Source organism: Acinetobacter sp. ACZLY 512, from assembly GCF_023614015.1.
Lineage (GTDB): Bacteria > Pseudomonadota > Gammaproteobacteria > Pseudomonadales > Moraxellaceae > Acinetobacter > Acinetobacter soli.
Genome location: NZ_JAKIVI010000008.1, coordinates 1 through 115,343 on the forward strand (window position 1 = coordinate 1; position 115,343 = coordinate 115,343).

Consider the following 115,343-nt stretch of genomic DNA (forward strand, 5'->3'; position numbering starts at 1 on the left):
GCAAGAGTGAACCACCTGATCCCTTCCCGAACTCAGAAGTGAAACCTCTTCGCGCTGATGGTAGTGTGGCGTTAGCCATGTGAGAGTAAGTCATCGCCAGCTTTTAAATACTAAGCCCCCTTAACATACGTTAAGGGGGCTTTTTTATGCCTAAATGAAAGGGAAATAGAAAAATAAAACAAGAAATCAATCAATCTCACATTCAATAAGACATAAAAAAAGGGCAGATGCCCTTTTTTAACACTTAAATTTTAACAGCAAATTTAACCCACCAAATGTCCATATTGCACATAAAGAAAGATTAAAACAGCTAAAGCAACAAGTGGTGCTACGATTTTTGACCACGTTGGCACAACATCATGCACGACTTCGTTTACATCATGTTTGTCCGTGTCGTGGTGAGCAGTATGAACCATTTGATTGAATTCCTTCATTGTTTCGTCTAATGATACATCTTCTTCAATACTAGGTTTAGAGCCTATCAATTCTGTTAGTTGGTTTGTTGACCAAACCCAATCATCGGCTTGCCCAGAAAGATGGTCAATTTGTCCGATCATCAGCTCATTTAAGCCTGTTTTACCTAAATGACCCGTTTGCTCTAACTGTTTAAGCTCTGAAAGCTGTAATGCTAGAATTTCGCTGAGACTACTCTCAAGCTGTTGTTTAGACAATGTCGATTGGTTTTTAGGAGATGTTGTAAGATGCCTTGCAATCTCTTGAATATAAAGCGGGTTTTGATCCTGTATTTCAGTATAGAGCTTGTCACTATCCTTGCGCCACAATTGAATTAGCTTACCCAGTACCAATGCGTTCAATTCAAAAACTTGTTGTTGACGCGTTTGAGCTGTACTGCCATTAAGTAAATTTGGGGATTGAAGCAAACTTTGTTCAGCAAAATAATGCACTAAATCAAACGCCATCTTACACTCCGTGATGATCTAATCTAAAAGTCTTAAATTTGGTTTCTTCTTGCTTGTTTCAGGTTCAGTTTTTTCTTGCTCTTCCGATTCTAGAGCATTTTCTGGCATCTGGATATTTGAATATTCACTAGGATCAAAGAAAAGTCCTTGTCCATTTTCACGTGCATATATGCCAACGACCGCGTAGATCGGTACATAAATGTCACGTGAAACGCCACCAAAACGTGCTGAAAAGGTGATGGCATCATTGGTCATCTGAAACTGATGCACGGCATGTGGTGCAATATTTAATACGATTTGTCCATCTTGAATGAATTGTTCTGGAACAGAGGTGTAAGGCTGTGTCGCATCGACCAAGAGATAGGGTGTCAGCTGGTTATCGCAGATCCATTCATAAATTGCACGAGCCATATATGGGCGAGTTGGACTTAACGGTATTTCAGTTTCAGACATTGTGTACTCATCTATAGGTTAATTAAATTACTATAACGACTTTTTTCCTGCGCAGTCATCGATTTAACAAAAGCAGGACGACTAAAAACACGATTACAATACAACGTAATCGGGCGACTGCTGGTTTTAGGCAGCTCTACCCCCATGAGAGATAAGCGTATAAACATTGGGGCAAGCATGCAATCAAGAATGCTAAATGTTTCAGACATAAAGTAGGGGAAATGTTGAAAGAGTGGCACTAGCGATAGCAGCGTATTGCGTAATTCTTTTTGTGCCTTCTGCTGTTGTTCAGGCTGCAATGTATCTGAATGGCGTAGCATGATGTCTGCGAGCTTAAACCAGTCATTTTCAAAACGCCAGATATATTGTCTTTGTTCTGCCCGTGCCGCTGGAGAATCGGCATAGAGCTTGTTTTGACGATATCGATCGTCGATGTATTCTGCAATAATCGAAGCTGAAAACAACTTTAAGTTATTTTCTAGCAGCATTGGCAGTTGGTTGTAGGGGTTTAGACTGGCCAGATCTTCATCTTCATAATCAACGAAAACCGGATGATATTTGATTTGTTTCTCGGCCAATAAGAAGCGGATCCAGTGTGACCTGAAATCATCTGCATGACTGTACAATGTGATTCCTTGGACAGATGGATTTTCAACTGGCATAGCTTAAGATACTAAAAATTCTAAAGGTTGTAGGATACTAAACTTGGGTCTAAAAAGATAATGGCACGCGTATTAGTTATTTATTTTATAGCATAAAGCCTTCATTATTTTAACCCAAACTGTAATGATAGATGCTGCAAATAATCATAAAAAAACCTCGGAAATCCGAGGTTTTTTGTCCAATTCGCAAACGAATTAACGTTTAGAGAATTGAGGACGTTTACGAGCTTTACGCAAACCAAGTTTCTTACGTTCAACTTCACGAGCATCACGAGTAACGAAACCAGCTTGACGTAGAACAGGTTTTAAAGTTTCGTCAGCAGCGATAAGCGCACGAGTAATACCGTGACGGATCGCGCCAGCTTGACCACCAATACCACCACCTTTAACAGTGATGTAAAGGTCAAACTTTTCAGTAACTTCTAAAAGTTCTAAAGGTTGACGAACAACCATACGAGCAGTTTCACGACCGAAATATTGCTCTAAAGTACGGTTGTTAATAACGAGTTTGCCTGTACCAGCTGACAAGAAAACACGTGCAGTTGCGGTCTTACGGCGACCTGTACCATAATTAGTAGCCATGTGCTGTATCCCTTAGATGTCCAAAACTTGTGGCTGTTGAGCAGCATGCGGATGCTCAGTACCAGCGTACACTTTCATTTTTTTGATCATTGCATAACCAAGAGGACCTTTTGGTAACATGCCTTTAACTGCTTTTTCAAGAACAGCTTCAGGCTTGTGAGCGATTAACTTTTCGAAGTTAGTCTCACGGATACCACCAGGGAAACCAGTATGGCGATAGTATTTCTTATCAAGTGATTTTTTACCAGTCACTTGAACTTGTTCAGCATTAATCACAACGATGTAATCGCCAGTGTCAACGTGAGGAGTATAAGAAGTTTTATGCTTACCGCGTAAACGACGAGCGATTTCAGTCGCAAGGCGACCTAAAGTTTTGCCAGAAGCATCAACAACATACCAGTCGTGTTGAACTTCAGCTGGCTTAGCGCTGAGAGTTTTCATTAAACCACTACCTATTATAGTTGGTTTGGACTATGGAATCTGTCCAAACAAAAGGAGTGCAAATTCTATATGAATTTGGGTGGAATCACAATCAAAAAGTTCGCCAAAACCGAGAATTTCAGACTGTTTGCATACAAAATTGATCAAATGGCAGTTTAAGAAAAGTGATGTAGATGTAATCTTTCGCTTTCATTTTTTTAATTACACAGCCATGCATTGATATTTAATACAAATCCACTCAAATGGCTGTGTTGTCTGAGGCATCCATAGGTATACTCAGAGCTTAGCGGAGGATAAATACCATGATGCCCTTATATGTAACCTCAGGAGAGCCGGCAGGCATTGGCCCAGATATTTGCTTGAGTTTGAGTCGCCATCGGTTTGAACGACCTGTTGTGGTCTTGGCAGATCGATCGCTATTACAATCTCGCGCAACACAGCTCGGATATGAGGTTGAGTTACTAGATTATACAGGTCAGCCTGATGCTGCGATGTCTGGACAGCTTTATGTGGAACATGTTCCGTTATTTAAACCTGTTCAAGCCGGACAGCTTGACTCTGCTAATGCAGCGTATGTGATTGAACAATTGACGCGCTCAGCCCGTTACGCAATCGAGCAAAAGAGTGTCGGCGTTGCAACAGCTCCCGTACAAAAATCGGTCATTAACGATGCCGGTATTGCATTTAGTGGTCATACTGAGTTTTATCAAGAAATGGCAGGGGTTCCACGCGTGGTCATGATGCTGGCAACGCATAGTTTGCGTGTTGCGCTGGCGACTACACATCTGGCTTTACGAGATGTTCCCGATGCCATTACTCAAACGCGCTTGATTCAGGTGATTGATATCTTGCTACACGATCTTCGTCGTAAATTTAAAATTGCCACACCACGAATTTTAGTCTGTGGTTTGAACCCTCATGCGGGTGAAGATGGTTATTTAGGCCGTGAAGAGATTGAAATTATCAATCCGGTTTTACAAGCCTACCGAGATCGAGGGATCGATTTAAGTTTGAGTCTGCCTGCCGATACTTTATTTGCACCCGAACATTTAAAAGATGCAGATGCCGTGCTGGCGATGTATCACGATCAGGGATTGCCTGTGTTAAAATCACAAGGCTTTGGTGAAGCAGTGAACATTACACTCGGTTTGCCTTTTATTCGCACATCGGTTGATCATGGAACCGCGCTGTCTCTGGCCGGAACCGGATTGGCAAAAAGTACAAGTTTACATGTGGCGGTTGAGCTGGCTTTGGCGCTGGCACGTCAATAATCGAATTACGTTGGAAGTCTTTATGTATCAAATTAATGCCCTAAACCCCAAAGAAGAAGGGCATAAAGCTCGGAAACGTTTTGGTCAGAACTTCTTACACGACCAACGGGTTATTGCAAAAATCGTCCGTTCAGTCAATCCGCGCCCAGGCGATAATGTTGTCGAGATTGGGCCTGGTCTGGCAGCACTGACTTCACCTTTGATCGGTGAGTGTGACGCCCTCACAGTGGTCGAACTCGACCGCGACTTGGCGGCAGGCTTGCCTGAGCGTGTTCCATACCCGGAACGCTTAACGATCGTTGAAGCCGATGCACTCAAATATGATTTTAGTCAGTTAGCGACGCAAGAACGTCCACTTCGTGTGGTGGGTAACTTGCCGTATAACATCTCGACGCCTTTGTTGTTTCATCTGTTGGAATTCGGCGACAAAGTCAAAGATATGCATTTTATGCTACAAAAAGAAGTCGTTGATCGTATCACTGCTGAGCCTAATACCAAAGAATATGGTCGTTTATCGGTCATGATTCAGTATTTCTGTCAGCCTACGTTTTTATTTGAAGTGCCTGCTGGCGCATTTAACCCACCTCCAAAAGTCACCAGTGCGGTATTTCGTTTAGTGCCGTATAAAGAAAAACCGATTGTGGCCAAAGATGAAAAAGCATTGTCTCGTTTGGTTTCTCATGTATTTACGCAACGTCGTAAAACCTTGCGAAATAGCCTAAAGGGTATGCTTGCAGACGACGCTTTTGATAAGGCGGGTATCGATCCGATGGCACGCCCGGAAACTTTAACGCTGGCACAATTTGTGGCGTTGTCTGATCAAATGGTGCCGTAAGTATGACCACGCGCTACAACTATGTGATTGGTGATGTTCAGGGATGCTTTGAAGCGCTCAAAGCATTGCTCAAAGAAATTCAGTTTGACCCAGATTTAGATAAACTTTGGTTTGCAGGCGACTTGGTAGCGCGTGGGGAAAACTCAGTCGGTGTACTGCGTTTTGTTAAGAAACTGGCCGAGCGTGGATGTGCCGAAACGGTTTTGGGAAATCATGATTTAACCTTGATTGCCTGCGCTCGTGGACACAAAAAAGTAAAAGCCAGAGACAATACCCAGCAAGTGCTTGATGCGATTGATGGCGATGAGCTCATAGATTGGTTACGTCGCCAGCCACTGTGTCTGTTTCCCGATCGGCAGACAGTGATTACCCATGCTGGAATTCCGTGTATCTGGACGGCTGAACAGGCATTTGACCTTGCATGTGAAGTGGAAACCTATATCGGACATAATGATCTGACTCAACTCGATGCCTTTTTATCTGAAATGTATGGTGAAGCGCCTACATTATGGTCAGATCAATTGACAGGTATGGACAGACTGCGTGCTATTACCAACTACTTAACCCGTATGCGTTTGACCGATGTGCATGGGCGTCTGGAATTTAGTTTTAAAGATGAACTGACAGAACCTATGCCAAAAGGCTTTTTGCCGTGGTTTGATTTTGACTGTCCAGCGGCACATACACACCAGATCTTTTTTGGTCATTGGGCGGCCTTGCAAGGCATGACCATTAACGAACGTATTCAAAACGTAGATGGTGGCTGTGTATGGGGGCGTCGACTCATCGCATACCGATTGGAAGATCAACGGGCTTTTAGCGTTCAAAACCCGCTTGCAGAAGATTGGTAATCAAGTATTGAGCCGCAGTGACAATCACTGCGGTCATTAATACAGTTAAGATGAATGTATTTAAGACTGTAGCGAGAGGACCAAGGTTGGTAACCAAAGGGCAGTAAATACGCCATTGAGTGCCATGCCAAAAGCGGCATAGCGCCCAGCAACAGGGCCTCGCTGCCATGCTTGAGCGGTGCCAATGGCATGTGCTGCAAGACCAAGTGCCAGCCCAGAAGCACGTTCATCATGAATATGTTTTAAAATCCATGGCGAGAAAGCAGCTCCAATCACCCCCGATAAAATCACAATTAAGGTAACCAGTGTCAGTGGTGCATGTAGAAGCGTCGCAATGTTCAGTGCAATCGGTGTAGTCACGGCACGGGTCATAAAGGCCAAAATCGTCGGATGCGACATATGTAGTAAATAAGCCAGACTCACGGGCAGGGCCACAGCACTAAAGCTGGCAAAGCATAAAATACCGATCAGTGATTTGAGTGGCAGATCATCGTAGCGCATGGCCGCCAACGGGATGGCCAATGCAACGGTGACATAGCCAAGCAAATGACTAAATAGTCCGTTTACGCTGTTCATATATTGCTCATAGGGCAGTCCAACCAATGCCAATAATGCAACCACAATAAACATTCCAAATACCAAGACCGGAATTTGAGGTACGCGCTTATTTAAGGGCTTGGCACATACATAGGCAATCAAGGTAATGATAAAGCCGTAAAGAATGGTGAACATGTATTGACGATCTCCTTACAGCCAATGTTTAGCCATTTTGGCATAAACCCAGAGCGGTAATAATGTACTGACGACTAACACAGCTAAAAATAACGGAATTTCACTGCCCATGTGGACCAGCATCATGAGAGAGCCGGCACAGATGGGTAAAAAAGCAAATCCGCTTTCTTTCATAATTTTATTGTTGGTATCGACCAGCCGCGGAGGTACTTTTTTGAATTTACGCCAGATCAGTAAAACAGCAAGTAGCCCGATTAGTCCCACTAAATTGCCTAGCTCGGGATGACCGAAATGTCCCATTCCCCATACCGAGCCTTCTCGAAACAAGATAATTAAGCCGAGCGTGCCGAACCATGCCAGCCAGTCAATCTGTTTTACCCAATCCATGTCACTGTTCTTTTTTGTCTTAATAACTCAAGTTTTAACCGATTTAGCGTTTGATTTCAAACTCTTCGAGTGGTCGTTTGAAACGCGTTGCCTGTTCACCCAGCACATCGTCTAATGAAATATGCGCTTGGCGAATCAACTGTTCGAGTTTTTGCGGAGCAATCATGACCTGCAAATGTAAATGTCCTTCGTCATCGAAGGCCTCCGATCGAATCACATTCAGATTGTACAGTTGCGTTCGTAACTTGCCATGCGTGGGTTTGAGTGTAAGCTCAAACATCTGATGTTGACCCATCAGGCATTCTTTGACTGCATTGTGTAGTAAATCGATGCCTTGACCGGAATGCGCAGAGACATAAACCCGCTCTGGCTCATGCGGACGCGCATAAATCAGTTTAGGTTCCTCACCGCTGACATCAATTTTATTATAAACACGTAACACAGGAGCCTGTGCACCTATTTCTTTGAGTACACCTTCAACGGCTTCAATTTGTTCGAGCATGTCAGGGCTGCTACTATCGATCACATGCAGCAATAGCGTTGCCTCTAAAGTTTCTTCAAGTGTGGCTTTAAAAGATTCAATCAGATCGTGCTGCAAATTCCGCACAAAGCCCACGGTATCTGCCAACACCACGGTACCGATTCCATCCCAATCTAACCGTCGGAGCGTCGGATCGAGCGTGGCAAATAATTGATCGGCTGCATATACGTCGCTACTGGCCAAATGATTAAACAGGGTAGATTTGCCCGCATTGGTGTAGCCCACCAAAGAGACCGTCGGAATGGCTGCTTTTTGACGCGCGGCACGGCCTTGCAACCGTGTTTGCTGTACTTTTTCCAGTTTGTCTTTGAGCTGGGTAATTCGAATACGGATCAGGCGACGGTCTGTTTCGAGCTGCGTTTCGCCGGGACCACGCAAGCCGATACCACCTTTTTGTTGTTCAAAACCAGCAGACCAACCACGTACTAAACGGGTCGAGAGATGTTTAAGCTGAGCCAATTCAACTTGCAGCTTACCTTCATGCGTACGCGCACGCTGTGCAAAAATATCCAGAATCAGCCCAGTGCGATCGATCACTCGGCATTTCATGATTTTTTCTAAATTTCGTTCTTGCGCAGGCGTGAGCGCGTGATCAAAAATCACCAGATTGGCCTCTAGCTCGTGTACTCGCTCGGCAATCTCTTCGGCTTTTCCGGAGCCAATAAACAGCTTTGGATCGGGTTTGACGCGCTGCGCAAAAACATGATCTAGTTGTTCTGCACCTGCAGACGATGCGAGTAACGCAAACTCATCGGCATCGAGATCGTCGAGGATATTGACGCTCACACTGACCAAGATGACGCGTTCTTTTTGATGCAGCTCCACAGATTCCACAGGCGCTTTAACTCATATAAATGGAAAAGGACTATTCTAGAATAATCCTTGAGATGTGGCGAATGAAATTGCATTTAGGCCTTTTAACCAGAGCATTTAAATCAGGCTATGAAATGCTTTTACCGCTAAAATAATCGCACCCGCATATAAAATGGTCCATCCAGCAATCATCTGTAAGATTGGGCCAGCATGAGTGCTGTGGTGATGCTGTTGCTGTTGAAGAGTATTCATATTGCTCTCCTTGTAATCTTAATTATCGATAAAAATATAATAGTTAATTGTTAAAAAGAATTGAAATTGAATTTATTTATACTGACGTTCGGTTTTTATCATCAATACAAAATTTACCAGATCGGTATAGAATGTACCCAACCTGAATGCATCATGATCTTTATGACAGAACACACTGCTGACACACAGTCATCATTAAACCCACTGACTCGCCTAGCGTTATATAGCAAAAAATTTGCGCTGGGTTTGGGCGTTGTTGGAGAAGGATTTTATCTGGTATACCGCCATGGTTTGTACAAGCATCCAAATGATCCTGCCAATACACGCTATGTGCAATATTTTTGTCGGCGCTTGTGTAAGGTCTTTAATCTCGATGTGCGCGTGCATGGTGAAATCCCGCGTGAGCCTGCTTTATGGGTCAGTAATCATATCTCGTGGCTAGATATTGCAGTCTTGGGCTCTGGTGCGCGCGTCTTTTTTCTGTCTAAAGCAGAAGTGGAAAAGTGGCCGATACTGGGTCAACTCGCCAAAGGCGGTGGCACTTTGTTTATCAAACGTGGTTCGGGAGATTCGATTCGAATTCGCGAGCAAATTAGCGCATTTTTGAAAAAAGATATTCCGGTACTGTTTTTTCCCGAGGCAACCACCACCGATGGTAAAACCATTAAACGCGTGCATGGCCGTATATTAGGTGCTGCACTTGAAGCACAAAAGCCAGTACAGATTTGCCTGATTTGCTATGTTAATCAGCACGGCGAGCTCGATACGGTGGCACCATTTATTGGTGATATGTCTTTTGTTGAACATGTGAAACGTGTATTGGAAATGCCAAAAGTCGTAGCACATTTGATGGCACTGCCTGCCATTTCGGTAGAAGGGCATACACTTAAAAGCCTGACCGATGAAGTTCAGCACAAAATGCACGAAGGCCTTGAAGAATTACATCGGCTAACATTGAAGCAGACGCCACTGACTACATAAAGCCTTCGATCGGTAACCAAGAGATCAGCTTAACCCCCGCCTTTTGCCACCATTTCATACGCGGTTCCTTGGTATATACCTTGGTACCCGTCGGAGTTTGGCGATACCAATTGATTTTATGGTTGGCATCGAGCACCAATTTATAGGCATATTTGGTCAGTTGCTGATCCATGGTTTGATGTACTGCTTGTGCCAGTGGCGGGCTATTGAGTACAACACCAATTTCAGTGTTTAAGTACGATGAGCGTGGATCGAAATTAAATGAGCCAATAAACACCTGTTTTTGATCGACTTCCATTAATTTGGCGTGCAGGCTTGAGCGGCTCAAACCTTTCATGCTGACTTTGGCCTTCTTCACCAATTCATCGGTATATTTGTCCATGTCTTCTTTTTCAAGCGATGGCAAAAACTCGTATAATTGCACACCGTTTTCTAATAGCTGCTGACGGTATTTGGCATAAAAAGCATGCACTACGGGCACATCGTTGGCTTTAAATGAATTGGTCAGTACCCGAATTTTGATGCCTTCATTGGCCAGGTTGGTCAAACGCTTGGCGCCTTCTTTTTCAGGTACAAAGTACGCCGAAATCAAATCTAAATTTTCTTGCGGCTTTTCAATGTTCTTGATCAATTGAAAGTTGAGATGCTGTTCTTTCTTGGCCTTGGCCCGAATTTTATCTGGAGAGTCTTTCACAACAGTCGCTTTAACCCAGTCTAACTGGATATTGTTGTTGAGCCACTGGTCAAAAGCATGCGAACGAGTGGTGAGATCCAGATAGTTTTGTACACTGACCTTGCTAAAGTACTGATCGAGTTGCTGCTTTAAATCTGGATAGCGTAAACGGTGCTGATCTGAGTTGACAATATTTTGTACCGAGTAGGCGTATTTATCGTTCCAGTATTCGTCAAACGACGAGACAATATCATCCACGGCAGCGCCTACGAGCAATACGTCGACATCAGAAAACTGGTAGTTGTCGCTCACGTTATAATACTGATTGGTCATGTTGCGCCCGCCAATCAGTGCCACCTGATTATCGGCGATAAAGCTCTTGTTATGCATGCGTCGATTGATACGCTTTAAATCTAGCACCATATCCATGGCGCGGTATTGACGAAAGCGGTAGGGATTAAACAGTTTTACGTTGATATTTTGGTGCTGCGACAGCGCCAGTAATACGCCTTCCATTTTTTTAGCATTGTTATCATCAATGAGTAAGCGTACTTTGACGCCACGATCGGCAGCACGAATTAAGGCATGTAGCGCCAGTGCACCAATTTTATCGTTATCCCAAATATAGTATTGTAGATCGAGAGACTTTTCAGCCTTGTCAATGAGTCTCAAGCGCGCAGCTAATGCCTCTAAGGGCTCGTACAGTACATGATAGCCTGTCAGATCTGGATTCTGCTGCTTAAGCGGCGTAATAATTTTTGAGAGTGTGGTGTCTGACGTATCTACTTGATTGGCATACTGAGCCACTTCTGGGCCTGGTTTGGGCAGTGTGCTACATCCACTCACTCCAAGCACACCAATGAAGGCGCAGGCAACCATAGCACGCGGTATTGCGTAACCGTGTGTCATGGATTTGAAACCTTGTAGAGGAGTTTTAGATGATTTCGCCATAATACGTACAAACAAAAATCTGGGCTAGAGTATAATTATTCCATATCTAAAGATAAATAAATGAAATAAAGATGTCTGAGCACGATCTTATTTCCTTTGAGAGCAGGTATGTCGAATTCTAGTTCAATCATTTTTTACTTCTATATATGTTTTGTGCTGTTAGCAGTTTGGGCCATTGCACAGGCTTGGTTGAGTCAATCACGTACCGAGACCATTCATCCCTTTAAAGCGTTCGTTCATTTATTGGTGTTTTATCTGTCTTATCTCTTGTATCCCTTGGCGCTGTTTAGTGCTTACGCGGGATGGACTGGATACTACAGTTCTCAGCAGGCAATTTTTATATGTGTCTTGAGCCTTGTGTTGATTTACGCCCGTTTTATCGAGCCGCATTTTATTCATGTACATCACCATCAATACCGTCTTAATCCCGAGCAACCTTTTCATACACCGGTTAAGGTGGCACTGATTGCCGATTTGCATATTGGACTATTTTCTGGGCATGAGCGTCAGCTACGTACACTGGTCAAAAAACTTAATCAGTTACAGCCAGACTTAGTGGTGGTCGCTGGCGACTGGACTTACGAACCTGAAAATACATTGGTAGAGGAGCTGAAAATACTCAGTGAAATTCAGGCACCCGTTTATTCGGTACCGGGTAATCATGATGAACAGTATCCTGGTCCTCCGATTCAGCAATTGCTGAAAAATGCGCTTGAAAGTAATAATGTGATAGATATTGAAGGAAAAATTATCGATTTTGACGAGTTTCGTTTGATTGGCATCGGTGATTTATGGGCCGGCAAAACCGATATGCGTGCCATGCCTGATTTGCCACAGGATAAACCGTGGTTAATTCTTTCGCATAATCCGGATACCGTCGATATGGTGCCAGCCTTGCCTACACGTCCTTTAATGCTTTCTGGGCATACCCACGGTGGTCAAATTGAATTGCCTTGGGTTACCAGCTACATTATGAAAAAAGTTTCGATTTTAGGCCACAAAAAGGGCCTATATACACACGAACATGCCGATGTTTTTGTGACAGTTGGCACCGGGATGGTGGGGATTCCGTTTCGTTTTCGGGTACCTCCAACCATCGATATGATTGAGTTAATTTAATGATTAAACACTCCTCAATTAAGTGATCCAGAACAGAATGGCGATAATAATCAGTCCAATGCAAAATAGCAAAACAAGCTTAGACACGTCTTTTTTCTTGGTCTGATCTTCGATGCCATGCATCTGATTGGGCATGACAGGCCGAGATGCGAATGTATTGGGATGACGACTGGTATTGTTGCTTTCTAACAAAGACGAAGAAGATGAACCTTCTACCTCATTTCGACGTTTGATCAAATCAATAAAACATGCATCTAGACTCGGGTAGGTGCGCCTATAAAATTGCTGCATGATTTGATTCCAATGAGGGTGCTGTTCATCAATCCGCTGTTTTTGACCATTTGAATCAATAACATGCATGGTGCGTTTAGCATAGTCGACCTGTATTCTTTCATAACTTAAAGGGGAAGACGCTAAGGGGGGATTTGGCTCTAGCCAGTCATCCATTTGATCTGGATCTTGTTCGATCAGATCCACTGCTTGTTTGGCATCTTGCAAGGAGTAACCACCGTGATCAACCAGATATTTGATGGCTTTGATCTTATCGCCGTTTTCAATGAGTCCGATCAGTTCATCTAACTGGGTTTCATTGAGCCTAGAGTCCAAGGCGATAATGGATGTTGTTGAGGGCGAAGAGAATAAAATTTCAGGCTGCTGCTCGATTTGATCTGCCAGCATTTTTGCTTGCTGCAAGGAGCAGTGTGTGTGATCCACTATGTATTTCACGGCAGCAACTTTCTGGCCGTGCTGGATCAACTTTGAAACATCTTGGCGTTGTTTTGGAGTAAGGGTTTGCATATTATTCTGATCATTATTGATGCGTTGATCTTATTGTTTAAAAGAATCATTTGGGAAAACAGTGGCTTTTTGTAGCGGTATAAAAAAACCAGCCTAAGCTGGTTTCTTAGAACGATAAACACTTAAATCTGATTATTGACATCTTGGTCTTTGGTTTCACGAATCAGTAAAAAGGCAAGCAGAGACAGCAAAGAAGCGGCAGACATATACCAACCAACTGCCTGTAAGCCATAACCTTCTGCAAGTTTTGTTGCAATGAGTGGCGCAAACGATGCACCAAAGATACCTGCAAGGTTAAAGGTGAGGGCAGAACCGGTATAACGAACGGATGTTGGGAATAATTCTGACAATACTGTACCAATCGGCCCGTAGGTCAGCCCCATAATTGAAAGACCTATGCACAAAAACAGGAACACAAAAAAAGTACTGCCCGATTCAAGCAACGGCGCAAACAATAGACCAAACACTGCTGCTGCCAAACAAATGCCAACCGATGTTTTTTTACGGCCAAATTTTTCGGCCATAACAGCAGAAATTGGAATAAACGCAGCAAAGCAAAGTGTTGCAATCAGTTGAAGCTCTAAAAATTCGCCTCGTGCATAGCCAAGTTTATTGGTGCCCCAATTCAAAGCAAATACGGTGGTTAAGTAAAACACCACAAAGGTACAAATGGCTGCAATAGTACCTAAAACCAGCTTAGAGAAATGTTTGGTAATCACTTCTTTAAATGGAATGTTGACTTCTTTTTGCTTGTCGAGCACTTTTTTGAATGCGGGTGTTTCGTGTAGTTTCAAACGAATATACAAACCCACAAGCACCAAGACTGCACTGGCAATAAAAGGAATACGCCAGCCCCACTGCATAAAGGCAGCCTCCGACATAAAGGCGCCCAAGGCCAAAAATGAGCCCGTGGCCAAAATAAAGCCGATTGGTGCGCCAAGCTGCGGGAACATGCCATACCATGCCCGTTTGCCTTCTGGTGCATTTTCGGTTGCCAGTAAGACTGCGCCACTCCACTCACCACCTAAACCCAGCCCTTGGCCTAAACGACACAGTGCCAGCAACAACGGTGCCACAATCCCAATTTGGGCATAGGTTGGCAGCAGGCCGATACAGACCGTAGAAATCCCCATCGTTAAGAGTGCAGCCACGAGCGTTGCCTTACGTCCAATTCGATCGCCCAAATGACCGAACAAAGCCGCACCGATTGGGCGGGCAATAAAGGCAATTGCAAAGGTGGCCAGCGACTGCACGATGGCTGCACTGCCACTACTTGCTGGAAAGAACAAATGCGGAAAAATGATGACCGCGGCGGTGGCGTAAATATAGAAATCAAAAAATTCGATGGTGGTGCCCACAAGACTGGCGAATAAAACGCGAGTTTTAGAATTTGTGGCAATTTCAGGATTTGCTGTAGTTGTGGTTGACGACATAAATAACCTTACACTTCTTAAAATAAATTCGTTTTTTTGGAAGCGTAATTTTTTAAAAAAGCGATAATTTCTTAAAAAAGTAGCGACAGTTTGCTGCTGATAACGCAAGAAATCAGGGTCACTGAAATTTCAGGCTTTATCGGCTAAATCACGTACCAGTAGATCGCAAAGAAGTGTGATCCTGCACCTAACAGTACAAAAAGATGCCAGATGGCATGGGTATATCTTACCTTTTTTAAGGCATAAAACAATGCTCCAATCGTATAAGCCGCGCCACCAAAAATCAGTAAATTCAAGGCATCTGAACCAAGAAACTTGCGCATATCATCGACGACCAGTACAGCCAGCCAGCCCATCACCAAATAGGCTGCCAGCGAGATCTTTTGAAAACGATGAATAAACACTAGCTTAAACAAAGTACCGATCAAGGCAATGATCCAAAGTGCAATTAGAAGATAGGTGGCTTTGGCTGTTGGAATCGCAATACTCAAAAAGGGCGTGTAGGTGCCCGCGATCAGATAATAAATGGCTGTATGATCGAGCTTTTTATACCAGTGACGTTTTTCTTGGGTTTTAGCAAAGTGATACAGCGTGGAGCTACTAAACAGCAACACCAAGCTTAAGGCATAGACCAGCAGCCCGATCCATTGCGCTAAGGGTAAGCTGCTACCTTTGATCAGTAAAAAAACTGCTCCGATCACCGCGAGGCCTGCACCGAGTGCATGACTCCATGCATTGAGCTGTTCTTCAAGCGGATCGTAATCTTGCACAGGAGATTGAGCCATTCATTATTCTTTCTATTAAAAATACACTTGTATAGTAATTCAATTTTGTTTTTAAAGTAAGTCGATTTAAACTATGTTGCTTAACACACAAGGTTTTTGATTATGTCCGTTCAGGCTTCCGAAATATCATCGCAACAACAGTTCCTTGAACTCATTCAAGAATCGATTGAAAATCAAGAATTTGATCGTTTGATCTTGAGTCAGTATAAAGGTGATGAGCCTGAGCTGGAAAAAATTACGTGTCGTGTTGTGGAATTGCAACAACAAGTTAAACTCAATGTGCTTTACCATTACACCACCAAAGATGTGACCAAAAACTACCCGCTAGATGAAGCACTTGATTGTGTCGAATCTTATTTGGCAGCGTGTAAGCAGGCGAATCTGTTTAGCTCGCGCTTAGATGCACAACTGAAAAAAAATAAAAAGAAAGCCATGCTCACCGTACAACAGCGTCAGCCAAACCGTACTCAACCTGCCACGACACTACAGCATAATCGAGAAAAACAGCGTTATATCGATGCCAGTGCGCCGTTTTTACAGGGGCTCGGTATTAGTGACAGTCATGGCAAAATCATTCCGGCGATGGCCAGAAAATGGAAACAGATTAATAAATTTATTGAAATTTTTTCTCATGCCTATGAGCAAATTTCGCTAAAAGACAACACCATCAAGATTGTCGATTTTGGTTCAGGCAAGGGCTATCTAACGTTTGCTTTATATGATTATTTGCAACAGCAAACCCAGACTCAGCCACAGATTACAGGCGTTGAGTTACGTTCGGCTTTGGTCGAGTTTTGTGAACAGCTTGCGCTAAAATCAGGATTTGATCATCTTGATTTTTTTGAAGGTGATGTACGAACCTATCAACCTGAACGCTTAGATGTCATGATCGCGCTGCATGCCTGTGACATTGCCACAGATTTTGCCATTCATACCGGTATTCGGCTCAATGCCTCGATGATCATGTGCGCACCTTGCTGTCATAAGGAAATCCGACCGCAATTACAAAGCCCGAAAGTGCTTAAGCCGATGCTGCAATTTGGTATCCATGCGGGTCAGCAGGCCGAAATGCTCACCGATACCTTACGTGCCTTGTTGCTCAAGGCGCATGGCTATGACGTTAAGGTCTTTGAATTTGTTTCACTTGAGCATACCAGTAAAAACAAAATGATTTTGGCCACCAAGCGTGAACAGAATGAACAGCCAGATGCACACATCTTGGAACAGATACAGGCATTAAAACAGATGTATGGTATAGAGAAACAAACCTTAGAATTGCTATTAAACGATCAGATCGCGATTGAAAATGTAGGATGTAAATGTTAAATGACTGAAAACGTTACATCAAACTTGCAACTTGATCTTCAAATCGGAGATTGGCGCAGCCTCAAACAGGATGCCAAATATATTCGGACACTGGTATTTATTGAGGAGCAACACATTCCTGAACAAGAGGAATGGGATGATCAAGATCAGGTTTCACAGCATTTTGTGATCTATCACGATGGTCAGCCAATTGCCACAGCGCGCTTGCTTCCAAATCGGAGTATTGGGCGCGTGGCGGTTTTAAAAGCGTATCGCAGTATGAAGATTGGACACCAGCTTATGCAGGCCATGATTGATTATGCAAGGCAGCACGATTTGCCTGATTTAAAACTTTCTGCGCAGGTCTATGCAACAAGTTTTTACACACGTTTGGGCTTCATTCAACGCGGTGAAACTTATGACGATTGCGGAATCGAACATATTGAGATGTTTTTATCTTTAACTACATAGACATTAAGTAGCGCTTGGGTGTGATGGTTCCTTTGGGAAATCAGGAATTAAGTATCCATGATCTATTGTCCAATCGGTTAGTCGGTTAGTACTTTGGAAAGATCAGAACGAATTGATCTGATCTCAATCGAGTTAAGCCATTCCTTTATTTAAGCGATTGCCATGCTTCCATGGCGGCGTAGCCAGTTTCTTGACCCACCCGATAAGTATATTCGAGTTTTTTACGATCTTTACAGAGTCGACTGGCCAAGCCTTTTTTGTTGGGAACACACACCTCCAAAATACGCTGCTCGTTTGGCTGACGTAAAAATTTCACTGAGTCGTTATAGCGTAAACAGCGCGCTTGGAGACTTGAGGCAAAACCATGATGGTGTTTGAGCATGTACTTGGCCAAGAACTGATCGCCCTTACTGCTGGTTTTGGCATAATGTTGCGGCCGTGTACGAATCACCATGAGTGCATTGACATCGTGTTGTTGCGCGGCCCATTGAACTGGTAGGGCATCGGCCACACCGCCATCAAAATACGGTTCACCCATAATGTCGACAGGCTGTCGGGTGAGCACAGGAATGGTACTTGAGGCACGAAGGGCGCTGAGCAGATTGTCCTTTCCTGCACGTAGATATTCGGCACGACCACTTCGTGCATGCGTCAGCACCATATAAAAGTCGGGATTTTGGGCAAAGAGTGCCTGCTGATCGAGTGGGCGTTCTGCTTCACCCACCTGCCACATCCATTCAAGATCGATTAAATCGCCGCCCTTTAAAAAGCGTTTATAGCTGATAAATTCTGGACGCAAAGAATGATCGATATAAAACTGAAGCGTGCGACCGTGTTGACCAGCCAAATAGTTGGCCAGATTGGTCGAGCCTGATGACACCCCGACATACAGATCAAAGGGATTAAACTGTTTTTCTAAAAAGGCATCGAGTACACCTGCGGTAAAGGCACCGCGCATACCGCCGCCTTCAACGATAAGTGCTTGACGTTGGGGAGTAGACACAATAAAAACTCAAAAATTAGGGTTGTTGCGAAGCGGGAGCATGGGTATTTTGGGGCGCAACCGACGCATGGGAAGTATCGTGCTTTTGGCGTTGCTGACTAGGCATGTAATCGGGTTCGCTGCTCATGGCGAAATATAAAAAAGTGAAAAAAATGGTGGTAATTACCCCCACAATCATAACGAATTTCCAGCCTAATCCGGTAGATTCCGCATCATTAGAATGATTTGTTCGGTTCATACTTAGCCGTCCACATGCAGAGCATAATGAAAACAGCGTTATAGCATATTTTGCTGATGTGAACTGTGTTAAATCATCATACTTCAGCCATACAAGTACGCCTTATCTATACAGACAAGGCGTACTGCGCATAACCGATCATTACTGAATGGGCTGATTGGTAGCCGCTTTTTCTTTCAACAGCGCAGGTGGTGTGAAGCGTGCTCCATAACGCGCCTCTAATTGTTGCGCACGTTCTAAAGCCTGTGCGGTTCCGTGCTGATTTAAAAACTGAATAGCACCGCCTGTCCATGCAGCAAAGCCAATACCAAAAATTGACCCCACATTGGCATCGATTACCGATTCAAGGACGCCTTCTTCGTAGCAACGTAAGGTGTCGAGTGCCTGAACAAACAAGAAACGATCAATCATGTCTTGTTCAGAAAGGGAATGCGGTTTTTGCCAGCGGGAAAGTCCCGGCCACAAAAACTTTTTATCATTTTCAGGATATTCATAAAATCCTGCACCGGCCGCCTTACCTTTGCGGTCGAGCTCATGAATCATGCAATGAATCAGATCATCAACTGGAGATTCAGGTAAGGTTTTTCCTTCTGCTTGCAAGGCACGACGGGTTTCTTGGGTAATGTGTTCTGTCAGCGTAAGTGATACTTCGTCTTGTATGGCCAGCGGACCAACAGGCATACCTGCTTTGAGGGCTGCCATTTCAATCTGTGCTGGATGTACGCCCTCGGCCAGTAAACGCATTCCTTCATTGATAAATGTGCCAAAAACCCGACTGGTAAAAAAGCCACGACTGTCGTTGACCACAATTGGAATTTTACCAATCTGCTGGACAAAATCGTAGGCTTTGGCCAGCGTTTCAGCAGATGTGCGTTGGCCTTTGATAATTTCGACCAATTGCATTTTATCGACCGGGCTAAAAAAATGTAGGCCGATAAATTTTTCTGGATCTTGACTGGCTTGGGCCAAGCCACTAATTGGCAGTGTAGAGGTGTTCGATGCAAAGATACCCTCTTGAGCCAAATAAGGTTCTGCCTCTTGAGTCACTTGTGCCTTAAGTGTTTGGTTTTCAAAGACTGCTTCAATGATCAGATCACAGTCGTGTAAATCTGCCGCAGTTGCGGTTGGCACAATTAAGGCAAGAATCTGATCGCGTTTTTCTGCGGTCAGGCGTCCTTGTTGAACGCGCTTATCTAAAAGCTTGTGCGAGTAAGCTTTGCCTTTTTCAGCATTTTCAAGAGAGATATCTTTAAGGACAACAGCAATGCCTTTTGTGGCTGTAGCGTATGCAATGCCGGCCCCCATCATGCCTGCACCTAAGACGCCTACTTTTTTGGCCTGCCACTTGGCGATGTCTGCGGGCCGACTTGCACCAGATTTGATGGCATTTAACCCATGCCAGAAAGTACCAATCATGTTTTTGGAAATTTGCCCGGTGGCCAGTTGAGTGAAGTAGCGCGACTCAATGCGAAGGGCGGTATCGACATCGACCTGAGCACCTTCAACTGCTGCTGCCATAATCGCTTCCGGTGCTGGATAGCATCCCTTGGTTTTGTCGCGGAGCATGGCAGGGGCAATCGCTAAGATCTGAGCCACAGCAGGGGTTTTGGGATCTCCGCCGGGAATCTTGTAGCCTTTTACATCAAACGGTTGCTGACTTTTCGTGTTGGCTTTGACCCACGTCATGGCTTTTTCTAACAGCGCTGATTCATTTTCAGCAGTATCGTGTACGAGGCCAAGAGATTTTGCTTGCTCGACACCAAATTGTTTGCCTTCCATCAAGTAAGGAAATGCAGTTTGTAAGCCCAACAGCCTCACCATGCGAACAATCCCTCCACCACCGGGAATTAAGCCCAAAGTCACTTCAGGCAAACCAAATTTGGTTTTTGGGTCGCTGAGCGCAATTCGGTAGTGACAGCTGAGTGCTATTTCCCAGCCGCCGCCGAGTGCGGTGCCATTTAACGCCGCTACAACAGGCACGCCTAGCGTTTCAATGGTGCGTAAATTTGATTTCAGTGCTTCAATCATTTGAAAAAAGTCGCTGGCCTGTTCGGGCTGAACCTGAATCAGTTCGTCTAGATCACCGCCAGCAAAAAAGGTTTTCTTGGCCGAGCGAAAGATGATGCCTTTCAGATCCGTTTCGGCTTTGAGCTTTTGAGTGATTTCATCGAGTGAATCACGAAATTCTGCATTCATGGTGTTGGCAGATTGCCCTGTAGAATCGAGTGTGAGAATCACAATCTGATCTGCATTTTTTTCGTAGTGAATTGCGCTCATGAGATTCTCCTTACACTCGTTCAATGATCGTCGCGATACCCATCCCACCGCCAACACACAAGGTGGCCAGCCCGCGTTTTTTATCTTGACGCTCTAGTTCGTCTAGCAGTGTGCCCAAAATCATGGCACCCGTTGCACCCAGTGGGTGACCCATGGCAATTGCACCACCATTCACATTCACTTTATCTTCTGGCACCTGTAGTTCATTGATAAAACGCATTACCACAGCCGCAAAGGCTTCATTGACTTCAAATAGGTCGATATCGTCAATGGTTAAGCCGGCTTTTTGTAAGGCTTTGCGGGCTGCAGGCGCAGGCCCAGTCAGCATAATGGTTGGATCTGTACCGACCAGCGCGGTTGCCAGTACTTTAGCGCGTGGTTTTAACCCTTGTTCTTTGACTGCTTTTTCAGAGGCAATAAGTACAACGGCTGCACCGTCTACAATGCCGGATGAATTTCCCGCATGATGGACATGATGAATTTTTTGCGCTTCTGGATATTTTTGTAGGGCTACGGCATCAAAACCCATTTGCCCCATTATTTCAAAGCTGGCATTGAGTTTGGCTAAACCTTCTAGCGTGGTTTGACCTTTGATAAATTCATCTTTTTCTAAAATCATGACGCCTGAATGATCTTTTACAGGCACGACAGATTTATCGAAATAACCTTGCGCTTGCGCCGCAGCGGCCTTTTGTTGTGAACCGACTGCAAACGCATCGACATCTGCACGAGTATATCCATCGAGAGTTGCAATCAAGTCTGCGCCAATGCCTTGTGGTACAAAAGACGATTTTAAGTTGGTTTCTGGATCGAGCGCCCATGGGCCACCATCTGATCCCATTGGAATACGTGACATCGACTCTACACCGCCAGCCACCACAACATCTTCCCAGCCCGAGCGGACTTTTTGTGCTGCCAGATTCACAGCCTCCAAGCCTGAAGCGCAAAAGCGGTTGATTTGCACTCCAGCCACATTATCGCTCCAACCAGCGGCAATTGCAGCGGTCTTGGCAATATCGCCACCCTGATCACCCACTGGCGTCACACAGCCCAAAACAATATCATCCACTTTGGCTGTATCGAGCTGATGGCGTTGTTTAAGTTCATTGAGTAAGGTTGTGAGCAGGGTGATAGGTTTTACTTCATAAAGTGAGCCATCTTTTTTTCCTTTTCCACGTGGCGTGCGGATGGCATCGATGATGTAGGCTTCGCTCATCAGTGTTCCTTCTTTTGATCGTCAATATTGTTATGTTTTGCAGTGTAATGGATTTTACCTGCAAGACAATGACGAGAAGGTCATCTGGTCAGTGATGGTTTTTGCCAACGCCATAAAAAAAACGTCTGGATTAATCCAGACGTTTGAAGAGACAGAATGCTCAGTGACTTCTTAATGATAGCCGTGCAACTGACGATACAGACCCGGTGTAACTCCGGTCCATTTTTTAAATGCACGATGGAAGGTACTGGTTTCACTAAAGCCGACTTGTTGTGCGACATCTTCAAGCGTCAAATCTGGATTGAGCAGCAAATGAATTGCGGCGTCACGACGTAACGCATCTTTAACTCCCTGATAGCTCTTGCCTTCGGCTGCCAGACGACGACGTAAGGTTTGTGGCGACAGATATAGCATCGAGGCCACATCATTGAGTGTCAGCATTTCTTCGCCAATTTGGCTCTTGAGCACCTCACGAATCCGAGAGGTGAGCGAATTGGTATTTTTAAACTTGATCAGGAGCTGTGCAGGGGCGGCCTTTAAAAACTCTTCAAGGGTTTTTTCGTCTTGGCGAATAGGCAAATCCAGATAATCCGCAGCAAACGTAATTTCGGTGCGTGGTGCATCAAACTGCATGACCGGTGCAAAAAACAGTGCATCGTATTCGTCTGCATGTGCCGGACGCGGATAGCTAAAGTGGACGCGTTCTAACGGCAGGCGACGTTCGATCAGCCATGATGCCAGACCGTGCCAGATCATCAGCATACTCTCGGTAATAAAATGATCGGGATCGAGTGTTTTGGGAATAAGAGGCACTAGACGTGCTTCGTGTTTGTCGCGTTCAAGCGTCACCGACCATTCATCGCCAAAAAGTTTATAAAACTGAGACGATAGCTCAAGCGCTTGGCCGAGAGTTTTGGCATGAATAATCAGTTGGCACATAATGGCAAAGGTACCCAGACGACGCGGCTGCACATCAAAACCGACATGCTCGTCTTGAGTGACCATCCACAGCATTTTGATAAAGCGTGTGTATTGTTCTGGGGAAATACGGGCTTTAGGCTGGCGTAATAATTCTGCCTCGATTCCAACGTGGGACAGTAAGGTTTCGACATCCATGCCTAGGCGTTTTACGCCTGTTAACGCCGCATTCACAAAGTGGATACTAATGGTATCGCGGTTTACGTTTAATCCTTCGGTCTCTTTGATGTTCACTTGCAGTTGGCCTAAATGACTTTAAAAAATATTGGATTGGCGATTTACAACACGGGTAAATCATTTTCTTTATGTTAAATTGCCGAAATGATCAAGGTAAATGGCTGAACATGACATTGTGTCCTTTGTTTTACATTTTTATGATGAAGTAAAATAGTCAAAAAGAGTGATAACAAGATCATGAATACCCCATTAGCTGGACTGCGCGTTCTGGATTTTTCAACGTTATTGCCCGGACCATTTGCCACCTTATATTTAGCAGATTTAGGTGCAGATGTCATACATATTGAGTCACCGACACGTCCAGATTTGGTCCGAATTATGCCACCGTATGCCAATGGGCAGGCCACAGCACACAGTTACCTAAATCGAAATAAACAATCGATTACGTTAGATTTAAAAGACCGTGCAAGTATCGAGAAAATTTACGCCAAAATTCAGGAGGTTGATATTGTCGTTGAACAATTTCGGCCCGGCGTCATGACGCGTTTGGGGTTAGATTATGCAACCTTAAGTGCGCTCAATCCGGCTTTAATTTACTGCTCAATTACCGGCTATGGGCAAACTGGAACATATCGGGATCGTGCCGGACATGACATTAACTATGTGGCGTTATCTGGTATTGCTGGATATGGGGGACGTAAGGCATCGGGGCCACCCCCAATGGGCATACAAATTGCCGATGTGGCCGGCGGCTCATTGCACGCCGTGATTGGCATTTTAACTGCCGTGATTGAACGGTCAAAAAGTGGGCTAGGTCAGCATGTCGATATTTCAATGACCGACTGTGCTGCTGGGCTAAATGCCATGAGTGCCGCAGCGACATTGGCAGCAGAGGAGCCATCCCGTGCAGAAAGTGAGGTCCTCAATGGAGGCAGCTTTTATGACTATTATGAAACCGCTGATGGACGATACTTCTCGATTGGCGGGCTAGAGCCGCAATTTATACAGGCGCTGGCGGTGGCTTTGGACTTACCGATTCTGGCGCAAAAAGCTGCATCGTTTCTCGATGACGATCGTCTCGCGGTTAAAGCGGCATTAAAAGATAAAATAAAAAGTAAAACTTGGGAGCAATGGCGAGAGATTTTTGCTTCGCTGGATGTTTGTGCCGAGCCCGTTTTATATTTAGAAGAAGCCTTAAATTCAGAATTGGCCGTTGAGCGAAATTGGTCAGTTGAGGTGCCTTTGGCATCGGATTCAGAAAAGGTCGAACGACAACTGGCCTGCCCAATTAAATTTTCACGTTCTGAGGCTCAGTATCGGTTTACCGGGCAGACTTTGGGGGCTGGTCGCTGGGATTGAAGCACCAAAAATGACCACTTGTTAGTTTTTTTTCATAAAAGTTGTAAAAAATGAAGCAAAAGTTACTTTTTTGATGGGCGATTGATTAAAATAATTCGTAACACAATCTCACACAACCACATAAAAGGTTACGTAACAATGAAATTAGGGACAACATTCGCTGTTTCTTGTCTCTCAGTGTTATCACTGAGTATCTGGACGCAACAAGCTGTAGCCGCTTCTGCGTTTGATCCATCAAGCCCATGGATGCTAGGGGACTGGAACGGCAAACGTACCGAATTACAACAAAAAGGCTATGACTTCAGCATGGGGTACACTGGGGAAGTGGCGACCGTACTGGATTCTAAAGATACTTCAAGCCACGGTACAGAATATTCAGGCCAACTGGCACTCGGCACCCACTTTGATTTACAAAAGCTTTTGGGTTGGCAAGATACCGAAGCACAAATTACCCTGACCTATCGTGATGGTCGAAACTTGACCAATACAGCGCCTGCGCTAGCAGGACAGGTGAGTTCGGTTCAGGAAGTTTGGGGACGCGGTCAAACTTGGCGTTTGACAGATTTGTGGATCAAAAAGAAATTTTTTGATCAAGCATTGGATGTGAAGGTCGGTCGTTTTGGTGAAGCTGAAGATTTCAACAGCTTTGCCTGTGATTTTCAAAACCTTGCACTGTGTGGTTCACAAATGGGCAACTGGGCCGGCGATCAGTGGTACAATTGGCCTGTTAGCCAATGGGCGGCACGTGTAAAATACCAAGTGACCCCTGAAGTCTATGCACAAGTGGGCGTATTCGAATATAATCCTGAAAACTTAAAGCGCAGTAAAGGCTTTAATTTAAGTACAGATGGCTCACACGGTGCCTTAATTCCGGCAGAGCTTGTCTGGACACCAAAACTCGGTGCAAACCAATTGAAAGGTGAGTATCGCGCGGGCTATTATTATAGTACTGCCGATGCCAATAAACTGGACGATCAAGGTAATGCACTTGCTGAAACCGGTCACAAACAAGGTGGCTGGATCACGGCAAGACAACAAGTGACTGCTCATCAGGGCAATACAGAACGCGGCTTGTCGATTTGGGCAAATGCCGCATTCTTTGATGACAAAACGAATGCAATCAGTGATGTGCAAAACATCGCGCTCAGCTACATTGGTGCCTTCGATTCGCGTCCAAAAGATGAAATTGCACTTGGTTTTGCCCGTATTCATAAAGAAATCGACGGTTTCGACAATGAATACAATGCAGAGCTTTACTACGGTATTCATGCTGCAAACTGGTTAACGATTCGACCAAACGTACAATATGTACGTCATGTCGGTGCAATCAAAGATGGAAATAATGCTTGGGTTGGCGGCATCAAATTCCAGACAGTATTTTAATTTGAAATTGTATTAACCAAATTTCTGTTGAGACGCAATATCGTTGTGACTCAGCAGAAATTCAGTCGTTATACGAAGTATATGCCCCTCATATACTTCCTATAACAGATTAAAAAAACAATTTATTCGAGGTGGTATTATGTCTCAACCATCTTCAAATTCAGGATTACGAACCTTGACCGTAGTGATAGCTGCGGTGATTGGCCTATTCCTGCTCGTTGGAGGTATCTGGCTCACTGTACTCGGTGGGTCAATTTATTACGTGATCGCGGGCCTTGCATTACTGGTTTTTGCATGGCTATTACGCAAGCGTTCAACAGCTTCATATTGGTTGTATGCCGCATTAATGCTCGGCACAACTATATGGGGTGTGTGGGAAGCTGGAACAGATTTCTGGGCTTTGGCACCACGTTTAGACATTCTGGGTGTATTGGGTCTTTGGATTTTAATTCCAGCGATCAGCCGTGGCATGGACAATGCCAAATCGGGCAAAATTGCGCTATCGTCGACGCTTGCAATTGCAATCGTCGTGATGGTTTATGCCATTTTTAACGATCCGCAAGAAATCAATGGTGTGATCAAGACTGAACAACCTAAAACTGCACAAGCAGTTGAAGGTGTTGATCCTGCCGATTGGCCTGCGTATGGTCGTACCCAAGGCGGTGTGCGTTATTCACCTTTGACTCAGATCAATGATCAAAACGTGAAAGACTTGAAAGTGGCATGGACTTTCCGTACAGGCGATCTTAAAAAAGAGGGCGATTCTGGCGAAACCACCAACCAAGTCACGCCAATCAAAATTGGCAACAACATGTATATGTGTACCACACACCAGTGGTTGATTGCACTTGATCCTGCGACAGGTAAAGAAAAATGGCGTTTTGATCCGAAACTTAAAGCGGATAAAACCTTCCAGCACTTAACCTGCCGTGGCGTGATGTACTACGATGCCAACAATACCACCGAGTTTGCAACCAGCTTAAAGGCGAAGCAACCGACTGTATCGGCTGAGTGTCCACGTAAAGTGATTTTGCCTGTAAATGACGGCCGTTTGGTTGCAGTAAATGCAGACACCGGTAAAAAATGTACAGACTTTGGTGTAAATGGTGAAATTGATTTACAAAAATCAATGCCATATGCCTATCCGGGTGGTTATAACCCAACTTCACCAGGCATTGTATCGGGTACCACCATTGTGATGGCCGGTTCTGTGACTGACAACTTCTCGACCAAAGAACCATCAGGTGTATTACGTGGTTATGACGTAAATACAGGTAAGTTGGTTTGGGCGTTTGACACAGGTTCAAAAAATCCGAACGCGATTCCTGAGCATCCTGAAGAGTTTGTCAATAACTCACCGAATGCATGGGCACCGTTGGCATACGATCCAAAACTCGATATCGTTTATGTACCAACAGGTGTCGGCACACCAGATATCTGGGGTGGCGACCGTTCTGAGTTAAAAGAGCGTTATGCAAACTCGATGTTAGCCATTAATGCAACAACAGGTCAAATTGTCTGGAATTTCCAGACCACACATCACGATTTGTGGGATATGGACGTACCGTCACAGCCATCATTGATGGATGTTAAAGTAAAATCGGGCGAAACGATTCCTGCGATTTATGTGTTGACCAAAACTGGTAACGTGTTTGTACTTGACCGTCGTAATGGTAAGCCAATTGTACCCGTGACTGAAAAACCTGTACCACAAACGGTTCAGCGTGGTCCACAAACTAAAGGTGAACGTTATTCTGCAACTCAACCTTTCTCTGAGTTGAACCTTGCGCCAAAAGACAAATTGACCGACAAACAAATGTGGGGTGCCACGATGTTTGACCAGTTAATGTGTCGTGTATCATTTAAACGCTTGAATTATGATGGCATTTATACGCCACCATCTGAAAACGGTACTTTGGTATTCCCGGGTAACCTTGGTGTATTTGAATGGGGCGGTATGTCGGTCAACCAAGATCGTCAGGTTGCAGTCATGAATCCATTGGCACTTCCATTTGTGAGCCGTTTGATCCCGATGGATCCAAACCGTCCACAAAAAGCCAAAGGTGCCGGCACGGAGCATGGTATTCAGCCAATGTACGGTACGCCGTATGGTGTTGAAATCAGTGCTTTCCTTTCTCCATTTGGTTTGCCGTGTAAGCAGCCAGGCTGGGGTTATGTGGCGGGTGTCGATTTGAATACCCATGAGGTGGTTTGGAAAAAGCGTATCGGAACCATCCGTGACAGCTTACCAAATTTATTCCAGTTACCACCTTTGAAAATTGGTGTACCTGGTTTGGGTGGAACGATTTCAACTGCTGGAAACGTGATGTTTGTTGCTGCAACACAAGACAACTACATCCGTGCATTTAATGTCAGCAATGGTGAAAAATTGTGGGAAGCGCGTTTACCAGCCGGTGGACAAGCAACTCCAATGACCTATGAAATCAACGGTAAGCAATATATCGTGATCATGGCCGGTGGTCATGGTTCATTCGGAACCAAGATGGGTGACTATCTTGTGGCCTATGCATTGCCTAACTAAAAGCTAAGATTTCAATCTGATTTGCAAAGAAAGGTGTATTCGCTTCGGCGAGTACACCTTTTTTATTTTCAATGTTGGGTGAATAAACTAACTGATTATGGATTAAAGCTCATTAGAGTAAAATAATGATAAGAGTTCATTAAACTAAAAAAAGGCAAGAAGCTTAGTATTACGATTATTTCACAAAAGGCCAGACATCTGGATCAACATAATCCTGATCGATTCGATAGCCATTTTTAATAGCCTCTTTTTCGTCCATTTCTCTAGCATTCTGGTTTTGTAAAAGCTGTTGTTTAAATGCTTGCTCTAGCTCTTTTGAGGTGATTTCGTAACCATTAGGAATAGAGTTTCTTTCATCATACCGAATGGTTTCCAATGCATAGCGAACGATATATTGCTCTTTACCATCTTCTGTTTTTTTAGTTTGATCAATATCAAGGTTCAAAAGAATACCCTTGGCATATAGACGATATCCAATCGAGTTTCCAACGCTTTCACTTATAATTTTTTGCCACTCTTCGTAACTGAAGATATAACCAGGATCGATAACATAACCCGATTCCATTAAATATCGAAGATTATCTTCTTTTGCGATGCGCGGCATACTCCTTATAAAATAATTTTTCCATCCTGCCTGATTGATTCGTTTCATTAACTCGACATAGCCTTGGTAAGCGTGTTCGGGCGTTACAAACTCTTCTTTATTCAAACCTGAGTTAATGCGAAGTTTTTGAATCCCATCTTCTGGATTAAATGAAGTGCCTAAAACGGAAAAGACGTGATCAATCACCAAGCTATTGACACCATTTTCAATCTTGATCTTTCCTAAGTTTGGGGGAATAAAATCTAATTCTTTAAATCCTGCGCCAGAAGGGTGGCTTTCGGAACGGCTAAGCTGATGCTGAGCAAAATCTTTAAATCCTTGTGGGCCGAAATGTAAAGAATAAGGCGGTTGATTCATAGAATTTTTCTCTAGTTTTTTTGGGGCTGGTTGACAAGCAGTGACAAGTAAACTGATGAGTAAACTTACGATGAAATAAATAATTCGATTAAATCTTTCCATCATTACTGTCCTTGCCCACTTTAAAATCTGCTTGACTGTTGCCCCAGCCTGCAATGATCGTTAATTCCTTTTCTAAAAAAGAACGGCCCTTATCGTCCAACATTAGATCGTGATATTTTTCGGCTGCTTTTTCAATCCACTCCATACGGCTATCATAATTTTCAACTTTTGTATGTGGTAACGGTTCGCTATAGACCGACTCAGGTAATTCATCAATTACACCATTATGGCGCCCTTGGTAGGCTCGTTTCATGCTTTGCATATTGTATGTACTTGGCAAAATAGTTTGAGACACTCTGACGGGTTTGACGGCCTCAGCACAGTAATCGCTTGAAAGCACCAAGGTACTATCTGGTAGTCTTGTAACACGTTGAAAGATGGCTTGTTTTTCTACTTTCCAGTCATTCCAGACTAATTTTTGCAAAATGTTGAATTGTTCTTGCACAGCGATCGCCATCAAATGCTTGAATAAAATACCTTTTGATACTTTAAAATTTTCCTGTCTACTTGTTCCTTTTCTCTTAAAAATAGCTTCTATTTTGGGCAGATACCCAAATGCATCTATTATTTCTTTGGTGCACTTTAACTGCTCAATGATCGGTAAACAGCCTGACCAAGGGATATTATAAACTTGAGATTGAATATGGGTAAATTGAGAAACATTTCTTAGTTTTTTACAACTTTGAAACGTGGCTGGCGACATGCTCCAAGCATAGTGCCAAGGTGCAATGTCCATAAATAACCATAAATTGCCTTTGGCAAAAGAGTGAATAGGATCTCGTACTAGACCAATAGGAAACCATTTATAACCCCATGTTGTTAATCCATGTTTAAAAATTGCAGCGACTGTTTTTGAAGCAAATGCGCCGAGTCCCATCCAATAGTAACGACCAATTAACTGTTTATTGCCATGTATTTCTTGTTCAAGATAAATTTTTGCATAAACGGAGGCGATTCGCCGTGCTCTCGCTTCATATCCAGGTTCTAATTTATATAAATTTTTATTTTTATCTTTTAAGTTAGAAACACGTTTTATTGCTACTTGTTGGTGGATTTCCCAGAAGGTTAAGCAATCGCATTGAAGGGTTTTGCAGCTGTTTTCTTGGGTGTTGGTATTTCCTTCCCAATTCAAAGTTCCCATTTGCTTTAATCTCCTTCGTCTTCAACTTCTAAAGAAATCCAGTTTAAATCAACACGCAAATTTTCTTCCGCCGGAGTATTAATACGTTTTGATAAGCCTTTTCGATCTGTTGTAGAGACAAAACTTTGTTCTTGACTGGAAACACGATATTCCACATCTGACATTTCTTCACCAGATGGTAAAGTTAATTTAAATTTTTCGTTGTAAGGTTCAAATGAAGGCAAACCTTGAATATTCACTCCAACTTCTGAACCCTGTTGAAACAGATGCTGGCCAGCTTTAGCCTCAAACTTTGAAGGTGTAATAATGGTGATACCATTTTTATTAATGATGATTTGAGAACCACCTGCCATAGCTTTACCTATTTTTTATTAATTTATAAAAATAGCCCAATGTGGACTAATATAAGAAAAATAAATCAGTATTTTCGAGTAGAAAATGACATTTATCATCGCGATTCAATTAAATGATAGCATTATTGTTGCAGCAGACAATAAGAAAGTTGTAGTCGAAAACTCAGATGAATTACGATTTCGTTCAATTCACGCGACCAAAATTCGAATGTGGGAAAATGGGATAATTACTGGAGCTGGAGAAGATATTGTCATACATAGAGCGGTTGAACTCTTTAAAAGTATTGCAAATCAAAATTTAGATAAATTACCTCTATGCTTGAATGTATCCAGAGAAATCAGAGAGTTAGAGATTGGTTCAAATCACGATCAGGTTGAAAATACAAAATTACTTCATTCGAGTTATTCAGAAAAAGGCGCTCAGCTTTATATCACTCAAAGATTTGAATCCAGTCAACCCTATATAATGAGCACTGTAGAATCGATGGAGATTATTGTTTGGCTATTTGACCCCAATATTGAGAAAATTCGTTACGATTTACAACAACTACAACAAAATTTAAGAGACTTCACTACATTTTCCACGCAAATAGAGTGGGTGCATTATTATCTTCGCTATTTATGTCCAATTTTTAAAAAACAAAGTCGACAAGATTCATGGATGAGTCAAAGTTTTGATTTCTTTTTTCAAACAAAAGAGGACTATTTAATAGGTCATATTCCCAATACTCAAATTTCAGATTTAGATATTGAATTCAAAGAAATTATACCAGCTAGCGTATCGATATAAGACCGGTCATTTAGCTTATAGCCCGAACAAAAAGATTTACAATAGGAAGATTGATCCTAAGAGTGTGTACTTAAGATGAGATGTAAAACCGCACAGCACTCTTATCAATAAAACCGTTATTAAATATCCAAAAAAAGCATTTTGTTGATGAATCAAAGCTCGTTATGCTAGACGCCTTTATAATGAATCTACTAGCCATACGCCATGTATTTATATACTGATTTCGATCAACAGTTGATTAATGAACGCGTTGCTCAGTTCCGTGATCAAACCGAACGCTATTTAGCTGGAAAGCTCACCGAAGATGAATACCGTCCATTGCGTTTGCAAAATGGTCTTTACGTACAACGTTATGCACCGATGCTGCGTATCGCGGTACCGTATGGCTTGATGAATTCAAAACAATTACGCAAAATTGCAGAAATTTCAAAAGAATATGACCGTGGATATGCACACGTTTCTACGCGTCAAAATATTCAGTTGAACTGGCCAGCACTTGAAAATGTACCCGATATATTGGCAGAGCTTGCTACAGTACAAATGCATGCCATTCAAACCAGTGGTAACTGTATTCGTAATACCACTACAGATCAGTATGCGGGTGTTGTTGCAGGTGAAATTGCCGATCCGCGCCCGACCTGTGAATTGATTCGTCAGTGGAGTACTTTCCATCCAGAATTTGCGTTTTTACCACGTAAATTCAAAATTGCGGTGTCTGCACTTGAAGAGAAAGATCGTGCTGCAACGTCGTTTCATGACATTGGTGTCTACATTGTCAAAAACGATGCAGGTGAGATGGGCTACAAGATTAAAGTGGGTGGTGGTTTAGGCCGTACCCCAATTATTGGAAGTGTCATTCGTGAGTTTTTGCCACGTGAAGACCTCATTGCCTATTTAGATGCTGTCCTTCGCGTATACAACTTACACGGCCGTCGTGATAACAAATATAAAGCACGTATCAAAATTTTGGTCAAAGCTTTAACACCTGCGGTATTTGCTGAGAAAGTAGAAGCCGAGTTTGCACAAATCCGCGAATCTTTAAAAATTCAGCCTGAAGTGTTAAATAAACTGGATCAGGTGTTCACACCATTTACTTATCAAGCGTTGAACGACGAAGATTTTAGTACAGTGTTTGCCGAGCATCCAAAATTCAAGCAGTGGTACAACATCAATACCAATGCCCATAAAGTCAAAGGCTATCGTATTGTAAACATTAGCTTGAAGCGTGCAGGGGTTGCGCCAGGCGATATGACCACAGAAGAAATGAATTTGATTGCGGATCTGGCAGACCAATATACCTTTGGTGAGCTACGTACCACACACGAACAAAATATTTCACTGGTCGATGTGCCTCAAAAAGATTTGTTTGCCTTGTGGCAAACGCTTGAGCAGCACAATATGGCCCGTGCGCATATTGGCTTCCTGACCGATATTATTTGCTGTCCGGGGGGTGATTTCTGTTCATTGGCAAATGCGAAATCGATTCCAATTTCAGAAGCCATTACCCGTCGTTTTGAAGATCTCGATACCATCTATAATTTGGGTGAGCTTGATCTGAATATTTCAGGCTGTATGAATGCCTGCGGTCATCACCATGTCGGTAATATTGGTATTTTAGGCGTAGATAAAAAAGGCGCAGAATTTTACCAGATCACGCTCGGCGGTAACGCAGATCACGATGCTTCGATTGGCGACATCTTGGGGCCATCATTTGCAGCCGATGCCGTACCTGATGTGGTAGAAGAAATTTTAAATACCTATCTGGATTTACGTCAGGATCAAGAACGTTTTATTGATACCTATCGCCGTGTTGGCATTCAACCTTTTAAGGAGCGCGCATATGCTTAATCCAGCATTACAGGTGCTTGCTAAAGACGGCAGCATTGCAGATAACACCTATCAACCGATTGCCGAAGACGGTGTGATTCCGGCAGGGGATGTGGTGGTGACCACTGCACAACTGGATCAACTTACCGCGATCCAAGGCAAAAAAGCGCTATACATCACGGTGAATGACTCACCAGAAACGCATCAATTTCCGCTGGATCAGCTCGATGCGATTTTTATTGAGTTTGCAGGTTTCAATGATGGCCGTGGTTATTCATTTGCTGCATTGTTGCGCCGTCAGGGGTATCAAGGTGAACTACGTGCAGTCGGTGATATTTTCAAAGATGTACTGAACTACTTAAAACGTTCTGGCTTTGATACGTTTGTCATTAAAGAAGGCAAAGACATTCAGGAAGCTGCTGCGGGCTTAAATGACTTCCGTCAACCGTATCAGGCTTCTACAGCCGTTCCTCAGGCCGACTATCAAACTGGGGCTTAAACCAGTTGACATTAAAAAAGCGGGCTTAAGCCCGCTTTTTTAATTGCTGACAAATGTGTTCGGGCCATTTAAATCAGATCATGGTGTATGTGAGTATCACGTTCTATATCAGGCAATTTAAACCAAATGATGAGATTGATCGATTAAAAGTAAGCTCGCAATGATGATCATCAATGCACCCGAAACTTGGCTGATACGCTGTGCCGCATGTGGCCGGGTTTTGAGCAGTGCATGAGAACCAAAACCCACCGCATAATAAATCACGCTACATGTTGCCAGATGAATCATTCCCAGCACTAAAATTTGGGTTGAAACAGTAAAACCAGAAGATAAATCGATAAATTGTGGTAGCAAAGCAAAAAACAATAAAAATACTTTCGGATTTAACCCGCTAATGCACAGACCTTTAACCAACCAGTGCCGTGTCTGACTCGTGGTAGTGAGTAACGCGGAAGAATGACGAAGCTCAGCGGGATTTTTGAGTAAGCCGATTCCGAGCCAGAGTAAATACAGTGCGCCTGCTGCTGTTAATACCTGAAGCAATAGAGGTGAACCATTCACAATCGCACCAATGCCTGTGGCGACAAGGAGTGTACTCAACGCATGCCCGAGCAGCAGTCCAAACACAGCAGGAATCACCACTCGTCCACGGATCCCCGCTGTGATGGCATAAGCCCAATCGGCGCCGGGAGTTAAAATAAACAACGCGGAAACACCCCAAAATGTCAGCAAGGTATTCATATTCATTGTCATCTTCCTAAATTGAATAAGTACGAGCGGCCGTAAATGAGCGTAACGGTATGTAGAAAAGCATAGCCAGAACAGATTAGAATGTGCTGTTAAAGACTTGCTCAAAAAATGACAAAAAGGAGAGTTTCTTCTATATGGATAAGATAGATAAGAAGATTCTTGCGGAACTTCAGCAAAATGGACGATTATCTTTGACTGAGCTGGCTGAAAAAATTGGTTTGAGCCTGTCGCCGTGCCATCGTCGTGTACGTGCACTCGAAGAATCGGGTGTGATTCGGGGGTATCGTGCCCAGCTTGAACCTGCACTGATTGGACTACAATTTGCGACCATTGTGTTTGTCACGCTACGTGATGGTGACAAAGCCTCGGTGAGCGCATTTGAAGAAGCGGTGATCGAGATTCCACAAATCGTGCAGGCGCAGCGTTTGTTTGGTGATCCCGATTATATGCTGCATGTGGTAACTAAGGATTTGCTGAGTTTTCAAAAACTCTACGATGAGCGCCTTTCGGCTATGCCGAATGTACAGCGTTTAATTTCGACCATGGTCATGAAAAATGTGGTTACCGATCGTTTATATCCTATTTAGTCAGGTTATATGGTCTTCATTTGAGTCGATCGATGAATTCGCATTGATAGCTACCAAAAAACGATGTGTAATCTGCTTTAAAAAGAGAAATATCAAAGCGGTTATTAAAAAATTTACGCAAAATTTACGCCCTGTGTTTTTTGATATATAGAGAATTTACGCGTTAAATTTCCATACTAATGTCAACGTATTTAAACGATGGCATTTGCAATGTGGGAATTTATAACCGTGTTTGTGCTTGCGCTGATTTTGGCCTATCCGCTCGGTCATTATCTTGCCGATGTGATGCAAGCCAAACCGATGAAAAGCGATCGTCTGTTTCGTTGGATCGAACAGCCCCTCTATCGAATACTCGGCGTTCGGCAAACTGGAATGAACTGGCGGCAATATCTGGGTGCGTTCGTAATAAGTAACGTGGTGTTGCTTGTAGTGAGTGTAGTGATCCTCATGACGCAGGCATGGCTTCCACTCAATCCAGACCATGTTCCCAATATGAAATGGGATTTGGCCTTACATACCACCATTTCTTTTTTAACCAATACCAACCAGCAGCATTATTCGGGTCAGGCACAGCTCTCTTATTTGTCACAAATGACCGTGATTGTGGGCATGCAGTTTTTATCGCCGATCATTGGTTTGGCCTTGCTGACGGCTATGCTGCGTGCACTTTTCTTACAATCGGGTAAAACCCAAAGCAAAGACAAACAACATTGGCAAGAGATCAATCTTGGCAATTACTGGCTGGATTTGATACGTCCATTACTGCGCTTCTTTTTGCCTTTAGCTTTTGTTTTTTCATTGCTGCTGACATGGCAAGGTGTGCCTGCGACATTATCGGGTGGGCCGGTTGCGCAAAATCTGGATCAAAGTGTCGAAGTCAAAACACAGCATATTCCATTAGGGCCAGTCGCGCCGATGGTCGCGATCAAACAGTTGGGTAGTAATGGCGGAGGCTGGTATGGCCCAAACAGCAGTGTGCCACTTGAAAATCCAACGCCGTTCTCCAACGTGATTGAAATGTTGGCGATCTTACTGATTCCATTGTCTGTGGTGTTTATGATCGGACGCTTTGTACAGCGCCGTAAACTGATGTGGATGATTTTTGGCACCATGCTGCTGATGTCGTTGGCATCTACCATGTTGTCGATGTGGACCGAAAAATTTTCACTCTTGCCCAATGTGGCACAAATGGAAGGTAAAGAAGTCCGCTTTGGTGTGGAAGCATCTGCGCTATGGAGTAGTTTGACCACGCAGGTGAATAATGGCTCGGTCAACATGATGCACGACTCGTCTTCACCCCTAAACGGTTTGGTGCAGCTCTGTAACATGTTAATCAATGCCATTTGGGGCGGTATTGGCTGTGGCGTGTTGCAGTTCTTTATTTACCTGCTTCTTGCAGTGTTCATTGCAGGGTTAATGACGGGACGCACCCCCGAGATTTTCGGCAGAAAAATTGAAGTCACCGAAATTAAATTACTGGCTTTTGTGATCTTGCTGCAACCCGTCGTCATTTTAGGGCTTACCGCACTCGCGATTGCTTTTCCGTCATTGACGGCCAACTCCAATCCGGCCTTTCATGGCATCAGCCAAGTGTTTTATGAATATGTTTCTGCCTTTGCCAATAACGGTTCTGGTTTTGAAGGTCTGGGCGACAACACGGTGTGGTGGAATTTAAGTGCAAGTGTCGCGCTATTGGCGGGCCGCTATAGCGTGCTCATTGTGCCTGTATTAATCGCGGTCAGCTTGGCCACCAAGCCTAAAGCCACAGAAGGTAAAGGCTCATTGCATATCGAGTCACCCACCTTTGCCCTCACACTGATTGGCATTGTACTGATCTTAACGGTATTGCAGTTTATGCCAGTACTGGTTTTAGGCCCAATCGCAGACTATCTGTCGGTCCATATTTAACGCTGGAGCACGCATTATGAACTCGTCTCATGCGAACAAAATGACGATCTTGAATAAAGAAATTATTCAACAAACTTTTTATAAACTGCTTCCGCAGCATGCATTTCGAAATCCGGTCATGGCGTGTGTGTGGGTCGGTACGGTGCTTACCGTCGTGGCGACACTTATGGGCAGTACCAGTCTGGGCTTTGGTTTGCTTTTGACACTGATCTTGCTGGTCACGGTGCTATTTGCCAACTACGCCGAAGCAGTTGCAGAAGCCAAAGGGCGCGGGCAGGCTGCATCATTGCGTCAAGCACGTGAAAATCTGATGGCGAATAAACTCACCGATCTTGATTCACCTCAGACACCTGAGCTGATATCGGCCAATCTACTTAAAAAAGAGGATTTGGTACTGATCAAAGCGGGCGAGATTATACCCGCCGATGGTGAGATTGTGCGCGGCTTTGCCACCATTAATGAGTCGGCGGTGACGGGTGAATCTGCGCCTGTACTGCGTGAAGCCAATACCGACCGCTCTGGTGTGATTGCGGGCACGAAAGTGCTGACCGATCAGATTGTTGTGCGTGTGAGCAATGAAGCGGGTCATAGCTTTCTCGATAAAATGATCGCACTGGTCGAAGGAGCAAACCGTCAGAAAACGCCGAACGAAATTGCATTGGGAATCTTATTAAATATCATGACCATCACCTTTATTGTGGTGGTGGTGACCTTGCCTTTTATTGGCTCAATGGTAGGCATCAAGATCAGTGTAGTTTTACTGGTGGCTTTATTGGTCTGCCTTATTCCGACCACCATTGGCGGTTTGTTACCTGCAATCGGGATTGCCGGCATGAACCGTGCCCTAAAAGCCAATGTATTGGCTAAATCGGGTAAAGCGGTTGAAGTCGCTGGTGATATTGATGTGTTATTGCTAGATAAAACAGGCACGATTACTTATGGCGATCGCCAGGCCACGGCGTTTTATCCGCTCACTGGTATCGGGATGAGTGAACTGCGTCAGGCAGCCATGATGACCTCTTTTGCCGACCCGACACCAGAAGGGAAGTCGGTGGTGAGTTTAGCCAGAGAAATGGGCGAAACTGTACAAGAACCCGAACAGGCAGCGTTTATTCAGTTTAGTGCAGCAACTCGTTTATCCGGTGTTGATCTGGCCGATGGTCATCAAATTCGTAAGGGCGCGCTTGATGCAATTTTAGGATTCACCGAGCAAGATATCCGCAACAATATCGAGCTAAAAACCCGCGTAGAGCAAGTGGCATCTAAGGGTGCTACGCCGCTGGTGGTTGCCGCCAATCATACGATTTTAGGCGTGATTGAATTATCGGATGTGATCAAGCAAGGTATTAAAGAGCGTTTTGCTTTACTGCGCGAAATGGGCATCAAAACCATTATGGTGACAGGTGATAACCCACTGACCGCAGCCGCGATTGCCGCAGAAGCGGGAGTTGACGACTACATTGCCGAAGCCAGACCGGAAGACAAGCTGGCCTGTATCCGAAACGAACAAGCCGAAGGAAAACTGGTGGCCATGGTTGGCGATGGTACTAACGACGCACCTGCACTGGCACAAGCCGATATTGGGCTGGCCATGAACTCGGGGACTCAGGCGGCCAAAGAAGCCGGTAACATGGTCGATCTGGATTCAGACCCAACCAAATTGCTGGATGTGGTTGAAATTGGTAAACAGCAACTGATTACCCGTGGCGCATTAACCACCTTTTCATTGGCCAACGATGTTTCTAAATACTTCGTGATTTTACCGGCCTTGTTTGCTGTTGCGGTACCGCAGCTTGAGGTTTTAAACATTTTGCACTTGGGTAGCCCAAAAAGTGCCGTGATTTCGGCATTGATTTTCAATGCCTTGATTATTCCAATGTTGATTCCGCTGGCACTCCGTGGCGTCAAGTTTAAACCTGCCAGTGCATTGCAACTGCTACGCCGTAATATGCTGATCTACGGCGTGGGGGGTGTCGTGTTCCCGTTTATTGCCATCAAACTGATTGATCTTGTGGTCGCGGTGTGGATTTAGGAGCCAATGATGAATACTTTATTGAATCATCCAGATTTAAATACAACTGCTGTGGAATCATCGACTTCGTTATGGCGAGCCAGTATTGGGCTGGTCGTGGTGGGTTTTGGGCTGTCGGGTGCTCTTTATTCGACAGCCAGTGTGTCGGTTGCACAGCTTATTTTTCCTGAACAGGCCAACGGTAGTCTGATTGAACGTGACGGCAAAATTATAGGATCGAGCTTGGTGGGGCAGCAGGTTAAAAGTGCAGCCTATTTTCAGCCACGCCCGAGTGCCAGTAATTACAGTGTCGATGGGATGTCGGGAAGTAATCTGGCAGTATCTAATCCGCAACTGCAAAAGCAGATTCGTGAGCGTAGCATTGCTTTTGCTCAAAGCAATCAGATTGGTGGTGCTCAGGTGCCAGATGATATGATCACCGCATCGGGCAGTGGAATAGATCCGGATATTTCTCCTGAAGCTGCCCAGCTACAGATTAAACGCGTTGCACAGCAACGTCGTTTGGGTGAGCAGGAGGTTCGTCAACTGGTGATGCAATATACCCAAACGCCGCAATTGGGACTATATGGAGAGCCGCGTGTGAATGTACTCAAGCTGAATCTGGCACTACTGGATCAACGCTCGACTCAACCCGCTCGATAGGACAGAACTGATGCAGATTGACCGCAATGAAAAAGCCGATGCTTGGTTGGCGCATACGCAACGTGAGCAATCTGGGCGTCTTACCATTTTTTTAGGTGCTGCACCCGGCGTGGGTAAAACCTATGCCATGCTCACGCGGGCGCATGAGCTGATGCAGCAGGGCAAACAGGTCGTTGTGGGGGTGGTAGAAACTCACGGTCGTGCCGATACAGCGCGGTTGATTGCGGGTTTAAATGTGATTCCACGTCGAGTGGTCGAGTATCAAGATCGTAAACTTGAGGAAATGGATTTAGACCAGATTCTTCACATTAAGCCTGAAATTGTGCTGGTCGATGAACTGGCCCATCGTAATGTGCCAGGCAGTCGGCATGAATATCGCTGGCAAGATGTCAATGAAATTCTGGATGCCGGAATCAATGTTTATAGCACCCTCAATATTCAGCACTTAGAAAGCCTAAACGATGTGGTGTATCAGATTACCGGCATTCGCGTGACCGAAACTGTGCCCGATGCGTTACTCAAGCGATTGAAAGATATTCGTCTGGTCGATTTGCCTGTGCCTGAACTGCTTGAGCGCATGAAACATGGCAAAATCTATCTAGACGATATGGCACCGCATGCCTTGCAGGGCTTTTTTAAACCTGCACATTTAACTGCACTGCGTGATCTGGCGATTCAGACTGTGGCGGGGCAGGTCGAAATTGATTATCGGGAAAAATCTGTGGCGCAGGGGCGCATCGTCCCGATTCAGAATCATGTGATGCTGGCCATCGATGGTTCTGTCTTTGCTGAGGATCTGGTGCGCCGTGCTCACCGCATTGCCGAGCGCCGCAATGCAACGTGGAGTGTAATTTCAATTCAAAAAAGCAAAACCTCCTCGGCGCAAAGTCTGGCCGTGAGCAAAGCATTTAATCTGGCACGTAAACTGGGTGCCGACACCTATTTGCTTTACAGTCATCAAATTGCGCCAACCATTTTGCAGGCGGCCTATGATTATGGTGCTTCAAATATTTTGCTGGGAAAAAGCCCCAAAAAAACACTTCTTGAGCGTATTCGCTCCGAGCATATTGCCGATCAGCTCCTCGACAAGCAGCATCCCTTTGAAATTACCTTTGTACAACCACTCAAAGCAACATCGTATTCGGCACAGCCTGCTGTGCCCGATCAAACATGGCTGCAACAGTACACTCATTTTCAAGCGCGAGAACTGATCGAAAGCGTATTGATTGTACTGGCAGGATTTATTATCGCGGCCATCAGTGATCATTTTATTGGCTATACGGAGCTGGCGCTGATTTTTGTGGTGACGGTGCTGGTGGTGGCCATGCGTGCCCGAATGCTCATGACCTTGCTGAGTGTTTTCGTTTGTTTTTTACTGTACAACTACTTTTTTATTGAACCCCGCTTTACCTTTAGAATTAGCGCAGAGCGTGGTGTGATTACCATCGTGATTTTTATTTTATCGGCTTTACTGGTTGGGCGTCTGGCCAATCAGTTACGCGCACAGGTACTGAGTTTAAGGGTGGCCAATAGTGTATCGCTGCAACTGCAAGAGCTTGAGCGTAAACTCTCGACGTGCGTAGATATTGCACAGGTGCTTAGTGTATCTAAACAGCATCTGGAGAGTGCACTGAAAGCCACGGCATGGTTAAGAGTGGGCGAACTTGAGGCGGGTGATCGGAGTCAGTTAAATCACAAAGACCACATTGCAGCCGACTGGACACAAAAAAATGGTCAGCCCTGTGGGCGTTTTACCAATACCCTGACCCAGTCTGAGTGGTGGTTTAATCCGCTCAATCTGGCGGGGGAGCATGGTGTGATTGCACTGCGCTTTCATCCCGATTTAGACGTGATCAGTTTTGAGCAGCAGCGTTTGGCCGAGCTGATGATTGAAGATATTGCACAAACGCTGGCGCGGGTTTTACTGTCATTTCAGCTCGAAAACTCACGGGTGGTGGCCGAAACCGAAAAACTTCGATCAGCGCTCTTGTCGTCGGTATCGCATGACTTACGTTCACCTTTGGCCGCCATGATTGGCTCGGCAGATACGCTAAAATATTACAGTGCGCAATTGTCAGATACAGATCGGGACAGCCTGCTCGACACCATTCACATCGAGGGCGAACGGCTTGATCGTTATATCCAAAATCTACTCGATATGACGCGTTTGGGCCATCAGGGGCTGACGTTAAGCCGTGCATGGATCAGTATCGATGAGTTGATAGGCTCGGCGACCCAGCGTTTAAAACGCTATCAACCCAATATTCAGATAGACACCAACATCGCGCCGAATTTACCCGCTTTGTATGTACATCCGGCATTAATCGAACAGGCATTATTTAATGTGCTTGAAAATGCAGCCAAGTTTTCACCTGATGCTGTTCCCATTCAGGTGCAGATCAGTGCAGTCGATGAGCAGTTTCAGATTGATATCATCGATCTGGGCATCGGGATTCCCGAGCAGGAGCGTGAGCAAATTTTTGATATGTTTTATACCATGCAGCGTGGTGATCGCGGTAAAACCGGTACTGGGCTTGGGCTTGCCATCGTAAAAGCCATTATCGGGGCACATATGGGGAGCATTGAAGCAATGGCTGGGCCGTATGGTCAAGGCACCCAAATTCGAATACGATTACCTCAACACCAAGAATAACGATGATTTATGTCGCACAGCTTTAATACACAGGCCTCGATTTTGATTATCGACGATGAGCCACAAATCCGTAAATTTCTCGATATTGCCTTACGCGCGCAGGGTTATGCGGTGCATGTGGCTGAAACCGGTATGAAAGGGCTGGAAATTTTGGCCTCTCAAGGGGCCGATCTGCTGATTTTAGATTTGGGCCTACCCGACATGGATGGTGCAGAGGTATTAAAAGAGATGCGGCAATGGTCGCAAATTCCGGTCATCGTACTCTCTGCACGTCCAGACGAGCAGCAAAAAATTAAATTGCTCGATGCGGGTGCCAATGACTATGTGACCAAACCATTTAGTATTCAGGAATTATGTGCCCGGATTCGGGTGATGTTTCGTCAGCAACCGAGTCAAAGTGAGCATAATCTGGTCTTTAATGATGGACAACTTTTTGTCGATGTCGCGGAGCATAGCGTGAAACTGGCTGGAGACGAGGTGGTACTCACCAAAAAAGAGTTTCAGCTACTGGCCTTACTCATTCGGCATCAGGGTAAAATTGTGACCCAAAAGCAGATCTTGTCGGAGCTTTGGGGCATTACGCATGAAGAGGACACGCATTATTTGCGTATTTTGGTCAAAAAACTCAGAACCAAGCTAGGCGACTCAGCGCTACAACCGCATTATATTTTTACTGTTGCGGGCATTGGTTTGCGCTTTCAAAGTGATGTTGGTAGCGCTTAACGAGATGAGACCAAGACGCCTCACATCACAAATTCTTCACTTTCATTTGGCTAAAGTGATGCACTAAAATCGCTGTGTTGTCTCAGCAATTCCTAGTCAATATCAATGGTGAACGTGTGACCCAGACCCGTGAATATCAAGATGATGAGATTTCCCGTATTATTGAAATGGCGTGGGAAGACCGCACGCCGTTTGAAGCGATTGAGCGAGAGTTTGGCTTAAATGAGTCGGCTGTGATTCGTCTGATGCGCCAGCATATGAAATCGAGCAGCTTTAAGCTATGGCGTGAACGAGTCACTGGGCGCAAAACCAAACATTTGCAACTGCGTTCACCCGATGTAATTCGTGGTTACTGCACTCGCCAGTATAAACATCATTAAGTCTTGAGTTTAGTGCGCTGTCGATGTCTTGGCGCGCTCACGCTTGGCTTCACGTTTGCAGCGCTCTGAGCAATAGCGCACTTCGTCCCAGCAGCGCTCCCATTTTTTACGCCACGTGTAACTGCGCTGACAATATTCACAAACTTTTTCAGGAAGATGCTGTTTTTTCATGGCTTATAACTGATCCAGATGTGTAAGTAAGTGTTCTGCATGCGCCAGTACTTTATTCTGATCTTGCATTTTGTCTAGACTACGATAGACCATGTGCATGCGTGCATTAGAACGAAAAAATGTTTCATGGCGCTTTACAAAGTGCCAGTACAGACTGTTAAACGGACAACTGTCGTGGTCTGTTTTGGTTTTAACGTTATAGTGGCAGTGCTTGCAGTAATCAGACATCTTGTTGATATAGTTTCCCGAGGCGGCATAGGGCTTACTGGCCATCAAACCCCCATCTGCATGCATCACCATTCCCAGTGTATTGGGCAGTTCGACCCATTCATAGGCATCGGCATACACTGCCAGATACCATTCACAAATTTCTTCAGGTTTTATTCCAGTTAAAAGTGCAAAGTTGCCTGTCACCATGAGACGTTGAATATGGTGCGCATAGGCATGCTCTAGCGTATTGCGGATACACTCTGACATACAGGCCATTTTAGTTTTGCCAGTCCAGTAGTAGGCGGGTAAGGCACGGGTATTATTGAGCGCATTTTCCTGAGCGTAATCGGGCATGTTCAGCCAGTAAATACCTCGGATGTATTCGCGCCAACCTAAGATTTGCCGGATAAAACCTTCTACAGCATTGAGCGGGGCATTGCCTGCATGATAAGCCGCTTCGGCCGCTTCACAGACTTCTTCTGGTGATAGCAGCCCGCAATTGAGATAGGGAGATAGCAGGCTATGAAACATAAAATCGCTTCCATAGACCATGGCATCTTGGTAATCGCCAAAATCATTGAGCATGTGTTCAATAAAATGTGCCAATGCTTTTTGAGCATCACTGCGGGTAGTGGCCCAGCGAAAGTTATCCAAGCTGCCCAAATGATCTTTGAATTCACGTTTGACCAGTGCAATCACATCCTCATCGATAGTATCACGCTTAAACTGCAAACGTTCAGGCAGTGGGGTTTTACCCGACCATGGCTTACGGTTGGAATGATCGTAGTTCCATTTTCCACCTTCGGGCGCATCGTGCTGCATCAGGTAACCCGTTTTTTTGCGCATCTCTCGGTAAAAGTACTCCATACGCAAGACTTTATAGCGAGCAGCCCAGTGTCGAAACTCGTTTAATCCACAAAAAAAGCGATCATCTTCTAAGCACTCAACGGGCACCTGTAGTTTTTTGGGCCATTCCTGCTCGATCTGTTGCTGCAAACGGTATTCGCCGCAGTGTGTGACCACAACTGCCTCGGCGTTTAAGCGCTTTTGCTGCTGCTCTACATAATCGAGTAGTGACCGAATGGGGCTTTTGGCATCGTAGACGTGATATTGGATTTTCCAGCCATCTTGCTTGAGTGCCTTGGCAAAGTGGCGCATGGCACTAAACAACAGTGCAATTTTTTGTACATGATGCTGAACATAAGTGGCTTCATCGACCACTTCTGCCATCAGGATCACATCTTGCTCACGATCTAGAGCCTTTAAGGTGGCCAATTGCTGGCTGAGCTGGTCTCCCAAAATCAAACCAAGTCGCATGCGCAGTCCATGAACTAAATGAGTTAGTTTTAGCCTAAAAGAATGGCGATCAATTTTTTGTGAATTTGTGCAATCTTAATTTAGTTCACCGGAAAATCCAGCGTAAAACACACGCCATTTTCGCTTTGATGTACGCTTGCTCGTCCATTATGAAGCTGCATGATCGACGCGACAATGGATAGACCCAAACCACCGGAACGGCCTTGTTGATGGCGTGAAGATTCGCACTGATAAAAGCGTTCAAATACATGCGGCAAATGCTGTGCCTCAATCTGAACGCCCTGCGTCAATACGGCAATCTCGACATATGTACGCGTATCTAAAACATGCTGCTGTACTTTAACTTCTATTTGACCGTGCTCAACGCCATGTAAAATCGCATTTTCAATCAGATTTGAGACAGCGCGCTGAAACAGTTGATGATCTGCCACAACTGAGCTGGCTTCAAGTTGTGCACTAATCTCGATGTGTTTTTCGCTGGCCATTAAATCGTAAAAGCTCAGTAAATCTTCTAAGGCATCCTGCACATTGAGCTGTTCTGTGTGCAGTTGGATTTGCTGTTGATCGGCCCGAGCCAGAAATAACATGCTGTCAATCATACGTTTTAAACGTGCATATTCTTCCAGATGAGACACCAACAGATCTTCATAATCATGTAAAGTACGAGATTCTGAGAGTAAAATTTCGGTTTGCCCGACCAGATTGTTCAGTGGTGTGCGAAACTCATGCGCAATATTTTCAGAGAATCGATTTAACTGCTGATACCCAGCCTCGATACGTTGCAACATGTGATTAATTGCATCGGTTAAAAGTTGTACTTCACTGCTTTGATGCGCCACCTGAATCCGATGTTGTAAAGACTGAATATCGATTTGCCGGGTTTGCTCGGTCAGCTCGCGAAGCCCTCTTAAGCCAAAGCGGCACAACAGCCAGCATAGAAAACTCACCATCGCGACGCCAAGCAGCAAGTACTTGATCAGATCATCGCGAAATGAATATAAAATGCCTAAGCGTTCCGACCACTGCTTGCCTGCAATGAGCTGATACGAAACACCATTTAGACTAAAATTTTTCCATGCCAGACGCGTTGCATTACCCGTCTGATGAACATTAAAAAAAGCAATCTGTTGGCTCGCTTGCAACTTTGGAATTGGGATATTCAACGGGTTGATATCGATGAGTTTTTGTTGGCCCTGAATCAGAATAAATAAGTTGTCCTGATTGCCGAGCATGTTTTGATAAATTTTAGGTTTGGCTACAATTTGCTGTACGTTGTCGCTGTCTTGAATCAACGCCTCCAAACGTTCAATACGTGAAGCTAAAGCTTGATCTTGCTCGCGCACCAAAATACGGTCTATACCCAAATAGGTCAGCACGCCCACCAGACACAAAATGAGTGCACATGCCGTGGTGACCAGTAAGGTAAGCCTAAATTCGAGTGAGCGAACGTTCATTTTAAGGAGTCTCTTCTGAAAGCTTATAACCTAAACCACGAATGGTATGAATCAGTTTGAGGTTGCTGGCATCGTCGACCTTACTGCGTAAGCGGCGGATGGCAACGTCAATAAAATTGGTATCGGTATCGAAATTGATATGCCAAACCTCAGAGGCAATTTGCCGGCGAGACACGATTTGGTTGGCGTGCTGCAACATAAAGCGCAGCAGTTCAAACTCTTTTTTGCTCAGATCAATCGGTTGATCTGCCCGATACGCTTTGTGCTGTAATAAATCCAGACTGAGGTCGGCTAATTTCAGCACATTCTCGGGCTGTATGTTTTGCCGACGCAGCAAACTGCGAACCCGCGCCAGCAACTCAACATACGAAAAAGGTTTGGCCAGATAATCGTCTGCACCAAGTTCTAAGCCTTTCACGCGGTCGGGAATCTGGTCTTTAGCGGTCAAAAAAATTACCGGCACTTGCGAAAACTGACGCAAGATTGTCAAGACCGACCAGCCATCCAGATCGGGCAGCATCACATCCAGAATCACCAAATGAAAAGACGCTTGTCTCAATCGCTCCAAAGCTTCGAGTCCGGTATGTACACATTCGGCCTGATATCCCGATTCGACAAAGCCCTGAACCAGATAGCGCGCGATTTTGACTTCATCTTCTACGACAAGAATACGCATCATGCGACGTTCCATTTCTAAAATGACAAGACTGTAATCCAACTGTCATGTTGCAGCTGAAGGGAATCTCTAGAATAACCACAGTATAGAGAGGGCGAATCAATGAAAAAAGTGATTGCAGGGCTGACATTGGCCTTAAGTATGAGTTCTTACAGTTTTGCAGAAAATGTGCAACTGGCAAAACAATACAATCTGGATTTAAACACCGCAGAAAAACTTGCCAGCAATGCCGAACAAGCCTGCCAGCAAATAAACAAACATCTGGCTGTGGTCGTGCTAGACCGTGGTGGGCAGCCGCTGATAATCAAGCGCCATGAAACCGTGGGGCCACATAATGCGCTGGCTGCACAGAAAAAAGCTTTTACGGCACTGTCGACCAAAACCCCGACCACGGTATTTAGTCAAAATGCCCGACAAAATATTGAATCACAAAATCTCACGTCATTTTCAGAATTATTGCTGCTTGGAGGTGGTTTTCTGGTGGTTTATCAAAATGAAGTGGTCGGTGCGATTGGTATAGCCGGCTCTGGTGGTTCAAAAAATGATGACTGGTGTGCCGAACAGGCCATCAAAATGACTTTTAAGTAAAATCGAGGAGTAATTTGAAATGATCAAGCAATGTGTATTTGCCGCCGGTATGACCTTAAGTGCATGGGCAATGGCAGCAGACAATCCTTTAAGCGTGCATGTACTGAACTTACAAACTGGTTTGCCATCGTCCGATGTTGCGGTGGTGCTTGAGCAAAACCAAAAAGGGCAGTGGGTTAAGCTCAATGAAAAAGTGACCAATGAAAACGGACGTATTCCGGCTTTGTATCCAGACAATAAAAAACTGGAGCAGGGAGTATACCGTGTGACCTTTAAAACTGGAGATTGGTTTAAAAAACATAACGAAAGCAGCTTCTTTCCAGAAGTACCCGTCATTTTTAATGTAGATGGTGCGGTAAAGCATTACCATATTCCACTACTACTTAGCCCGTATGGTTACTCGACGTACCGTGGTAACTAAGTACTGAAAGATTAAATCAAATCTCTGGCAGCACACCATAAACTAGGCGTGTTGCTCGAGTTTTTAGCTATTCAATTGATTACATTTGATCTTGTAATATGAAGCTTACACATCTCTGTGGAGGTACTGAACTACCTGTAGTAGAGTTTGATCAATTTTAAGATCACCAGTGAATAAACCAGACCATGTTAGAGACTTCTCGATTGATTCTTAGACCATGGCAAGAATCCGATATTGCGCCGTTTATACAGATGGGCCTTGATCCCGATGTGATGCATTATTTTCCGTCTACCTTAAGCCCCGATCAGAGTCGTGACTTTATCAAGAGCATCAGATTGAAGTTTGATGAGCATCCATCATGGGGACTATGGGCAGTGGAACTTAAACAGAATCAATCTTTTATTGGATATATTGGTTTAAATGCTCAGCCATCACAATTTGATTTTTCACCCTGTATAGAAATCAGTTGGAGACTTGCGAAAGCCGCTTGGAGACAGGGATATGCCTTTGAAGGAGCAAAAGCCGTATTAGATTATGCGTTTGAGCAGTTAAAGCTTGAGCGAGTGGTTGCCTTTACAGCGGCTGTCAATATGCCTTCAGAAGCATTAATGAAAAAGTTAAACATGACAAAAGTCAAAGCATTTGATCATCCTAAATTAGCAGCAGAGCATTTGCTTGCACGGCATGTGCTTTATGAGATTCGCGCTGAGGATTTTTCTAATTTAATTTAGGATTGTATCCAAAAAACTAGAAACGGTAATTACCTTTTCTTAAAAACTAAGATCTAATACTTTTATGATTTATTTACATACTATTTTTAAAATACATCATGCTAAACTTAATGAAATATTAAATCGTATAAGATTTTGATAAATAATAAAATTAAGTAAGGGGTTTGAAATGCGTTTTACTGCAACTGGTCCAAATATTCCAAATGAACTTATAGATGCTCAAGAGCGTGGAGAGTTGCTATTCTTTTGTGGTGCAGGAGTGTCTGTTCCAGTCAATAAGCAGTTTGATAGAACTTTCAGTGCTCTGTTTTAATCTTAAATTGATGGTTGTATTCAAGGATGAATTGATACTTCACTCCGGCAGGCTTCCAAAGCAGCGTGAAAGCAGTGCTTTCACTTTAAGATATCCCGCTCTTCTTCAGTTTGCTTAAGCTGACTTTTAAGGCGTAGAATTTCTTTCTTTGCTTCAAGCAGTTCATGTTCATCATGGTTGTTGTGTAATGGATGTACAGCTTTTACAGCTTTAAGCCATTTATAAATACTGTGTTGTGATACATCTAAACGTTCTGCCACATCAGTGACAGAATATCCATGTTCAGTAATTCATTTAACAGTTTCATCTTTATATTCTGGGGTATAGCGGTGTCCATTCATAATGTTCTCTCCTATACAAAAAGAATAGACGATATTTGTCTAGGAGAGTAGTGGCAGTCCAATATCTAATTAAAAGGTGCCTACAAAATCGGTAGCTATTCGGTCATCAGTAAATAAACAAGACCATGCTAGAGACTTCTCGATTGATTCTTAGACCATGGCAAGAATCCGATATTCTATTACTTTTGACTTAATAATTTAGAAACTGCAATTTGAACCTGTTGTAAATCTCTATTGTCGCCTGATTTCTCATTGACGGCAGTCGCTAGATATTGATTCAAAACGGCCAACGATTTTTGATCTATCGTACTTAGCTGAACTGATCCATTTTCTTTAAGATTAAACGCAATAGAATGATTCAAATCTTCTTTTGTGCTTTGAGACATATTACTTTGAAGAAGACTTTGTAAATGATTCGAGTCTGTATCGGTAATGGCTAATTTAAAGAGGCTGTTCATGTAACTGAGACTTGCTTGAGAATTATTGTTGGCTGCTCTAACAACATCTTGGATAATATTAGAATCGCTGGCTTTACTATAATTGTAGAGCAAAGTTATAGCCATATCGCTTAAATTCTGTGCCTCATTTCTACTATTAATTGATCTTAGATCAGTACTTAAAGTATCAATAACATTCTGATTAGCTGAAATTTTTGAATCTATATCTATAGAATTTAATATTTCTAGTAGATCATGACGAGCATTTGCGCTTTTTTCACCTAACTTTGCAATATTGCTATATGTACTTGTAATATCTGGAATTAAATTCGGATTTTTTAAGTACATCAAATGATCTTTGATAATAGCCTTAAATGCGTTATCTTCGCCGCGCCAATTATATTCTTTAAATAGTTCCCATAGTATTCTTGATTTTTCATCGTTAGTTAAGTTATTATTATTCATAATGTTAATATCTACTAATTTAGAAAAATCACTTAAATACTTTTGAATATTTTCCGAATTTCTAGTTAATATGGCATGTGTATCTTCCTGACGAAATGGAGCTTTATCAATAAAGTCTGTAAGGGACTGAATATACGATTTGATATTGATATCGGAATTATTTGAATTTTGTTTTTGTTTCAATTCATTATTACTTAATCTCCCATTTTGCTGAAGTTCAGCAATTGAGTAATTCTTGGTGGGTTTAAAATATAAATATAAGGAAATAAGACTCGCCAGACACAGCACAACAACAATTATTAACTTTTTCAAAATTAACTCCAGTATCATCTACTCAATGTAGATGATACTTTTTCAATTAAATATAAAGATTTATTTAAACAAAAGGACGGTATACATAGATAGCTTTTGCATCCATATCACCCAAACCTTTATTCGTTACGTTATTAGATTGATACGTCAATTTTACATTGTTGTATTTCATTTTATCTGTAACATCATACCAAGATTCTGGATTCACGGCGGTTACAACTGCAGTATGATCTACAGAATTATTTGAGCCACCTGCCACGTAATCAAAATCTAAGTATACGATATCTCCTACTCTGATTTTTGATATATCAAGAGAAGTTAGACTTCCATTAACTAATGCTGTTTTTGTAGCTAAATTTAACCTCACACCACTTGATTGTAAGTTAGTACTATTCGCCGAATAGGAAAACATTGATTGAGCACCACGCCAAGCGATAGTCTGACAAGCATTACTCACAATGTTGCATTTATAAAAAATACTTGTGTTTTAAGTTGCTTTAACAGCTGATGATTGAGAGATTAGGTTTTGATTTAACGTTTTCGAATTGGTGCTTCCAAGCAATCCGCCAGATATTGATTGATTGGCAAAATTGGTGCAGTTTCCTCCAACGCCTGAAACATTTATAAAGTAGTTACCATTTGAAGAGTAAGCAATATTATAATTATCTCTTTTATTATTTGTTAATCATTAAATTTAAAAAGATTAGATGTTAAAAAAGTATTATAAAAATTATGACTGCTATCGGGAAAATTAAAAAAAGGCTGTGTATATATTCTAATTTTGGCCTTATACCATAATGATATGCCTTCAAGTTCAACAGATATAAAGATGAACATAATGATCAAGATATGATGATTTTAAGCGCATCAAAATTAAACAATAATAACTAAAGCTATATCAGCAGCTTCTAATCGCTACTGTTATCACGGATGATGAAATGCAATGGTCAATAGAAAATGGTCGTGATGCTTTATTAAAGAAACTAATGGATGCACGGATAGGGCAGATCAGTGACCGACAAAGACCATCAATAATGAGGTAGATTTTGTACTGTGCACTTTTATAGTCAAATCTTACTATAGCGTACAATCAGTTTAATCATTTACTAATTAATTGATTGTGAATAATCCTCAAGCACTCATTATCTCTATGTGCCATATTCACTGTGTAATGGTACGCCCTGCGGGGATTGAACTGCACACATAAGCCATTGAAATAACAATAGTTGAAATTTCAAGTAACGGGTTTATATCCTCATTTGTATCCTTATTTTTAAAAGTACTCATCTCAACAGCTAATTGGTGTAAATTTATTCAAAAATATGAGCTTATCTGGCATTTTCTTCCAATTAGTCTGATCGGGTTGGTCTTTTTGATAAATTTTTATTAGTAAAAAGTTGATTAATAGCAGCTTGTTTGAGTTGATAAGTTAAATAGTTCATTGTTAAAGTCAAATATGGATAAGTACACATCATGACAAATAAATGTAGAAGAAAGGACTATCAATGGGGCAGGCAAAACAAAGAGGCTCACGTGAAGTGCGCATCAAGCAGACACAAGATCAAAAGCTGGAAGGTGAGAGAATTTCAATCGAAGAAGCTAAGAAACGTCTTAATCTTCCAGAAGGTACTAAGTTTAGAGGGTACGTTATTAACTTACCTGACAGAGATGAGTTCTTAAGCACATTTGACGAAACAGAAGATCTGATCAATACCGCTTATGCCAAGATTCCTGATTTAGCTAAAGTATTTCATTCAATTGAAAGCGCCGTTGAAGTAGCTGAGGAGATCACTAAACATAGACTGTTTATATGTTTACTCTTTGAAGCCGATAAACAGTATTTGACTCAACCAGTATGGGCAAATTTTGATGAGTAGAGTTCAATGATCAGATTATGTATTGATAATCCATCCAAGCATGTTTGGGAAGTTATTTAAAATAAAACCCACTGCTGTAGTGGGTTGGAATATATCAATAATAAGAAAACATGCCTGACTTAGCAGCGAATACTATCCCTTTTCTTGTAATGATCCATAACGAGATCCAGGTCAGTCAACAGAGCTGATTCAGTGTAATTTGAATTCAACTTAAGCATATTGGGGGCATAATTCGTTTCGTATTCATGAGGGTAATCCCTGCATACAATTTTTACTTTCACATCCTGAGTAGTGAATTCTGAATCTAGTTTTTCAATATATAGACCAAGAATGCTGTCTGACTTCTCTAGCGCAGTCGTCACTGCATCCAGATCTATATCAGCGGCTTGTTGCTTTTGGCAGCCAGTAAAAGCTAAAGATAAGAGTAGGGTGATAAATGTGATGTGCTTCATAGTTGTTATAGGTTTATTGTTATTGGTATTCGAATTATAAGCGAATGTGGGAAAAAGGAAACCCACCGCTAGGGTGGGTTAAGAAAATACATTATAGTATAAACAACTAATTTTTATGGACTCTTTCGCCAAGATAATAGAGACTTAAAAAAGTCATCATTATTAACTGTACAAGTGAAAAGATAACAACTACACAAGAAAAAAAGTAAACGATATAGACCACAGATAGTGAAGAAACCTTAATTTCTAAGCTATATGAAAAACGGATAATCAATAAAAAACAAAATAGTACGATGCTGATGAAAGTTAGATAAGAAAATAATCGTGCTAAGAACCTTCTTCTATTCATCTCAATCCAAAAAACTTTATATGGATTATATTCAATATATTTTTCTTTAGGCGGATCGCCAGCCATTGGTTGATCCATAGTAGTACTATTAATCGTCGATATAGCAGCTAAGGCAGCGATATAGAATCCTGGCATTGTTTGTAGAAAGCAAATTAAATAATATGTCAGATCATTGGTAAAAATATTTGAATTCTTAGTACCAATTTCAAACCATAAAAAGGTCATAATTGCACTTAATATAATTGCAACTAATAAAGGAACAATAAAATCAAAACGTGTCTTATTAATTAATCCGTTATCCCATCTTATACTAAGATAGTTTAAAGGCTTAAAAATCAATTCAAGCATAACTACCCCCAATTTTTTATAACTAGGATCACATTTTAGCTAACATTCTATCACATAGGGCAATGTTGGCACGAGCAGGGCTCTCACCGTTTTCATCCTCTTCCGACATAGGTTGTCGTAGTTCTTCTGGGAAATACTCTTTCTTAACTAAACGGAAAACTTCATCATCTGCATCATATTCTGCAGTACGTGGACTGCCATTTTCATCTTTAAAATTAATTGTAAAAACTGAGCCTTGCATTTCTGGCTGACCTTTTCTAAACAAGGCAAAAGTACCAATAACATCAGCGGCTTTATCCAAGAATGATGTGGAAGTATCATTGATGATTTGAGTGTCTACTTTCATTGAAACTTTAATTTTATCCTGACTAAAATGTCCAGTAGCGTCAAAGTTTGTACTATTTTGGGCTTGTTTATAAAAATCTACGTGCTGAATTTTTCCATCTTCAAAAGCCTTAATAATACTTGGGTCTACTTCTGCCTTAATTTCTAATTTTGGCTTATAAGCTAAAGGCTTCGGTTGGCCTGCCTTAGGTGCTTTTTGATAGCGTTCAACTGGATCATCACCAATAAAGTAACTTTCAAAACCTCCATGTTTTCTTGCATGGCTAAAAAAATAATTTAGAGTATCAATGAGTTTTTTTATTGTGATGCCTCGTTCATATTCTAAGGCAACCTTAGCTAGAGCAGGATTAGATGAATCAACTTTTATTGCTACATTTACTCTTTTATCAGCTCCCTCATTTTTATTTCTTTTTAAAGGTCTTGTTTTATTGGTTTCTAAGTCACGTACAACCTGATTTTCAGCTTCGGCATCAGCAATGATAAATACAAATTTGATTGCATTGAGACTATCATCAAAATGCACATCCGAAATTAATCCACAAAATCTATCATTCAAAAAATTTCGCTTAAAATCAACATAACCCCATTCAACTAATTTTTGAAAATATTCATATAGGTTTATGGTAGCAATAGCTTTAGGTTTACCTTGAATAAGAGATTCTACTGATGCATTGAGTTGATGGTAAGTAGCACAAATTGACATATGTTATTTCCAATTTAATCTAATTTTTCAAAATTCAAGCCTGAACAGGTAGTAGGTTTAATGTCCAATGAGTTCCAAATCGTTCATTTAGGTACTGTGAAATAGCCTCTTTCCGAGCCTCATAATGAGCAGTTTTATAAAGAACAGCATTGGCTCCAGTAGAAACACCGTAACGAGTAAAGCCATCCATAGCATCATCTGCAGTCGTTACATTAGTAAGGAAGATATGTGCCTTACCATTCTTAATGAAGCTATTGATATTTTTTAGTTTAGGGGCAATTTCTTCAGGAATAATAATTTCCACAACCTGGTATGGGTCTTTAGAAACTGGCTGGATTATGTAATCAATGCCTCTGGTCATTCCACCACTGAAACTTTGTGCTGTTTCATCTGCTGATTCCATATCATCGAATAAACCTATCTCGATAGCTTCTTGCTGCGATTCTGTAGTGGTCAACCAGCCTTCATCATCAGGAATGATGTAGCAATTTTCTGAAATCAACTTGATGATGTATGACATAAGAACCCCAAAAAAATAAAAAGAAAAAATATATAAATCATGAGATTTATAACTTTTATTGGATATTTTCCCAACAACTATATATTGGCATATCAATGTATATTTTGTCTAAGAGTTCATAGCATCATAATCATGGCGATGCAGGGCGTATTGTTCATCTAAATAGATAGCAAAATCTTCAAGCCTGACCATCCACGGCGCTTTAGCTGATTGCTCGATTTTAAATGCTGGAAATGGCAGTTCATGGAAGTTAGCTTTCTTACGCGCCGTTTTGACATCCATATGCGTGAAATAATCTTGGACAATGGTATCTAGGTGAACTACTGGTGATACATAACGCATGCATAGCATTGTGTAGGTATTAAGCTTTGGATCTATATGTTTCATTAATTCTTCCTTGGTCGTCCGCGTCGACTTTTAAAATCGGTTTTAAGAAAAGGAATAACAACATTGGGGTCATATAATTTCTTACCTTCTCCACCTAAATTAAATAGCTCTAGTTTTTCCGAGAGGGTGTGTCTGGAAAGCGGGAAGCGTTTTGTTAACCAGGCTAAATCTACAAGATCTGGATATTGCTCTTTTTCTAATGCAATAACTGTAGCGCCGTAGATTGAATCTCCAAGACATATTCTAGGTGGTAACTCACTTTCTACAGTGATGATATATTTCTGTTTAAACATGGTTGTTGACCTGGCTTAATTGAGAAGTTGATAGCTGTTGGAGGGTAAGTACTGCAGGATCTCCTGATCTGGAGTATTGCTATGCTCGATTCCTCCTTTTCTTATTTTGCACTGGGCTCAATCATAATTTTGAAATTACACTTTTTATCACTTTGAAAGTGACTTCTTTTCACTTTGCTATGATTTGGTACCTGGATTGAATTCTTTTTCTGATGTACTGGAACTCTTAATTACGATATTCCATAGTAGTCCATGAAACCGATTAAAAAAACGGATTCCTGTTACAAAAAAAACTTAAAAAACAATCTTTCTCTTTTACGATATTCCACATATTAAATAAGGACGGTTAATTTCTCTACAACCCATGTGGCATAAGCATTTGCACTTTAAAAGTGACATTTTTAAAGGTAATTTCACTTTTGATGGTTTTGTTACAATTGAGGATTATAGAAATAGAAAAATATGGTCCAAAAAATTAAAGATAGGGGAAGGTTTTTTAGAATTGGCTTAAGTTTATAAAATTTTAATCTACCCAATATTGGTATCATTCCGAAAACGGTAATATTCCCAATATTGGGGTTTTGAACGATCCCGTTTTTGGGATTTTGAATGTACCCGTTTTTGGGATGCAGAACCTATCAATGAACCTACCAAAGAATCTGTCAGTTTAAGTGAGAAGAAAAGCACAACGTTTCAAGTGCTCATTAGAATGCTTTGAAGTTGGGATTTTGATGGAAGTTAGTAATTTTTGAAAAATATCTAAAAGTGAATCAATCTATAGCTTGATTTTGCATCCAGTTCCTCACTGAGCAATTCTAATAAGAAAAATGACCAAAGGTACATGAGGAATCTAAAGGCGCTAATACGAAAAATTAGAGCGTTTTAGGAATGCTTTTAAAAAGTATGATTTGACCTGCTTGGATACGCCGTATTGATAAACGGAGATTGAAGGATGGTATTGATTACTAGGTGGAATGGAAGGCTAAAAATATAGTGTTTTGCGGTCTCCCTCGCGCGCGCGCGCGTTTTGTTGTGGAATTCACCCATTTTTTGATGACTTGGATTGCCTCTTAATAAATTGAAAATTATGGGAGGGGCTATTATGGATATTTATATTGAGCTTAATAATTTCGAAGTATCTAAAAGATTAATTTTTTTAAAAACAGAAATCTGGTACGGCGCACCAAATTATTTGGCGATGATTAGGGAGTTGAAAGAGCATTATGAAATGACGAATGAAAAAATTGCTTTTTTGCTTCCAGTTTCAGGTCCATCAACGGTAAATGATTGGGAGTTTGGCAGCACGCCAAATTATGAAGCAGGCGAAGCATTTATTGATTTGTGGAAAGCTTTTACTGAAAAAACAGATCAGGACATCCCTCGAATTAATCACTGGAGAATATGATTGATGACTAAGCAGCCAGCGTATAGACCTTTAGATTGTGATGATATGGAGCGATCGATTCAGCTCTGCAATGGAATTGAATATTTAATTGACGAATTCCAAAGAGCAATTAATGGTAAAGAGCCCAACCAGTTATATGAATCTAGCTATCAAATGCAATTGCTGAAGATTGCTGATAATTTGGAGGAGTTGATTTATCGGCTAACTTATTTGGCAAACAAAAATAATAAGGAATTTTATTTTAATCATTTATACGCGATTCTTAAGAGTCTGAGTTCTTCACCAAATGCATTAATTATTACAGCGTATTATCTTAACCCCGAACATGATTTTAAGCGTTTAGTTAATCGGAATACGTTTGAATTTGAATTAAGTCAGATTGTAAAGAAAATACAGTTTATAAAGCCTGTACTAAACTCACTTTCGGTTGGGCGGAAGACAGGTATTAGAAGTATATCTCGTAACGCTTAGCAAAATTTAAATATAAAAAAGGGGGCTTTGATAGCTTCCTTTTTTCTTTTGAAATACACCCAATTTTTAAATGCCAACTCTATTTTAAATTAACTCTATTCATAGATTTATAAGGGTAGATTAATGGCTAGAATCCCGATGGGTAATTTTGGTAATGCTATGCCCCAAGTGCAACGTATTCAAATGCCGCAAGATCAAAGCGGCCAAATGCTTGCTGGGGCATTGCAAAATTTTGGTAAGGCCGCTGAGCAAATACATCAAAATCAGCTCAACAAAGAAGTAGACGCTAAGAAGACAGAGCTACTAATGAATGATCAGCAGTCTAAACAAGATACTGCTCAATACATTCAACAATCAGCGAAGTTTTCGGCTGATATTGATCTGATGGATGCTGATATCACGGCGAAAGTGCAAAGTGGATCATTACCAATTGAAAATGCTGTTCAAGAGCGTCAAAGTAATTTAGAAAAAATTAAAAAAGAGTACATGCCTAATATTCCTAATACTAGGAAAATGGACTTTGACCAGTACATTGATAAAACATCATATCAAAGTGCATCTAAATACATGCCAGTAGCGTTTCAGTCTGCTCGCTCTCAGGCATCGGTTCAGATGAACGATCTAGCTGAAACATTGTTAAAGTCAAGCCAGACCGTAGAGGAAGGGGAACAAGCTCTAAGACAGTTTGGCATGTCCAAAAATGTGCCTTTAGCCAACACCGAAAATGCTGTGAATAAATATAAAAATAGCTTTTCCACCAATGGTGTTAATGCTTGGTTCGCTGGGAATATGGATAATAATGAACAATTATCCCTTATGACCAAACCAGAAGAAATCCTAAAAACCTACCCAAATCTAACACAAGAACAGGCCATTTATTATGGTCAGAAGAATTTAAATCGAATAGATCAGAATAATAAAGCGATTGAAGCTGCACAAAAACGCATAGATGCCGATGCTAAAGATGCAACAACAGAAATGCGTCAAATTACTGAAACAGGTATTGTACCTGATGATGTTAAAGTTCAGAGCTTATATAGTCGTGTCAGAGGTACCAAGCAAGAATTAGAATTTCAGAAACTTGCTGCAAATACGGTTGAAGTACAAAAATTCATGCGTATGCCGCCTGATGCAAGACAAGCCTATTTATCTCGACTTGAAACAGATGCCCATAGCGCGCCGTCGGACGATCCGAAAGGCTTAAATTTTCGGCTTGATTTACTGAAAAAAGCAAACAACAACATGCTTGGCAATGAAAAGAATAATGCTTCTTTGGCATATTCGATCAAAACTGGACGAGATTTACCTGTAGTTCCCACAACCCTAATTGCACAAGGGGATGCAGGTGCAATTGAAAGACTGTCCAATAATGTGAAGAACATCATCTCCATTCATCAGGATAATGGAATTACTGGTTCATTAAATCCGCTGTCTCAGCAGCAACAAAACGAAATGAAACAGTATCTATCAGTTGCAAATTCTGTTCAAAAATTGCAACTGGGTACCAGCTTATTCAAGGCAAGTGCTGGCAATGCTAATGCTGCAAGAGACATGATCAACTCAGTGTTTGGTGATAAAAACTCAATCCGCTGGGCCATATCTTTAAATAATCGCAACCACTCCGTCATAGCTAATCAAATAGTTTCTGGCCAAGATTTACTAGATAAAGGACTGGTAAAGCCAAGTGAAGCAGCATTAATGGCTAAGACTACAGATTACTTGAAAGGCATTGCTGCACCTGGTTCGCCTGAGTACAAAATTTATTATGACTCAGTGAAAGCAAATTATGCTTATCTTGCTCAAAAGTCAGAAAAACTTACAGATAAATCAGGCAAGCTTGATACTAAAAATATTGATAATGAGTTGTTTGAAAAAGCAGTTCTTGAGGTAACTGGTGGCAAATTTACCTCGGGCAGTATGTGGGGACGAAGTATGGTATTGCGTCCACACACAGTAAGTGAAAAATCATTCCAAGATCAGCTAGAAGCCTTTAACTCCTTGAACTCAAGAACCTATGGTGGTTCAGATAAAGACTATTTTTTGGATTTGCCGTTGGAACAGGATCCAAAGAATCCTTACCGTTATTTTTTCAAAAATGGTTCGGGCTATGTTTTGGATAAAAGCAGTAATAGAGATCCCAAAAAACAAACACGCTTAGCACTTGTTTTGCATTGAGGTTGCCATGGATATTTTAGCAGATGACGAATTAAGTCTTAATCAAGATGATCCACGATATAAACCAAAATCTCAGCGTGGATCTATTGCAGATGGTGTTTTAGGTGGTGTTTCTGGTATAGCAATGGGAACGATCGAGGTTGCCACTTCCCCAGATGCTTTATTGAGAAATGATAAAAAAGCGGCAGCACTTAGAGCTCAGAACTTAACAATATTTAAACCAGATGATTTAGGGAGTGTAGGTGAGTTTACTTATGGCCTGACCAAAGACTTTACACGTATTGGCTGGAACGCTGTCACTACACTAGGTACAGGCGGTGTACCTGGTTTAACATTGAATTCTGGACTATTTGGATACCAGACCTTTGAAGCAGAAAAATCAGACTTACTGAATAAAGGGGCAGATATAAAAACGGCCCGAACCGGTGGGGCTATTAAAGGGATTACAGATGCTCTGGGCTTTGCTATTCCTACCCATGGTGTTGCTAAATCGGTAGTAGCTGATGCTGTGGCTACTACTGCGCTGGCTACTGGAGCTGGCGTAGCTGGTGATTATCTGGAAGGTTCATTTCTTGAAAACAATGAAAATAAGAAGGTCGCTCAGTACGGTGAAGCATTAAAGGAAAATGCTTTAAGCCCATCCACATTAGCAGCAAACGGCGGGATGGCACTCCTACTCAACTTGTGGGCCAATAAAGGCCGATTGAGACCTGAGCAGGTAAAAGAACACGGTAATGTTGATACGATGAATGATGCTGCTCATGTACAAGCGAACCTTGAGCATGCAGAAGGGATGAATCCTTTTAATCCAGAAAATGCAAAAGAAGCCAATTCACACTTTGATGCACTGGATAGTGCAATGGAGAGTGCATTGAATGATGAGTTGGTTAGCTTAAAAGCACCAGTGAGCGGAACACCCAAAGCAACCGTAACCAGTGCACCAGTGGTACTAATAACAGGGACACCGAAAGCCATTGTAAGACCAAGCGCTATCAATACTGATGAGCATAAAGCGCCAGTCATAGCGGAGCTTTTGACTAATCCTGTATTTGATAAAAAACCTTGGACAAAAACGATTGTTCAGGAAGCCTCTAAACGGGGTATCAATCCAGTGGATGCCTTGGTCATTTCTCATTTGGAAACTGGTGGCACTTTTGATCCAAAGATTCAGCCACCAATCGATAAAAAGACAGGAAAGCCAATATCATCTGCTACTGGTTTATTCCAAACCCTTGATGACACTTTTGCCCGTATGGGAGGTAAGAATAAGTTTGATGGTAATGATCAAATTAAAGCGGGCCTGAACTACTACGAGCACAATGCCAAGGTTTTTCGTAGTCACTTTAATCGAGATCCGAATGGTCTAGAGCTTTACTACCTGCATTTCTTTGGTGAAGGTGGTGGACCAGTCTTTTTGAAAGCCAAAGATAATGAGCTTTTTGTAGATGTGGCTACACGCTGGAGCAAAGGCAATCAGAAAAAGACTGCAAGACAGATTGCAGAAGGTATCACTTCAAGTCATCAATTCAATGGTATGACTGTTGGGCAGGTAAAGGCCAAATACGAAAAGCGCTGGAACGATATAGCTAAACTTTATGGTGATGTCGGTTCACAAAATGCAGCACATCCTACCGAAGTCCGAGGGAGCGAATCAGAGTTCCCACAGTTTGAGTCTGATATAACTGCACCACCTGCTTACAAGTCTCAATCTGATGCTGAAGTTGAAGCAATGCCTTTTGTACTCAGTGCAGATGAGCATAGTGTGAAGTCACTCCAGGAAGAGTTTGAAGCCCTATCTTCTCCATTGACTAAAGAGGATCTGGAATACCTCAAGGCTACGGCGCATTATCAGTATTCTGAAGGAGGTGCTTACCGGACGCCGTATGTTGAACCTCAGGTCGATTTATCTGGCCCTGGTAATAGTGCCAGCCGTAATTTGGATACATTGGACTCTGATCTTTACCAGCTCGAGCCAGAGCAACAACGAGTTATGGTTGGTTATCCAGAATCAAATACTTTAGATATCAATAATGCCAGAACATCAGATTCAAATAATCAGCAAAACTCAATCATTGCCGCGGGAGATGATTGGATTCCTACCAGATCGCAAAACTATCTTAAACGAGAGCGGCCAACGGATGATGGAGGAATTATTCAAGAGCTACACAATAATACTTCTAATACGACCTTCCAGCGCCAGATTAATCAGGATGGCACCATTAGCCCGGTAAAGGCTACACGTAATGGAAATGATCTATTTGCCCATCCTGCTAATGGTAAAGCCGATAGTCCTGAATTGACTGCAGTACAGCATAAAGCTACCCAGGCATTAGAACGTGAGTTCTGGAAGCCTGGTAAGTCCAAGGTTGATGGTGCGCCGGACTTAACCAAGTCTAGCAAAGGTGAATACGGTGCATTCACTGACACGGCAGACGGTAGGGAAGCGGTTTCAATTCTGGAAGCAGATCCCGATATGGAAGTGACTTTTACGCGCCTGGATGAAAACGGGAATGAAGAAATTGTGACGATGTCATCCCGAGATCTATTGGACTATGTCAAAGAGCAAGAAGAAATCGCAAAAGATGAAATTCAGGCAGTGAAAGCATTGGCAAGTTGCGCATTAAGATTTGGGAGTGAAGCAGCATGAGAGCTGAATGTAGAGAACAAGTTGCAAAGGCATTAGGTAAAAGAAAATTAAGTGCAGCTGATAGTAATCGTATTTCATCACTGTATATCCGGGCACAAAATACTCTGGCCAGAACAGATCCTGATTGGATGTTTAAAAGTCCTGCTGAACGTGCTGAAGCGATTGCGCAGAAAACTGCTACGGATCTCGCCGTCCAGATCGCTAAGAACAATCAGAACATTGCCCGGGATGCCATCCTCAAGGCTCAGCTACAGAACGAAATCTATAACCATCCTAAATTAAACCCGGTCCAAGCTTTAATGCGGAAGATTGCATACTTCTCTGATCAGAGCGGTATCCAGTCTATAGAAAAACTATCCCAATCTTTACATAGCCGCTGGATGTCTTTAGTCGCCGATGTGTTTACCAAAACACAAGAGCGCTTCGGTATGTCAGTCAATAAAGAAATGACCGATGACATTATCCGGGTCATGTTTGGTGGTAAGTCTGATAATCCAGAAATTACGGCTATGGCCAAAGAGGTAAGCGCCGTTTTGGAGGAGATGCGTTTAGCCTTCAATCGGGCTGGAGGGAATATCAAAAAGCTCGATAATTTCGGCTTTATGACTTCGCATGATCAAAAGAAGGTGGCCTTAACAGATCAAACTGAATGGGTGAACGATGCCTTAAACGGTTTAGATCGCAATCAGTATGTCAAAGAGACTGGTGAGCTGATGGATGAACTGGAACTGAGGTCCATGCTTGAAGATGTCTATAAAACAATTTCAACCAACGGCGCCAACAAGGACTTATTGGTACTGAATAAGCAGACTAAAGCAAGTGCATCACCTGTAGGTGGTCGTTCAAAGATGGCAAATCGTCACCAGGAATCACGTGCTTTGCATTTCAAGGATGGCGATGCATGGCTGGCATATCAGAATAAGTACGGGACCTATAACGAGGCGGGCTTCCATGAGATCCTGAAAAACCATACTCAGCGCATGAGTACGGAAGTGGCAATGATGCAGAATCTTGGATCCAATCCTCGTCATACGTTTGAATCTCTATTGGATGAAGCCAAGATCAAACTGAAAGCAGATCCACAGAATGGATTGAAACATGGTGAGATTGATAAGCAGGCTCATCGGGCCATGTCGATGTATAACACCCTGGATGCCAATACCCGGGCGATTGATTCAACCTTAGGTAACGTTATGGGTGGACTACGTGCCTTAATGGTTGCATCTAAATTAGGTGGTACCACGCTGACGACCTTTGGTGACCATGCCAGTATGAAGAAAGTGGCTAATATGCTGGGCCTGTCTTATACCAAATCGATTCTCCCTGAATACATAAAACAATTGAAACAGGGGGCCACACGAGATGAAGCTTTACGTTTTGGCCTTGGCATTAACGAAATGGCCGGTTCAATGACTCGTTTTGGTGATGCTGATGTTGTCAGCAGTGCGACCAAGTCAGGCCGCTTTAATGCACGTATGCAGGCTTTTGCTGCAACGACTATGAAACTATCAGGTTTGAACGCCGTCACCGCAGGAGCGAAACGAGCGTTCAATCTAGTGCATATGAATAAGCTTGCTGAATTGACTCGTAAAACAGATTGGAAGGATCTCGGTGCAGATGATCTTAAGATCCTACAGGGGAATGGCATTACTGAGCGTGACTGGCAGTTATGGCAGCAGCTGGAGCCAAGCAAACGTGAAGATGGAACGGCGGTATTAACTCAAAATGATTTCTTTAATGCGCCTGATGATGTGATTAAGCAGTTCTTATCATCGGATAAACAGGGAAATGCCAACGCGATTACTGACTTTCGCTATAAGGCAGCTATGAAGTACCAAACTCATTTGTTTAATGAGGAATCTGTAGCCATTATTGAGGCGGGTGTGCGTGAACGTAGCATCATTAACTTAGGTGAAGCTGGGACCATCCAGGGAGAATTAGGCCGAACCTTATTTCAGTTTAAAGGCTTCCCATTGGCTTATATGTTCCGTATTGGTCATCGTGCCTTTGCCCAAGGAGATATTAAGAGCCGGGTGACGTTCTTAGCTTCACTACTCGCTTATCAAACTTTAGCCGGTGCATTGATTGTCCAGACACAGAATTTGGCAAATGGTAAGAATCCCGAGCCGGTATTCACAATTGATTTTTTTGGTAAGTCACTTCTTAAAGGTGGTGGACTTTCCTTCTTGGGAGATATCATGTCTGCACTTTCAGATCCAACCGGTCGAAGTGCATCAGACTTTATCAGCGGCCCATTATTAGGCCAAAGCATGAAGCTGGGTATGCTACTCACCGGTATGGGCAATAGCATCATTGAAGGTAAGGAATCTACCCGGATGATGGAGGTGGCCAATACTCTGAAAAGCAATATTCCATTGCAGAATCTTTGGTACAGTAAGCTGGTCGTAGATCGAATGCTGTATTCAAAAATGCAGAATATGATTGATCCTGATTATTTACCGAGAACACAGCAGCGTCTGGAGAACTTAGGTAATAGTTACTGGTGGGATTTATCAGAATAGAATTAGGAGCTTCGGCTCCTTTTTTGTTGTATGGTATTTGAGCGTAAGATAAAAAAGTGAACTGAAGTGAAAAGAAAAATAGCTTTGATGGGGATTTGTTTTGCTAGTGCTATCAGCACATTTAGCCATGCGGATGATGTATATGCTGCCTATGAAGTACTGACCTCTAAAGAATTAGCGAATAAGTCTATTCTAGCTTTTGAAAGTTTTAGCTGCTCTGTATGGGCAGATCTAATGGGGGATAAGAGAGGTAGTGAGACATTTCTATTGAATGGCTATGACCATGGACGGGTATATGTGCAAGGCTTATTAGACTCAAAAATAGATTATGAAGATAAGCGCCGTTATATTCCAGGCATTATGTATCCTGAATTGAAAACAACTCCTAATGCAGATTTCATGTTAGGAGCTATTTTTCAAAAGGTAAGAGACAATACGAAGGCAATCACATATGACTTTGATGCCAAAGGCTCTGATAAATATTTTTCGAAGTCTAAGAAATCATATGCTAACAATGGGTGTGCCAAGATTTTTTTAGAGATGAAATAGAAAAGAAGTTTTTGGAAATTGAATATGATTTTAGACAGAGAATTACAAAGGCAAATTTTAAATGTAGCGGCAACTGTATATCCACGATCTGTTGGACATGAGTTAGACGAACTATATGAGCCTTTAGATGATCATATCTTAGCAGCTAATTTAAGATATTTAGAACAGCATAGGCTTATTGAACCCAAGTCAGTATATATATCTGTAGATGGCCTTTTTAGTTTCGGTAATGTTTTAATAACCCATACAGGAATGGATTTTCTTGCTGATGATGGTGGACTCTCCGCAATTCTTGGTACAGTCACCATTAAATTTGAAACAGAGCAACTTAGAGCAATTCTGGCCACAAAAATCATGAGTTCTGATCTTAGTCCTGAACGTAAAGAAACCATGATTGATGCAATTAAAGAATTACCTGCAGACAGTTTAAAGCATCTAACAACAAAAATTGTAGATGTTGGTTGGGATAACTTAGATTCACTTATGGCATTAATACAGGGTAGCCTTCCATTATGAAAAAAATATTAACCTTCTTCTTAGTTGCTCTTATGAGTTCAGTAGTATTGGCTACCCCAATTACTCTGCAGCACTCCAGAACAAGCTATGTAAATTCTGGAATATGTTCCGCCGTAGTGGATGTAACGATTCATGATTTTCTTGGGACCTATGACAAACTGTATTTAGACCTTGTTGCAAAGGACAAAGCCGGTAGAGTGCAGGGGACTTCTGAGAATGTAATAACCTACGGCGATATACAAAACCTTCAAGGTAAAGCATTTGGGAATGTTTTTCTTGAGTCCGAAAAGATGTGCGGAGCAGATCGCACATGGACAGTTGAGGTTAAGCGCGCCGTTTTGGTCGTAGATGGAAAAAGAGAAGATTTACTGAAGGCTAAGAAAGTTCATATTGATGATTTTCAGCCTATGAAATTTAAAGTAAATAGTAATTAAATAAAATAAATAAAAAATTTTTAATATTTTTAAAAATACTGTGAATCCGACACAGTGGCTCAATATAGATCGGATGGAGAAAAAATGCATAACTTGTTGAATGATATTAAATATTTACCTGCTATTAGAACAAGTCGATTTGAGTTGGCAGCTTTAACTGAGCTTGATAAAAATGTAAAAGATCAAATATCTCCATTTTTATTATTAAGAAGTAATTCCGAAGCAATTAAGGATATTGAGCGGTTCCTAAATGAGTGGGAGGGTGGCGCTTTATGGGTTGATAACTCTCGATATACATTAGATGCTGTTTCTGGTATTGCTCCACTATTGGATAACCCTGAAAATCATTACAGCTTTAAATATGAGTTTTTTCACAGGTTATTCAATATAAATAATCGAGTAAAACCAGTAGTTGGTTTTGGTGCATTAGATGATGCACGATCCGTGACTCAATTTGGTTTGAAGATTCTAAATGATTTTGGATATTTGGGAATAAGACTAGAAATTGACTCTATCGATAGTTCTAATTTGGATAAAAAATTAGCTATTTTTTCTTCTCTTATGAATGCTATTCCTGATGAGTCTATTAATAAAGTCTTGGTTATAATAGATGTATGTTCAATTGAAAATATACCAAATCTTGGTCCAGATGGCACAATAATGAGATGTGCTAGAGCTGCTATTAACTACAATATCAAGCATATTTTAACATTAAGTACTTCTTGGCCTAACGATCGTCCAGGTAAAAATGAAGAATTAACAGTATCTAATATTGATCCAATTTGGCAGGCTTATTTTTGCCAGTTAATCCATAAAATTGATCCAAATATTAAATGTATATATGGGGATTATGCTTCTACAAATCCTATGAAGGATATTTCTGATGATTATGATCCTGCTGTTATGAGCTTGCCAATTCCATTTGCTGGATATGCTTACGATCTAGGGTGGTATCAATACAGATATGGGAACAGTGGCGAATGGGAAAAATTTGTGGGAATAGCTAATAGAATTGTAGAAAGCCCTGAATTCCAGTCACATGGTGCAGAGTTCTGTTGGGGAAATCGTAGAATTGATGCAATTAGCCGACAAACAGAAGAGCCAAAAACTAACTCCGTTTGGAATAAGATAAGGATCAATCAGCATATTACATTGCTGCACCAACTTTTAAACCATGGGTTATATGAAAATATTTTGAAACCAAAAGAAGAAGAGGATTAACTAGAAATAGAATAAGCACGATCCCTAGTTTTTAAGCATTGTAAAACGTAACTGTTGATTAAGCTTATATCGATTAATGTGGCTATTCGTTCTCTAATTGCCTTTTTGTTATCAGATGATCGAATAGTTACATTATGATTTCTTGCAAACTCTTGAAGTTCCTCTTTCCATAGAAAGCTAGTTAGATCAAAGGCATTTATATATTTATTAGGAGATGCGGGCTTATATACTGCAATAGATCCCAGGTCATCAATCATTAGAATACCAATATGTGGTGCAGTGGTTTCTATAGCTTTTTTCAAGTGAGAACTATGGCAACATAACCAGATTTCATTAAACACATTACTATAAGCATGCATCTGACGATCCCATCTCTTGAGATTATCTGCCTTAGACTTAATTTCAAATCCTACTAATCTACCGTTAGCAAGAACTAAGTCTGCACGAAACGTGGATTCTACGGAGGAGTTTGGATTTTTATTATAGAAACCTAATTCATTTATCAAGACATCATTCTGCTTGAGCTCAAGTTTATTCTTAATCCAAGAACTGAGTTGCTCTCTGATTTCAATAGGACCAAGAGAATTGTCGAAATTAAGCATATATATGTCTCCTTAATTTCAGCATCCATGCCAAAATTGGACTAGATTTTAACAAAAGACCTTACTTTTACAATGGCCTCAAAAATTTAACTTTGATCAAACATCAAATAAAATTAACGTTATCTCACAAATTTTTTATAAAAATATAGCTTTTACAATAAGTTTAATTGCCCAATCTCATATTTATACGCTTGCCATTCACCTTCGCGTGGAATGCGTTCAACACCAGTTTCAGTTTTCCAGAGTTCTATAAATGCTTCGCCGTGCTCATAATTCGGTGTACCACCACGCGCCCATTCACTGACAGTCGATGCTCCAGCGATAGGTAGAACAAAAGCAATTTTTTCATGTGTCCAGCCTAAACGAGATAGATCTAGAATCATTCTGTTGAAGTCAGGCCTTTTATAGCCACGGCGTTTAACGATAAAATCTTTAACTTTTTTCCTAGTCTTTAAGTTTATAAATCGTTCTGATAGACCTTTTTGCCCAAGAGTATAATCAATAGAATAAGACATTATATTTCTACTCCTTGAATTTGCATCAAAGCTTCGTTATCCAAATTAGTAAATTGACAGTATTTCAACTGCGAATGCATATACGACGTACCAGGTGCGCCGTGTCTATTCTTACCGACAATAGCCTCAGCAACACCTATGTATTTAGATTCTTTGTTGTAAATCTCATCTCGATATAGAAATAAGATTTGATCTGCATCTTGTTCAATCGCTCCAGATTCTCTCAGATCAGAAAGCATGGGCCGCTTATTAGGACGTTTTTCTAATTCACGGTTAAGCTGTGATAATAGAACAACCACGCAATCAAACTCTTTTGCCATCGCTTTCAATTCCCCAGTGAAATACGCAATTTTTAGGTCTTCACGGGCAAACTGTTTCGTTGTTTTCATAATCTGCAGATAATCAACAAGTACTAAGCCAACCGACCCGTATTCATGTTTTATCTTGCGAACTGATTCTCTGATATTGGCAATCGCGGGACGAGATGTGTCATTGATTTGCATAGGTACATTTCGAAGCATCGCTACAGCGCGCGTATAGGCCGTAAATTCGTCTTTTGGCAATAGGTGTGGCGTGTTACGTACCAAACTAATATTAGCGGGTGCTATGGCGCAACAGAGACGCATAGCGATCTGTTCTTTTGGCATTTCACCCGACATAATCAGAACAGGTTTCTTTTGGATGATAGCAACATGATTTGCTATAACTTGCATCATAGTGGTTTTTCCCATAGCAGGTCGCGCAGCTATCACAAATAAACAACCTGGTTCAACATCACCTAATTTCTGATCTAAGTCATAAATACCAGTTTGAATACCCTTGATCAACGTGGTACCGGCAATCGCTGCTTCCATCTTACGGCTAATTTCTACAAATGTATTTGATGCTGCATCATGGATATGGAATAGTGATTCACTTGCAGCCTCAGTGTTCAAATTAGCAAATACATTCTGAGCATTCTGTACGAGTTCGCCACGGGTAACAGTAAGTTGCCGTGCTTGTTGAATTATCTTTAACGCTTCCGCCTCAACTTGGCGACATGATGTAAAATCCTTTAATTTTTCAGCATACGATTTAAGGTTATAAAAACTTGATGGTGCATCACTCATGAGCTGGATCAAATATTTTTCACCGCCAGATACTTCACCGTAGTTACGTGTTTCTAACCATTGGTTGACCAGTACTGAATCATACGGCGAGTTTTGTGCATCGAGATCTACAATCGCACTAAAAATTAATTTATGACGTGTTGCATAAAAATCGTTTTCAGAAAGTAAATTTTCAATTTGGCCATAAGATCCAGCTACGGTCATCAGTGCAGCGAGTACCGCTTGTTCGATTTGAATATTGTGAATTGGAGTCGTGTTATTCATGTGATGTTCTCCAATAAACTTTTTGGTTTGCTGTCGGTAATATTTAAAGCTGGCATTGCTGCTGAGTTCTGAGTTGGCTCTAGCAGATTCACATAATCTGGATTGGCTTTCTGGTAGCGCTGAAATTTGTCGATAATCCATGCTGTAAATTTATGGAGTTTCTGAGATTCAGATAAGCTTTTGCCATCGAAGTAGGAATTGAATGAGCTCAATTCAAATTCAAAACTTGGAAGACCAAAAATGAGTTCAAGATTCTTTTCGTGACCTGCGATTTTGATCTTGGTTTCAAGTTGTTTTTGATTTGGAATCCAGTCGTGTTTCTCAGAGAGATTCATTGATAGATTCAATGATAGATTCAGCGACCCAATATTGGGTTCATTCAAAGTACCGTTTTTGGGTTCATTACTATCCAAAATTGGGTCGATTACAGGGGGGTAATCGTCCCGTTTTTGGTCTTGTTTAATCGTCCCATTTTTGGGTTTGTTGGGGGTTTTAATCGTCCCAATATTGGATTCATTATCAAGGTCAATAGACCCAATATCGGTACTATTAAAATCATCATTTTTTTGCTTTTGATCGCGTGATTGAACACCAATCAATTGCAAAATTCTGACTCTACCAGTAGGTCCAGTTCGCTTTCCAGTATCCAAAATTAATCCAATTTCGATCAGCTCATTGACTACTTTTTTCACTGTTTTTAAGTTCAAAACAGTATCAGCAGCTAGACGCTCCATACTCGGCCATGCTGTATGTTGTTCGCCAGCGCGATCTGCGAGCGAAAGCAGAACTAGACGTTGAGCAGAGGTTTTTACTGGGGCAATCCAAGCCCAGCGAGTGGCATCATTACTCACTCTTCCTCCTCATGCCGATCATGATTATTTATTACGGCATTTAGAAGGCGTTCAGGTGTCATACGTACTGATTCAGCATATACAGATGCTGATAGAGGATCTGTATGCTTAACAGGAGTTTTAGACCGTTCCCGGTTGTTTTCTGTCGTAATTGAAGGCTTATCCATTTTTAGACGCCTCCCATTCTGAATCATACTTTTCAAATTCACCTTGAAAAGTATTACTAAAACTTTCAGCTAAAAAATCTGCGATATTAATCAAACGTTCAAGACTTGTGAAAACCGCACTGCAAAGTACTTTAGAGTTTTCTTTAATAGTAAATAACTCATCTTTGATTTGATAAAGCAGAGTGCCGAACCAAGAGCTTATTTCATGGGCTAGGCCATAGGCTTCAGAAAGATCGGCAGCATCAAATTTAACGCATATATTTTTTGAAGAATTCTTATATTTCTCATATTCTGAATCAAAAATGTTGGTGTAATTTTCAGCTAAGCATTCTGCAACCGAAATAAGGCTTTTAACATCAGTAAAGCTATGAGGTGTAGAGCTAGATTCTTGTTCAAGCTCTATAAGTCTTTGTGTTTCTTTATTAATCCGACTAATTAGAACTTTAAGTTGAGTGGTTGAATCTAATGCAAGTGAGTAAGCATCAAGAATATTGATTGCGCTATAAAAAGATTTTTCTGGAAATTGAATATTAACTTTTGCGTTCATGACGAATGCACTCCTTGTGTTTGTTTAGGAGCTTTACCAGTCACGACCAAGTGAGGGTGGCAAAGCTGAAAAGGGTTGGTCGACAGGTACACAAGAGACCCGCACATCCGAAGATGTCCCTCTCCAGCTTCACCATAGAAATGCAGAAGCATAGAGATTTTACGCATAAAAAAAGCCCGGAGCGGACTGTATGCGCTTGTGTATTTATAGCCGACCAAAGCTAATCTGATGATTTTGCACCAGACAAACTTAATATAGATCAATAAAACTAATTTGAAAAGGGTGAAGTAAAAAATAGTTGAATATTTCATACAGACTCCCCAAATCTCTTGGCAAGTATCTGCATGCCTTTTGGCAAGATGAAGAATTCAGTTTGTGTAAAACTATATGATTGGCCAGAGGCTTTAACACCTTCTTTCAAAGAATACTTGGTTTCACAATAGCCCCGATTTTCACTGTAATAAGTTGAAGCTCTGGCGTTATTTAAATATCGATCCCAATTATGTTTTCTAAGCCACTGGGCCAACACTTGTTGCTTTACATTCAGAATTTTACATGCCTGTTGAAACTTCACGCCGTGTTCTGTACGAGTGATAGTTTCTATTGCTTGAGACAATGCTTTGTTCTCAGAAGTTAGCTGTAGATTCTGTTTGGCCTGAATTTCAATAGCTTGTAAAAGATGCTGTGGGTTACTAATATCAAATGCTGGTGTCTGCTGTTCAAGTTCATACCAGCGCTTCACAATTGCAGCGGTAAATTCTGGGCAAAGTTGAGCGACTACTGTTATCGAATCCAACTTGCCTTGCTCACCAGAAAATACATATTCAGTGCTTGTACGTCCAGATGTGGGCTTTTCCACCGTTGGTGGTAAAGTAATAACACGGCGTTCCGCTAAACGTTCAATTGTTCTTTTGACTGAGTCTAAGCGTATATTGGTAATAAGTGCGATATCTGAACTCAACATTTGTTGAGAAGGGAATATTGAGGTAATAGCATTTTTCATTTTTTAAGCCTCCATTTCTTCTGCGGCGGCTTGTTTTTTACTTTTATGCCATTCAACAATTTCCTGGTAGTCGAAAAAAACAGGAGACTGCTTTGAGGTACCCATTTTCATTGGCTTTGGAAACGTTGGGTCTTTGCGTATGGTGTGACGGAGGGACTCACGTGTCACATCTAGCAGTTGGCATGCTGTACCAAATTGAATACGAAGAGGAGTCGCTTGATTCATATCGATAACCATATTTATAAGAATATGGTTGAAGTATGTTTTTTAATTATATTCTTAAAAACTTTTGTTCTAGCATAATGGGTATTGTGCTAGCACAACGGGTATGGTGCTACCACTATTGATATCAACTATATTTTTCACTTAACCATTTCTCAATCGTTTTTACAGCTAGATTTAATTCTAAGGATAATTTTTTTGCACATGATGCATAACTGTGAAATTTACCAGACTCCCATGATTTGTAGACCTGCTGACGCTGTAAAGCATATTTTTCTGCTCTTATTTGTCCACCTTTAGATCTCGGTTTTTTTTGATGATCTTTCTCTACATCGATCCAGTATTTGGTCAACTTTCTTGCATTATAGTCTGTACAAGTCCGCTCTAAGTAAGTGAGTTGTTCAAGTAAATTTATGACTGAAAAATTATGCTCGGTAAAGCAATACGTATATGCAAAATTTAGTAGATGAACAGAATCATGAAATATAACTATAAATTTACCTTCATCTTTATTAGGTTTATCTAATTCTTTCAAAAATTTATCTAGATATTTTGAATAATCTTCTAAATTAAAATTATTTATTTTCCCCTCAATAGTATTTTTTATTTTTTCATCTGATTGGTAGGTAGAGCTAAATAGTTCAATCGTACGATTATAGATCCATGTAAATAGTTCTTGATCACCATCAGTTTTCTTAAGAATATTCTTAATAGTTAATTTCATCATGCTTCCCACAACACCCCAAATTAGGAGCTAGACCAATCGGATTGGGTATCCGACTTTCGGGAGCTAACCTAGGTCTAGCAAACTGTTAAAATTGATTATTTAATCAATTTTGCATACTGGAACTGTATGATTTCATCACCTAAAATCTGTGCTGTATAATCATACGGACTAATACTTGTCTCTTTAGTCGCATCTAAATAATCACTCCACCAGTTGAGCATAGTTCTTCTTTCTTCTAAGAACTCCGCTTTATGGGTATATGCAAGCCGTACATTATTACGCTCTTGGTGACTCATTTGTTTTTCGACAGCATCTTTTTGAAATAATTTACTCTGAATCAATGCAGCACAGGCCATTCCTCTAAATCCGTGGCCGCACACTTCGATGTTTGTGTCATATCCAAGACGGCGTAAAGTTTTGTTGATGGTTGACTCACTCATAAATCCGTGTGGATCACCGTTTTTAGGAAATACATTTTGAGTATGGCCGCTGTATCTATAGATCTCTTTTATTATTGCCAGTGCCTGCTTTGAGAGTGGAATTAAATGCGGCGTTTTCATTTTCGCACCGCGATGAGAATATTTGTAACCTTTCACAAAATCTCTAGTTGGGGGAATGGTCCAAATAGCATTCTCAAAATCAAACTCCTTCCACCTTGCAAATCTAATCTCACTTGACCGAGCAAAAGTATGTAAGGCAAATTCAACGCATAGTCGAGTAAGTGGATAGCCTGTGTCTGAAGCTAATTTAGATTGTAATTCTGGTAATTGTTCTAATGGTAATTGAGGATGATGTTTTGTCTTTTTACTAAGAACAAAAATATCTTGAAGTCCATAGGCTGGATTTATATCTATAAAACCCTTTGATATTGCAAAAGCAAATATGCTGGTAAGTCGTTGTCTAGTTTTTTTTACAACTTCGGTGAAGCCTAATTCTTCAATTGATCTTATAACCTGGATAAGCTCTCTAGGTTTAATAGAATTGATTGATTTTTTTCCCAAGGACGGAAAAACATAATCTTCTAAATTCTTTAAAGCCCGGTCTGCAGTATCTTTAGACCAGCGCCCAGTATTGTTATAGGCCTCATGCCAATTTCTTGCAATTGATTCAAAATGATAGGAGTCATCTAATTTTGCTTTACTAATGAGCGAGTGTTCAATTGGATCTATACCGTTTGCAATTAATTCTTCTAGTTCTCGTCGTTTATCTCGGGCTGCTTTTAATGACAAGGCTGGGAAATTGCCTAAAGTCATCAAGCCATCTTTACCATTCGATCTCTTATATTTGAATCGCCAAACCTTTGAGCCACTCTTTCTGATAAACAGGATTAGACCATGCCCATCATAGAGCGAATAATCCTTTTCTCGAGGTTTTGCTCCTGTGCATTTTGAATCGGAAAGAGGAACGGTTTTTCTAGCCATAAGGATATATTTGATATAGAACTACATATATCCTCAATTATATCCTTAATTTTTGCAACTATATCCTTGTAAATTTAACTATATTGTTTTATGTATATATTTTAAGTTATTGATTATTTTTAAATTAAAACCATATTGTTTTATATTTTGCTATTGGGGTGGTGCGCCCTGCGGGACTCGAACCCACGTCGGTCGCTTAGGAGGCAACTGCTCTATCCAGTTAAGCTAAGGGCGCATCGAAATGTGAGTATAAACAAAAAAAGTTATTACCGAGGTAATAACTTTTTTAATTTCATTTATTTTGCAGCTTAAGTGTTATCTTTTTTGGTCAGCAAATGAAACAGACCAAACATCAACACAATCCAGACCGGAATCATAATCACCGATTCTTTAAAGCCCTGTTGCCACATGATAAACAGCACCAGCGCAATAAAAATCAGCACCAAATAGTTACTCACTGGTGCCCATAGGGCTGGGAACGTTACATTCAGTTTGAGCTTTTTCACCGCAGCTTTAAACTTCAAATGCGTCAAGCTGATCATGGCCCAGTTAAGTACCAAAGCACCTACCACCACGTACATCAAATGACCCAGTGCATCTTCTGGTACAAAGTAATTTAAAAGTACGCAGCCAAAAATCAACAATGCAGAGAACAATACCGCAGGAATAGGAACACCCTGTTTATTCACTTTAGTAAAGATTTTTGGCGCATTACCTTGTTGTGCCAGACCAAACAGCATGCGGCTGTTGGCAAACATACCGCTGTTATAAACCGATAGTGCAGCAGTTAAAATAATAAAGTTCAGCAGATGTGCAGCCCAACCAATACCCAACTGACTAAAAATCATCACAAATGGGCTTTTGTCCAGACCACCCAAATCCAGTTGATTCCAAGGCACCAAAGACAACAAGATGGTGAGTGAGCCCACATAAAACACTAAAATACGAAAAACCACCTGATTAATCGCTTTAGGAATGGTTTTTTGAGGGTTTTCAGCTTCAGCTGCTGCCATCCCGATCAGTTCGATACCGCCAAAGGCAAACATCAAAAAGGCCAGCATATAAAACAGGCCTTCAAAACCGTTTGGAAAGAAACCACCATGTGTCCATAAGTTGCTAAACGATGCGGTCGAGCTTGAATCGGCGGTAAAGAGCAGATACAGACCAAACACAATCATGGAAATGACGGCGGTGACCTTGATAATCGCCAACCAAAACTCGGATTCTCCGTAAAATTTTACATTGGTCAGGTTTACGAGTGTAATGACCACAAAGAAAAACAATACCGAAACCCATGCAGGAATATGAGGCCACCAGTAATTGATATACTTCGCAACCGCTGTCAATTCAGTCATCGCGACTAAAATATACAGCACCCAGTAGTTCCAGCCAGCCAAAAAGCCCGGAAATTTACCCCAATATTTGTACGCAAAGTGACTGAACGAACCTGCTACAGGCTCATGGACAATCATTTCCCCTAATTGACGCATGATTAAAAAAGCGATGAGTCCACCGATTGCATACCCAAGAATGATCGATGGCCCAGCGGATTGAATGACTTGTGCAGATCCTAAAAATAAACCAGTCCCAATTGCGCCGCCCATGGCAATTAATTGGATATGACGGTTTTTTAAGCCCCGCTGAAGTTTTGAAGAATCGTTGTTCAAAGGACTTCACCCGACCAGAAATAAGCGTTTTATTCTAAAGGATAGATAGAATTTAGCCTAGTCGAGTGCAGCACAAAGCCGTGCTAAATCATTGAACTTCTTGGTTCACAAATTTTATACAGTTTGCTGGCAATTAAAACTTGGTAAAGATTCTCATCCCATAAGAATATCGTGATGTAAATGAATAAATAAGTGAGAAATCAGTCCTATCATGGTAAATTAGGCAGCATGTCATGAGCGGTCTGTTCAGACCTTTTTTCGCTCCCATTCAAGATTCGAGGCAATTGTGACATCGATTTCCCCTGTGAATAGCAACATCTTATCTACAGCTCAAGAACGAATTCAGCAAGATTTGCAGATGGCACTCGATGCCTTTGCACTGCCAGAGCCACTCAAGTCGGCGGTGCATCATGCCGTTATGCTGGGTGGCAAGCGGGTGCGTCCAGCATTGTGCTATGCCGTGGCTGCATTGGCAGAGAATCCCAATTATGCAGCAGCACGCCGTGCTGCGGTGGCGGTTGAACTGATTCATTGTTATTCACTCGCACATGATGATTTGCCTTGTATGGACAACGATTTGCTGCGCCGCGGACAACCGACGTGTCATGTGGCATTTGGCGAAGATACTGCATTGCTGGCGGGTGATATCTTGCAATCGATGGCATTTGAGGTGCTGGGCAGTCGTTTGTTTGATCAGCAAAATAGCGTCGATGCCTCGATTGTACTCAGACAAATGCAAATTTTAGCCACCTCTAGCTCTAAGATGGTTTGTGGACAGGTGCTCGATTTACAGGCCGAAGGCAAGAGTATCGATCAGGCGGCACTTGAAAATATTCACCGCAATAAAACGGGCGCACTGATTCAGGCTGCCATTCTGATGGCGGCCGTGACCTTATTTAAAGGAACAGATCCCGCATTGGTGCAATTACGTCAGTTTGGTCAAAGTTTAGGGCTGGCGTTTCAGGTACAAGACGATATTCTCGATATCATCTCCAGTACCGAAACCTTAGGTAAAACCGCAGGTAAAGATCAGCAAGTACAAAAGTCGACTTATCCTGCGCTTATGGGCCTTGAAGCGGCACAGGCTTATGCCAAAAGCTTGCACGATCAGGCACTGGCTGCACTGACGCATTTCTCAGGTGCAGCAACGGACCTTGAACAAATCACCCAGTTTTTATTGCGCAGAAAAAATTAAGCTCACTTGAATAAAAAAAAAGCGATTTGCTTAAAGTGCACATCGCTTTTTTATGTTAATTCAAAGAGATCTAGTTGGGCTGACGTCCCATTACACCACGGATGGTGCTAAGTACATCGGCAGGAATCACCACGGTTTTGGCATTGTTGGATTTTGCCATTTCTTGCATGGACTTGATGTACTGTTCACCAAGCAAATACGCAACCGGAATTTCCTGTTCGCCTACCGCAGAGGTGATCATTTCAATGGCTTTTTGTGAGGCCTCAGCCAAAACCACTTGCGCTTCGGCATCTCGACGCGATGCTTCAAGACGACCATCGGCTTCTAAAATCGCCGCTTGCTTTTCGCCATCGGCACGGGTCACGGTCGCACGGCGCTGACGCTCGGCAGCAGCCTGCGCTTCCATCGCGGCTTGCATGGTGGTCGATGGCTGGATATCCTGAATCTCGACCGTTTTTAAGGTAATGCCCCAGTCTGAAATATCATCGGAAATGGCGGCTTTCAATTTGGCCTTGATATGATCACGAGATGACAGGGCATCGTCCAGATCCATCTCGCCCACGATCGAACGTAACGACGTTTGCACCAGATTTTGAATAGCCCAAGTATAGTTTTCAATTCCATACACCGCTTTTTCCGGTGTGGTCAAATTGATATACGCGACCGCATTCATAAGTAGCACGGCATTGTCACGTGTAATCACTTCTTGCGAAGGAATATCAAGCACAATATCTTTAGTCGTGACTTTGTATGCGATTTCATCGACATACGGTATCACGAAGTTTAATCCTGGATTTAAAGTGGAGTGATATTTTCCTAAGCGCTGTACAATCCATTTATAGCCTTGCGGCACAATGCGTACACCCTTAAAAATCGTCACGCCAACAAAGACAAGAAAGGCTAAGCCAATAATTAAACCCACTGACATAAGTGTGTCCTCATTTATTGTTTATTAGGGTTATGGGGTTGAACAACCAGATTATTGCCCATGATGTCGACCACGCACACGCGATCGCCCACGCTCACTGGAGCCAAACTGCGACAGTTCCATTCATCGGTTCCCATCACAGGCAAGGAAAAACGTACCAGTACCTGTTCATGCGACATACCCACACGAATCACCATGCCCACCTGACCAATCGTGGCTTCGCGGGATAAGCCTGCCTTGGTTTTATCGATGGACAATGGCTTGATAAATTTGAACCATAAAAAGGTACACAGTATCGATAAAATTACCCAAGTGATCAGCTGTGTGGGAATGCCCATCATTGGAAACAACCAGAGTAAAACACTCACCATGATGGCGGCAACACCGAACCAAAGAGCGGCAAAAGCGGTAAAAACAAGTTCCGAAAGCATTAACACAATGCCCAGAACAAACCAGTGCCAAGGTTCTAATACAAATTCCATAGCAATGCTCAAAATGTTGTTATAAAAAAGGTGCAATCGAAATACACGATTGCACCTTCACTGTAGCAGAACTTGGCAGGGCTGAGTAAAAAATGACTTTAGAATTTGGCCTGAGGTGGTGGCTGAAGGGCAGCAGGTGATTTTTTAAATTGATCAATCGCGCTTTGAATAGCACGAATTTTAAGTTGTGCTGCTTTTTCACCTTCCAAAATAGCATCATTACTGGCTTTTAAATCCAGTGCGCCAAGATGACCGACTTTAGGCTGAATCACCACAGTGGCCTGCTTTAACTCTTCATTAATGCTTTGCTGACCCATGATGTTGATAGTTTGATCGAGCAACCCCAACATGCTGCTGGCCTGAGTACCTGCCGGACGTGCAGAAATATCGACCGCAATCACAATATCGGCGCCCATATCACGTGCTGTTTTGACCGGAATTGGGCTTACCAAACCGCCGTCGACATACTGTACCTTGCCAATGGTTGTTGGAACAAAAACATTCGGAATACTACATGAGGCACGAACCGCCTGACCCGCATTGCCTTTAATAAAATCGGCTTTTTTGCCGTTGTCTAAACGTGTTGCAACTGCGGCAAAGCGAATTGGAAATTGCTCAATTGGCTTGTTGCCTACCTGAGTATTGACATAATTTTGCAGTTTCTGACCCAGCACAAAGCCCTGACGATTTAGAGTTAAGTCACGGATATCAGATTCTTGTAACTTGAGCGCAATCGATTGCATCTGGTAGCCAGTTTTTCCGCTGGCATAAATACTCCCCACAAAACTGCCCGCACTGGTGCCCGTGACAATTTTCGGTTTGATACCATGCGATTCGAGTACTTTGATCACACCAATATGGGCAAAGCCTTTGGCTCCACCACCGCCCAGTGCAAGCGCAATGACGGGTTCACGAGGCTGAATCGAGCTGGTTTGAGGAGGTGTTTTAGCAATTTTGTCACATCCAAAGAGCGTAAAGCTCAGTGCTGTAACCAAGGCGAAATGTGCAACTTTCATGAACAATTAAACGTGTTGGATGACCATCAGATTGCGCACATCAGACCAGATTCACTGCTTTATTTCTAGTCATTTTTTACAAGATTTTGTAAAGGACGCGACAGGCGATCTGGTCGCTTCGCTGATACCTTGCCCTCAAAACGTTGCATGATGGCGGTTAGGTCTTGCTGATAATCACCTGTTGGGGAAAAAGCACCTAAGCAATAAATGGTTTTATGATCAAAATCGAAAGAGAAAATCACAATAGGGATATGCGCTTTTAACGCAATATGATAAAACCCGCTTTTAAAGGTGCTGGCCTGTTTGCGCGTACCCTCGGGCGCCATGCCAATCCAGACGCGTTCATGCTGTTCGATGGCCTGAACCACCTGCTCGGTTAAACCTGTGCGTTTGCTGCGTTGTACCGGAATAAGCCCTAACCAGTTCAGTACGGGCGTACTGACCGGAGTGAAAAGCGAATCTTTGCCGAGTACCGTGATTTTAATGCCCAGACCACCGATGGCCAAAAAGCCGTACCATGCATCTAGGTTAGATGTATGCGGTGCAATAATCGCGACGGCTTTAGGAACATTAGGAAACTCGCCCTCAATTCGCCAGCCTTGAGCCAGAAATAACTGCCTGCACATGCGGCGGCTTAAGGCAGTGCCACGTTGCGGCACACGATCGGGAAGATCAGGAAAAAACTGGGTCATATCCATCTGTGGTCATGTTGGTCATCCTATTGTCATCTTAAGCCTTTGAAAGGTACGCTACATTGGCAAAATAGTTAGATGCATTTTAAAACAGACTGATTTTTGCAATTTTTTTGATTCGAGCCCGATACGCTATGCATGCAAGCCGTCTTTATCTGTTGTTATTTAGCCTGTATTGGGCACAAGGGTTACCCGTAGGCTTTATGACCCATGCCTTACCCGTCATTTTACGGGCACAAGGCGTGTCTTTGGCACAGATTGGCGGCTTTGGCCTGCTGATGCTGCCGTGGTCGATCAAAATTTTATGGGCACCTTGGGTCGATCGGTTGGGCAGTTCACGCATTGGGCATTATCGTAGCTGGATCATTCCCATGCAGGTATGCAGCATTTGCGGGCTTGTTGTGCTGGCGTATTTTCCGATTGAGGCATTGAACCAGCCACAATTTTTGTTGATGTTTTTTGTGCTGATGCTCTGGATTAATTTTTCAGGGGCCACTCAGGATATTGCCACCGATGCATTGGCCGTGAATTTACTCAAAACTGATCAACAGCACTGGGGCAATACCTTTCAGGTGATTGGTTCACGTTTAGGATTTATTGTGGGTGGCGGCGTACTTCTGTGGGCTGTCGATGCTTTGGGTTGGCAGAATACCTTTTTGTGTTTGGCGACTCTAGTGGCACTTAACACCTTGCCCATTGTGCTACAACCCGCGCGACAGGATCGTCAGGGCGTGCAGGGCAGTGCGGCAAAATTATTCTCAATACGCCATTATTTGCAGCACTTTTTACAGTCTAAGACAACACGAGCATGGCTTACCGTTTTACTTAGCTTTAAGGTGGCAGATGGCTTGGCCGGCCCTTTACTCAAGCCGTTGATGGTCGATATAGGTTTGAGTTTTACCCAAATTGGGCTTTACATTACCGTGCTAGGTGCTGTGGCTGCATTACTGGGTGCATTCATTGCCGGATATCTACTTCAAAGTTTTAGCCGTGCAGGTGTACTGCTGTTCTTTTTAATAGTTAAAATTTTAACTCTTATTGGCTTTGCAGGATTGGGCTGGGCATACGAAAGCGGAATGTCAGTATCTTTTACGCTCATTTATGCGCTCAATGCACTTGAAGATCTATGCTCGGCGATGCTACTGGTGGTAATGCTCACACTGGTCATGCACTATAGCCGAAGTGCGCTTGCAGGCACGGATTTTACCTTTCAGGTCGCTTTGATGGCCACGGTCAGCGGTGGTTTTTACCTGATCAGCGGTGTTATTGCCGACCAGATTGGCTATGCTTGGATGCTGAGTTTGGTCGTGGTCATGGCTATTTTATCTGTGTTCCCCATTTACTTTTGGTCTAAAACATTAGGGCAGTCTCAAGCATCGCTCTAGATCATGATTGGGCTAAACTGCTGCGTCATTTTTCGGTGCTGTATGTAAAATTCTACTACTGAGGATACCGAGTAAGCTCAAAAAGATTGCTTTAATTGTTATTATGTATAAATATGCCTGTATCGGTTTGATATTGTTGCGATAAAATGAAGCAAATACGCAATTGATCAAATGGTATAAAAACGACAAAGCTTTTATTTAAGTGTGTTTTAAGCTTATATTTTTACAGTAGAAAAGTAAGTGTTGCCAAAACAATAGTCAACACGCGATTTCATTTGATATGCAAAACAGTTATGTTGAGCCAAAATGATAATTATTCTGTTGCATCGAGTCAGCGTAAAAACAGATTATTGCTCGTTTTCCTGATGCATCAGATTCATGTTATTCCACAGTTGTGCGAGTCTAACCCATGACCAAAATTTTGATTATTGAAGATGATTTCATGATCGCTGAATCCACGATTACCTTATTGAAATATCATCAATTCGAGGTAGAGTGGGTGAATAATGGATTAGATGGCCTAGCGCATCTGTCAAAGCAGAAGTTTGATCTGGTGTTGCTCGATCTGGGCCTCCCCATGATGGACGGCATGCAAGTACTCAAGCAGATCCGCCATAAAACCGCGGTGCCAGTGCTGATTATTTCAGCACGTGACCAGCTCGAAAACCGTGTGGAAGGCTTGAATCAGGGGGCCGATGACTACCTGATCAAACCGTACGAGTTTGATGAATTGCTGGCACGAATCAATGCATTACTACGCCGAACCAACAGTAAAGACAACGCCGCTTTGCAGCAAGATCAGGTGTTGGTGAATGGCGATGTGGTGCTCAATGTTGAAAAACATGTGGCCACGTTTCAGGGTAAAGAAATTGAACTCTCAAACCGTGAGTGGGCGATTTTGATTCCGCTGATGTCACATCCGAATAAGATTTTTTCCAAAGCCAATTTAGAAGATAAGCTCTACGACTTTGATAGTGAAGTCACCAGTAATACCATTGAAGTGTATATTCACCATTTACGCTCTAAGCTGGGTAAAAACTTCATCCGTACCATCCGTGGATTAGGCTATCGAATGGGACAATCATAAGGAAACGCTGAGGATGGCCAAGCATTATTCATTAAGACGTCGATTAATCTGGGTCACCTCTGTTTTTAGTCTTTTACTGGGCTGTATTCTGGTTTTTACAGCCTATAAAGTTGCCTTGCACGAAACCAATCAGATTCTTGATGAGCAAATGCGCTATCTGGCCGATCGCACGGCACGTCAGCCGCTCTACAATCTCGACAGCCACTTTCAGGCCAATCACGAATATCACGAAGAAGATTTACTGGTCGATATCTGGGCCTACGACGATCAGCGCCATTTACAAGACGAAAATCAATTGTTGATGCCTCCGGTAAAGAAAGCCGGGTTTTATTCGCAAGAGACACGTCAGGGCACCTTGCGCGCCTATGTCTTGCCTTTAGAAAATTACCAGATTCAGGTCAGTCAGCTCGAAAAAGTACGCAAAGTGGTGGCACTTGAGCTTGCGGCCAGCATGTTTTTACCTTATGGCTTTATTTTACCGTTTGCCTTGCTTGGCCTGATGGGCATTATTCGGCGTAACCTCAAGCCTTTTGATGATTTTAAACGTGAGCTGACGCAGCGCGATTCCAATGATCTGTCGCCCATTCACGATGAAACGTATCCTGAAGAACTGTTACCGACCATTGAAGAGATGAACCGCCTGTTTGAGCGAATTTCAGAATCTCAGCAAGAACAAAAACAGTTCGTGGCCGATGCTGCGCACGAGCTGCGCACGCCAATCACGGCACTGAATTTACAAACCAAAATTTTGTTGAGTCAGTTTCCTGACCACGCCGCACTGCAAAACCTCGGCAAAGGCTTGGCGCGAATCCAGCATTTGGTCACGCAGTTGCTGGCGCTGGCCAAACAAGATGTTTCCTTGAGTGCTATTGAACGACACAGCAGCTTTGAGCTTAATGATGTGACGCTCAACTGTGTCGAGCAACTCATGAATCTGGCGGTAGAAAAAGATATCGATTTAGGTTTTGTACGTAATGAATCGGTAAAAATGGTTAGTGTTGAACCGACCGTGCATTCCATTGTTTTCAACCTGATTGATAATGCCATCAAATATACGCCAGCCGCAGGCGTGATCAATATTTCTGTCTATGAAGATGGCGAATACGCCTGTGCACAGATTGAAGATAGCGGCCCCGGAATTGACCCCGAGCATTACGACAAGGTGCTGAAGCGTTTTTATCGTGTGCATCATCACCTTGAAGTGGGGAGTGGGCTGGGGTTGTCAATTGTCGATAAGGCCACCAGTCGGTTAGGTGGAGAACTTCAACTGCTCAGAAGCGAAGAGTTAGGCGGCTTAAGTGTGTTGGTGCGTATTCCCAAACAACCGCCGCATCATTAAGAATGCTGCTGGCGAGTACCCAAATGACGTGCCGCCCACAAGTAGATTAGGCAGTTAATTGACCACGCCCACCATCCTGTCCATAAATTATGACTTAAAAAGTGTGCGCCGCGCATCATCTGTGCCCAGCCCATTGCAAAGCCTAAAATTAGCCCTGCAAACAAATAAAACAGTGCACGTCGATGATGTGTCGCGCGGTACACAAAGTAGCCAGTCATCAAGGCGAATCCGGTGCTGGCATGTCCACCCGGAAAACAGTGCCCATGTGTGGCGCTAAAATCCCAGACAAAACCCTGTGCTGCTGGGTGGGTCATGTTCCAAGGGCAAGCATGAGACGACTGTGACTTAAGAATGCCAACGATACTGGTACACAGCATACTCACCCAAAACATATAGCCATATTGCCAGCGCTGCGCGGCCAGACGCGTCATTTTAAATGATGCCAGCCACAACACAAAAAATGCTGCATAAACCCCGATGATGATGTTTTTCACAATCACATGATTGAGTTTGGCCAAATACCAGTTATCGCGATGATGAAATTGCCCTGTTGCATCGACCCACGGTGCAATCAAATGCAGATCAATCGCACCGCCTACCGGAAAGAGCATCATCAGTACAACTGCACTGCATGCGATCAGTACAAGCTGTACGCGCATAAAAACAGAAAATTGCATAAGGAATTGAATAAATATAGAAATCTCTGGGCATGATTTAAACGTGCCAAACTTAGCGATGACTTAAGCGACTACATCAAATCGCAGCTAAAAAAAAGCGACTCAGAGAGTCGCAAAAGCACAAACGGGTGCGGGATTAAAACATTCCATCTTCAGAATTTGCAGAGATTTTATGAATAGACAAGTCTGCACCACGAAATTCATCTTCTTGGCTTAAACGAATGCCCATCACGGCCTTGAGTAGGCCATACACCACAAATCCACCCAGCACAGCAATTATAATTGCAAGACCCGTACCAATCAGTTGAGACATCATCGAGACACCGCCCAAGCCTCCAAACGCCTTTTGTCCAAATATCCCTACTGCAAGGCCTCCAAGGGCACCACAGACGCCATGTAAAGGCCACACACCAAGTACATCATCAACCTTGAGCTTGTTTTGTGTATAGGTAAACAGCTTCACAAAGATCACACCTGCCACAACACCGATCACCAATGCACTTACAGGATGCACAATATCTGACCCTGCACAGATGGCGACCAAGCCTGCCAGTGGGCCGTTGTGTAAAAAGCCGGGGTCATTTTTACCCATAAAGTTGGCGCTTAAGGTGCCGCCCACCATCGCCATTAGTGAATTGATGGCCACCAAGCCTGAAATCGCATCGACACGCTGGGCACTCATCACATTAAAACCAAACCAGCCCACAATTAAAATCCAAGACCCTAGCGCTAAAAAGGGAATGGACGAGGGCGGATGAGCACTGACACGTCCGTCTTTTTTATAACGACCATTTCGTGCGCCCAGTAAAATCACAGCGATTAGCGCAATCCAGCCGCCCATGGCATGTACCACCACTGAGCCGGCAAAATCGTGAAAGCTGGCGCCAAATTGGCTTTCGAGCCATTTTTGTAGACCAAAGTTACCGTTCCATGCCATACCTTCAAACAGTGGATACACCAACGCCACCAGTGCAAACGTGGCAATGGCCTGTGGACGCATTTTGGCACGCTCGGCAATACCACCCGAAATAATGGCCGGAATGGCAGCGGCAAAGGTCAGTAAAAAGAAACAGCGCATCAGGTTATAACCATGATCCGCGGCGAGCACAGCACCCGTTTGAAAGAAGCTGTGCCCATAGGAGATGTAGTAGCCTACAAAAAAGTAAGCAATTGCAGAAATAGAAAAATCGGTCAGAATCTTACTGAGCGCATTGACCTGATTCTTATGCCGCACGGTGCCCAGCTCTAAAAAGGCAAACCCAGCATGCATGGCCAGAACCAGCACTGCGCCGAGCAATAAGAAAAATAAATCGACATTTTGCATAATTTGCTCAAAAAAAGTGCTTAAATCCAGCTTGGTTGCATATAAAAAATGATTTATGCACCAAAATGGTTAAGAAAATCTAAAGGGTGATTAACCACAACGCACGGTTGGGTTAATTTGCCTATTCAAAGCAAAAAACGCACCAATATTGGATTAAAATTTAAAGCTTCCGATAAGCGTGGTGCAGACTGAGCAAAAAGAGTGCTCTAAGGTGGGCTGATCTGACACGCTTTGCCTTCATATTCGTAACGATGAAAACGATAATTGCTGCCATCCCAGCGCAAAACAGGAAAGCAGAACCCCGGCCCACCTACCGAAACGTCGGGCATACGATTTTTTCCTGTCGATTTTAATAATTCGGGCACACCTGTACCATCGTAGCGCACGCGCCACACATCTTGCGCCGTTTTGCTTAATAGCACAAACCCCATACCTGTCAGTCCATAACAGCCAGTATCTGCACTACTGACAATGGCCTCGGGTAAACGGTCATGGTTGATATCTTGATACAGCTCAAGCATTGGCTCACCACATTCGGATTGCCACTTATTGTGATGAAACTGAAAACCGGCAGCTTTAAAAATCGCACGCTTTTCTGCTAATCGGGCGTTTACTGTTTCGGCAAAACTGGTAGTCGAGAACAAACAACTTATAGTAAAGACGCAGGTGAGAAGTGACCGGATATTCATGGTTGCTTTATTTTTGTTCATTTGCTTAAGTTTAACGCAAATTTTAAGCCTGATCCGATTTTTGCGCATAGAATGAATCAGGATTTAAAAATAACGATAGTAGACACTGATCGAACATGGCTCATATCTTTCTTGCACTTTTCCCCCTAATTGCGCTCATTGCGACAGGGTATCTGTTTAAAACCTATCAATTTTTTAGTGCAGAATTTTGGGCAGGCGCAGAGAAACTCAATTATTACGTGCTCTTTCCAGCGCTACTGTTTCATACCCTTGTTACGGCCAAAATTGATTTTCAGAATCTAAAGTACGTGATTTTCGCGATGTTTGCAGTTATTGCTGTGGCCACCGCTGTGCTGTATGGCATCAAGTATTTCAAAAATATCCGACCGGCACGCTTTGGTGTGCATGTACAAAGTATTGTGCGTTTTAATACCTATATTGGCTTGGCTTTGGTGGCAGCGCTCTATCACAAAGAGGGCATGGCGATCTTGGCTATTTTGCTGGCGGTAAGTATTCCGGTGGTGAATGTAATTTCGGTGCTGTCACTTACCTCAAGTGAAAATATGGCTCTTAAACCTGTATTACTGGCATTACTGAAAAATCCGCTCATTGTCTCTTGTCTATTTGGTGGTGTATTTAATGCACTCCAGATTCCGCTGTGGGACGGTATTTTAAATTTACTCAAGCTGTTTTCATCGTCTAGCTTACCTTTGGGGTTACTTTGTGTAGGCGCAGCGTTACAGTTTATGGAAATGAAAAAAGATATGCCCGCCTTGCTACTCGATACCGCTGCGCGTTTGCTTGTTATGCCTGCGCTGGCTTATGGGGTGTGTATGTGGATGGGTTTATCGGCGCTTGAAACCCAGATCATGGTGGTCTTTTTTGCATTGCCTACGGCATCTGCGGCTTACATTTTAACCAAAGTGCTGCGTGGTGATAGTCAGCTTATGGCAGCGGTGATTAGCTTACAAACCCTGTGTGCGGCCGTGACCTTACCGCTGGTGATTTGGTGGGTGGGCCAATAAGTTAACGTCTTTCAATGCTGTATGGCGTATTGTCTGCTAGCATAAATACACCCGTTGAATGGTTTTCTCTTTTAAATAAAACAGAGATGCGGCACAGGTCGCATCTGCCGTACTGGCTTCAACACCTTCATTTTTTAAAATCAGACGAGCCTCTTTGGGCGCTTCTTCAAAAGGTACAATATCGGCACCATCCAGTTTCGACATATCTACAAAATTTTCTCCTCGTTCAGTTGGCTCAAACGTGGTGAATACATTTAAATCATAATCGTGACTGTCATTTTGGTAGTAATACACGTCCTTGCTGTTACCAAGGCGAAACTCAAACAAATATTGTAAGCCTTTGGCATTCGGATTCTTAAGTACCCGAAACGCATCAGGGTGGCCATCACCATTCGCATCGATGATAAGCGGTTGTTTTAAATAGGTGCGATCGACCACATAACCTTCTGGTAAAGGCGTAGGGTTATCTACCAAATACGTTGGCTTTGAAGCAACTTGCGCCTTCATGTGAGCGGCGGGTTGATCGGTATTTGTTTCTTGCTTTACTGCTGCGTGTTGTGGTGCAGTATTTTGCGTTGTCGAAGGGGCTTGCGGGCTACAGGCACTGAATACACCCACCAACCACAATATGCCATATTGCTTTTTCATGTTGATCTTCTTGTATTAAAAATAGCCCATGCTGGGTGCTTTATGGTAACGCTTAAATTGAAAATCTTAAAGTTGATGTTATCGGCAGAGAAGCCGAGTATTTATGGTGAGATATCTTCCTGTGAATATTGTTGCTACACTTTTTCATTTTTAGGCGGTAGATGACTATGTCTTTTGATCTTAAGGTTACGATCAAGAAAAAGGGAGACGTATCTGGGCCGCAGAAAAAACTGAATGTGCTGATTGAGAAAATTGAACAACAAAAAACGATACTGGCGGCATGGCAAAATGCGCAAACCGAGATCCAGCACTACACCCGGCAAAAGCTGTTGCCTTTGTATCACGAATTGCACGAACTCTGGTTTCAGCAGCTCACCCAGCTTTGGAACGTATTGCATCAACATGAATTTTCTAAAACAGAGATCGCCAAGCTTGACGAGAAAATTGCCCAGCTTGCAAAGCGCTTAAAGCATTCTCAGATGCTCAATGCCGAACAGCTTAAACAGGTAATTCAAATAGATACCTTTTATCGCCAGCACGCCGAGCACAATCAGCGCAAAGCTCCAAAAGAAGTGTCAGCGTATGTCGAACCTATACAAAATACAGCGCATGATTTCGACCCAGAAGGTATAGCCGAAGACGATTTTGAGCGCTATGCAGCCGATCAACAACAGGCACGTGAACAGGCCAAGCAGTTACGGCAGCAACAAAAACGCGAACAGGCCGAGCAGATGGCGGCGCAATCACTCAAAACGGTGTATTTAAAAATAGCCGCCATAATTCACCCAGATCGTGAGCAGAATGAAACTAAAAAAGTAGAAAAAACTGAGCTGTTTCAACAAGCCAGCCAAGCCTATGAACAGCAGGATTTATTTTATTTACTCAAAATGCAGCTACAGCTTGAGCAAAATAAAGGAGCTACCTCAAAAGAGCTTAGCCCCGAGCTAGTGAAATTTTATAAATTGGCTTTAGATGCGCAAAGTCAGCAGCTTGAAAGCCAGATTGATGACATTCTAAACTCGTTTCAACTGGTTAAAAAACTCAAAACCAATCAGGTACATATCAGTGATGTGTATAAAGCCATTGATGCAGATGCTACTGAGTTAAAGCAGCATGTGAAATGGGAAAAAGACTGTTTAAAGTATATGAAAAAGGTGAGTGGGGTGAAGATGTTGTTAGAAAATCTATATTGAAATGATGGTTATCTTTTATAAAAATCTATGAAATTTGGCAGTTATATAATGGCTGAGATAAATATTTTATAGAATTTGTATAAGGCCGTCATATTATGTTTAATCGTTTAGCAGAAAGACTTCTATTTTATAGAAAAACTCAAAATGTGGAGTGAGTGAAACTAAATTTGACTACTAAGATAAAAAGTTATTTTTAAAAAATAAATTAAGTATATATTTTTAGATCAATCAATATTGTGGAATGACATATGAATATTTTCCCTTTTCCTTTTCAAGTGACTGATTGGGAAAAAATAGAAACAATAGAATATAGCGGTGAGACGGGAAAAGCGTACTGGAAAACACAGTATTTTGGTGAAGAGAATAATAAAATTAGAGTCAGAATAGTAGAGTATTCAGCTAATTACTTAGCTGATCATTGGTGTGAAAAAGGTCATATTTTATTTTGTCTTGAGGGTTCGCTTGAAAGTAGATTAAAAGATGGCAGAACTTTTACTCTAAGCAAAGGAATGAGCTATCAAGTCGGCGATCATGCAGAACCACATCAATCATTTAGCCTAAATGGTGCCACATTACTGATTGTTGATTGATTAGATTATTAAATATAAAGGGCTGAATAATCAGCCCTTTATACAATAAATTAGATTAAATATGCAACAAATTAAAGCGCAGCAATCTGTTCCATGCTTTGCTTAATTTTAACAAGCTGATCAGCAAACTCAGCCAATTTCACTTTTTCACCCTCAACAACTGCAGCTGGAGCTTTGGCAACAAAACCTTCATTAGCAAGTTTGTTGGCAATCTGGTCGTGCTGCTTTTGTACTTTATCCAAATCTTTCTGTAAGCGGCCCAATTCTGCTTTCGGGTCGATCAAGCCTTTCATTGGAACAAATACAGACGCATGGCCCACAACACTAGAAGACGACAATGGCGGCTCTTCACCTTGTGCCAAGAACGTAATGCTTTCTACTTTGGCCAAAGCTTTAAAGAGCGGCTGAATACGTTCGATCTGTGTGCGTTCGCTGTCAGAGATGTTTTGAAGCAACACTGGCAACAAGCGGGCATTACCCAAGCCCATTTCACCACGGATATTACGTACAGCACCAATCAAGCCTTGAAGCCATTGCATATCGGCTTCGGCTTGTTCATTCATTTTTGCAGCTTCCGGCACTGGGTATTTCGCCGTCATGATGGTGTCGCCACCTTTACCAATCATTGGTGCAAGCGTCTGCCAGATTTCTTCGGTCAGATACGGCATCAGTGGGTGCGCCAAACGAAGTGAGGCTTCCATCACTGCAAGCAATACGCGGCGAACTTCTGCTTTACGTTCTTCCGAAACTTCTGCATCGTTCAAAACTGGCTTGGTCAGCTCGACATACCAGTCGCAGTATTCGTTCCAAATGAAGTCATAAATGGTTTGCGCAGCAAGATCCAGACGATACGTTGCAAATGCCTGATGTACCGCTTGCTCCGCTTTTTGTAGGCGGCTCATGATCCATTGCTCTGGCAATTCCCATAGCTCTGGGCGAGCTTCCTGAGCAACGGTTTGACCTTCTACGTTCATGAGTACGAAGCGGGTCGCGTTCCAGATTTTGTTACAGAAATTACGGTAGCCTTCTACACGCTTCAAATCAAACTTAATGTCACGGCCAGTGTTGGCAAGGGCACAGAACGTGAAACGCACGGCATCTGTACCATACGAGTTAATTCCTTCTGGGAATTCTTTACGTGTGGCTTTTTCAATTTTTTCGGCTTGTTTCGGGTTCATCAAACCAAAAGTACGTTTTTGTACCAAGCTTTCAAGATCAATCCCGTCAATCAAATCGAGCGGATCAAGTACGTTACCTTTCGATTTCGACATCTTCTGGCCTTCGCCATCACGTACCAAACCATGTACATAGACGGTCTTAAACGGCACTTGTGGCGTACCATCCTCATTCTTCATGAAGTGCATGGTCATCATGATCATACGCGCCACCCAGAAGAAGATAATGTCAAAACCAGTCACCAACACATCGGTCGGGTGGAAGGTATTGAGGAAATAGTTTTCCGCATCTTTCTTGGCATCGCCTGTCCAGCCCAAGGTCGAGAATGTCCAGAGGCCCGAAGAGAACCATGTGTCTAACACGTCTTCGTCTTGTTGAAGCGTAAGATCGGCAGCAAGGTTGTTTTTCGCACGAACTTCTTCTTCGTTACGGCCAACATATACATTGCCTTCAGCGTCGTACCATGCCGGAATACGGTGACCCCACCACAACTGACGTGAAATACACCAGTCTTGAATGTTGTTCATCCATGCCATATACATGTTGGTGTATTGCTCTGGTACAAACTTGATGCGTCCGTCTTGAACTGCTTCAATTGCAGGCTGTGCTAATGGGGCAATTTTTACATACCACTGGTCGGTTAAAAGCGGCTCTACAATCACGCCTGAACGGTCACCGCGTGGCGCTTTGAGGTCATACGGCTGAATCTGGTCTAACCAGCCTTCTGCTTCGGCTTGTGCAACCAGTTTCTTACGTGCAGCAAAACGCTCCAAGCCAACATAATCTGCTGGCGCTGCAATTGCGTCAGAAATTTGTTCGCCAGCTTTTGCAATATATTCAAACTCAGCCAGAACTTCGGCATTTTTATTGAAGATATTGATAATTGGCAAATCGTGGCGTTTACCCAAGTCGTAATCGTTAAAGTCGTGTGCAGGGGTGATTTTGACACAGCCTGTTCCGAAATCTTTTTCGACGTATTCATCGGCAACAATCGGAACCAAACGGCCCGTAATTGGCAACACAATATTTTTGCCAATTAAGTGCGCATAGCGTTCGTCTTCCGGATGTACCGCAACCGCAGTATCGCCTAATAGCGTTTCAGGACGCGTCGTGGCCACCACAAGGAAATCATGGCCATCTTGGGTTTTGAGTGACTTGTCTTCAAAGAAATATTTGAAATGCCACAACGAGCCTTTTTCTTCAACCGACTCAACTTCAAGATCAGACAGCGCCGTTTGTAGTTTCGGGTCCCAGTTTACCAAGCGTTTACCGCGGTAAATCAAACCTTGCTCATGCAGTTGAACAAACACTTCTTTTACTGCATTAGACAAACCATCGTCCATGGTAAAGCGTTCACGCGACCAGTCGACCGAAGAACCCAAACGACGAATCTGTTTGGTGATGGTGCCGCCAGATTGCTCTTTCCATTCCCAGACTTTGTCAATAAATTGCTCACGGCCCAAATCGTGACGGCTAACATTTTGTGCAGCCAACTGACGCTCTACGACCATTTGCGTGGCAATACCCGCGTGGTCGGTTCCCGGCTGCCATAAGGTATTTTTACCCATCATGCGGTTGTAGCGGGTGAGGGCATCCATAATGGCATTGTTAAAGCCGTGCCCCATGTGCAAGCTACCGGTGACGTTTGGCGGCGGAATCATAATACAAAACGAGTCACCTTGACCGGATGGCTTAAAGTAGCCTTTCTCTTCCCAGATTTGATACCATTTTCTTTCAATATCAGTGGGATCATAGGTGGTTGCGATGTTTTGGGCAGATTGAGCGTTGGCGTCAGTCATAGTAAAAATCAAAAATGAATAAAAAATTGCGACTATTGTAGCAAAAAATACATCGGAATTAATGCTTAACTCATCGACAAAAAATTTACCTGCTCGGTAAAACACGCTAGATTAAACCCAAACGCAGACATTCATGTCTTTACATGGATATCACACAATAAAATGCGAGGGATGCTTCATGGGATATGCTGTATTTCTTAAAATCGATGAGGCCACGCATCATCATTTTGATCAGATTCATGCCCAGCTCAATCAGGGCACTACACAGCCGCAGTCCAAGCAATTGGGAATCGTACTTTCCGACATTTCCTGTCAAATCATTCAGCAAGTCTTTGGCGATATGCTGGCACAGCAAAAGCACAAGCCCGATCAGTCCTTCATCAAACAAATCGACGAGTCTGAAAAAGTCATTCAGCAGGTCATGGCCACCATGAAAAAATATTTGCCGTGGTCAGTTTCATTTTTTAGCAATGAACGTCTGCTGCCACTGGTCAATTATCTGGCAAGTACCTTTCGAACAGAAGCGCAGACCACCTATATGCGCTACAGCCTCGATTCGGTCTTGGTGCAGGATACCTTCTCTGCGGTCGATAAAGTCCGCGCAGGGCAAGCCGTATATGTACCCAAAGCTTTTCAGGCGCTCACACAAATTGTCGATCAGGGCGTTACACAGCTCATTCGGACACCGAAGCAGCTCCTTAAGTTTAATCTGGTGGTCGATAAAACCTTAAACGGTGTGATTCATATGACCACGCATCTGGGCTACAAGCGTCTAGAAAAGCTGGGCACGCAAATTGACCCTGATATGGCAAATGACTATATTGAACACTTTATGGCATTTTTAAAAAAAGAAGCCTAACACATTTATTTATAGGGTAAATTCTAATGTCAAAATTCAACTCGCTCGAAAATAAAGTGGTCTGGATTACAGGGGCATCTTCAGGTTTGGGTAAAGCCTTGGCACGTGAGTGTGCCTTACAAGGGGCACAGGTAATCTTAACTGCACGTCGTTATGATGAACTCGAAGCGGTGCGAGTGGGGCTGTTTAAACCAGAACAACATCTGTCTGTGGCTGCCGACATTACCGACGAATCTCAAGTGCGTCATGCCTATGCAGAAGTGTTAGCACAAAAAGGACGTATCGATTGGCTCATCAATAATGCGGGCCTGAGTCAACGCGCACTCATTCAAGACACCACCATGCAAACCGAACGTGCGATTATGGAAATTGATTATTTCTCGCAAGTGTTTCTGACCAAAACTGTATTGCCGACTTTTTTACAGCAAAAATCTGGACGTATTGCCTATGTGTCGAGTGTCGCGGGTTTGCTCGGAACACAGTACCGTGGCAGTTATTCGGCAGCCAAAGCCGCTATTCATATGTGGGCCAACAGCTTGCGTGCCGAAGTGGCAGAGCAGGGCGTTGGGGTTTCGGTGATCTTTCCCGGTTTTGTGAAAACCAATGTGTCACTCAATGCACTCAATGGAGAGGGAAAACCTCAAGGCCATCAAGATGAAGCCATTGAAAATGGTTTGGAGCCAGATGTATTTGCTCAAACCGTAGTTCGAGCACTGATCAATGATGAAGAATACATTGTAGTTGGTGGTGCCAAAGAAAAGTTAGGCGTACTGGTGTCTCGCTTATCGCCATCACTCTTGTACAAAATGATCCGTAAAACCAAAGTGAAATAATCAAGCAGTTCAATCTCGTTCAAGGATGCAAAATATCGCGTCCTTGTCGAGTGAGTTTTTAATCGATGACTTACTCAGCCACTCAGCGGACTGTTTGGTTAATCGCGGTACCATAGGCGAAGACTTCAACCATTCCGCCTTGCATGCCCAGTTCGGTGGTACTTAAACGTAGCCCCATAATATGCGTGCATCCACATTGCTGCGCCTGAAGTTTGAGCCTAACAATCGCTTCGCGCCGTGCCCGCTCTACCACGGTTTCATAGCTGGTGAGTCTGCCACCAAAGAAATTTTGAATATTGGCAATGATGTATTTAAAGTAATCGTGGGAAATTACCACATTACTTGAAACGAATTGTCCCGGCTGAACAGGTTGTACAAAACGATTGGTATCGATTTGAATATGCGCCAGTAGTCGTTCTTTTTGTTCTAATTCTTTGAGGTGTTTACGCTCAAAGTATCTTCCAAATCCCCAGCCCACGACAAAGAGCACCACAAAAACGCCAAGCTGAAAAATAAGATTTTCCATGCAGTTGCCCTTGTTTACTGAAACGGATCGGGAAGCTTGGGCGTATTGGGCTGCACAATCACGGCTGTGCCGTATACAAACAGCTCCGAAGCACCTTGAGTAATATTGGAGGTCGAAAAGCGAATCCCTACAATGGCATTGGCACCGAGTTGTTGGGCTTTGGCAATCATACGTTGCATCGCTTCTTGACGCGATTCTTCTAACAGCTCGGTGTAGGCAGTCAGCTCACCACCCACAATGTTTTTAAGTCCTGCCAGCAAATCACGACCAACATGCTTGCTTCGAACAGTACTTCCATACACCACGTCGAGTTGCTGCGTAATGTGATGGCCTGGCATATTTTCTAAATTACTTAATAACATACAGTTTTCTTCTTGGCATAATAAATATCAAGATAAGAAAAAAGAAACCACGTTGCAATGAAAAACACATAAAAAAAAGCCCACCGAAGTGAGCTTTTCTAGAGCATTTGATTATTTTTTATGGCGTTCTGCACTCGATGCCGGATAGGTTACCGTCTGGGTTGAGGTTGCTTTTACACCGCCGCCCAAGGTTTTATACAGCTCGACCTGATTGTTTAAATTGGCTTGTTGAAGCAAAAGTAAACCCTGTTCCGCCGAGTACGAGGTACGCTGTGCATCGAGTACAGTCAAGTAACCGTCAATACCCGCACGGAAACGCGCAGTAGAGAGGGTATAGTTACGGTTCGTTGCTTCCACCAAACGACGCTGTGCCTGTAAACGATCGCCAATGTTATTGCGTGTTGCCAGAGCATCATTTACTTCACGAAATGCGGTTTGAATCGACTTTTCGTAACTTGCTAAAGCCAACTGCTGGTCGGTTTTAGAGATGTTGACATTGGCACGGCGCGTACCCCAGTCAAAAATTGGTAAGTCGAGACTTGGACCAATCGACCAGATACCTGCACCCGATTTAAACAAATCGCTCAATTCAGTTGACGCATAACCCGCCGATCCGGTGAGTGTAATCGTTGGAAATAATGCGGCTTTTGCTGCACCAATATTGGCACCTGCTGCACTGAGTTGATATTCCGAAGATTTCACATCTGGGCGGTTATTAAGTAAGTCACTTGGTAAACCCGTAGCAAAAATACTTTCACGCGTAATTGAACTGACCGGCTGATTCGGTAGCAAGTTTTGTGGCACTTGCTGACCCACCAATAGATCGAGCAGGTTTTTGGCCTGGGCCATCTGAGTCTTGTAGTTGGCAACGTCATCACGTGCTGTTTCAACTGAAATTTGAGCCTGACGCAGCGGTACTTCACTATCAATACCCACATCAAAACGTTTTTTATTCAGGTTGTACGCATCGAGCTGTGATTTCAATGTTTGATCAGCCAGTTTTAAATTGGCAGTTGCAAACGAATAGCTCAACCATGCCTGAGCCACCTGACTCACCAGACTGATCTGGGTGGAGTCACGTGCTGCTTGTGTCGAGAGGTAATTGTCGAGTGCTGCATCTTTTAAGCTACGAACACGTCCCCAAAAATCCAGCTCATAGGCAGTCACGCCTAAACCGACCTGATACGTCGAGTAAGGATTGTTTGGATCACGTGTAGACGACACTTGACGAATCGCACTACCACTGGCACCAATGGTAGGTAACTGATCGTTTTTGGTAATCTGATACTGTTGTTGCGCACGCTGAATATTCAGTGCAGCAGTGCGTAGATCACGGTTATTGTTGAGCGCCAAATCAATCACTTGCAATAAGCGAGGATCAGAGAAAAAGTCTTTGTAGCCTTGCTCAGCAATAGACGGTCCTGAAGTATTTGAACTGTAGCTTGCAGGGATATCGGCTTTGGCAACTGGTTCTGGGCCACGCATGCTTTGACACGCGGTCAAAGCAAGCGCAAGTGCAGATACCGCAATGCTACGACCTGAAATAGACCATACTTTTTGCATCACGATCTGTGCTCCTGATTGTTGATGGTTTTAGGTTTGTACTTAAAGACACTTCGAATCCACACGAAGAACAATGGAATAAAGAAGATACCTAAAAGTGTTGAGCTGATCACACCGCCAAGAACACCATAGCCGACTGAATGCTGACTACCTGCACCTGCACCAGAGGCAAGCGCGAGAGGAAGTACACCAAAGCCGAAGGCGAGCGTGGTCATGATGATTGGACGTAGACGCATTTTAGCGGCATGTAAGGTCGCTTCAAGTAAGTCTTCACCTTTTTCTTGCAGTTCTTTGGCAAACTCGACAATCAAGATCGCATTTTTTGCCGACAAACCAATCACCGCAATCATGGCAACTTGGAAGTAAATGTTATTGGATAAGTTCGGATCGCCTTTAATCATCGAACCAAAGAAGGTTAACAAAACGGCACCAAATACACCCAATGGCACCACCAGTAAGACCGAAAACGGAATCGACCAGCTTTCATACAGTGCAGCCAAGCACAAGAATACGATCAGCAACGACAATGCGTACAAGAATGGTGCCTGAGCGCCTGATTCGCGTTCTTCAAGCGATAAGCCAGTCCACTCATAGTCAAAGCCTTGTAAGCCCATCGATGGCAATTTGTTAACAATCTCTTCCATAGCCATCATGGCATCGCCCGAGCTGACACCCGTTGCTGGAGTACCTTGAAGGTTGACCGAAGACACACCGTTATAACGCTCAAGGCGTGGTGAACCATAGGTCCATTCGCCTGTCGCAAAGGCAGAGAACGGAACCATGGTGCCCGCACTATTACGAACATACCATTTGTCTAGATCGCCTGGCATCATGCGGCTGGCCGCATCACCTTGCAAGTAGACTTTTTTCACACGACCACGATCTACGAAATCGTTAATGTAAGATCCGCCCCATGCAATACTCATGGTGGTGTTGATATCGGAGATACTTACACCCATCGAACCTGCTTTGGCCTGATCGATATTGATTTGATATTGCGGTGTATCTTCTTGCCCGTTAGGACGAACACCCGTTAAGCGCTTGTCTTGTGCGGCCATACCCAAAATGGCATTACGCGCAGCAATCAGCTTGTCATGGCCTTGTCCGCTTGAATCTTTCAACTGCAAGTTAAAGCCTGCTGTGACACCGAGTTCAGGCATCGACGGCAATTGCAACGGAATAATGTACGATGCGTCTTTGACGATCATATTCAGTGCCATACCGCGCTGGATGATATTCCCAATCTGGGTTTCAGGCGTGGTTCGCTCACTCCAGTCTTTTAGACGAATAAAGGCAAGACCTGCGTTTTGACCCACACCGGTAAATGAGAAGCCCGATACAGTAAAGATCGACTGAACCGAATCTTTTTCCTTATCGAGGAAATAGTTGGTCATGGTATCAATGACTTTACCAGTTCGGTCTAAGGTCGCATTTGGTGGTAACTGCACTAAGGTCAGTACGATACCTTGGTCTTCTTCTGGTAAGAAAGATGATGGCAGTTTGACAAAAACAAAGACCAAAATCCCGACCACAGCAGCATACAAAAGTCCAGAGAATAACTTGTGATGCAACATGCGCCCCACACCATTTTGATAGCCATTCGATAGACGATCAAAACTGTGGTTAAACCAGCGGAAAAAGCGGGCAAATACATTGTTACTTGGCTTTTTGTTTGGATCATGCTGTTTAAGCAAGGTCGCACACAGGGCAGGGGTGAAAGTCAGAGCTACGATTAGCGAGAGCACCATCGCGGTGACCAGCGTAATCGAAAACTGACGATAAATGACCCCGGTAGTGCCAGAGAAAAATGCCATCGGTACGAATACCGCAGAAAGTACACTGGTGATCCCGATCAGGGCGCCAGAAATTTGCTGCATCGAGTGTTCGGTCGCAGTGACGGGGTCACTGTGTTCTTCAGCCATTACCCGTTCGACGTTTTCGACCACCACAATTGCATCATCGACCAAGAGACCAATGGCCAGTACCATGGCAAACATGGTCAGGGTGTTGATGGAGAAGCCAAAAATATTGATGACGGCGAAGGTTCCGAGTACAACTACAGGCACTGCAAGCGTTGGAATAATCGTTGCACGCCAGTTTTGTAGGAACAAGAACATCACGATAAACACCAGTACCACAGCTTCAATCAGTGTATGTACAACACTTTCAATCGAGAGGCGGATAAACGGTGTTGTGTCATACGCAAGCTGATCTTTTAAACCGGCAGGGTAGTTCTTACGTAACTGTTCTAAACGGTTTTCAACAGCTTGTGCGGTGTCTAACGCATTGGCACCTGTTGCAAGCTTGATAGCAAGACCACCCGCAGCTTTGCCATTGTATTTCGACTCAAACTGATAATTGTCTGAACCAAGTTCTACACGCGCAACATCTTGGAGTCGAACTTGAGCACCACCTGCGGTGTTTTTCAAGAAGATATTACGGAATTCTTCTGGCGTTTGAAGCAGACTTTGCGCAGTTACTGTCGCGTTCAGAACTTGCCCATTGACGGCAGGTGCACCACCTAACTGACCCACTGCAACTTGCGCATTTTGAGCTTTAAGTGCAGTTGCTACGTCACTTGGTGTAAGTTGATAGCTGGTGAGTTTGGCTGGATCGAGCCAGATTCGCATAGCATAAGAGCCACCAAATACCTGAATCTCACCTACGCCTTCTACACGGCTAAGGGGTTCAGAAATATTTGAGTTTACGTAATCTTTAATGTCTGCATCAGACAGGCTGCCATCAGGTGAGTAAAATGCAATCACCTGTAAGAAGCTGCTGCCCGATTTGGTCACTTTCACGCCTTGGCGCTGTACATCTTCAGGTAAGAGTGCCGTTGCAGACTGCAACTTGTTTTGCACCTGTACCTGTGCGATATCTGGATCAATGCCTTGTTCAAAGTTTAATTGAATCGATGCCTGACCGTTACCAGCACTGTTTGATGAAATATAACGTAAGCCATCCAGACCATTCATCTGTTGCTCAATAATCTGTGTCACTGTGTTTTCAACAGTTTGAGCAGATGCACCTGGATAAGTTGCAGCAATAGTAATGGTAGGCGGCGCAATCGTAGGATATTGTGCAATTGGCATTTTGGTCAGCGTAAGAATACCCGCCAACATAATGACCAATGCAATCACCCACGCAAAAATGGGGCGATGAATAAAAAACTTAGCCATTCTGTCTACCCCTTATGTATTTGAAGTAGTTTTTTGATCAGAAGGCGCCTTGTTCTGTTCAGTCATTTGTGGCTTGCCTGAGGTTGCTCCTTGAGCAGCTGCACCTTGTGGAGCGGCTGATTGCTCAGGTTTGGCCTGATATGGCTCAACCTTCACCTGCTGGCCTTCTTTAACTTTGGCTACGCCATCGACAATGACTTTATCGCCCTGTTTCAAGCCGCCAGTCACAATCCAGTTTTGACCTTGAACGCCAGAGGTCTGGATTTGACGTGTTTCAACCACACCTTTGGCATTGGCAATCATTGCAGTGGCTTGACCCGTTGGCGTACGGGTAACCGCAGCTTGTGGAATCAAATATGCATTTGGAATAACGGCCTGTGCAATCTGCGCCGTGGCGTACATGCCCGGTAACAACAAGTGATTCGGGTTTGGGAACACCGCGCGTACCGTAATGGTGCCGGTTTCGGTGCTCACAGACGCATCAGAGAACGCCAATCGCCCTTCAATTGGATACATTGAACCATCTTCAAGACGAAGTTTGACTTTGGTGTTATTGCTGTTGTCTAGGCTACCTTTGCTCAGTTGCTGACGCAAACGAAGTAATTCGGCACTAGACTGCTGAATATCGACATAAATCGGATCAAGCTGTTGAATGCTGACCAATGCTGTGGTCTGGTTTGCAGTCACCAAAGCACCCGCTGTAACCGACGATTTACCCGATTGACCCGAAATAGGTGAGCGAATGGTCGAATAGCCCAGATCGACTTCTGCATTTTTCACTTGTGCGCGTGCAGCCGCAACTTGTGCTTCGGCAACGTTGACCTGACCCACTAAATCGTCATAATCCTGTTTGGCCACGGCATTGCTCGAAACCAATTGCTTATAACGGTTGAGTTTGGTTCTTAATGAACTGAGGTTGGCCTGTTGTTGCAACAGCGCAGCTTTTGCATTGTCGAGTGTGGCACGGTTGGTTCGAGAGTCGAGCTCATAAAGCGCTTGACCTTCACGTACGTAGCTGCCTTCTGCAAACAGGCGTTTTAAAATAATACCGCTGGTCTGTGGACGAACCTCAGAAATCTGGTACGCCGATGTGCGTCCAGACAATTCCACAGATTGTTCTACGCTTTGTGGTTGAGCAACAATGACACCTACTTGAGGAGGTGGCATCTGCTGTGCAGCTGCCGCTTGCTCAGCATTCTTGGAATCTTTGCTACAACCAACAAGTGCAATACTTGTTGCCAATGCGCAAGCAGTAAGGGCAGGAACCCAAAGCTTAGCCGACGTCATTCTTTCACCTCATTTAGATTCTTATCTAAAAATAATTTGTTTTTGTCTAACTTGGTTGTTAATAGCCCCAGCCAAAGCAACGAGGTCCAAATTAAACCAATGCCCCAGCCTGCCAATACATCGGTAGGATAGTGAACCCCGACGTAAACTCTTGAAACCCCCATCATGCCAAACCACAGCAAGGCCACAAATGCAATTGGGAAATACCGGGGATGGTGGCGGTAAATCAACAGCGCGAGGCCTGCAAGTGTGGCTGCATAAACACTGTGAGCACTTGGAAACGATGCACCATAACTGTTGACGATGTGATACATCTCTGGCGGACGCGGTCTATCGAAGCACCATTTAAAGAGCCACCCCAATCCTATACTGCCCAGCACACTTAAAACGATAAAGACAACAATTGCTTTTTTACCGTTTAAGAAGTGGATAAGGCACCACAGCACAGTAACAAGAAGCACCGCAGGCATACCACCCAAGAAAGCAAGTCCGGTTGAAAGATGGTCAAATGCTGGATTCCTATGTTCACTCAACAACTGTACGACAGAAATGTCCCAAAACTGAGCGGTAGGAGAAAATAAAGCAGAAACGCCAACAATGAAAAAAATACAACCAATACAAAGCAGTAGGTATGGCATCACAGCAACCTTTACTGTTACCGAGGCCTTTGGCCAAGGATTGTGGAGTTAAAGTGTACTTTCGAGTACACTTTTTTTCAAGTCTAATATGCCTGATAGTAATTTCATTCTGAACAATTTTTAAGTTGCTTTAACATTACACAACAAAATTGTTAATGTTTTGTTTTTTCTGATTGAGTTAAAGGGTCTTCGACTTCAACCGGTTGTTTTGGTGGCCAAAAAAAGTCGCTTGGACGGGTCAAAAAGTGGGTCATCACCAGTTTTGCCAAGGGTTTCCACTGCTCAAAACGTACGCGTCGCGCGCGCAATGCCACGATGACCGTTAAGGTAAAGCTGACAAATAAGTTGGTTAAACCAATCATCAGTACGCCCAAAAAAGAAACCACGATCAGACCGATGTCGGGTGAGCCATTGATGTTCATCAAGCCTTGAATAAAGTTCGCCGATGCAAAGGCAATATGACGAATATCGAGAGGTAGTCCCAAAATAAAGCCAATCGTGCCCATACTGCCAAGCATGATTCCGAATAAGAAATTACCTGCCAATGCCCCCAAGTTGCGTTCGACATAATCGGCAAAACGGTCTAAACGAGCTTGTCCCATCAGTCTGACTAAACGTATATCCGCTTTTAAGCGTGGACCGACTTTACGATAAACCGCCATATTGTCAAAGTAACCTGCAATCAAACCAGACAAAAATAAGCACACACCTGCAATCGCCGCATGTGGCACTGCCAGTGAGGTAAACGGATTTAAATCGTGCAGGGTTTTGGCGGCCTTGGCGTTGGTCATCAGTGGCTCATCGAGATTAAAATGCCACATAAACGCGATAAACGCCGCCACTGGTATTGCAATTGAGATATTGCCCAAAATTGCAATCAATTGGGTGCGGATAATATTAATAATGAGGGCCGCCAGTTCAGCCAGTTGTGCGTTTTTAGAACCTCTGCGCTGTTGTACGGTAGCTGCCAGAGCGGCAGCTGTCATGGCCGGTTGTTTGGTTGCCACGGTAAAGTGCAAGATATGAATCAGGACAAACCCCAGTGAGTAATTCATACTGTATACAAATGCCTGCATCAGCGGTGCCAATGTGACTCGCGCCGCCAGCGTTTTCAGGGTTGCCATGACCGCAATAATCGCACCGGCACCGGCGGCGGCCTTATACATTCCCAAAAAGCCTTTTTTGTCGGTACTCACATAGTGTTCGCCAGTTTTACTGGCATTTTCGGTGACTTGTAGAGCAATCAGTTCACTGTTGGTGCTGAGCAGCGCACGCACACTTTTTTCACTATAATGCGCGGCAGTTAAATCCTTGAGCAGCTCGCCCAAAGCACGGTGTCGGCGCTGTTGATCTGCCACTACAATGGTCAGCAACAACTCAATCCGGTCTAAACACTGCTCAAGCAGCGAGAGCAGGTAGGTCAGGCTTAAACTGACCCCGATGCGTTTGGTGGCACGGCGGATTTTCAGTACCACATCGCGGCATTGATCAAACATCACCAAAGCCTGTGAGGCATCTGGTGGTTCGAGTACTGCCACTTCATGGCCGGTGTATTGCAACTGTTTGTACTGCTCAATAAACTCAATGACTTCGCGATTTTGCACCAGAAATGGTGATTCGTATTCTGAGAGTTCTGGCTGGGCGTTAATAAATTCAGGATATAAACCAATGCCGCTGATTCGATACGACAATACGGTAATGGCAGTGATCATTTCGTCATGTACAACGCGTTTGCAGTCGACATTACCGTTACTTTGCCCTAGCACCTGAAACAGCTTATTCCAGCGTGCATCTTCAATGGCATCGAGCCAGTAACGATCACTTTTTTGATGAAATACTTGACCAATCAGGGTGCGTAAATCTTTGTGATCGATCAGGCTGGGCAACACATAAGCGCCCATGCGCTGAGAAAGCTGGTTCCAAAAACCATCCTGCGACAAAATGCCGCTGTCAGAGTACAAGCCACTTTGCTTGTACTGCTGGATCAAATGCAAAATAAACGCCTGTAGGGTATAGGCAGCATTGGGGGTGATCAGTAAGGATTGTACAAATGCATCAAATTTCTTATCGATCTCATCCAGATTGCGTGTGTCGGCAGGTCTCAAGCGATTAATGAGTTCGACTGCCAAAGATTCATCTAGTGCATTCGGGCTCTGTTCAAGCTGCGACTGCATGGTGGCATAAAGATCTAATAAGTGAATATGCATAGGCAACGTATGTGTAAATTTAGTTAGTTTTATTGAATTCGATGTAGCGCCATTTCTGTCAGGTTAAACAGTGCCTGACGTGCCTCACTTTCGGGAAGCTGACTCAACGCTGCGAGCGCGGCTTGGGTTTCTTCTTCAGCACGTTGGCGACAATAATCAAGTGCACCCGACTGCTGTACAATCTGAATCACCTGATCGAGTTGCTCGACTCCGCCCGTCGCAATACTGCGTCGGACAATAGCATGCTGCTCACCCGTGGTATGTTGTAATGCTGAAATTAACGGCAAAGTGGGTTTACCTTCCATCAAATCATCACCAATATTTTTACCTAATGTTTCGGCATCCGAGGTGTAATCTAAAATATCGTCAATGATTTGAAATGCATTACCAAAGTGCCCGGCAAAAAGACGTAGCGGCTCGCGGTATTGCGGTGTATTGGATAATATCGCTGCGCCTTCGGTGGCCAGTTCAAACAAACGCGACGTTTTGCCGTGAATAATATCTAAATAAGTTTGTTCGGTGGTCTCTGGGTCGTGTTGGGCTTGGAGCTGCAATACTTCACCTTCGGCAATTTCACAGGTACCTGTCGAGAAATCTTTTAAAAGCACCATATCATTTAAATCGACCAGCAAATCAAATGCGCGCGAAATCAGAAAGTCGCCTACCAAGACTGCGGTTTGGTTATTCCAGGTCGCATTCGCGGTTGGACGGCCGCGTCTTAAACCTGATTCATCGACCACATCGTCGTGTACCAGCGTAGCGGTATGCAGCATCTCAATAATCGCGGCAAGTTTACGGTGTGGCGCCAAGTCTTGTGCACCACAGGCCTTTGCAGCCAATAAACACATAATCGGACGCATACGTTTTCCGCCTGCCTCAACCACATGTTTACTGACCGCCATCACCAATGCGACTTTGGAAGTGATCCCTTCATTGATAAATTTATCCATCGCTGCAAAGTCGGTTGCAACAGGTGCGAGAATATCTTGCTTAAAGTCGATGGCCATTGAAGGGGAACCTCATCAATTTAGGGGAAACGTCACTAAAGGTGATATAGATTTAATTAAATCAGATACTTAATCAAAAAAAGCGAGCCTAGACTTATACGCCACAAGCATTTTTCTTGCAGAAAAAAACCAAAAGATTGACCTATAAATGAAACGCCAGATTTGAAAATTAAGCTCAATTTACAGTAGCAAGTTGTTTTTAAACTGTATTTGAGATTTTACACATATTCCGTTTAAAAGCTAGGTTGTGCTTTTATTTGCTTTGTGTTTAAGCGTATGCATGATCCATTTCGGCTTTAACATATTATTTTTTGTTCGCTTACTTGTTGTTTGGTCAAATTTCACTTAAAATCTGTCGCCTTATATATCCCAGTGGCGTTCGTTTTAAGTTCAGTATGTCCCTTTACTGACACGACGACACGGGCTGAGTTGGAGTACATTATGTACGCAGTAATCCAAAGCGGTGGTAAACAGCACCGTGTAGTTGAGGGTGAAACCCTTAAAGTTGAATTATTGAAAGCTGAAACCGGTTCAACTATTACGTTTGATGACGTACTTATGCTTGTAAACGGCGAAAGCATTCAAATCGGTGCTCCAGTTGTGGCTGGCGCTACAGTAACTGCAGAAGTGGTTGGTCATGGTCGTCACGACAAAATCCGCATCATCAAAATGCGTCGTCGTAAACACTACCGTAAGCAACAAGGTCACCGTCAATGGTTTACCGAGTTGAAAATTACTGGTATTTCAGGCTAATCACGAGGAGTAATAGACATGGCTTCTAAAAAAGCTGGTGGATCGACTAAAAACGGTCGTGATTCGAATCCTAAAATGTTAGGTGTTAAAATCTACGGTGGCCAATCAGTAACTGCTGGTAACATCATCGTACGTCAACGTGGTACTGAATTCCACGCTGGTGCTAACGTTGGTATGGGTCGTGACCATACATTATTTGCTACTGCTGATGGCGTAGTAAAGTTTGAAGTGAAGGGTCAGTTTGGCCGTCGCTATGTAACAGTTGAATCTGTATAAGATTTAGATTGTTTGAAAAAGCCCACGATGTGGGCTTTTTTTATATCTGAAAATAAAGATGCTCTCCATCATGATGAATAAAACTCACAAAGCAGCCGTATAAAACTACAAAATGTCTTATTTTTTCAATTCTTAGCATATAATTTGTCGGGTAATATAAAAATCAAATTGATTGAAACACAACGAAAGACAAGGTGATATTATGACGATGCTTCGTAAAACCATGTGTGCAATAACGATAAGCGCAGCAACGCTTGCACCTGTCATGAGCACGACAGTGTTTGCCGCGACGCCTGCATCGGAACAACAAGCCACTTCAAACTTGGTGAAGCAACTCACGGGTATTCAAAGCTTGAGTGCCAACTTTGAGCAAACCACTAAAGTAACCAACTCAAAAGCGCCACAAAAGAAAGGGCTGACAGCGCAGCACATGAACCAGACCTTTAAAGGGGTAATGAAAGTTGCGCGTCCAGGAAAGTTTTTCTGGGAAACCTCAACGCCGTCTAAACAGACCATTGTGACCACGGGTAAAACGGTCTGGATTTATGACCCTGATCTACAACAAGCGATTCGTCAGAGTCTAGATGAACAGGTTGCCAACACGCCTGCGCTGCTCCTTTCTGGAAATACCAGTCAGATTATGCAGTCTTATCGGGTGACTCAGCCAGATCGTAGTAAAACTTACTACACACTATATCCAAAAGACAGTGAGGGTGCCTTTCAAAGCCTGACCATCAGCTTTGGCGCCAATAAAGCACCAAGTTTGATGATTTTGCAAGATTCACTCGGTCAAACCACATATGTTCGATTTAATAACGTGAAGTTAAATGCTGCAATTCCGGCATCGACCTTTAATTTTACACCGCCAAAAGGCACGGATATTATCGATCAATAAGCCGTCAATATAAAAAAGCCGCGTATGCGGCTTTTTTTGTGCTCAGGCTACATAACTTCAATGTTCAGTTTAAAAGTGGCTTTGCTATAGTGAACTTCATTGAGATGACATGATCATAATAGAGAGGAGTGCATATGGCTTTATTACCTACAAGAAAAACAACTGTTCTGGTTTCAATATTCAGTGCCACTTTACTGATCAGTGCTTGCCAACCCAAATCTGATGCAAAGAATGAGCAAAAATCTACGACAACTCCCGCCGCTCAGCCCAGTATTCCCGCATTAAAGGCCAAAGTGGTCGCAGTCAAATTGCCAAAAAACAAGCTATGTTTAGAAGATGGGTGTACCACCTATAACTTTCAAAGTGTCGAAACCAATCAGCCTTGGATTGATGCATATTTTAGCGAACGTATTAAAAAGGCCGATCCAAATGCCTTTGCCAATTTACCCGATCAGGCTGTGAAGTTGCCTGATGGAATGCCGCAAGATGGCCAAAGTATGATTTACGTGCGTTATTTGGGGCAAAATTACAATCTGGCTTCATTTGAATTATTCACATATACCTATTCGGCAGGTGCAGCACATGGGATGTATCACAAAGAATACGTTATTTTCGATTTGGCTCATAAAAAGCATGTGACGGTGGCAGATTTAATCCAGACCGGAAAAGAGGCAACCCTACTTGATCGACTCTACAGTTATAATCAAAGCTGGCTGGATGAACATAGCATTTCACGAGAAAAGCTAAAACTGAGCGACAACTATTATTATGGCAATGACGGCATCGTGTTTGTCTATCCACTTTATGAACTGGCCTCGTATGCTGAAGGGCTTACAGAGCTGACCTTGCCGTATGATCAAGCCAAAGATGTGATTAAACCTGAGTACTTGCCGAGTCAGCCTGTCATGCAATCGCCTTAATCTGGCTAAATTGAGTCTGAATTCAGGAGTAAAGCTGATTTAAGTCATTTAAAATTGTCGTGAAGTGCTGACTGTATTTTTTGATGTGAAGCGCTTACACTATAAGGCAGTTTTTTCCTTAACTTTTGATTGACTATGATCGACCCAAAATTACTCAGAAATAATATTGAAGCTGTAAATCTGGCCCTTGCTAAACGTGGTGTTCAACTTGATCCAGCTGAATGGTCAGCACTGGAAGCACGCCGCAAGGAGCTTCAATCCAAAACTGAAAGTTTGCAGGCAGAACGTAATGCCGGGGCGAAGCAAGTTGGCCAAATCAAAAAAGCGGGGGGTGATGCATCAGAAATCATGACCCGCATGCAAGCAATTGCAGATGAGATCAAAGCTGCCGAGGTGGCTTTGGCTGATCTACAGGCAGAGATTGAACAAAAAGCGCTCACTATTCCAAACTTGCCGCATGAATCTGTGCCAGAAGGCAAAGATGAAAGTGATAATCTGGAAATATCTAAATGGGGCACGCCGCGTCAATTTGATTTTGAAATCAAAGACCATACCGACTTGGGCGAATGGATGGGGGGGCTGGAGTTTGAAACGGCCACTAAACTCACCGGTTCACGCTTTAGCGTATTAAAAGGGCCTTTGGCACGCTTACAGCGCGCTTTGACTCAATTTATGCTCGATACACATACCTTAAAAAATGGTTACACCGAAGCATACGTGCCGTATTTGGTTAATGCAGATAGTTTGCGTGGCACAGGGCAGTTACCAAAGTTTGAAGAAGACTTATTTAAGTTACAAGGCGAAAAAGAATACTATCTCATTCCTACCGCCGAAGTGCCAATCACCAACTTTGTGCGTGATGAAATTATCGATGCCGATCGTCTTCCGCTGAAGTATGCAGCGCACACACCGTGTTTTCGTAGTGAGGCTGGTTCGTATGGTCGTGACACCCGTGGTCTGATCCGTCAGCATCAGTTTGATAAAGTAGAAATGGTGCAGATCGTTAAACCAGAAGATTCTATGCAGGCACTCGAAGAATTGACTGCACATGCTGAAGGGATCTTGCAGGCACTCGGCTTGCCGTATCGCAAGATATTGCTGTGTGGTGGTGATATGGGCTTTGGTTCAACCAAAACGTATGACCTTGAAGTGTGGGTACCGAGTCAAAATACCTATCGTGAAATTTCATCATGTTCAAATATGGGCGACTTTCAGGCACGCCGCATGATGGCGCGTTATCGTAGTGAAGCCAAGAAAACCGAATTGGTCCATACCTTAAACGGCTCTGGACTGGCTGTTGGTCGTACACTTTTGGCGGTGATGGAAAACTATCAACGTGCAGATGGTTCAATCGAAATTCCAGAAGTGTTGCGTCCGTACATGGGTGGTGCAACGTTTATCGATTAATTGCATCGATTGTGTGCATGATTTTTGCTTTTACCCACCCAATGTTTTGATTCCGAGGTAGGCAGTGGAAATTTTTCCAATTTCGCTTAAGTTACAGCAACAGCGTTGTTTGATTGTGGGAGGTGGGCATATTGCCTACCGTAAAGCTGTCCTACTGGTTAAAGCGGGCGCAATTTTAGATGTGGTTGCACCCGAGATTAGCAGTGATTTAACTGCATTGATCGATCAAAGTCAGGGTACTGCGTATCACAAGCCTTTTGAAGACACTGATCTGGAGCGTGCTTATCGATTGGTAATTGCAGCCACTGATGTTGCAGCCGTAAATAAGCGAGTATTCGAGCAATGCGAAGCGCGAACGATCTTGGTCAATAGCGTCGATGACATTCCCAATTGCCGCTTTATGGTGCCTGCCATTATTGATCGTTCACCGCTACTAATTTCTGTGGCTTCAAATGGCGCATCACCTGTGCTCTCGCGTCAGCTTCGCACGCAGATTGAAACATTGGTGCCACACGGCATGGGTAAACTGGCCGAGTTTTCTGGTCGTTGGCGCAAACAAGTGAAGGCCCAGATTGAAAATCCAGATGAACGCCGTATTTTTTGGGAAGATTTATACAATAGTCCTTTAAAAGAGCAGGTGTTCAATGACAATCTGGATGCTGCAAACCAGATGATGACCGATGCACTGCAAAACTGGCGCACGCCTAAAGGTGAAGTGTATTTGGTCGGGGCTGGCCCGGGAGATCCAGAATTACTTACACTCAAAGCGTTACGCTTGATGCAGCAGGCCGATGTCGTTATTTATGACCGGTTGGTCTCTGCGCCAATTATGGAACTATGCCGTCGAGATGCAGACAAAGTCTATGTCGGGAAGGCGCGTTCAAATCATAGTGTGCCCCAAGAAGGCATCAATGAGTTGTTGGTCAAGTATGCGCAGGCCGGTAAACGAGTTTGTCGACTCAAAGGCGGTGATCCGTTTATCTTTGGCCGTGGGGGCGAAGAAATTCAGGAGCTTTTTGCTGCGGGTATTCCGTTTCAGGTGGTGCCCGGCATTACCGCTGCTTCGGGATGCTCGGCATATGCCGGTATTCCACTTACTCATCGTGACTATGCGCAGAGCGTACGGTTTTTAACAGGACACTTAAAAGCCGGATCTCCAGAGCTGCCATGGAAAGAGCTGGTCTATGAAAATCAGACCTTAGTGCTGTATATGGGGCTGGTCGGACTTGAACAGATTTGCGAGCAACTGATTGAACATGGTCAGCGGCCTGATATGCCTGTGGCCCTGATTTCAAAGGGTACTACGCCAGAGCAAAAAGTTGTTGTGGGAACATTACAGACCATCGCATCGAAAGTACTTGAGCACCACATTCATGCACCGACGCTGACGATTATTGGTGAAGTGGTGAATTTACGTGATCAGCTTCAATGGCATGATTCAGGGTCGAAAATTGCCTAATCCCATCCGTTCAGGTCTATTACCTGAACTTGTTTAATCTAAGTGACAAGCGAGTAGTTAAGTGATTCACGTTGTTTTGTTTGAGCCTGAAATTCCTGCCAATACCGGTAATATCATACGCTTGTGCGCCAATACAGGTGCGCAGTTGCATTTGGTACGTCCGTTAGGATTTGAGCTGGATGATAAAAAGCTTAAACGTGCTGGGCTGGATTATCACGAATATGCGCGCATGAAAATCTGGGACAATATCCAATTATGCCTAGATGATTTACAGCGTCAGGGGGTTAGCGCGGTTTTTCCTCTGACCACCAAAGGCACATCGACCCCGCATACAGTCGATTTAAATCGACCTATTGCACTATTGATGGGGCCTGAAACGCGTGGATTGCCAGAAGCGGTACGCTTAATGTTTCCTCAGGAAAACTGGATTCGTTTGCCGATGGCAGAAAATTCTCGCAGTTTAAATCTGTCTAATGCTACGGCTGTAATTGTATACGAAGCATGGCGTCAGCAAGGTTTTAAAACCTTATCGGCAGTTTAAATGGTCTAGTAAGGCGTTTATTTTGTTCTGTAGCTTAGAGCAACAGAAATAAAAAAAGGCGCGATGCGCCTTTTTTTATTTCTTGGTTTATAACTTGTCGTCAAACTCATTATGCTGAGGTGCTGAGTATTTAAAACCTTTGGTTTTATAACCTAAGTACAAAATACCAAACATCGCCCACCACAAGCCATATTTTAGCGCAGTGTCTTCAATCTCAAGCCACATGGCAAAAATACTGAAAAAGCCCAACAACGGAATGATCACAAAGTTTAAGATATCTTTAAAGTTTTTGGTGCGTCCATCACGAAGTGCATAGCGTGAAATGACCGACAGATTCACGAAGGTGAATGCTGTTAGGGCACCGAAACTGATCATTGAGATAATGATATCTAAGTCCATAAAGCCTGCAGCCAAGGCAACCACACCTACAATCATAATATTGTAAGACGGGGTATAACTGCTGCTACTGATATGGCCAAAAATCTTCTTGTTGATAATCCCGTCACGGCCCATCACGTACATCAAACGCGATACGCCTGCATGTGCCGAAATACCCGACGCCATAACGGTCACAATTGCAAAAGCCAATACGTATGACTGAAACAGTGATCCACCTACAAGCATCAAGATATCAGGCTGGGTGGCTGCAATATCAGCAAAGTAGCTTTTTGGATCGCCCGGGAAATAAATCTGGATGAAGTACGTGCTGGCAATAAAAATGACACCCGCCAACAACGCTGTCAGAAAAATTGCTTTAGGTAGCGTTTTTTCCGTATCTTTGGTTTCTTCAGCCAGTGAGCTTAATGAGTCAAATCCGGTAAACGAGAAGCATAGCAAGGTGGCACCCGTTACGATTGCACCCAAGGAGGTCAGTTCGTTCCAAAAAGGTTCGAGGCTCCAGAGCTGATAGCGTGTTTCAGCAGTCATTGGTCCGTCTGCATTTAAGCCCATCTGGAGTTTTTCATAGACCAGATAAGTAAAGACGGCAATCACAATCAATTGAACCAAAACAATCCAGCTATTGAAATGCGCGACGAATTTCGCACCACGAAGGTTCACTCCCGTCATAAATGCGGTCAGTACAATGACCCAGACCCAGTGATTCACTGATGGGAACAACGCCTGTAAATAAATGACAGCCAGAATGATGTTGACCATAGGCGAGAGCAGATAGTCCAGCCATGATGACCAGCCGACCATAAAGCCAACATTGGGATGAATCGATTTTTGCGCATAGGTGTACGCAGATCCGGAAGACGGATAGCGACGAATCATATGGCCATAACTGATCGAGGTCAGCAAGATCGCAATCAGAGCAATGATATACGATGTCGGTACATGATGATGACTTTCTTCTGATACTAGGCCAAAAGTGTCAAATAGGGTCATCGGTTGAATATAAGCCAAACCGATGATGATGATGTGCCAGAGTCCTAGCGTCTTTTGCAGTTTAGCCGCAGGTTGAGTCCCAGTGTGAGTTGTCAACGGCGTATCCTCATAATCGTTGATCAAGGATCAGTCATGTCTGTTAAGGATCGTTTGAGACGAACGATCCCCCCTATACAAAAAGTAAAGTGCGCCAATCTATCCTAAAATGGGGCCTTTTGTCAGTAACTTTGTTGAATTTTTAGCAAATTTTTTGCCAACTTGACCAGTAAAAAAAATGAATAAAAATTCATCTAAAAATAAAAGAGTCTGAACTTAAAGTAAATTCAGACTCTTAGCAAAATTATAAAAAAATGAAGAATTACCAAGCTTTTTTCAAAATCGCTTTTAGATCAGCTAAGCTCGCTTCTTTTGGGTTATAAATAATTGAGCCATCATTGAGTGCTTTTTCAGCCACTTCATCGAGCTGAGCCTCGTT

Annotated in this window: 112 protein-coding genes, 1 tRNA gene, 1 rRNA gene and 3 pseudogenes (1 of these 117 running past the window's edge); 52 read left to right on the forward strand and 65 right to left on the reverse strand. The window is 43.0% G+C overall.

Annotated elements, in window-relative coordinates:
- Nucleotides 1-102 (forward strand): 5S ribosomal RNA (rrf, locus tag L2096_RS09840); the annotation flags it as partial.
- A 161-nt stretch (nt 103-263) separates the two neighbouring features.
- Here rrf and L2096_RS09845 read toward each other — a convergent pair.
- The 5 genes from L2096_RS09845 to rplM all read right to left on the reverse strand — a co-directional run bounded on the left by L2096_RS09845 (nt 264) and on the right by rplM (nt 3,058).
- Entirely contained in the window at nt 264-920 is a 657-nt protein-coding gene (locus L2096_RS09845) for a hypothetical protein (protein ID WP_151765595.1), read from the reverse strand.
- 18 nt (nt 921-938) lie between these two features.
- Nucleotides 939-1,373, reverse strand: a complete 435-nt coding sequence (locus L2096_RS09850; protein WP_004941278.1) for a ClpXP protease specificity-enhancing factor — start codon at nt 1,371-1,373, stop codon at nt 939-941.
- An 11-nt stretch (nt 1,374-1,384) separates the two neighbouring features.
- Nucleotides 1,385-2,035: a glutathione S-transferase N-terminal domain-containing protein gene (locus tag L2096_RS09855; protein ID WP_004941276.1), complete on the reverse strand. Its 651-nt coding sequence runs from the start codon at nt 2,033-2,035 to the stop codon at nt 1,385-1,387.
- A 195-nt stretch (nt 2,036-2,230) separates the two neighbouring features.
- The gene (gene rpsI / locus L2096_RS09860; protein WP_002048725.1) at nt 2,231-2,617 is read right to left on the reverse strand and encodes a 30S ribosomal protein S9; all 387 of its coding nucleotides are present in this window, start codon (nt 2,615-2,617) and stop codon (nt 2,231-2,233) included.
- Nucleotides 2,618-2,629: 12 nt separating this feature from the next.
- On the reverse strand, nt 2,630-3,058 hold the full coding sequence (rplM, locus tag L2096_RS09865; protein WP_002117832.1) for a 50S ribosomal protein L13: 429 nt from the start codon (nt 3,056-3,058) through the stop codon (nt 2,630-2,632).
- 302 nt (nt 3,059-3,360) lie between these two features.
- Between rplM and pdxA the strand changes: the two genes are divergently transcribed.
- From pdxA to L2096_RS09880, 3 genes are read left to right on the forward strand one after another with little or no spacing between them, the layout of a single operon-like run.
- On the forward strand, nt 3,361-4,329 hold the full coding sequence (gene pdxA / locus L2096_RS09870; RefSeq protein WP_250365320.1) for a 4-hydroxythreonine-4-phosphate dehydrogenase PdxA: 969 nt from the start codon (nt 3,361-3,363) through the stop codon (nt 4,327-4,329).
- Nucleotides 4,330-4,351: 22 nt separating this feature from the next.
- Nucleotides 4,352-5,164 carry a 16S rRNA (adenine(1518)-N(6)/adenine(1519)-N(6))-dimethyltransferase RsmA gene (rsmA, locus tag L2096_RS09875; RefSeq protein ID WP_025094417.1) on the forward strand — a complete coding sequence of 271 codons (813 nt, stop codon included), beginning with the start codon at nt 4,352-4,354 and terminating at the stop codon, nt 5,162-5,164.
- A gap of 2 nt (nt 5,165-5,166) precedes the next feature.
- A complete protein-coding gene (locus L2096_RS09880; RefSeq protein WP_048765833.1) occupies nt 5,167-6,015 on the forward strand; it encodes a symmetrical bis(5'-nucleosyl)-tetraphosphatase in 849 nt (282 codons plus the stop codon).
- Nucleotides 6,016-6,075: 60 nt separating this feature from the next.
- Here the strand turns inward: L2096_RS09880 and L2096_RS09885 are convergent, their stop codons facing one another.
- The 4 genes from L2096_RS09885 to L2096_RS16065 all read right to left on the reverse strand — a co-directional run bounded on the left by L2096_RS09885 (nt 6,076) and on the right by L2096_RS16065 (nt 8,740).
- Nucleotides 6,076-6,747 carry an LrgB family protein gene (locus tag L2096_RS09885; protein ID WP_004941264.1) on the reverse strand — a complete coding sequence of 224 codons (672 nt, stop codon included), beginning with the start codon at nt 6,745-6,747 and terminating at the stop codon, nt 6,076-6,078.
- Between the two features lie 15 nt (nt 6,748-6,762).
- A complete protein-coding gene (locus tag L2096_RS09890; RefSeq protein ID WP_004941262.1) occupies nt 6,763-7,134 on the reverse strand; it encodes a hypothetical protein in 372 nt (123 codons plus the stop codon).
- Nucleotides 7,135-7,177: 43 nt separating this feature from the next.
- The gene (hflX, locus tag L2096_RS09895; RefSeq protein WP_004943478.1) at nt 7,178-8,509 is read right to left on the reverse strand and encodes a ribosome rescue GTPase HflX; all 1,332 of its coding nucleotides are present in this window, start codon (nt 8,507-8,509) and stop codon (nt 7,178-7,180) included.
- A 96-nt stretch (nt 8,510-8,605) separates the two neighbouring features.
- Entirely contained in the window at nt 8,606-8,740 is a 135-nt protein-coding gene (locus tag L2096_RS16065) for a hypothetical protein (protein ID WP_284444925.1), read from the reverse strand.
- 162 nt (nt 8,741-8,902) lie between these two features.
- Here L2096_RS16065 and L2096_RS09900 point away from each other — a divergent pair, with 162 nt between their 5' ends.
- Nucleotides 8,903-9,721, forward strand: coding sequence for a lysophospholipid acyltransferase family protein (locus tag L2096_RS09900; protein WP_025094414.1), 819 nt, complete (start codon nt 8,903-8,905; stop codon nt 9,719-9,721).
- Here the strand turns inward: L2096_RS09900 and L2096_RS09905 are convergent.
- Nucleotides 9,714-11,273 (reverse strand): phospholipase D family protein, encoded by a 1,560-nt coding sequence (locus tag L2096_RS09905; RefSeq protein ID WP_371864002.1) that lies wholly within the window; start codon nt 11,271-11,273, stop codon nt 9,714-9,716. The two genes, L2096_RS09900 and L2096_RS09905, sit on opposite strands and share 8 nt — an antisense overlap.
- 180 nt (nt 11,274-11,453) lie before the next feature.
- Between L2096_RS09905 and L2096_RS09910 the strand changes: the two genes are divergently transcribed.
- Nucleotides 11,454-12,464, forward strand: a complete 1,011-nt coding sequence (locus tag L2096_RS09910) for a metallophosphoesterase (RefSeq protein WP_025094412.1) — start codon at nt 11,454-11,456, stop codon at nt 12,462-12,464.
- Between the two features lie 18 nt (nt 12,465-12,482).
- Here L2096_RS09910 and L2096_RS09915 read toward each other — a convergent pair whose 3' ends face one another.
- The 3 genes from L2096_RS09915 to trhA form a co-directional block, all read right to left on the reverse strand.
- Nucleotides 12,483-13,262: a hypothetical protein gene (locus L2096_RS09915; RefSeq protein ID WP_025094411.1), complete on the reverse strand. Its 780-nt coding sequence runs from the start codon at nt 13,260-13,262 to the stop codon at nt 12,483-12,485.
- 122 nt (nt 13,263-13,384) lie between these two features.
- A complete protein-coding gene (locus L2096_RS09920) occupies nt 13,385-14,695 on the reverse strand; it encodes an MFS transporter (protein ID WP_151820299.1) in 1,311 nt (436 codons plus the stop codon).
- A 143-nt stretch (nt 14,696-14,838) separates the two neighbouring features.
- Complete coding sequence (gene trhA, locus L2096_RS09925; protein ID WP_004941239.1) at nt 14,839-15,480, reverse strand: PAQR family membrane homeostasis protein TrhA; 642 nt, start codon at nt 15,478-15,480, stop codon at nt 14,839-14,841.
- Between the two features lie 102 nt (nt 15,481-15,582).
- On the opposite strand from trhA, the gene L2096_RS09930 reads away from it, so the two are divergent.
- Together L2096_RS09930 and L2096_RS09935 are read left to right on the forward strand one after the other, a co-directional pair.
- Nucleotides 15,583-16,806 carry a class I SAM-dependent methyltransferase gene (locus L2096_RS09930; protein ID WP_250365321.1) on the forward strand — a complete coding sequence of 408 codons (1,224 nt, stop codon included), beginning with the start codon at nt 15,583-15,585 and terminating at the stop codon, nt 16,804-16,806.
- A complete protein-coding gene (locus L2096_RS09935) occupies nt 16,807-17,256 on the forward strand; it encodes a GNAT family N-acetyltransferase (RefSeq protein ID WP_151820297.1) in 450 nt (149 codons plus the stop codon).
- 145 nt (nt 17,257-17,401) lie between these two features.
- On the opposite strand, the gene L2096_RS09940 is transcribed toward L2096_RS09935, so the two are convergent.
- The 5 genes from L2096_RS09940 to L2096_RS09960 form a co-directional block, all read right to left on the reverse strand.
- Nucleotides 17,402-18,259, reverse strand: a complete 858-nt coding sequence (locus L2096_RS09940) for a patatin-like phospholipase family protein (protein ID WP_151820296.1) — start codon at nt 18,257-18,259, stop codon at nt 17,402-17,404.
- Between the two features lie 16 nt (nt 18,260-18,275).
- Nucleotides 18,276-18,497, reverse strand: coding sequence for a hypothetical protein (locus L2096_RS09945; RefSeq protein ID WP_119026099.1), 222 nt, complete (start codon nt 18,495-18,497; stop codon nt 18,276-18,278).
- A 141-nt stretch (nt 18,498-18,638) separates the two neighbouring features.
- Nucleotides 18,639-20,774 carry a 3-hydroxyacyl-CoA dehydrogenase NAD-binding domain-containing protein gene (locus L2096_RS09950; protein WP_250365322.1) on the reverse strand — a complete coding sequence of 712 codons (2,136 nt, stop codon included), beginning with the start codon at nt 20,772-20,774 and terminating at the stop codon, nt 18,639-18,641.
- 10 nt (nt 20,775-20,784) lie between these two features.
- The gene (locus L2096_RS09955; protein ID WP_250365323.1) at nt 20,785-21,990 is read right to left on the reverse strand and encodes an acetyl-CoA C-acetyltransferase; all 1,206 of its coding nucleotides are present in this window, start codon (nt 21,988-21,990) and stop codon (nt 20,785-20,787) included.
- A gap of 171 nt (nt 21,991-22,161) precedes the next feature.
- A complete protein-coding gene (locus L2096_RS09960) occupies nt 22,162-23,202 on the reverse strand; it encodes an AraC family transcriptional regulator (protein ID WP_004941225.1) in 1,041 nt (346 codons plus the stop codon).
- A 180-nt stretch (nt 23,203-23,382) separates the two neighbouring features.
- On the opposite strand from L2096_RS09960, the gene L2096_RS09965 reads away from it, so the two are divergent.
- The 3 genes from L2096_RS09965 to L2096_RS09975 all read left to right on the forward strand — a co-directional run bounded on the left by L2096_RS09965 (nt 23,383) and on the right by L2096_RS09975 (nt 28,429).
- A complete protein-coding gene (locus L2096_RS09965) occupies nt 23,383-24,504 on the forward strand; it encodes a CaiB/BaiF CoA transferase family protein (RefSeq protein WP_250365324.1) in 1,122 nt (373 codons plus the stop codon).
- 138 nt (nt 24,505-24,642) lie between these two features.
- Nucleotides 24,643-25,887 carry a carbohydrate porin gene (locus L2096_RS09970; RefSeq protein ID WP_055414748.1) on the forward strand — a complete coding sequence of 415 codons (1,245 nt, stop codon included), beginning with the start codon at nt 24,643-24,645 and terminating at the stop codon, nt 25,885-25,887.
- Nucleotides 25,888-26,026: 139 nt separating this feature from the next.
- Nucleotides 26,027-28,429, forward strand: coding sequence for a glucose/quinate/shikimate family membrane-bound PQQ-dependent dehydrogenase (locus L2096_RS09975; RefSeq protein WP_004941219.1), 2,403 nt, complete (start codon nt 26,027-26,029; stop codon nt 28,427-28,429).
- Between the two features lie 175 nt (nt 28,430-28,604).
- On the opposite strand, the gene L2096_RS09980 is transcribed toward L2096_RS09975, so the two are convergent.
- Genes L2096_RS09980 through L2096_RS09990 form a run of 3 tightly spaced genes read right to left on the reverse strand, consistent with a single transcriptional unit; the run spans nt 28,605 to nt 30,986 of the window.
- Nucleotides 28,605-29,495, reverse strand: a complete 891-nt coding sequence (locus L2096_RS09980; RefSeq protein ID WP_250365325.1) for a hypothetical protein — start codon at nt 29,493-29,495, stop codon at nt 28,605-28,607.
- Complete coding sequence (locus L2096_RS09985; protein ID WP_250365326.1) at nt 29,479-30,633, reverse strand: DUF2515 family protein; 1,155 nt, start codon at nt 30,631-30,633, stop codon at nt 29,479-29,481. Before L2096_RS09985 ends, L2096_RS09980 begins: the two co-directional genes overlap by 17 nt.
- Nucleotides 30,634-30,638: 5 nt before the next feature.
- Nucleotides 30,639-30,986 (reverse strand): hypothetical protein, encoded by a 348-nt coding sequence (locus tag L2096_RS09990; protein ID WP_004943428.1) that lies wholly within the window; start codon nt 30,984-30,986, stop codon nt 30,639-30,641.
- An 85-nt stretch (nt 30,987-31,071) separates the two neighbouring features.
- On the opposite strand from L2096_RS09990, the gene L2096_RS09995 reads away from it, so the two are divergent.
- The 3 genes from L2096_RS09995 to L2096_RS10005 all read left to right on the forward strand — a co-directional run bounded on the left by L2096_RS09995 (nt 31,072) and on the right by L2096_RS10005 (nt 34,102).
- Nucleotides 31,072-31,776, forward strand: coding sequence for a hypothetical protein (locus L2096_RS09995; protein ID WP_250365327.1), 705 nt, complete (start codon nt 31,072-31,074; stop codon nt 31,774-31,776).
- A gap of 204 nt (nt 31,777-31,980) precedes the next feature.
- Nucleotides 31,981-33,624: a nitrite/sulfite reductase gene (locus L2096_RS10000; protein WP_004943422.1), complete on the forward strand. Its 1,644-nt coding sequence runs from the start codon at nt 31,981-31,983 to the stop codon at nt 33,622-33,624.
- A complete protein-coding gene (locus L2096_RS10005; RefSeq protein WP_004941198.1) occupies nt 33,617-34,102 on the forward strand; it encodes a DUF934 domain-containing protein in 486 nt (161 codons plus the stop codon). Before L2096_RS10000 ends, L2096_RS10005 begins: the two co-directional genes overlap by 8 nt.
- Nucleotides 34,103-34,219: 117 nt before the next feature.
- Here the strand turns inward: L2096_RS10005 and L2096_RS10010 are convergent, their stop codons facing one another.
- Nucleotides 34,220-34,849, reverse strand: coding sequence for a LysE family translocator (locus tag L2096_RS10010; RefSeq protein WP_104124829.1), 630 nt, complete (start codon nt 34,847-34,849; stop codon nt 34,220-34,222).
- A gap of 137 nt (nt 34,850-34,986) precedes the next feature.
- On the opposite strand from L2096_RS10010, the gene L2096_RS10015 reads away from it, so the two are divergent.
- The 8 genes and pseudogenes from L2096_RS10015 to L2096_RS10045 all read left to right on the forward strand — a co-directional run bounded on the left by L2096_RS10015 (nt 34,987) and on the right by L2096_RS10045 (nt 43,777).
- A complete protein-coding gene (locus L2096_RS10015; protein ID WP_004929605.1) occupies nt 34,987-35,439 on the forward strand; it encodes an Lrp/AsnC family transcriptional regulator in 453 nt (150 codons plus the stop codon).
- A gap of 210 nt (nt 35,440-35,649) precedes the next feature.
- Nucleotides 35,650-37,347: a potassium-transporting ATPase subunit KdpA gene (gene kdpA, locus L2096_RS10020; protein ID WP_250365328.1), complete on the forward strand. Its 1,698-nt coding sequence runs from the start codon at nt 35,650-35,652 to the stop codon at nt 37,345-37,347.
- A gap of 16 nt (nt 37,348-37,363) precedes the next feature.
- Entirely contained in the window at nt 37,364-39,379 is a 2,016-nt protein-coding gene (gene kdpB / locus L2096_RS10025) for a potassium-transporting ATPase subunit KdpB (protein ID WP_119026090.1), read from the forward strand.
- 9 nt (nt 39,380-39,388) lie between these two features.
- The gene (gene kdpC / locus L2096_RS10030; protein ID WP_250365329.1) at nt 39,389-40,021 is read left to right on the forward strand and encodes a potassium-transporting ATPase subunit KdpC; all 633 of its coding nucleotides are present in this window, start codon (nt 39,389-39,391) and stop codon (nt 40,019-40,021) included.
- Between the two features lie 10 nt (nt 40,022-40,031).
- A pseudogene (locus L2096_RS16145) lies at nt 40,032-41,157 on the forward strand (histidine kinase); the annotation flags it as partial.
- A gap of 56 nt (nt 41,158-41,213) precedes the next feature.
- Nucleotides 41,214-42,674, forward strand: a pseudogene (locus tag L2096_RS16150) (sensor histidine kinase); the annotation flags it as partial.
- A gap of 9 nt (nt 42,675-42,683) precedes the next feature.
- Complete coding sequence (locus L2096_RS10040; protein WP_004943403.1) at nt 42,684-43,397, forward strand: response regulator; 714 nt, start codon at nt 42,684-42,686, stop codon at nt 43,395-43,397.
- Nucleotides 43,398-43,513: 116 nt separating this feature from the next.
- Complete coding sequence (locus tag L2096_RS10045) at nt 43,514-43,777, forward strand: TIGR03643 family protein (RefSeq protein WP_004941177.1); 264 nt, start codon at nt 43,514-43,516, stop codon at nt 43,775-43,777.
- 9 nt (nt 43,778-43,786) lie between these two features.
- On the opposite strand, the gene L2096_RS10050 is transcribed toward L2096_RS10045, so the two are convergent.
- From L2096_RS10050 to L2096_RS10065, 4 genes are all read right to left on the reverse strand, one after another.
- The gene (locus L2096_RS10050; RefSeq protein ID WP_011182656.1) at nt 43,787-43,948 is read right to left on the reverse strand and encodes a DUF2256 domain-containing protein; all 162 of its coding nucleotides are present in this window, start codon (nt 43,946-43,948) and stop codon (nt 43,787-43,789) included.
- Between the two features lie 3 nt (nt 43,949-43,951).
- Nucleotides 43,952-45,475 (reverse strand): cryptochrome/photolyase family protein, encoded by a 1,524-nt coding sequence (locus L2096_RS10055; protein ID WP_250365331.1) that lies wholly within the window; start codon nt 45,473-45,475, stop codon nt 43,952-43,954.
- Between the two features lie 80 nt (nt 45,476-45,555).
- Nucleotides 45,556-46,929, reverse strand: coding sequence for a heavy metal sensor histidine kinase (locus L2096_RS10060; RefSeq protein WP_250365332.1), 1,374 nt, complete (start codon nt 46,927-46,929; stop codon nt 45,556-45,558).
- Between the two features lies 1 nt (nt 46,930).
- Nucleotides 46,931-47,605 (reverse strand): heavy metal response regulator transcription factor, encoded by a 675-nt coding sequence (locus L2096_RS10065; RefSeq protein ID WP_039910149.1) that lies wholly within the window; start codon nt 47,603-47,605, stop codon nt 46,931-46,933.
- 102 nt (nt 47,606-47,707) lie between these two features.
- Between L2096_RS10065 and L2096_RS10070 the strand changes: the two genes are divergently transcribed.
- The 4 genes from L2096_RS10070 (at nt 47,708) to L2096_RS10085 (ending at nt 49,658) form a co-directional block, all read left to right on the forward strand.
- Nucleotides 47,708-48,193 (forward strand): GlcG/HbpS family heme-binding protein, encoded by a 486-nt coding sequence (locus L2096_RS10070; protein WP_250365333.1) that lies wholly within the window; start codon nt 47,708-47,710, stop codon nt 48,191-48,193.
- Nucleotides 48,194-48,212: 19 nt separating this feature from the next.
- Entirely contained in the window at nt 48,213-48,614 is a 402-nt protein-coding gene (uraH, locus tag L2096_RS10075) for a hydroxyisourate hydrolase (RefSeq protein ID WP_004941162.1), read from the forward strand.
- A gap of 185 nt (nt 48,615-48,799) precedes the next feature.
- A complete protein-coding gene (locus L2096_RS10080; RefSeq protein WP_250365334.1) occupies nt 48,800-49,345 on the forward strand; it encodes a GNAT family N-acetyltransferase in 546 nt (181 codons plus the stop codon).
- 169 nt (nt 49,346-49,514) lie between these two features.
- The gene (locus L2096_RS10085; RefSeq protein WP_250365335.1) at nt 49,515-49,658 is read left to right on the forward strand and encodes a hypothetical protein; all 144 of its coding nucleotides are present in this window, start codon (nt 49,515-49,517) and stop codon (nt 49,656-49,658) included.
- 83 nt (nt 49,659-49,741) lie between these two features.
- On the opposite strand, the pseudogene L2096_RS10090 reads toward L2096_RS10085, so the two are convergent.
- The 3 genes and pseudogenes from L2096_RS10090 to L2096_RS10100 all read right to left on the reverse strand — a co-directional run.
- Nucleotides 49,742-49,948: pseudogene (locus L2096_RS10090) on the reverse strand (transposase); the annotation flags it as partial.
- Between the two features lie 230 nt (nt 49,949-50,178).
- On the reverse strand, nt 50,179-51,213 hold the full coding sequence (locus L2096_RS10095; RefSeq protein ID WP_250365337.1) for a hypothetical protein: 1,035 nt from the start codon (nt 51,211-51,213) through the stop codon (nt 50,179-50,181).
- A 64-nt stretch (nt 51,214-51,277) separates the two neighbouring features.
- Nucleotides 51,278-51,670: a hypothetical protein gene (locus tag L2096_RS10100; RefSeq protein WP_250365338.1), complete on the reverse strand. Its 393-nt coding sequence runs from the start codon at nt 51,668-51,670 to the stop codon at nt 51,278-51,280.
- 1,048 nt (nt 51,671-52,718) lie between these two features.
- On the opposite strand from L2096_RS10100, the gene L2096_RS10105 reads away from it, so the two are divergent.
- Nucleotides 52,719-53,090, forward strand: coding sequence for a hypothetical protein (locus L2096_RS10105; RefSeq protein WP_250365339.1), 372 nt, complete (start codon nt 52,719-52,721; stop codon nt 53,088-53,090).
- A 119-nt stretch (nt 53,091-53,209) separates the two neighbouring features.
- Here L2096_RS10105 and L2096_RS10110 read toward each other — a convergent pair whose 3' ends face one another.
- From L2096_RS10110 to L2096_RS10135, 6 genes are all read right to left on the reverse strand, one after another.
- On the reverse strand, nt 53,210-53,542 hold the full coding sequence (locus L2096_RS10110; protein ID WP_250365340.1) for a hypothetical protein: 333 nt from the start codon (nt 53,540-53,542) through the stop codon (nt 53,210-53,212).
- A 106-nt stretch (nt 53,543-53,648) separates the two neighbouring features.
- Nucleotides 53,649-54,239 carry a hypothetical protein gene (locus L2096_RS10115; RefSeq protein WP_250365341.1) on the reverse strand — a complete coding sequence of 197 codons (591 nt, stop codon included), beginning with the start codon at nt 54,237-54,239 and terminating at the stop codon, nt 53,649-53,651.
- A 28-nt stretch (nt 54,240-54,267) separates the two neighbouring features.
- Nucleotides 54,268-55,287 carry a hypothetical protein gene (locus L2096_RS10120; protein ID WP_250365342.1) on the reverse strand — a complete coding sequence of 340 codons (1,020 nt, stop codon included), beginning with the start codon at nt 55,285-55,287 and terminating at the stop codon, nt 54,268-54,270.
- Between the two features lie 34 nt (nt 55,288-55,321).
- Nucleotides 55,322-55,807: a hypothetical protein gene (locus L2096_RS10125; protein ID WP_250365343.1), complete on the reverse strand. Its 486-nt coding sequence runs from the start codon at nt 55,805-55,807 to the stop codon at nt 55,322-55,324.
- Between the two features lie 108 nt (nt 55,808-55,915).
- The gene (locus tag L2096_RS10130) at nt 55,916-56,194 is read right to left on the reverse strand and encodes a pyocin activator PrtN family protein (protein WP_250365344.1); all 279 of its coding nucleotides are present in this window, start codon (nt 56,192-56,194) and stop codon (nt 55,916-55,918) included.
- Nucleotides 56,194-56,487, reverse strand: coding sequence for a hypothetical protein (locus tag L2096_RS10135; RefSeq protein WP_250365345.1), 294 nt, complete (start codon nt 56,485-56,487; stop codon nt 56,194-56,196). Before L2096_RS10135 ends, L2096_RS10130 begins: the two co-directional genes overlap by 1 nt.
- 1,102 nt (nt 56,488-57,589) lie before the next feature.
- On the opposite strand from L2096_RS10135, the gene L2096_RS10140 reads away from it, so the two are divergent.
- The 9 genes from L2096_RS10140 to L2096_RS10180 all read left to right on the forward strand — a co-directional run bounded on the left by L2096_RS10140 (nt 57,590) and on the right by L2096_RS10180 (nt 68,427).
- Nucleotides 57,590-57,892: a hypothetical protein gene (locus L2096_RS10140; protein WP_250365346.1), complete on the forward strand. Its 303-nt coding sequence runs from the start codon at nt 57,590-57,592 to the stop codon at nt 57,890-57,892.
- 3 nt (nt 57,893-57,895) lie between these two features.
- On the forward strand, nt 57,896-58,363 hold the full coding sequence (locus L2096_RS10145; protein ID WP_250365347.1) for a hypothetical protein: 468 nt from the start codon (nt 57,896-57,898) through the stop codon (nt 58,361-58,363).
- A 123-nt stretch (nt 58,364-58,486) separates the two neighbouring features.
- A complete protein-coding gene (locus L2096_RS10150; RefSeq protein WP_250365348.1) occupies nt 58,487-60,538 on the forward strand; it encodes a hypothetical protein in 2,052 nt (683 codons plus the stop codon).
- Between the two features lie 7 nt (nt 60,539-60,545).
- The gene (locus L2096_RS10155; RefSeq protein ID WP_250365349.1) at nt 60,546-63,185 is read left to right on the forward strand and encodes a lysozyme family protein; all 2,640 of its coding nucleotides are present in this window, start codon (nt 60,546-60,548) and stop codon (nt 63,183-63,185) included.
- Nucleotides 63,182-65,707, forward strand: a complete 2,526-nt coding sequence (locus tag L2096_RS10160) for a hypothetical protein (protein ID WP_250365350.1) — start codon at nt 63,182-63,184, stop codon at nt 65,705-65,707. Before L2096_RS10155 ends, L2096_RS10160 begins: the two co-directional genes overlap by 4 nt.
- 66 nt (nt 65,708-65,773) lie before the next feature.
- Nucleotides 65,774-66,256: a hypothetical protein gene (locus L2096_RS10165; RefSeq protein WP_250365351.1), complete on the forward strand. Its 483-nt coding sequence runs from the start codon at nt 65,774-65,776 to the stop codon at nt 66,254-66,256.
- Nucleotides 66,257-66,280: 24 nt separating this feature from the next.
- Entirely contained in the window at nt 66,281-66,772 is a 492-nt protein-coding gene (locus L2096_RS10170; protein ID WP_250365352.1) for a hypothetical protein, read from the forward strand.
- The gene (locus L2096_RS10175) at nt 66,769-67,206 is read left to right on the forward strand and encodes a hypothetical protein (protein ID WP_250365353.1); all 438 of its coding nucleotides are present in this window, start codon (nt 66,769-66,771) and stop codon (nt 67,204-67,206) included. The genes L2096_RS10170 and L2096_RS10175 overlap by 4 nt, the downstream gene beginning before the upstream one ends.
- Before the next feature lie 84 nt (nt 67,207-67,290).
- Nucleotides 67,291-68,427: a beta family protein gene (locus L2096_RS10180; RefSeq protein ID WP_250365354.1), complete on the forward strand. Its 1,137-nt coding sequence runs from the start codon at nt 67,291-67,293 to the stop codon at nt 68,425-68,427.
- Here L2096_RS10180 and L2096_RS10185 read toward each other — a convergent pair.
- The 11 genes from L2096_RS10185 to L2096_RS10235 all read right to left on the reverse strand — a co-directional run bounded on the left by L2096_RS10185 (nt 68,424) and on the right by L2096_RS10235 (nt 77,522).
- Nucleotides 68,424-69,029 carry a sce7726 family protein gene (locus L2096_RS10185; protein WP_250365355.1) on the reverse strand — a complete coding sequence of 202 codons (606 nt, stop codon included), beginning with the start codon at nt 69,027-69,029 and terminating at the stop codon, nt 68,424-68,426. The genes L2096_RS10180 and L2096_RS10185 overlap by 4 nt on opposite strands.
- A 152-nt stretch (nt 69,030-69,181) precedes the next feature.
- Nucleotides 69,182-69,544 carry a hypothetical protein gene (locus L2096_RS10190; protein ID WP_250365356.1) on the reverse strand — a complete coding sequence of 121 codons (363 nt, stop codon included), beginning with the start codon at nt 69,542-69,544 and terminating at the stop codon, nt 69,182-69,184.
- Nucleotides 69,544-70,917 (reverse strand): replicative DNA helicase, encoded by a 1,374-nt coding sequence (dnaB, locus tag L2096_RS10195; RefSeq protein WP_250365357.1) that lies wholly within the window; start codon nt 70,915-70,917, stop codon nt 69,544-69,546. Before dnaB ends, L2096_RS10190 begins: the two co-directional genes overlap by 1 nt.
- The gene (locus tag L2096_RS10200; RefSeq protein ID WP_250365358.1) at nt 70,914-71,768 is read right to left on the reverse strand and encodes a helix-turn-helix domain-containing protein; all 855 of its coding nucleotides are present in this window, start codon (nt 71,766-71,768) and stop codon (nt 70,914-70,916) included. Before L2096_RS10200 ends, dnaB begins: the two co-directional genes overlap by 4 nt.
- A gap of 159 nt (nt 71,769-71,927) precedes the next feature.
- Nucleotides 71,928-72,482 (reverse strand): hypothetical protein, encoded by a 555-nt coding sequence (locus tag L2096_RS10205; protein ID WP_250365359.1) that lies wholly within the window; start codon nt 72,480-72,482, stop codon nt 71,928-71,930.
- 307 nt (nt 72,483-72,789) lie between these two features.
- Entirely contained in the window at nt 72,790-73,485 is a 696-nt protein-coding gene (locus L2096_RS10210) for a phage antirepressor KilAC domain-containing protein (RefSeq protein WP_250365360.1), read from the reverse strand.
- 3 nt (nt 73,486-73,488) lie between these two features.
- Nucleotides 73,489-73,710: a transcriptional regulator gene (locus L2096_RS10215; RefSeq protein ID WP_228154090.1), complete on the reverse strand. Its 222-nt coding sequence runs from the start codon at nt 73,708-73,710 to the stop codon at nt 73,489-73,491.
- A 124-nt stretch (nt 73,711-73,834) separates the two neighbouring features.
- Nucleotides 73,835-74,434, reverse strand: a complete 600-nt coding sequence (locus L2096_RS10220) for a hypothetical protein (RefSeq protein WP_250365361.1) — start codon at nt 74,432-74,434, stop codon at nt 73,835-73,837.
- Between the two features lie 95 nt (nt 74,435-74,529).
- Entirely contained in the window at nt 74,530-75,855 is a 1,326-nt protein-coding gene (locus tag L2096_RS10225) for a tyrosine-type recombinase/integrase (protein WP_250365362.1), read from the reverse strand.
- 159 nt (nt 75,856-76,014) lie between these two features.
- Nucleotides 76,015-76,090, reverse strand: a tRNA-Arg gene (locus L2096_RS10230).
- A 73-nt stretch (nt 76,091-76,163) separates the two neighbouring features.
- The gene (locus L2096_RS10235; protein WP_034440327.1) at nt 76,164-77,522 is read right to left on the reverse strand and encodes an amino acid permease; all 1,359 of its coding nucleotides are present in this window, start codon (nt 77,520-77,522) and stop codon (nt 76,164-76,166) included.
- A gap of 286 nt (nt 77,523-77,808) precedes the next feature.
- Here L2096_RS10235 and L2096_RS10240 point away from each other — a divergent pair, with 286 nt between their 5' ends.
- Complete coding sequence (locus tag L2096_RS10240; RefSeq protein ID WP_004941145.1) at nt 77,809-78,717, forward strand: polyprenyl synthetase family protein; 909 nt, start codon at nt 77,809-77,811, stop codon at nt 78,715-78,717.
- Between the two features lie 70 nt (nt 78,718-78,787).
- Here the strand turns inward: L2096_RS10240 and L2096_RS10245 are convergent, their stop codons facing one another.
- From L2096_RS10245 to L2096_RS10260, 4 genes are all read right to left on the reverse strand, one after another.
- Nucleotides 78,788-79,645, reverse strand: a complete 858-nt coding sequence (locus L2096_RS10245) for an SPFH domain-containing protein (RefSeq protein ID WP_004941142.1) — start codon at nt 79,643-79,645, stop codon at nt 78,788-78,790.
- Nucleotides 79,646-79,659: 14 nt separating this feature from the next.
- Nucleotides 79,660-80,127: an NfeD family protein gene (locus tag L2096_RS10250; protein WP_004941138.1), complete on the reverse strand. Its 468-nt coding sequence runs from the start codon at nt 80,125-80,127 to the stop codon at nt 79,660-79,662.
- Between the two features lie 98 nt (nt 80,128-80,225).
- Nucleotides 80,226-81,143 (reverse strand): patatin-like phospholipase family protein, encoded by a 918-nt coding sequence (locus tag L2096_RS10255; protein WP_111812138.1) that lies wholly within the window; start codon nt 81,141-81,143, stop codon nt 80,226-80,228.
- A 65-nt stretch (nt 81,144-81,208) separates the two neighbouring features.
- Nucleotides 81,209-81,835, reverse strand: coding sequence for a 1-acyl-sn-glycerol-3-phosphate acyltransferase (locus L2096_RS10260; protein ID WP_250365363.1), 627 nt, complete (start codon nt 81,833-81,835; stop codon nt 81,209-81,211).
- A gap of 134 nt (nt 81,836-81,969) precedes the next feature.
- Between L2096_RS10260 and L2096_RS10265 the strand changes: the two genes are divergently transcribed.
- From L2096_RS10265 to L2096_RS10275, 3 genes are all read left to right on the forward strand, one after another.
- Nucleotides 81,970-83,220: an MFS transporter gene (locus L2096_RS10265; protein ID WP_250365364.1), complete on the forward strand. Its 1,251-nt coding sequence runs from the start codon at nt 81,970-81,972 to the stop codon at nt 83,218-83,220.
- A gap of 409 nt (nt 83,221-83,629) precedes the next feature.
- Nucleotides 83,630-84,307 carry a DNA-binding response regulator PmrA gene (locus L2096_RS10270; RefSeq protein WP_004941126.1) on the forward strand — a complete coding sequence of 226 codons (678 nt, stop codon included), beginning with the start codon at nt 83,630-83,632 and terminating at the stop codon, nt 84,305-84,307.
- A 13-nt stretch (nt 84,308-84,320) separates the two neighbouring features.
- Nucleotides 84,321-85,646: a sensor histidine kinase gene (locus tag L2096_RS10275; RefSeq protein WP_004941123.1), complete on the forward strand. Its 1,326-nt coding sequence runs from the start codon at nt 84,321-84,323 to the stop codon at nt 85,644-85,646.
- Here the strand turns inward: L2096_RS10275 and L2096_RS10280 are convergent.
- From L2096_RS10280 to L2096_RS10290, 3 genes are all read right to left on the reverse strand, one after another.
- Nucleotides 85,643-86,305: a phosphatase PAP2 family protein gene (locus L2096_RS10280; protein ID WP_371863634.1), complete on the reverse strand. Its 663-nt coding sequence runs from the start codon at nt 86,303-86,305 to the stop codon at nt 85,643-85,645. The two genes, L2096_RS10275 and L2096_RS10280, sit on opposite strands and share 4 nt — an antisense overlap.
- Before the next feature lie 154 nt (nt 86,306-86,459).
- A complete protein-coding gene (locus tag L2096_RS10285) occupies nt 86,460-87,647 on the reverse strand; it encodes an ammonium transporter (protein ID WP_250365365.1) in 1,188 nt (395 codons plus the stop codon).
- A gap of 206 nt (nt 87,648-87,853) precedes the next feature.
- Nucleotides 87,854-88,357, reverse strand: a complete 504-nt coding sequence (locus L2096_RS10290; RefSeq protein WP_250365366.1) for a hypothetical protein — start codon at nt 88,355-88,357, stop codon at nt 87,854-87,856.
- Nucleotides 88,358-88,452: 95 nt separating this feature from the next.
- Between L2096_RS10290 and L2096_RS10295 the strand changes: the two genes are divergently transcribed.
- Complete coding sequence (locus L2096_RS10295) at nt 88,453-89,361, forward strand: AEC family transporter (RefSeq protein WP_250365367.1); 909 nt, start codon at nt 88,453-88,455, stop codon at nt 89,359-89,361.
- 36 nt (nt 89,362-89,397) lie between these two features.
- Here the strand turns inward: L2096_RS10295 and L2096_RS10300 are convergent, their stop codons facing one another.
- Nucleotides 89,398-90,009, reverse strand: a complete 612-nt coding sequence (locus L2096_RS10300; RefSeq protein ID WP_250365368.1) for a hypothetical protein — start codon at nt 90,007-90,009, stop codon at nt 89,398-89,400.
- Between the two features lie 167 nt (nt 90,010-90,176).
- On the opposite strand from L2096_RS10300, the gene L2096_RS10305 reads away from it, so the two are divergent.
- A complete protein-coding gene (locus L2096_RS10305; RefSeq protein ID WP_250365369.1) occupies nt 90,177-91,202 on the forward strand; it encodes a molecular chaperone DnaJ in 1,026 nt (341 codons plus the stop codon).
- A gap of 248 nt (nt 91,203-91,450) precedes the next feature.
- Nucleotides 91,451-91,792, forward strand: a complete 342-nt coding sequence (locus tag L2096_RS10310) for a DHCW motif cupin fold protein (protein ID WP_250365370.1) — start codon at nt 91,451-91,453, stop codon at nt 91,790-91,792.
- Nucleotides 91,793-91,863: 71 nt separating this feature from the next.
- Here L2096_RS10310 and L2096_RS10315 read toward each other — a convergent pair whose 3' ends face one another.
- Nucleotides 91,864-94,767 (reverse strand): valine--tRNA ligase, encoded by a 2,904-nt coding sequence (locus L2096_RS10315; protein WP_250365371.1) that lies wholly within the window; start codon nt 94,765-94,767, stop codon nt 91,864-91,866.
- A 178-nt stretch (nt 94,768-94,945) separates the two neighbouring features.
- Between L2096_RS10315 and L2096_RS10320 the strand changes: the two genes are divergently transcribed.
- Nucleotides 94,946-95,626, forward strand: a complete 681-nt coding sequence (locus L2096_RS10320) for a hypothetical protein (RefSeq protein WP_048765904.1) — start codon at nt 94,946-94,948, stop codon at nt 95,624-95,626.
- 26 nt (nt 95,627-95,652) lie between these two features.
- Complete coding sequence (locus L2096_RS10325; protein ID WP_250365372.1) at nt 95,653-96,459, forward strand: SDR family NAD(P)-dependent oxidoreductase; 807 nt, start codon at nt 95,653-95,655, stop codon at nt 96,457-96,459.
- 82 nt (nt 96,460-96,541) lie between these two features.
- On the opposite strand, the gene L2096_RS10330 is transcribed toward L2096_RS10325, so the two are convergent.
- From L2096_RS10330 to sdsA, 8 genes are all read right to left on the reverse strand, one after another.
- Nucleotides 96,542-96,985: a YbjQ family protein gene (locus tag L2096_RS10330; protein WP_004941094.1), complete on the reverse strand. Its 444-nt coding sequence runs from the start codon at nt 96,983-96,985 to the stop codon at nt 96,542-96,544.
- Between the two features lie 14 nt (nt 96,986-96,999).
- Nucleotides 97,000-97,347 carry a YbjQ family protein gene (locus L2096_RS10335; protein WP_004941091.1) on the reverse strand — a complete coding sequence of 116 codons (348 nt, stop codon included), beginning with the start codon at nt 97,345-97,347 and terminating at the stop codon, nt 97,000-97,002.
- Between the two features lie 111 nt (nt 97,348-97,458).
- Nucleotides 97,459-98,910, reverse strand: coding sequence for a multidrug efflux RND transporter AdeIJK outer membrane channel subunit AdeK (adeK, locus tag L2096_RS10340; RefSeq protein ID WP_250365384.1), 1,452 nt, complete (start codon nt 98,908-98,910; stop codon nt 97,459-97,461).
- Nucleotides 98,910-102,089: a multidrug efflux RND transporter permease subunit AdeJ gene (adeJ, locus tag L2096_RS10345; RefSeq protein ID WP_004941086.1), complete on the reverse strand. Its 3,180-nt coding sequence runs from the start codon at nt 102,087-102,089 to the stop codon at nt 98,910-98,912. The genes adeK and adeJ overlap by 1 nt, the downstream gene beginning before the upstream one ends.
- 12 nt (nt 102,090-102,101) lie before the next feature.
- The gene (locus tag L2096_RS10350) at nt 102,102-103,376 is read right to left on the reverse strand and encodes an AdeA/AdeI family multidrug efflux RND transporter periplasmic adaptor subunit (protein WP_004941084.1); all 1,275 of its coding nucleotides are present in this window, start codon (nt 103,374-103,376) and stop codon (nt 102,102-102,104) included.
- On the reverse strand, nt 103,373-104,014 hold the full coding sequence (locus L2096_RS10355; protein WP_004943251.1) for a phosphatase PAP2 family protein: 642 nt from the start codon (nt 104,012-104,014) through the stop codon (nt 103,373-103,375). The genes L2096_RS10350 and L2096_RS10355 overlap by 4 nt, the downstream gene beginning before the upstream one ends.
- 152 nt (nt 104,015-104,166) lie before the next feature.
- Nucleotides 104,167-106,221: a site-specific recombinase gene (locus L2096_RS10360; protein WP_250365373.1), complete on the reverse strand. Its 2,055-nt coding sequence runs from the start codon at nt 106,219-106,221 to the stop codon at nt 104,167-104,169.
- Between the two features lie 29 nt (nt 106,222-106,250).
- The gene (sdsA, locus tag L2096_RS10365; RefSeq protein WP_004941075.1) at nt 106,251-107,228 is read right to left on the reverse strand and encodes an All-trans-nonaprenyl-diphosphate synthase; all 978 of its coding nucleotides are present in this window, start codon (nt 107,226-107,228) and stop codon (nt 106,251-106,253) included.
- 441 nt (nt 107,229-107,669) lie between these two features.
- Here sdsA and rplU point away from each other — a divergent pair, with 441 nt between their 5' ends.
- The 7 genes from rplU (at nt 107,670) to L2096_RS10400 (ending at nt 113,479) form a co-directional block, all read left to right on the forward strand.
- Nucleotides 107,670-107,981 carry a 50S ribosomal protein L21 gene (gene rplU / locus L2096_RS10370; RefSeq protein WP_004941071.1) on the forward strand — a complete coding sequence of 104 codons (312 nt, stop codon included), beginning with the start codon at nt 107,670-107,672 and terminating at the stop codon, nt 107,979-107,981.
- 18 nt (nt 107,982-107,999) lie between these two features.
- Nucleotides 108,000-108,257 carry a 50S ribosomal protein L27 gene (gene rpmA / locus L2096_RS10375; protein ID WP_004929519.1) on the forward strand — a complete coding sequence of 86 codons (258 nt, stop codon included), beginning with the start codon at nt 108,000-108,002 and terminating at the stop codon, nt 108,255-108,257.
- A gap of 202 nt (nt 108,258-108,459) precedes the next feature.
- Nucleotides 108,460-109,152, forward strand: a complete 693-nt coding sequence (lolA, locus tag L2096_RS10380) for an outer membrane lipoprotein periplasmic chaperone LolA (RefSeq protein ID WP_004941067.1) — start codon at nt 108,460-108,462, stop codon at nt 109,150-109,152.
- Between the two features lie 134 nt (nt 109,153-109,286).
- The gene (locus L2096_RS10385; protein ID WP_004941066.1) at nt 109,287-110,072 is read left to right on the forward strand and encodes an RsiV family protein; all 786 of its coding nucleotides are present in this window, start codon (nt 109,287-109,289) and stop codon (nt 110,070-110,072) included.
- Nucleotides 110,073-110,207: 135 nt separating this feature from the next.
- A complete protein-coding gene (serS, locus tag L2096_RS10390) occupies nt 110,208-111,479 on the forward strand; it encodes a serine--tRNA ligase (RefSeq protein WP_004941063.1) in 1,272 nt (423 codons plus the stop codon).
- Nucleotides 111,480-111,543: 64 nt separating this feature from the next.
- Entirely contained in the window at nt 111,544-112,938 is a 1,395-nt protein-coding gene (cysG, locus tag L2096_RS10395; RefSeq protein WP_004941062.1) for a siroheme synthase CysG, read from the forward strand.
- A 61-nt stretch (nt 112,939-112,999) separates the two neighbouring features.
- Nucleotides 113,000-113,479, forward strand: a complete 480-nt coding sequence (locus L2096_RS10400) for a tRNA (cytidine(34)-2'-O)-methyltransferase (protein ID WP_048765922.1) — start codon at nt 113,000-113,002, stop codon at nt 113,477-113,479.
- Between the two features lie 87 nt (nt 113,480-113,566).
- On the opposite strand, the gene L2096_RS10405 is transcribed toward L2096_RS10400, so the two are convergent.
- Nucleotides 113,567-114,964 (reverse strand): APC family permease, encoded by a 1,398-nt coding sequence (locus tag L2096_RS10405; RefSeq protein ID WP_004943238.1) that lies wholly within the window; start codon nt 114,962-114,964, stop codon nt 113,567-113,569.
- 262 nt (nt 114,965-115,226) lie between these two features.
- On the reverse strand, nt 115,227-115,343 hold the 3' end of the coding sequence (locus L2096_RS10410) for an iron-containing alcohol dehydrogenase (protein ID WP_151746561.1). It continues 1,068 nt past the right edge of the window; only the last 117 of its 1,185 coding nucleotides appear in the window; the start codon falls outside the window, past its right edge; the stop codon is at nt 115,227-115,229.

Bases quoted from the DNA above. Each gene is read 5' to 3' on its own strand.
- L2096_RS09900 (WP_025094414.1), top strand. From the start codon at position 8,903: ATGACAGAACACACTGCTGACACACAGTCATCATTAAACCCACTGACT.
- L2096_RS09880 (WP_048765833.1), top strand. From the start codon at position 5,167: ATGACCACGCGCTACAACTATGTGATTGGTGATGTTCAGGGATGCTTT.
- rpmA (WP_004929519.1), top strand. From the start codon at position 108,000: ATGGCTTCTAAAAAAGCTGGTGGATCGACTAAAAACGGTCGTGATTCG.
- L2096_RS10000 (WP_004943422.1), top strand. From the start codon at position 31,981: ATGTATTTATATACTGATTTCGATCAACAGTTGATTAATGAACGCGTT.
- L2096_RS10065 (WP_039910149.1), bottom strand. From the start codon at position 47,605: ATGCGTATTCTTGTCGTAGAAGATGAAGTCAAAATCGCGCGCTATCTG.
- L2096_RS10140 (WP_250365346.1), top strand. From the start codon at position 57,590: ATGGATATTTATATTGAGCTTAATAATTTCGAAGTATCTAAAAGATTA.
- L2096_RS09975 (WP_004941219.1), top strand. From the start codon at position 26,027: ATGTCTCAACCATCTTCAAATTCAGGATTACGAACCTTGACCGTAGTG.
- L2096_RS09995 (WP_250365327.1), top strand. From the start codon at position 31,072: ATGACATTTATCATCGCGATTCAATTAAATGATAGCATTATTGTTGCA.
- L2096_RS10325 (WP_250365372.1), top strand. From the start codon at position 95,653: ATGTCAAAATTCAACTCGCTCGAAAATAAAGTGGTCTGGATTACAGGG.
- L2096_RS10385 (WP_004941066.1), top strand. From the start codon at position 109,287: ATGGCTTTATTACCTACAAGAAAAACAACTGTTCTGGTTTCAATATTC.
- L2096_RS10330 (WP_004941094.1), bottom strand. From the start codon at position 96,985: ATGGAAAATCTTATTTTTCAGCTTGGCGTTTTTGTGGTGCTCTTTGTC.
- L2096_RS10055 (WP_250365331.1), bottom strand. From the start codon at position 45,475: ATGCGACTTGGTTTGATTTTGGGAGACCAGCTCAGCCAGCAATTGGCC.
- rplU (WP_004941071.1), top strand. From the start codon at position 107,670: ATGTACGCAGTAATCCAAAGCGGTGGTAAACAGCACCGTGTAGTTGAG.
- L2096_RS10050 (WP_011182656.1), bottom strand. From the start codon at position 43,948: ATGAAAAAACAGCATCTTCCTGAAAAAGTTTGTGAATATTGTCAGCGC.
- L2096_RS09945 (WP_119026099.1), bottom strand. From the start codon at position 18,497: ATGAACCGAACAAATCATTCTAATGATGCGGAATCTACCGGATTAGGC.
- L2096_RS10300 (WP_250365368.1), bottom strand. From the start codon at position 90,009: ATGAAAAAGCAATATGGCATATTGTGGTTGGTGGGTGTATTCAGTGCC.
- L2096_RS10155 (WP_250365349.1), top strand. From the start codon at position 60,546: ATGGATATTTTAGCAGATGACGAATTAAGTCTTAATCAAGATGATCCA.
- L2096_RS09905 (WP_371864002.1), bottom strand. From the start codon at position 11,273: ATGGTTGCCTGCGCCTTCATTGGTGTGCTTGGAGTGAGTGGATGTAGC.
- L2096_RS10015 (WP_004929605.1), top strand. From the start codon at position 34,987: ATGGATAAGATAGATAAGAAGATTCTTGCGGAACTTCAGCAAAATGGA.
- L2096_RS10270 (WP_004941126.1), top strand. From the start codon at position 83,630: ATGACCAAAATTTTGATTATTGAAGATGATTTCATGATCGCTGAATCC.
- L2096_RS10085 (WP_250365335.1), top strand. From the start codon at position 49,515: ATGCGTTTTACTGCAACTGGTCCAAATATTCCAAATGAACTTATAGAT.
- L2096_RS09980 (WP_250365325.1), bottom strand. From the start codon at position 29,495: ATGATGGAAAGATTTAATCGAATTATTTATTTCATCGTAAGTTTACTC.
- L2096_RS10250 (WP_004941138.1), bottom strand. From the start codon at position 80,127: ATGGAATTTGTATTAGAACCTTGGCACTGGTTTGTTCTGGGCATTGTG.
- kdpC (WP_250365329.1), top strand. From the start codon at position 39,389: ATGAATACTTTATTGAATCATCCAGATTTAAATACAACTGCTGTGGAA.
- L2096_RS10070 (WP_250365333.1), top strand. From the start codon at position 47,708: ATGAAAAAAGTGATTGCAGGGCTGACATTGGCCTTAAGTATGAGTTCT.
- L2096_RS10145 (WP_250365347.1), top strand. From the start codon at position 57,896: ATGACTAAGCAGCCAGCGTATAGACCTTTAGATTGTGATGATATGGAG.
- L2096_RS10150 (WP_250365348.1), top strand. From the start codon at position 58,487: ATGGCTAGAATCCCGATGGGTAATTTTGGTAATGCTATGCCCCAAGTG.
- L2096_RS10040 (WP_004943403.1), top strand. From the start codon at position 42,684: ATGTCGCACAGCTTTAATACACAGGCCTCGATTTTGATTATCGACGAT.
- adeJ (WP_004941086.1), bottom strand. From the start codon at position 102,089: ATGGCTAAGTTTTTTATTCATCGCCCCATTTTTGCGTGGGTGATTGCA.
- trhA (WP_004941239.1), bottom strand. From the start codon at position 15,480: ATGGCTCAATCTCCTGTGCAAGATTACGATCCGCTTGAAGAACAGCTC.
- L2096_RS09885 (WP_004941264.1), bottom strand. From the start codon at position 6,747: ATGTTCACCATTCTTTACGGCTTTATCATTACCTTGATTGCCTATGTA.
- L2096_RS10275 (WP_004941123.1), top strand. From the start codon at position 84,321: ATGGCCAAGCATTATTCATTAAGACGTCGATTAATCTGGGTCACCTCT.
- L2096_RS09965 (WP_250365324.1), top strand. From the start codon at position 23,383: ATGAATACCCCATTAGCTGGACTGCGCGTTCTGGATTTTTCAACGTTA.
- L2096_RS16065 (WP_284444925.1), bottom strand. From the start codon at position 8,740: ATGAATACTCTTCAACAGCAACAGCATCACCACAGCACTCATGCTGGC.
- L2096_RS09850 (WP_004941278.1), bottom strand. From the start codon at position 1,373: ATGTCTGAAACTGAAATACCGTTAAGTCCAACTCGCCCATATATGGCT.
- L2096_RS10295 (WP_250365367.1), top strand. From the start codon at position 88,453: ATGGCTCATATCTTTCTTGCACTTTTCCCCCTAATTGCGCTCATTGCG.
- serS (WP_004941063.1), top strand. From the start codon at position 110,208: ATGATCGACCCAAAATTACTCAGAAATAATATTGAAGCTGTAAATCTG.
- adeK (WP_250365384.1), bottom strand. From the start codon at position 98,910: ATGCAAAAAGTATGGTCTATTTCAGGTCGTAGCATTGCGGTATCTGCA.
- lolA (WP_004941067.1), top strand. From the start codon at position 108,460: ATGACGATGCTTCGTAAAACCATGTGTGCAATAACGATAAGCGCAGCA.
- L2096_RS10105 (WP_250365339.1), top strand. From the start codon at position 52,719: ATGGGGCAGGCAAAACAAAGAGGCTCACGTGAAGTGCGCATCAAGCAG.
- L2096_RS10215 (WP_228154090.1), bottom strand. From the start codon at position 73,710: ATGAATCAAGCGACTCCTCTTCGTATTCAATTTGGTACAGCATGCCAA.
- L2096_RS10060 (WP_250365332.1), bottom strand. From the start codon at position 46,929: ATGAACGTTCGCTCACTCGAATTTAGGCTTACCTTACTGGTCACCACG.
- L2096_RS10130 (WP_250365344.1), bottom strand. From the start codon at position 56,194: ATGAAACATATAGATCCAAAGCTTAATACCTACACAATGCTATGCATG.
- L2096_RS10175 (WP_250365353.1), top strand. From the start codon at position 66,769: ATGAAAAAAATATTAACCTTCTTCTTAGTTGCTCTTATGAGTTCAGTA.
- L2096_RS10350 (WP_004941084.1), bottom strand. From the start codon at position 103,376: ATGACGTCGGCTAAGCTTTGGGTTCCTGCCCTTACTGCTTGCGCATTG.
- L2096_RS09920 (WP_151820299.1), bottom strand. From the start codon at position 14,695: ATGTCGTCAACCACAACTACAGCAAATCCTGAAATTGCCACAAATTCT.
- rsmA (WP_025094417.1), top strand. From the start codon at position 4,352: ATGTATCAAATTAATGCCCTAAACCCCAAAGAAGAAGGGCATAAAGCT.
- L2096_RS09845 (WP_151765595.1), bottom strand. From the start codon at position 920: ATGGCGTTTGATTTAGTGCATTATTTTGCTGAACAAAGTTTGCTTCAA.
- L2096_RS10010 (WP_104124829.1), bottom strand. From the start codon at position 34,849: ATGAATATGAATACCTTGCTGACATTTTGGGGTGTTTCCGCGTTGTTT.
- L2096_RS10185 (WP_250365355.1), bottom strand. From the start codon at position 69,029: ATGCTTAATTTCGACAATTCTCTTGGTCCTATTGAAATCAGAGAGCAA.
- rplM (WP_002117832.1), bottom strand. From the start codon at position 3,058: ATGAAAACTCTCAGCGCTAAGCCAGCTGAAGTTCAACACGACTGGTAT.
- L2096_RS10115 (WP_250365341.1), bottom strand. From the start codon at position 54,239: ATGCTTGAATTGATTTTTAAGCCTTTAAACTATCTTAGTATAAGATGG.
- L2096_RS10310 (WP_250365370.1), top strand. From the start codon at position 91,451: ATGAATATTTTCCCTTTTCCTTTTCAAGTGACTGATTGGGAAAAAATA.
- L2096_RS10190 (WP_250365356.1), bottom strand. From the start codon at position 69,544: ATGTCTTATTCTATTGATTATACTCTTGGGCAAAAAGGTCTATCAGAA.
- L2096_RS09855 (WP_004941276.1), bottom strand. From the start codon at position 2,035: ATGCCAGTTGAAAATCCATCTGTCCAAGGAATCACATTGTACAGTCAT.
- L2096_RS10255 (WP_111812138.1), bottom strand. From the start codon at position 81,143: ATGAAAGTTGCACATTTCGCCTTGGTTACAGCACTGAGCTTTACGCTC.
- L2096_RS10210 (WP_250365360.1), bottom strand. From the start codon at position 73,485: ATGAAAAATGCTATTACCTCAATATTCCCTTCTCAACAAATGTTGAGT.
- L2096_RS10245 (WP_004941142.1), bottom strand. From the start codon at position 79,645: ATGTCAGTGGGTTTAATTATTGGCTTAGCCTTTCTTGTCTTTGTTGGC.
- L2096_RS10180 (WP_250365354.1), top strand. From the start codon at position 67,291: ATGCATAACTTGTTGAATGATATTAAATATTTACCTGCTATTAGAACA.
- L2096_RS10125 (WP_250365343.1), bottom strand. From the start codon at position 55,807: ATGTCATACATCATCAAGTTGATTTCAGAAAATTGCTACATCATTCCT.
- L2096_RS10320 (WP_048765904.1), top strand. From the start codon at position 94,946: ATGGGATATGCTGTATTTCTTAAAATCGATGAGGCCACGCATCATCAT.
- L2096_RS10285 (WP_250365365.1), bottom strand. From the start codon at position 87,647: ATGCAAAATGTCGATTTATTTTTCTTATTGCTCGGCGCAGTGCTGGTT.
- L2096_RS10225 (WP_250365362.1), bottom strand. From the start codon at position 75,855: ATGGCTAGAAAAACCGTTCCTCTTTCCGATTCAAAATGCACAGGAGCA.
- kdpB (WP_119026090.1), top strand. From the start codon at position 37,364: ATGAACTCGTCTCATGCGAACAAAATGACGATCTTGAATAAAGAAATT.
- sdsA (WP_004941075.1), bottom strand. From the start codon at position 107,228: ATGGCCATCGACTTTAAGCAAGATATTCTCGCACCTGTTGCAACCGAC.
- L2096_RS10110 (WP_250365340.1), bottom strand. From the start codon at position 53,542: ATGAAGCACATCACATTTATCACCCTACTCTTATCTTTAGCTTTTACT.
- L2096_RS09930 (WP_250365321.1), top strand. From the start codon at position 15,583: ATGTCCGTTCAGGCTTCCGAAATATCATCGCAACAACAGTTCCTTGAA.
- L2096_RS09990 (WP_004943428.1), bottom strand. From the start codon at position 30,986: ATGGCAGGTGGTTCTCAAATCATCATTAATAAAAATGGTATCACCATT.
- L2096_RS10080 (WP_250365334.1), top strand. From the start codon at position 48,800: ATGTTAGAGACTTCTCGATTGATTCTTAGACCATGGCAAGAATCCGAT.
- L2096_RS10355 (WP_004943251.1), bottom strand. From the start codon at position 104,014: ATGCCATACCTACTGCTTTGTATTGGTTGTATTTTTTTCATTGTTGGC.
- L2096_RS10205 (WP_250365359.1), bottom strand. From the start codon at position 72,482: ATGAACGCAAAAGTTAATATTCAATTTCCAGAAAAATCTTTTTATAGC.
- pdxA (WP_250365320.1), top strand. From the start codon at position 3,361: ATGATGCCCTTATATGTAACCTCAGGAGAGCCGGCAGGCATTGGCCCA.
- L2096_RS10305 (WP_250365369.1), top strand. From the start codon at position 90,177: ATGTCTTTTGATCTTAAGGTTACGATCAAGAAAAAGGGAGACGTATCT.
- L2096_RS09910 (WP_025094412.1), top strand. From the start codon at position 11,454: ATGTCGAATTCTAGTTCAATCATTTTTTACTTCTATATATGTTTTGTG.
- L2096_RS09890 (WP_004941262.1), bottom strand. From the start codon at position 7,134: ATGGATTGGGTAAAACAGATTGACTGGCTGGCATGGTTCGGCACGCTC.
- L2096_RS10220 (WP_250365361.1), bottom strand. From the start codon at position 74,434: ATGATGAAATTAACTATTAAGAATATTCTTAAGAAAACTGATGGTGAT.
- rpsI (WP_002048725.1), bottom strand. From the start codon at position 2,617: ATGGCTACTAATTATGGTACAGGTCGCCGTAAGACCGCAACTGCACGT.
- L2096_RS10280 (WP_371863634.1), bottom strand. From the start codon at position 86,305: ATGCGCGTACAGCTTGTACTGATCGCATGCAGTGCAGTTGTACTGATG.
- L2096_RS10290 (WP_250365366.1), bottom strand. From the start codon at position 88,357: ATGAACAAAAATAAAGCAACCATGAATATCCGGTCACTTCTCACCTGC.
- L2096_RS10360 (WP_250365373.1), bottom strand. From the start codon at position 106,221: ATGCATATTCACTTATTAGATCTTTATGCCACCATGCAGTCGCAGCTT.
- uraH (WP_004941162.1), top strand. From the start codon at position 48,213: ATGATCAAGCAATGTGTATTTGCCGCCGGTATGACCTTAAGTGCATGG.
- L2096_RS09915 (WP_025094411.1), bottom strand. From the start codon at position 13,262: ATGCAAACCCTTACTCCAAAACAACGCCAAGATGTTTCAAAGTTGATC.
- L2096_RS09955 (WP_250365323.1), bottom strand. From the start codon at position 21,990: ATGAGCGAAGCCTACATCATCGATGCCATCCGCACGCCACGTGGAAAA.
- L2096_RS10135 (WP_250365345.1), bottom strand. From the start codon at position 56,487: ATGTTTAAACAGAAATATATCATCACTGTAGAAAGTGAGTTACCACCT.
- L2096_RS09935 (WP_151820297.1), top strand. From the start codon at position 16,807: ATGACTGAAAACGTTACATCAAACTTGCAACTTGATCTTCAAATCGGA.
- L2096_RS09985 (WP_250365326.1), bottom strand. From the start codon at position 30,633: ATGGGAACTTTGAATTGGGAAGGAAATACCAACACCCAAGAAAACAGC.
- dnaB (WP_250365357.1), bottom strand. From the start codon at position 70,917: ATGAATAACACGACTCCAATTCACAATATTCAAATCGAACAAGCGGTA.
- L2096_RS10005 (WP_004941198.1), top strand. From the start codon at position 33,617: ATGCTTAATCCAGCATTACAGGTGCTTGCTAAAGACGGCAGCATTGCA.
- L2096_RS10160 (WP_250365350.1), top strand. From the start codon at position 63,182: ATGAGAGCTGAATGTAGAGAACAAGTTGCAAAGGCATTAGGTAAAAGA.
- L2096_RS10120 (WP_250365342.1), bottom strand. From the start codon at position 55,287: ATGTCAATTTGTGCTACTTACCATCAACTCAATGCATCAGTAGAATCT.
- L2096_RS09970 (WP_055414748.1), top strand. From the start codon at position 24,643: ATGAAATTAGGGACAACATTCGCTGTTTCTTGTCTCTCAGTGTTATCA.
- L2096_RS10260 (WP_250365363.1), bottom strand. From the start codon at position 81,835: ATGACCCAGTTTTTTCCTGATCTTCCCGATCGTGTGCCGCAACGTGGC.
- L2096_RS10315 (WP_250365371.1), bottom strand. From the start codon at position 94,767: ATGACTGACGCCAACGCTCAATCTGCCCAAAACATCGCAACCACCTAT.
- L2096_RS09950 (WP_250365322.1), bottom strand. From the start codon at position 20,774: ATGAGCGCAATTCACTACGAAAAAAATGCAGATCAGATTGTGATTCTC.
- L2096_RS10335 (WP_004941091.1), bottom strand. From the start codon at position 97,347: ATGTTATTAAGTAATTTAGAAAATATGCCAGGCCATCACATTACGCAG.
- L2096_RS10170 (WP_250365352.1), top strand. From the start codon at position 66,281: ATGATTTTAGACAGAGAATTACAAAGGCAAATTTTAAATGTAGCGGCA.
- L2096_RS10265 (WP_250365364.1), top strand. From the start codon at position 81,970: ATGCATGCAAGCCGTCTTTATCTGTTGTTATTTAGCCTGTATTGGGCA.
- kdpA (WP_250365328.1), top strand. From the start codon at position 35,650: ATGTGGGAATTTATAACCGTGTTTGTGCTTGCGCTGATTTTGGCCTAT.